General features: G+C 39.1%; 100 protein-coding genes and 1 riboswitch (2 of these 101 cut by a window edge). Of the genes, 74 read left to right on the top strand and 26 right to left on the bottom strand.

All coding sequences use genetic code 11. The features are described 5' to 3' along the window. The 21 genes from JOC34_RS06265 to JOC34_RS06165 all read left to right on the top strand — a co-directional run. A protein-coding gene (locus JOC34_RS06265; protein ID WP_205135842.1) for an LLM class flavin-dependent oxidoreductase crosses the window boundary here: on the top strand, positions 1–404 show its 3' portion. It extends 910 nt beyond the left edge of the window; the window shows 404 of its 1,314 coding nt (coding positions 911–1,314); the start codon falls outside the window, past its left edge; the stop codon is at positions 402–404. A 33-nt stretch (positions 405–437) separates the two neighbouring features. Then, entirely contained in the window at positions 438–698 is a 261-nt protein-coding gene (locus JOC34_RS06260) for a glutaredoxin family protein (RefSeq protein WP_205135841.1), read from the top strand. Positions 699–915: 217 nt separating this feature from the next. Further along, positions 916–1,647 carry a glucose 1-dehydrogenase gene (locus tag JOC34_RS06255; RefSeq protein WP_205135840.1) on the top strand — a complete coding sequence of 244 codons (732 nt, stop codon included), beginning with the start codon at positions 916–918 and terminating at the stop codon, positions 1,645–1,647. Between the two features lie 19 nt (positions 1,648–1,666). Beyond that, positions 1,667–2,509, top strand: coding sequence for an amidohydrolase family protein (locus tag JOC34_RS06250; RefSeq protein WP_205135839.1), 843 nt, complete (start codon positions 1,667–1,669; stop codon positions 2,507–2,509). Between the two features lie 222 nt (positions 2,510–2,731). Next, positions 2,732–3,286 (top strand): NADPH-dependent FMN reductase, encoded by a 555-nt coding sequence (gene ssuE, locus JOC34_RS06245; RefSeq protein ID WP_205135838.1) that lies wholly within the window; start codon positions 2,732–2,734, stop codon positions 3,284–3,286. 279 nt (positions 3,287–3,565) lie between these two features. After that, positions 3,566–4,147 carry a DUF4256 domain-containing protein gene (locus tag JOC34_RS06240; protein ID WP_205135837.1) on the top strand — a complete coding sequence of 194 codons (582 nt, stop codon included), beginning with the start codon at positions 3,566–3,568 and terminating at the stop codon, positions 4,145–4,147. Between the two features lie 167 nt (positions 4,148–4,314). After that, the gene (ppc, locus tag JOC34_RS06235) at positions 4,315–7,074 is read left to right on the top strand and encodes a phosphoenolpyruvate carboxylase (RefSeq protein ID WP_205135836.1); all 2,760 of its coding nucleotides are present in this window, start codon (positions 4,315–4,317) and stop codon (positions 7,072–7,074) included. A 241-nt stretch (positions 7,075–7,315) separates the two neighbouring features. Further along, on the top strand, positions 7,316–8,575 hold the full coding sequence (locus tag JOC34_RS06230) for a M20/M25/M40 family metallo-hydrolase (protein WP_205135835.1): 1,260 nt from the start codon (positions 7,316–7,318) through the stop codon (positions 8,573–8,575). Between the two features lie 19 nt (positions 8,576–8,594). Beyond that, positions 8,595–9,392 (top strand): DUF3100 domain-containing protein, encoded by a 798-nt coding sequence (locus JOC34_RS06225; protein ID WP_205135834.1) that lies wholly within the window; start codon positions 8,595–8,597, stop codon positions 9,390–9,392. Next, positions 9,392–9,877, top strand: coding sequence for a hypothetical protein (locus tag JOC34_RS06220; RefSeq protein ID WP_205135833.1), 486 nt, complete (start codon positions 9,392–9,394; stop codon positions 9,875–9,877). The genes JOC34_RS06225 and JOC34_RS06220 overlap by 1 nt, the downstream gene beginning before the upstream one ends. 672 nt (positions 9,878–10,549) lie before the next feature. Next, the gene (locus JOC34_RS06215; RefSeq protein ID WP_205135832.1) at positions 10,550–12,016 is read left to right on the top strand and encodes a PTS fructose transporter subunit IIC; all 1,467 of its coding nucleotides are present in this window, start codon (positions 10,550–10,552) and stop codon (positions 12,014–12,016) included. 2 nt (positions 12,017–12,018) lie between these two features. Next, the gene (locus tag JOC34_RS06210) at positions 12,019–12,483 is read left to right on the top strand and encodes a PTS sugar transporter subunit IIA (RefSeq protein ID WP_205135831.1); all 465 of its coding nucleotides are present in this window, start codon (positions 12,019–12,021) and stop codon (positions 12,481–12,483) included. Positions 12,484–12,503: 20 nt separating this feature from the next. Further along, complete coding sequence (locus tag JOC34_RS06205; protein ID WP_205135830.1) at positions 12,504–15,152, top strand: glycoside hydrolase family 38 N-terminal domain-containing protein; 2,649 nt, start codon at positions 12,504–12,506, stop codon at positions 15,150–15,152. Positions 15,153–15,205: 53 nt separating this feature from the next. Beyond that, complete coding sequence (locus JOC34_RS06200) at positions 15,206–16,033, top strand: MurR/RpiR family transcriptional regulator (protein WP_205135829.1); 828 nt, start codon at positions 15,206–15,208, stop codon at positions 16,031–16,033. Between the two features lie 30 nt (positions 16,034–16,063). Beyond that, positions 16,064–16,954 (top strand): ROK family protein, encoded by an 891-nt coding sequence (locus JOC34_RS06195; protein WP_205135828.1) that lies wholly within the window; start codon positions 16,064–16,066, stop codon positions 16,952–16,954. 26 nt (positions 16,955–16,980) lie between these two features. Continuing rightward, positions 16,981–18,381, top strand: coding sequence for a glycoside hydrolase family 1 protein (locus JOC34_RS06190; RefSeq protein WP_205135827.1), 1,401 nt, complete (start codon positions 16,981–16,983; stop codon positions 18,379–18,381). A 426-nt stretch (positions 18,382–18,807) separates the two neighbouring features. Then, positions 18,808–20,127 (top strand): solute carrier family 23 protein, encoded by a 1,320-nt coding sequence (locus tag JOC34_RS06185; RefSeq protein ID WP_205135826.1) that lies wholly within the window; start codon positions 18,808–18,810, stop codon positions 20,125–20,127. 32 nt (positions 20,128–20,159) lie between these two features. Then, entirely contained in the window at positions 20,160–21,926 is a 1,767-nt protein-coding gene (gene ade / locus JOC34_RS06180) for an adenine deaminase (RefSeq protein ID WP_205135825.1), read from the top strand. A gap of 234 nt (positions 21,927–22,160) precedes the next feature. After that, complete coding sequence (locus tag JOC34_RS06175) at positions 22,161–23,288, top strand: zinc-dependent alcohol dehydrogenase family protein (RefSeq protein ID WP_205135824.1); 1,128 nt, start codon at positions 22,161–22,163, stop codon at positions 23,286–23,288. Between the two features lie 385 nt (positions 23,289–23,673). Beyond that, entirely contained in the window at positions 23,674–24,951 is a 1,278-nt protein-coding gene (locus JOC34_RS06170; protein WP_205135823.1) for a condensation domain-containing protein, read from the top strand. Continuing rightward, a complete protein-coding gene (locus tag JOC34_RS06165; RefSeq protein WP_205135822.1) occupies positions 24,948–25,616 on the top strand; it encodes a DUF6320 domain-containing protein in 669 nt (222 codons plus the stop codon). Before JOC34_RS06170 ends, JOC34_RS06165 begins: the two co-directional genes overlap by 4 nt. Before the next feature lie 104 nt (positions 25,617–25,720). Here JOC34_RS06165 and JOC34_RS06160 read toward each other — a convergent pair whose 3' ends face one another. Continuing rightward, positions 25,721–26,707, bottom strand: a complete 987-nt coding sequence (locus JOC34_RS06160; RefSeq protein WP_205135943.1) for a ketoacyl-ACP synthase III — start codon at positions 26,705–26,707, stop codon at positions 25,721–25,723. Between the two features lie 131 nt (positions 26,708–26,838). Further along, positions 26,839–27,189, bottom strand: a complete 351-nt coding sequence (locus tag JOC34_RS06155) for a hypothetical protein (protein ID WP_205135821.1) — start codon at positions 27,187–27,189, stop codon at positions 26,839–26,841. 295 nt (positions 27,190–27,484) lie between these two features. Between JOC34_RS06155 and JOC34_RS06150 the strand changes: the two genes are divergently transcribed. Further along, the gene (locus JOC34_RS06150) at positions 27,485–28,462 is read left to right on the top strand and encodes an NAD(P)H-quinone oxidoreductase (protein WP_205135820.1); all 978 of its coding nucleotides are present in this window, start codon (positions 27,485–27,487) and stop codon (positions 28,460–28,462) included. 74 nt (positions 28,463–28,536) lie between these two features. Here JOC34_RS06150 and JOC34_RS06145 read toward each other — a convergent pair whose 3' ends face one another. Then, complete coding sequence (locus JOC34_RS06145) at positions 28,537–29,907, bottom strand: sigma-54 interaction domain-containing protein (RefSeq protein ID WP_205135819.1); 1,371 nt, start codon at positions 29,905–29,907, stop codon at positions 28,537–28,539. 277 nt (positions 29,908–30,184) lie between these two features. Here JOC34_RS06145 and pruA point away from each other — a divergent pair, with 277 nt between their 5' ends. From pruA to JOC34_RS06110, 7 genes are all read left to right on the top strand, one after another. Beyond that, positions 30,185–31,732: an L-glutamate gamma-semialdehyde dehydrogenase gene (gene pruA / locus JOC34_RS06140; RefSeq protein ID WP_205135818.1), complete on the top strand. Its 1,548-nt coding sequence runs from the start codon at positions 30,185–30,187 to the stop codon at positions 31,730–31,732. A 71-nt stretch (positions 31,733–31,803) separates the two neighbouring features. Beyond that, complete coding sequence (locus tag JOC34_RS06135) at positions 31,804–32,802, top strand: proline dehydrogenase family protein (protein WP_205135817.1); 999 nt, start codon at positions 31,804–31,806, stop codon at positions 32,800–32,802. A gap of 81 nt (positions 32,803–32,883) precedes the next feature. Beyond that, on the top strand, positions 32,884–34,359 hold the full coding sequence (gene putP, locus JOC34_RS06130) for a sodium/proline symporter PutP (RefSeq protein WP_205135816.1): 1,476 nt from the start codon (positions 32,884–32,886) through the stop codon (positions 34,357–34,359). 130 nt (positions 34,360–34,489) lie between these two features. Beyond that, positions 34,490–35,149 (top strand): hypothetical protein, encoded by a 660-nt coding sequence (locus JOC34_RS06125; protein ID WP_205135815.1) that lies wholly within the window; start codon positions 34,490–34,492, stop codon positions 35,147–35,149. 97 nt (positions 35,150–35,246) lie between these two features. Continuing rightward, positions 35,247–35,510: a YciI family protein gene (locus JOC34_RS06120; protein WP_205135814.1), complete on the top strand. Its 264-nt coding sequence runs from the start codon at positions 35,247–35,249 to the stop codon at positions 35,508–35,510. A gap of 385 nt (positions 35,511–35,895) precedes the next feature. Continuing rightward, a complete protein-coding gene (locus tag JOC34_RS06115) occupies positions 35,896–37,050 on the top strand; it encodes a hypothetical protein (RefSeq protein WP_205135813.1) in 1,155 nt (384 codons plus the stop codon). A 12-nt stretch (positions 37,051–37,062) separates the two neighbouring features. Continuing rightward, a complete protein-coding gene (locus JOC34_RS06110; RefSeq protein ID WP_205135812.1) occupies positions 37,063–38,307 on the top strand; it encodes a metal-dependent hydrolase family protein in 1,245 nt (414 codons plus the stop codon). A gap of 262 nt (positions 38,308–38,569) precedes the next feature. On the opposite strand, the gene JOC34_RS06105 is transcribed toward JOC34_RS06110, so the two are convergent. After that, positions 38,570–40,156 carry a peptide chain release factor 3 gene (locus JOC34_RS06105; RefSeq protein ID WP_205135811.1) on the bottom strand — a complete coding sequence of 529 codons (1,587 nt, stop codon included), beginning with the start codon at positions 40,154–40,156 and terminating at the stop codon, positions 38,570–38,572. Between the two features lie 378 nt (positions 40,157–40,534). Between JOC34_RS06105 and JOC34_RS06100 the strand changes: the two genes are divergently transcribed. Continuing rightward, positions 40,535–41,950, top strand: coding sequence for a DHA2 family efflux MFS transporter permease subunit (locus JOC34_RS06100; protein ID WP_205135810.1), 1,416 nt, complete (start codon positions 40,535–40,537; stop codon positions 41,948–41,950). Between the two features lie 52 nt (positions 41,951–42,002). On the opposite strand, the gene JOC34_RS06095 is transcribed toward JOC34_RS06100, so the two are convergent. Next, positions 42,003–42,560, bottom strand: coding sequence for a glucosaminidase domain-containing protein (locus JOC34_RS06095; RefSeq protein WP_205135809.1), 558 nt, complete (start codon positions 42,558–42,560; stop codon positions 42,003–42,005). A 224-nt stretch (positions 42,561–42,784) separates the two neighbouring features. Between JOC34_RS06095 and JOC34_RS06090 the strand changes: the two genes are divergently transcribed. Genes JOC34_RS06090 through JOC34_RS06080 form a run of 3 tightly spaced genes read left to right on the top strand, consistent with a single transcriptional unit; the run spans position 42,785 to position 44,656 of the window. Further along, positions 42,785–43,375, top strand: a complete 591-nt coding sequence (locus JOC34_RS06090) for a bifunctional transcriptional activator/DNA repair enzyme AdaA (RefSeq protein ID WP_275577679.1) — start codon at positions 42,785–42,787, stop codon at positions 43,373–43,375. Then, positions 43,362–43,901, top strand: coding sequence for a methylated-DNA--[protein]-cysteine S-methyltransferase (locus JOC34_RS06085; protein ID WP_205135807.1), 540 nt, complete (start codon positions 43,362–43,364; stop codon positions 43,899–43,901). Before JOC34_RS06090 ends, JOC34_RS06085 begins: the two co-directional genes overlap by 14 nt. 47 nt (positions 43,902–43,948) lie before the next feature. Continuing rightward, positions 43,949–44,656, top strand: coding sequence for a poly-gamma-glutamate hydrolase family protein (locus JOC34_RS06080; protein WP_239544074.1), 708 nt, complete (start codon positions 43,949–43,951; stop codon positions 44,654–44,656). A gap of 118 nt (positions 44,657–44,774) precedes the next feature. On the opposite strand, the gene JOC34_RS06075 is transcribed toward JOC34_RS06080, so the two are convergent. The 3 genes from JOC34_RS06075 to JOC34_RS06065 form a co-directional block, all read right to left on the bottom strand. Then, positions 44,775–45,305 (bottom strand): hypothetical protein, encoded by a 531-nt coding sequence (locus JOC34_RS06075; protein WP_205135806.1) that lies wholly within the window; start codon positions 45,303–45,305, stop codon positions 44,775–44,777. A 299-nt stretch (positions 45,306–45,604) separates the two neighbouring features. Next, the gene (locus JOC34_RS06070) at positions 45,605–46,549 is read right to left on the bottom strand and encodes a DNA-3-methyladenine glycosylase family protein (RefSeq protein ID WP_205135805.1); all 945 of its coding nucleotides are present in this window, start codon (positions 46,547–46,549) and stop codon (positions 45,605–45,607) included. Between the two features lie 84 nt (positions 46,550–46,633). Beyond that, complete coding sequence (locus JOC34_RS06065) at positions 46,634–47,503, bottom strand: LysR family transcriptional regulator (RefSeq protein WP_205135804.1); 870 nt, start codon at positions 47,501–47,503, stop codon at positions 46,634–46,636. Between the two features lie 333 nt (positions 47,504–47,836). On the opposite strand from JOC34_RS06065, the gene mmgD reads away from it, so the two are divergent. The 7 genes from mmgD to JOC34_RS06030 all read left to right on the top strand — a co-directional run bounded on the left by mmgD (position 47,837) and on the right by JOC34_RS06030 (position 57,673). Further along, positions 47,837–48,946: a citrate synthase gene (mmgD, locus tag JOC34_RS06060; protein ID WP_205135803.1), complete on the top strand. Its 1,110-nt coding sequence runs from the start codon at positions 47,837–47,839 to the stop codon at positions 48,944–48,946. Between the two features lie 105 nt (positions 48,947–49,051). Further along, on the top strand, positions 49,052–50,488 hold the full coding sequence (locus JOC34_RS06055; RefSeq protein ID WP_205135802.1) for a bifunctional 2-methylcitrate dehydratase/aconitate hydratase: 1,437 nt from the start codon (positions 49,052–49,054) through the stop codon (positions 50,486–50,488). A gap of 54 nt (positions 50,489–50,542) precedes the next feature. Next, a complete protein-coding gene (gene prpB, locus JOC34_RS06050) occupies positions 50,543–51,448 on the top strand; it encodes a methylisocitrate lyase (protein ID WP_205135801.1) in 906 nt (301 codons plus the stop codon). A 430-nt stretch (positions 51,449–51,878) separates the two neighbouring features. Beyond that, entirely contained in the window at positions 51,879–53,156 is a 1,278-nt protein-coding gene (locus tag JOC34_RS06045; protein WP_205135800.1) for a Wadjet anti-phage system protein JetD domain-containing protein, read from the top strand. Between the two features lie 74 nt (positions 53,157–53,230). Next, a complete protein-coding gene (locus JOC34_RS06040; RefSeq protein ID WP_338062636.1) occupies positions 53,231–55,990 on the top strand; it encodes a UPF0182 family membrane protein in 2,760 nt (919 codons plus the stop codon). Between the two features lie 105 nt (positions 55,991–56,095). After that, positions 56,096–56,701, top strand: a complete 606-nt coding sequence (locus JOC34_RS06035; RefSeq protein ID WP_205135799.1) for a methyltransferase — start codon at positions 56,096–56,098, stop codon at positions 56,699–56,701. Positions 56,702–56,839: 138 nt separating this feature from the next. Next, entirely contained in the window at positions 56,840–57,673 is an 834-nt protein-coding gene (locus JOC34_RS06030) for a MetQ/NlpA family ABC transporter substrate-binding protein (RefSeq protein WP_205135798.1), read from the top strand. A gap of 41 nt (positions 57,674–57,714) precedes the next feature. Here JOC34_RS06030 and JOC34_RS06025 read toward each other — a convergent pair whose 3' ends face one another. After that, entirely contained in the window at positions 57,715–58,374 is a 660-nt protein-coding gene (locus JOC34_RS06025; RefSeq protein ID WP_205135797.1) for a methionine ABC transporter permease, read from the bottom strand. After that, positions 58,374–59,390, bottom strand: coding sequence for a methionine ABC transporter ATP-binding protein (locus JOC34_RS06020; protein WP_205135796.1), 1,017 nt, complete (start codon positions 59,388–59,390; stop codon positions 58,374–58,376). Before JOC34_RS06020 ends, JOC34_RS06025 begins: the two co-directional genes overlap by 1 nt. A gap of 540 nt (positions 59,391–59,930) precedes the next feature. On the opposite strand from JOC34_RS06020, the gene ectA reads away from it, so the two are divergent. The 3 genes from ectA to JOC34_RS06005 are packed head-to-tail and all read left to right on the top strand — an operon-like array spanning position 59,931 to position 62,249. After that, positions 59,931–60,512: a diaminobutyrate acetyltransferase gene (gene ectA, locus JOC34_RS06015; RefSeq protein WP_205135795.1), complete on the top strand. Its 582-nt coding sequence runs from the start codon at positions 59,931–59,933 to the stop codon at positions 60,510–60,512. A 48-nt stretch (positions 60,513–60,560) separates the two neighbouring features. Further along, positions 60,561–61,808, top strand: a complete 1,248-nt coding sequence (gene ectB, locus JOC34_RS06010; protein ID WP_205135940.1) for a diaminobutyrate--2-oxoglutarate transaminase — start codon at positions 60,561–60,563, stop codon at positions 61,806–61,808. Between the two features lie 54 nt (positions 61,809–61,862). After that, positions 61,863–62,249, top strand: a complete 387-nt coding sequence (locus tag JOC34_RS06005) for an ectoine synthase (RefSeq protein WP_205135794.1) — start codon at positions 61,863–61,865, stop codon at positions 62,247–62,249. Between the two features lie 61 nt (positions 62,250–62,310). Here the strand turns inward: JOC34_RS06005 and JOC34_RS06000 are convergent, their stop codons facing one another. Further along, positions 62,311–63,504: a cytochrome P450 family protein gene (locus JOC34_RS06000; RefSeq protein WP_205135793.1), complete on the bottom strand. Its 1,194-nt coding sequence runs from the start codon at positions 63,502–63,504 to the stop codon at positions 62,311–62,313. Positions 63,505–63,727: 223 nt separating this feature from the next. Between JOC34_RS06000 and JOC34_RS05995 the strand changes: the two genes are divergently transcribed. The 3 genes from JOC34_RS05995 to JOC34_RS05985 all read left to right on the top strand — a co-directional run bounded on the left by JOC34_RS05995 (position 63,728) and on the right by JOC34_RS05985 (position 66,682). Beyond that, complete coding sequence (locus JOC34_RS05995) at positions 63,728–64,414, top strand: FadR/GntR family transcriptional regulator (RefSeq protein ID WP_205135792.1); 687 nt, start codon at positions 63,728–63,730, stop codon at positions 64,412–64,414. Positions 64,415–64,416: 2 nt separating this feature from the next. Beyond that, positions 64,417–65,667 (top strand): CynX/NimT family MFS transporter, encoded by a 1,251-nt coding sequence (locus JOC34_RS05990; RefSeq protein ID WP_239544072.1) that lies wholly within the window; start codon positions 64,417–64,419, stop codon positions 65,665–65,667. Between the two features lie 256 nt (positions 65,668–65,923). Continuing rightward, complete coding sequence (locus JOC34_RS05985) at positions 65,924–66,682, top strand: fumarylacetoacetate hydrolase family protein (protein WP_205135791.1); 759 nt, start codon at positions 65,924–65,926, stop codon at positions 66,680–66,682. Positions 66,683–66,754: 72 nt separating this feature from the next. On the opposite strand, the gene JOC34_RS05980 is transcribed toward JOC34_RS05985, so the two are convergent. Then, complete coding sequence (locus JOC34_RS05980; RefSeq protein WP_205135790.1) at positions 66,755–68,329, bottom strand: flotillin family protein; 1,575 nt, start codon at positions 68,327–68,329, stop codon at positions 66,755–66,757. A 69-nt stretch (positions 68,330–68,398) separates the two neighbouring features. Then, complete coding sequence (locus tag JOC34_RS05975; RefSeq protein ID WP_205135789.1) at positions 68,399–68,938, bottom strand: NfeD family membrane protein; 540 nt, start codon at positions 68,936–68,938, stop codon at positions 68,399–68,401. A 268-nt stretch (positions 68,939–69,206) separates the two neighbouring features. Here JOC34_RS05975 and JOC34_RS05970 point away from each other — a divergent pair, with 268 nt between their 5' ends. From JOC34_RS05970 to JOC34_RS05945, 6 genes are all read left to right on the top strand, one after another. Next, positions 69,207–69,788: a histidine phosphatase family protein gene (locus tag JOC34_RS05970; protein WP_205135788.1), complete on the top strand. Its 582-nt coding sequence runs from the start codon at positions 69,207–69,209 to the stop codon at positions 69,786–69,788. Between the two features lie 48 nt (positions 69,789–69,836). Then, positions 69,837–70,727: an ROK family protein gene (locus JOC34_RS05965; RefSeq protein ID WP_205135787.1), complete on the top strand. Its 891-nt coding sequence runs from the start codon at positions 69,837–69,839 to the stop codon at positions 70,725–70,727. A 31-nt stretch (positions 70,728–70,758) separates the two neighbouring features. Then, positions 70,759–71,139: a VOC family protein gene (locus JOC34_RS05960; RefSeq protein WP_205135786.1), complete on the top strand. Its 381-nt coding sequence runs from the start codon at positions 70,759–70,761 to the stop codon at positions 71,137–71,139. 275 nt (positions 71,140–71,414) lie between these two features. Further along, positions 71,415–71,846: a hypothetical protein gene (locus JOC34_RS05955; RefSeq protein WP_205135785.1), complete on the top strand. Its 432-nt coding sequence runs from the start codon at positions 71,415–71,417 to the stop codon at positions 71,844–71,846. 29 nt (positions 71,847–71,875) lie between these two features. After that, positions 71,876–72,976 carry a BRCT domain-containing protein gene (locus JOC34_RS05950; RefSeq protein ID WP_239544148.1) on the top strand — a complete coding sequence of 367 codons (1,101 nt, stop codon included), beginning with the start codon at positions 71,876–71,878 and terminating at the stop codon, positions 72,974–72,976. A 253-nt stretch (positions 72,977–73,229) separates the two neighbouring features. Further along, positions 73,230–74,459: a dicarboxylate/amino acid:cation symporter gene (locus JOC34_RS05945; protein ID WP_205135783.1), complete on the top strand. Its 1,230-nt coding sequence runs from the start codon at positions 73,230–73,232 to the stop codon at positions 74,457–74,459. 137 nt (positions 74,460–74,596) lie between these two features. On the opposite strand, the gene JOC34_RS05940 is transcribed toward JOC34_RS05945, so the two are convergent. Beyond that, positions 74,597–75,121 (bottom strand): GNAT family N-acetyltransferase, encoded by a 525-nt coding sequence (locus tag JOC34_RS05940; RefSeq protein ID WP_205135782.1) that lies wholly within the window; start codon positions 75,119–75,121, stop codon positions 74,597–74,599. 108 nt (positions 75,122–75,229) lie between these two features. Continuing rightward, positions 75,230–76,105: a dipicolinic acid synthetase subunit A gene (gene dpaA / locus JOC34_RS05935; protein WP_205135781.1), complete on the bottom strand. Its 876-nt coding sequence runs from the start codon at positions 76,103–76,105 to the stop codon at positions 75,230–75,232. 196 nt (positions 76,106–76,301) lie between these two features. On the opposite strand from dpaA, the gene JOC34_RS05930 reads away from it, so the two are divergent. The 4 genes from JOC34_RS05930 (at position 76,302) to JOC34_RS05915 (ending at position 81,358) form a co-directional block, all read left to right on the top strand. Continuing rightward, on the top strand, positions 76,302–76,772 hold the full coding sequence (locus JOC34_RS05930) for a MarR family winged helix-turn-helix transcriptional regulator (RefSeq protein ID WP_205135780.1): 471 nt from the start codon (positions 76,302–76,304) through the stop codon (positions 76,770–76,772). Positions 76,773–76,805: 33 nt separating this feature from the next. Then, positions 76,806–78,302 (top strand): DHA2 family efflux MFS transporter permease subunit, encoded by a 1,497-nt coding sequence (locus JOC34_RS05925; RefSeq protein ID WP_205135779.1) that lies wholly within the window; start codon positions 76,806–76,808, stop codon positions 78,300–78,302. A gap of 195 nt (positions 78,303–78,497) precedes the next feature. Then, a complete protein-coding gene (locus JOC34_RS05920; protein WP_205135778.1) occupies positions 78,498–80,090 on the top strand; it encodes a long-chain-fatty-acid--CoA ligase in 1,593 nt (530 codons plus the stop codon). Positions 80,091–80,176: 86 nt separating this feature from the next. Then, positions 80,177–81,358 carry a CaiB/BaiF CoA transferase family protein gene (locus tag JOC34_RS05915; protein WP_205135777.1) on the top strand — a complete coding sequence of 394 codons (1,182 nt, stop codon included), beginning with the start codon at positions 80,177–80,179 and terminating at the stop codon, positions 81,356–81,358. A 174-nt stretch (positions 81,359–81,532) separates the two neighbouring features. On the opposite strand, the gene JOC34_RS05910 is transcribed toward JOC34_RS05915, so the two are convergent. Beyond that, the gene (locus tag JOC34_RS05910) at positions 81,533–82,156 is read right to left on the bottom strand and encodes a cupin domain-containing protein (protein ID WP_205135776.1); all 624 of its coding nucleotides are present in this window, start codon (positions 82,154–82,156) and stop codon (positions 81,533–81,535) included. A gap of 163 nt (positions 82,157–82,319) precedes the next feature. After that, positions 82,320–82,517: riboswitch (cobalamin riboswitch) on the top strand. A 242-nt stretch (positions 82,518–82,759) separates the two neighbouring features. Here JOC34_RS05910 and JOC34_RS05905 point away from each other — a divergent pair. From JOC34_RS05905 to JOC34_RS05890, 4 genes are all read left to right on the top strand, one after another. Next, entirely contained in the window at positions 82,760–84,523 is a 1,764-nt protein-coding gene (locus JOC34_RS05905; protein ID WP_205135775.1) for a sigma 54-interacting transcriptional regulator, read from the top strand. A 144-nt stretch (positions 84,524–84,667) separates the two neighbouring features. Further along, positions 84,668–86,371 (top strand): acyl-CoA dehydrogenase family protein, encoded by a 1,704-nt coding sequence (locus tag JOC34_RS05900; RefSeq protein ID WP_205135774.1) that lies wholly within the window; start codon positions 84,668–84,670, stop codon positions 86,369–86,371. A 116-nt stretch (positions 86,372–86,487) separates the two neighbouring features. Then, on the top strand, positions 86,488–87,384 hold the full coding sequence (locus JOC34_RS05895; protein WP_205135773.1) for an NAD(P)-dependent oxidoreductase: 897 nt from the start codon (positions 86,488–86,490) through the stop codon (positions 87,382–87,384). A 100-nt stretch (positions 87,385–87,484) separates the two neighbouring features. Then, positions 87,485–88,999 carry a CoA-acylating methylmalonate-semialdehyde dehydrogenase gene (locus tag JOC34_RS05890; RefSeq protein ID WP_420856102.1) on the top strand — a complete coding sequence of 505 codons (1,515 nt, stop codon included), beginning with the start codon at positions 87,485–87,487 and terminating at the stop codon, positions 88,997–88,999. Positions 89,000–89,131: 132 nt separating this feature from the next. Here the strand turns inward: JOC34_RS05890 and JOC34_RS05885 are convergent, their stop codons facing one another. Continuing rightward, on the bottom strand, positions 89,132–90,175 hold the full coding sequence (locus tag JOC34_RS05885) for an enoyl-CoA hydratase/isomerase family protein (protein WP_205135771.1): 1,044 nt from the start codon (positions 90,173–90,175) through the stop codon (positions 89,132–89,134). Between the two features lie 17 nt (positions 90,176–90,192). After that, positions 90,193–90,978, bottom strand: coding sequence for an enoyl-CoA hydratase-related protein (locus tag JOC34_RS05880; protein WP_205135770.1), 786 nt, complete (start codon positions 90,976–90,978; stop codon positions 90,193–90,195). A 310-nt stretch (positions 90,979–91,288) separates the two neighbouring features. Between JOC34_RS05880 and JOC34_RS05875 the strand changes: the two genes are divergently transcribed. The 4 genes from JOC34_RS05875 (at position 91,289) to JOC34_RS05860 (ending at position 96,231) form a co-directional block, all read left to right on the top strand. Further along, the gene (locus JOC34_RS05875; protein WP_239544070.1) at positions 91,289–92,476 is read left to right on the top strand and encodes an SAM-dependent methyltransferase; all 1,188 of its coding nucleotides are present in this window, start codon (positions 91,289–91,291) and stop codon (positions 92,474–92,476) included. 64 nt (positions 92,477–92,540) lie between these two features. Continuing rightward, complete coding sequence (locus tag JOC34_RS05870) at positions 92,541–94,079, top strand: AbgT family transporter (RefSeq protein WP_205135768.1); 1,539 nt, start codon at positions 92,541–92,543, stop codon at positions 94,077–94,079. Between the two features lie 16 nt (positions 94,080–94,095). Then, positions 94,096–94,524 carry an OsmC family protein gene (locus JOC34_RS05865; RefSeq protein WP_205135767.1) on the top strand — a complete coding sequence of 143 codons (429 nt, stop codon included), beginning with the start codon at positions 94,096–94,098 and terminating at the stop codon, positions 94,522–94,524. A 288-nt stretch (positions 94,525–94,812) separates the two neighbouring features. After that, entirely contained in the window at positions 94,813–96,231 is a 1,419-nt protein-coding gene (locus JOC34_RS05860; protein ID WP_205135766.1) for a DHA2 family efflux MFS transporter permease subunit, read from the top strand. A 527-nt stretch (positions 96,232–96,758) separates the two neighbouring features. On the opposite strand, the gene JOC34_RS05855 is transcribed toward JOC34_RS05860, so the two are convergent. After that, complete coding sequence (locus JOC34_RS05855) at positions 96,759–98,009, bottom strand: DNA polymerase IV (protein WP_205135765.1); 1,251 nt, start codon at positions 98,007–98,009, stop codon at positions 96,759–96,761. 253 nt (positions 98,010–98,262) lie between these two features. Between JOC34_RS05855 and dacB the strand changes: the two genes are divergently transcribed. Next, on the top strand, positions 98,263–99,621 hold the full coding sequence (gene dacB, locus JOC34_RS05850) for a D-alanyl-D-alanine carboxypeptidase/D-alanyl-D-alanine endopeptidase (RefSeq protein ID WP_205135764.1): 1,359 nt from the start codon (positions 98,263–98,265) through the stop codon (positions 99,619–99,621). 43 nt (positions 99,622–99,664) lie between these two features. Here the strand turns inward: dacB and JOC34_RS05845 are convergent, their stop codons facing one another. Continuing rightward, entirely contained in the window at positions 99,665–100,360 is a 696-nt protein-coding gene (locus tag JOC34_RS05845; RefSeq protein WP_205135763.1) for a hypothetical protein, read from the bottom strand. 101 nt (positions 100,361–100,461) lie between these two features. Here JOC34_RS05845 and JOC34_RS05840 point away from each other — a divergent pair, with 101 nt between their 5' ends. Both JOC34_RS05840 and JOC34_RS05835 read left to right on the top strand, forming a co-directional pair. After that, the gene (locus JOC34_RS05840) at positions 100,462–101,223 is read left to right on the top strand and encodes a gluconate 2-dehydrogenase subunit 3 family protein (protein WP_338062646.1); all 762 of its coding nucleotides are present in this window, start codon (positions 100,462–100,464) and stop codon (positions 101,221–101,223) included. Positions 101,224–101,243: 20 nt separating this feature from the next. After that, positions 101,244–102,959 (top strand): GMC family oxidoreductase, encoded by a 1,716-nt coding sequence (locus tag JOC34_RS05835; RefSeq protein ID WP_205135761.1) that lies wholly within the window; start codon positions 101,244–101,246, stop codon positions 102,957–102,959. A gap of 80 nt (positions 102,960–103,039) precedes the next feature. Here JOC34_RS05835 and JOC34_RS05830 read toward each other — a convergent pair whose 3' ends face one another. Then, positions 103,040–104,275 carry an MFS transporter gene (locus tag JOC34_RS05830; protein WP_205135760.1) on the bottom strand — a complete coding sequence of 412 codons (1,236 nt, stop codon included), beginning with the start codon at positions 104,273–104,275 and terminating at the stop codon, positions 103,040–103,042. Beyond that, positions 104,275–104,703, bottom strand: coding sequence for a MarR family winged helix-turn-helix transcriptional regulator (locus JOC34_RS05825; RefSeq protein WP_205135759.1), 429 nt, complete (start codon positions 104,701–104,703; stop codon positions 104,275–104,277). The genes JOC34_RS05830 and JOC34_RS05825 overlap by 1 nt, the downstream gene beginning before the upstream one ends. Before the next feature lie 176 nt (positions 104,704–104,879). On the opposite strand from JOC34_RS05825, the gene JOC34_RS05820 reads away from it, so the two are divergent. After that, on the top strand, positions 104,880–106,457 hold the full coding sequence (locus JOC34_RS05820) for an FAD-dependent oxidoreductase (RefSeq protein WP_420856101.1): 1,578 nt from the start codon (positions 104,880–104,882) through the stop codon (positions 106,455–106,457). Positions 106,458–106,547: 90 nt separating this feature from the next. Here the strand turns inward: JOC34_RS05820 and JOC34_RS05815 are convergent, their stop codons facing one another. Both JOC34_RS05815 and JOC34_RS05810 read right to left on the bottom strand, forming a co-directional pair. Then, a complete protein-coding gene (locus tag JOC34_RS05815) occupies positions 106,548–106,967 on the bottom strand; it encodes a universal stress protein (RefSeq protein WP_205135757.1) in 420 nt (139 codons plus the stop codon). Positions 106,968–107,009: 42 nt separating this feature from the next. After that, positions 107,010–108,449: a SulP family inorganic anion transporter gene (locus tag JOC34_RS05810; protein WP_205135756.1), complete on the bottom strand. Its 1,440-nt coding sequence runs from the start codon at positions 108,447–108,449 to the stop codon at positions 107,010–107,012. Positions 108,450–108,609: 160 nt separating this feature from the next. Here JOC34_RS05810 and JOC34_RS05805 point away from each other — a divergent pair, with 160 nt between their 5' ends. Beyond that, a complete protein-coding gene (locus JOC34_RS05805) occupies positions 108,610–109,152 on the top strand; it encodes a recombinase family protein (RefSeq protein WP_205135755.1) in 543 nt (180 codons plus the stop codon). Between the two features lie 326 nt (positions 109,153–109,478). Continuing rightward, positions 109,479–109,850, top strand: coding sequence for a hypothetical protein (locus JOC34_RS05800; RefSeq protein WP_205135754.1), 372 nt, complete (start codon positions 109,479–109,481; stop codon positions 109,848–109,850). Positions 109,851–109,914: 64 nt separating this feature from the next. On the opposite strand, the gene JOC34_RS05795 is transcribed toward JOC34_RS05800, so the two are convergent. Then, entirely contained in the window at positions 109,915–110,892 is a 978-nt protein-coding gene (locus tag JOC34_RS05795; protein WP_205135753.1) for a ring-cleaving dioxygenase, read from the bottom strand. A gap of 355 nt (positions 110,893–111,247) precedes the next feature. Here JOC34_RS05795 and JOC34_RS05790 point away from each other — a divergent pair, with 355 nt between their 5' ends. The 3 genes from JOC34_RS05790 (at position 111,248) to JOC34_RS05780 (ending at position 113,379) form a co-directional block, all read left to right on the top strand. Next, a complete protein-coding gene (locus JOC34_RS05790) occupies positions 111,248–111,787 on the top strand; it encodes an NADPH-dependent FMN reductase (RefSeq protein WP_420856109.1) in 540 nt (179 codons plus the stop codon). Positions 111,788–111,940: 153 nt separating this feature from the next. Next, positions 111,941–112,414, top strand: coding sequence for a MarR family winged helix-turn-helix transcriptional regulator (locus tag JOC34_RS05785; protein WP_239544068.1), 474 nt, complete (start codon positions 111,941–111,943; stop codon positions 112,412–112,414). Continuing rightward, a complete protein-coding gene (locus JOC34_RS05780; RefSeq protein ID WP_205135751.1) occupies positions 112,411–113,379 on the top strand; it encodes a ring-cleaving dioxygenase in 969 nt (322 codons plus the stop codon). The genes JOC34_RS05785 and JOC34_RS05780 overlap by 4 nt, the downstream gene beginning before the upstream one ends. A 44-nt stretch (positions 113,380–113,423) precedes the next feature. On the opposite strand, the gene JOC34_RS05775 is transcribed toward JOC34_RS05780, so the two are convergent. Then, complete coding sequence (locus tag JOC34_RS05775) at positions 113,424–114,581, bottom strand: acyl-CoA dehydrogenase family protein (protein ID WP_205135750.1); 1,158 nt, start codon at positions 114,579–114,581, stop codon at positions 113,424–113,426. Positions 114,582–114,891: 310 nt separating this feature from the next. On the opposite strand from JOC34_RS05775, the gene JOC34_RS05770 reads away from it, so the two are divergent. Next, positions 114,892–115,343, top strand: partial view of a GntR family transcriptional regulator gene (locus JOC34_RS05770; protein ID WP_338062645.1) — the 5' portion only. Its footprint extends 262 nt past the window's final position; the window shows 452 of its 714 coding nt (coding positions 1–452); the start codon lies at positions 114,892–114,894; the stop codon falls past the right edge of the window.

Raw genomic sequence — 115,343 nt, 5'->3', positions numbered from 1 at the left:
ATTTTGATCATTTTGATTTTAGTGGGTACCCGCTGGATGAGCCGTTTCCTGACATTGGCGAAGCTGGAAAGAATGCATTCCAATCAACAACGGATGAGATCAAACGTCAGGCGAAAGAAGAAAACTTAACACTTAGAGAAGTAGCATTGCGCGAGACTACACCAAAAAGTCACTTCTTTGGGACTTACGAACAAGTAGCAGATAAGATGATATATTGGGTGAAAAACGGCGCTGCAGATGGATTTATGCTAAACATGCATATTTTCGGTGCGGATTATGACAAGTTTATCAACCATGTCATTCCGATTTTAGAGGAAAAGGGCTATTACAACCGTAATTATGAAAGTGATACATTACGCGGAAATTTAGGCTTATCCTTTAAAGAAAATCGCTATAAAAAATAAAAAAACAGCAAAAATAAAAGGAGAATGAGAAAAATGGCAAATGAAAATTTAAACGTAGTCGTTTGGTCAAAACAAGGATGTAGTTATTGTGCAGAAGTGAAAGATTATTTAAGTGAAAAAAGTATTCCTTATAAAAATATTGATGTTACCGGACATGACGATAGAAGAGAGATTTTAAATGCAAAATATGGCGTTAGTCACGTACCTGTTGTTGAAATTGGAAAAGGAAACCAATACGAAGCCGTAACAGAACTAGGCGTCGAACACATTGAAAAAGTACTAGAAAAATATTAAAAATGATGTGTGGGAACGGTTCTCCTGCGTCACTAGGGGTGCCTTTCCTCATTGCGTTTCATAAGGGGTCAGTTCCCCACTACTTTAAAGTGACAGAGTTGTGGTGGAACTGACCCCGTCTTCTTATTTAAGAAAATTACATTTAAGTGGAAAAATGACGAGTTGTTTCATTTATAAAAAAAGGGACTATTCTACAGATAAATTAGGGGGATTTTCAATGGGAAGAGTGGAAGGAAAAGTTGCAATTGTAACAGGTGGAGCCAGTGGAATGGGGGCTTCGCATGTAAAAAGATTAATAGCTGAGGGGGCTAAAGTTGTTTTCACGGATGTTTCGCTAGAAAAAGGAAAAGCGTTACAAGCAGAGCTCGGGGACAATGCATTGTTTATCGAACATGATGTGACAGAGGAAAACCGCTGGAAAGAAGTCATTGGAGAAGCGGAAAAAGCTTTTGGATATGTGAGTATTCTTGTTAATAATGCTGGGGTCAACTACAGTGAATCGATTGAAGTGTTTCCAGTTGAAGCGTATCGGCGTGTAGTAGATATAAACCAAATGGCTGTTTTCTTGGGGATGAAAGCGGTAGTGCCTTCCATGAAAAAGGCAAAGAGTGGTTCTATTATTAACATCTCGTCCATAGGTGGTCTAAGAGGTCGTAAAGAAAGTATTGCCTACTCCGCTTCGAAATTTGCAGTTACAGGTATGACTAAAGTAGCGGCATTAGAATTAGGTCAATATCAAATTCGTGCTAACTCTATTCATCCAAGTTTAGTGAACACGGAGATGTTCTCAGAACAAAGTGGGGGCGGTACAGTTGCTGCAGATCGTCCGTTAAACCGAGTGTTAACGAAAGAAGAAGTATCCAACTTAGTTCTTTATCTAGCTTCGGACGAGTCAAGTTATACAACAGGCGCCGAATGTGTTATTGATGGTGGACTTACTGCCAGATAATGAAAGGAGGAACGATAAAATGATTATAGATTTTAAAATGAAGGCTCCGATTCCTCATTGGGAAGATATGTTTGAAAATGGCAAGACTGCGTTAAACGGTATTTTTACAAGATTAGACCATGTTAAGCAAACACAAGCAAATTCATTAAAAGATGTGTTGACTGAAATGGATGATCAAGACATTACCTATTCCGTTATTTTAGGAAGAAATAATGAAGCCGGTAGTTCGAATGAAGAATTACTAGAATTTTTAACAAGCAAAAGTGGCGAACGTTTTTTCGGATTCATTGGTATTGAAGATATGACGGTCGACGAAGCGGTAGAGGCCATTCATAAATATGCGAATACGGGAGCCTTCCATGGCGTACAGGCAATCGCATCTAAGATTAAACCGCTAACACCAGTAGGCGATCCTAGTTTAGACCCGATATTTGAGGCTTGTATTGAACATGATTTACCGTTTTGTTATACATTAAGTATGCTTATCTCTATTATGAGCGAAAAACCAGATTATGATTATATTCATCCAAAACATTTAATGCGTGTAGCAAATAAATATCCAGAGTTAAAAATCATTATTTCACATGCAGCATGGCCATTTGTGCAAGAATCAATTGCTGTAGCAACTCATTTTCCAAATGTTTATTTGCTTCCGGACTTTTACATTGCTTTTCCGGGTGGAAATCAATATGCGGAAGCAGCGAGATCAGGATTAGCAGATCAGATTTTGTTCGGTAGTTGCTATCCTAACGTACCTTATGATTTCTCAATAGCGCATTATCGGAATCATAATTTAGAGCCAGAAATATTGGAAAAAGTATTATATAAAAATGCCGCTCGATTATTAAAGGTTGATAGATAATTTCTCATTTCATATAGAGTAAATACGGGGAGCATTTTAAAATATCATTAACTAGTAGCAAAGAGGTGATGTGTACCATGTGCCGATTGTTGAAATTGGCAAGAACAATCAATATGAAGCCGTGACAGGTTTGGGCTTTTCTATATGCAAATTCGGCGATTCGATAAGCCTAGAGTGAATGCCAGATTTTCTGAAAAAGTGAATAAGAAAGGATCATGTGCTATGAGTGATATCGTTATTATATCAGGCAGCCCTTCCGAACTTTCCAGATCGGAAAAGCTCCTCCAATATATAGGCTCCACCATGAGAAAAGAACATTATTCGGTAACTTTTATTTCTATCAAAGATATTCCTGCAGAGGATTTGGTGCAGGGAAATTATGAAAGTCCTGTATTACAGCAAATTACTCAACACATACAAGAAGCAAGCGGAGTGATTGTTGGATCCCCCGTTTATAAAGCCGCTTATTCAGGAGTGTTAAAAGCGTTGTTTGATCTTTTGCCACAAGACGTTTTATATGATACATATGTGCTTCCCATCATGACTGGAGGCAGCCCGTCCCATATGCTAGCAATGGATTATGCTTTAAAACCGCTTGTATCTACGATGAAAGGACTACCTTTAAAGGGTCTCTACTATATAGATAGTCAATTGGATAAGCATCAAGAAAACCCAATCATCGATGAAGAAATATTAGACCGCACAAAAAAACAACTATTTTACTTCTTAGAAAAAATAGGACTAAAAAAAAGTATAAGCAATGCTACGATTAGATAGTGTATCAACTGTGCCTACTTATGCACCGCGGAAATTACGGCGTGGCTGTTTAGGTATGGAGTAGATTTATCGCTCTATTATATAGTTCAGTTATTTAAAAAATGACTGGATAGGAAAATGAAGAGTACGACCGATAGCTTCACTAAAAGCCCCTGTACATCAACGTGTACAGGGGTTTTTATAATGACTCTAAAGTAACATGTTTGATGATACTTTTCAGGAACGGAATAATTGTATATACTTAATCCACTTGAATAGAAATAATAGGAGGAAACTAATATGACAAAGGGAAATGAAATCAGCAATAATAATGATTTGTCATTAGAACAACGTGAAGCATTAATTAGCGCATTGAAAGCCCGTTTCGAGGACAACATGAACCGCCACCAAGGTCTTGAATGGGCTCAAGTCCAAGCCAAGCTGGATGCTAATGCCGAAAAACTATGGTCGCTTCATGAAATGGAAAGAACTGGCGGTGAACCCGATGTTGTTGATCATGATAAAAAGAAAGATGAATACATTTTTTATGATTGTTCAGCGGAAAGTCCTAAAGGTCGCAGAAGTGTTTGTTATGACCGTGAAGCACTGGAGTCAAGGAAAAAACATAAACCAGAAAATAACGCGCTGGATATGGCAACTGCCATGGGCATTGACCTTTTAACGGAAGAACAATATCGAGCGTTACAGAAACTTGAAAACTTCGATATGAAAACATCGAGTTGGGTGCAAACGCCATCTGATATTAGAGAACTCGGGGGCGCCCTTTTTTGTGATTATCGCTACGGGAAGGTTTTCTTATATCACAATGGCGCTTCTTCTTACTATGGTGCTAGAGGATTCCGTGGTTCGCTAAAGGTCTAAACTTTGCACAGACAACTAATGGACGCTTTTCTTTAACAGGAAGGCGTCTTTTTTCGTCTTTCGACTAGAATTAGTTTGAAATTTGTAGATCATCTATCATAAAAATTATTAATTTTTACGATAGATGTTATTATAGTAATACGCCAATTGGACTAGGAGGAAACAGAATGGTAGAAACGATCGATAAAAATGCTTTATTGCGAAATGACGTTAACATGCTCGGAAACATATTGGGAGAAGTTTTAATGCTGCACGGAGGAACAGAGCTTTATGATCAAGTAGAAGCTATTCGGGAAATGGCAAAAAGTATCCGTGAAGAGTTCGATGAAGATACATATCATACACTAAAAAAGGAAATCAGCAATTTAAAACCACCTATGCGTCAGCAAGTGATCCGTGCTTTTTCCATTTACTTTCATTTAATTAATATTGCGGAACAAAATCATAGAATCAGACGTAGACGTCAATATTTACTTGAAGAAGGTGTGAGTCAGTCTTTCTCTATTGAAAGGGCAGTCTCTAAAGTGAAAGGCTACAGCCTCACAAATGACATGATTCAAGGCGTGATTAATGACTTATCTCTCGAATTGATCATGACAGCGCACCCGACAGAGGCAACGAAGCGGACCGTGTTGGAAATACAAAAACGGATATCGGCACATCTGCGGAAGCTGGATAACCCGCTGACCACACAAAGAGAGAAAGCAGACGTGCAAGAAAGCCTATTGAATGAGGTCACCGCTTTATGGCACACCGATGAACTACGGAACAGGAAACCGGAAGTGTTGGACGAAGTGAAAAATGGTCTCTATTATTTTGATCAGACGTTATTTGACACATTGCCCGATATTTTTCAGGAATTGGAAATACAGTTACAGGAACAAATTCCAGGGCAGGACTGGCAGGTGCCAAATTTCATCCGTTTCGGCTCATGGATCGGGGGAGACCGGGATGGAAATCCAAATGTGACACCAGAAATCACTTGGCAGACATTAGAGTTACAACGTGAACTGATTTTAAAGAAATATGATACCTCTATCGTAGAGCTGATGAGGCGGTTCAGTCAATCGAGTGAACGCATATCTATCAATCGACAATTTATCGATAAGATGGAAAAAGAGGAGCACACTTATTTAGAAGAGAATGAGAAGTGGCCTGTCAAATCGGAAGTATATCGACGCAAGTTTGCAGTTATTCTAAAACGTCTACGTGAAACGGGAGAATCATCTTACGGTTACGGCCATGCAGAGGAGTTGGCTAATGACCTCACAGAAATCAAGGAGAGTGCTGAGGCGCATTTGCCAAAGTCTAAAAAGTTAAAAACCATTCGAAAAGTGATTCGGCAAGTAGAGATGTTCGGTTTCCACTTAGCGACGCTGGATATACGAAACCATAGTGGGGAACATGAAACAGCAGTCCATGAAATTCTAAAAGCTGTTCATGTCACAGATGATTATGCTGCACTATCAGAGGAAGAAAAACAGAAGGTATTGTGTGAGGTTTTAAATGACCCAAGACCACTGCTGCTTTTCGATGGTGGATATTCTAAAGCGACACAAGAAATGCTGAAAGTCTTTAGAATGATTAAAAGCGCGCACGAGGAATTCGGCAAACGAGCGATCGAAGTCTATTTAATTAGCATGACGCAATCACCAAGCGATCTCTTAGAAGTCTTAGTGCTCGCCAAAGAAACCGGGATCTATCGTCTATATCCAGACGGAACAGTGGAAAGCGATCTTGATGTTGCGCCCTTATTGGAGACAATCGATGACCTGATTGCAGGACCGAAAATCATGCGGGCATTATTTGAAACAGAAGTATATCGTAAACAACTACAAGCACGTGGAAAACATCAGGAAATCATGCTTGGTTATTCGGATGGGAGCAAAGACGGCGGTACGATGAGCGCAAACTGGAAGCTCTTTAAAGCCCAGGCAGAAATCCATAACATGGCGAGGCAATACGACATTCGTTTGAAGTTTTTCCATGGGCGTGGTGGATCATTGGGCCGGGGAGGCGGTTCGTTGAATACGAGTATCCTCTCACAACCAGTGGAGACATTGGGAGACGGCGTGAAAATCACAGAACAGGGAGAAGTGCTTTCTTCCAGATACTTACTCGAAGATATCGCCTATCGGAATTTGGAGCAAGCAGCCTCAGCCTTATTTGAGACTTGTGCCAGGGTTTCGAGTGCACCCGATCAAGTAGAACTGCGCCAAAAAGAATGGGAAACGGCAATGGAAGCTATTTCAGAAAAATCCTTGAAGAAATATCAAACGCTGGTGTTTGGCGACCCGGATTTCCTGACGTATTTTCATCAGGCGACCCCATTGACCGAATTAGGTGCTTTAAATATCGGATCGCGGCCGATGAGTAGAAAAAACAGTCAGGATTTTGAAGACTTACGGGCTATTCCTTGGGTATTCGCGTGGACACAATCCAGACATATGATTCCTGCTTGGTATGCAGCGGGTACAGGCTTGCAATCCTTCATAGCGTTCATAGCGGACGACAATAGCCATTTGGAAATGTTACAAACCATGTATAAAGAATGGTCCTTCTTCCATTCGACCATCAATAATTTACAAATGGCCTTGATGAAAGCCGATATGAAAACCGCCAAGGAGTATTTGGAATTAGTCGATGATCCTGCGGTAGCAGAACGGATATATGAAGACATTATTGATGAATATGAGCGTACAAAAGAGGCGTTACTGCAAATTTCTGGCAATGAAGCATTACTCAGTCATTCGCCAAATATAAAAGAGTCTGTCCATTTGCGTAATCCATACGTTGATCCGCTCAATTTCCTGCAAGTAGAATTGATCCATAAATTAAGGGAAACACCAAATCCTCCTGAAGAGTTGGTGACCGAGGTGTTACTGACGATTAATGGAGTTGCTGCGGGATTAGTGAATACGGGTTGATTAAGGATAGAAATAAATACGATAAGGAAAAGCCAGTTGGCCATTTATGATTTACGGCCAACTGTTTTTTCCTATGGCATTTTTCCTGCAGGCCGTTAATTGCTAATTGGCGAAAGTCCAATCAAGGTAAGTTCTAGCTGTTTGCACAAGCACGGTTTGACTATGAATCTTATACAATGATAATATTATTACGTTATTATGCATCGAAGATTGACAACCATAAAAGGAGATGCTTTTACTTATGTTATTTAAAGAGCAATATAAATCAATTAAGCGTATAGCTGACAAAATTTATCAGAACCCTGAGCTAGGTTATAAAGAATTACAGACGAAGGAAACAATCATGGCGGCTTTAAAACAATTTAATCCGGTTATAGAGTTTGAAGAATTTAGTACGACAGGATTTAAAACAAGTCTTGGAGGAGAAGGTAAGGATTTACATATAGCATTCATTGGCGAACTAGATGCTGTGTATGCACCAACACATAAGTATGCTGATGAAAATACAGGCGCAGCACACAATTGCGGGCATTATACACAGGTGGCCATTGCGCTCGCATTGTATAATTATCTCTTCCAATCGGAAGTATATAAAAACTACGATTTTAAACTATCATTTGTTTTCGTTCCGGCAGAGGAATATTTGGATTTGGAATATCGTGAACATTTAATGAAAGAGAATACAATTACACACTATGGTGGGAAGCCTGAAGCAATGAAATTGGGCATCTTTGATGATATCGATGTGGGTATTTGTGTACACGCAATTGGTGGCGAGTTTGAAAAGAGAACAGTGGAAGTAAATTGTGATTTAGCTGGTTTCTTATATAAATATAATAAATTTAAAGGAAAAGCGACACACGCTGGTTTCGATCCATTTTCGTCTAAAAACGCATATAGTATGTCTACTTTATTTAATGTTGCTTTAGGGTTAAGTCGTCAGCAACTCAAAGATAGTGAGCAAGTAAGGATTAACCCAATTGTAATGGATTCAGACATGTCCACAAATGTCATTCCGAACCATATCACAGTAGGAACAGATTTGCGTTCTAAAACGGTTGAATATATGAGAGAGGTAGCAATCAAATTAGATGATGCAGCAAAAGGAAGTGCTCAATCTTTGCAAGGCGAGGTGGATATAACGACACAGATGGGGTATTTACCATTTAATCAGAATCGCTGCTTATCCGAATTTGTGATGGAAGCATTTAAAGAAAATGATGAGATTGATGAAATACTTAATAATAATGCAATTAGTGCGGCAGGGGATATTGGTGATTTATCCTTCATGATCCCTTGTATTCAAGTAGGCTACAGTGGATTTACAGGGACGATACATGGAGATGATTTTATCGATGTTGATCCTGCATTTATATATGAAATATTTCCAAGGTTTATTGCCCAATCTTTAGAAAAAATGAACGGAAGAATAGATCGATCGCAGTTATATAAAAAAACGTACGACGATTATGTTGAAGTAATCCAAGCGATTACTGATTAACAGAAACGAGGATACTTACATGAAGAAAAAAACGAATTATATGGTATACCTCATCGTATTCGTGCTTGTTATTATAGCAATTGCGGAATGGATTGGAATACAAAGTATCCCCATTGGTCCTTTTACAATTGGCTTGCTTCCATTGGTATTTGCAGTCATTATTACGATGATATTGGGATTTAATATTTTTCGAAAAGGTATTTTGAAAAAAGTATACAGTAAGCAAAATGTCGACTTCGCCAGTAAATACCTTATATTTATTATGTTACCGTTGATGGCAAGATATGGTGCCGATGTTGCTCCAAAGCTTTATGAAATTGTGCAGGTAGGTTGGGTGTTTATTATCCAGGAAATCGGCAATCTTGGAACCGTCTTATTTGGCTTGCCGATTGCCATTATGCTTGGTTTAAGGGGAGAAGCAATTGGTGCTACATTAGGCATCGGGCGTGAAGGTGAATTAGCTTATATCTCGGAAAAGTATACACTGGAATCCAAAGAAGGACGAGGCGTCCTGTCCCTTTATATTATTGGAACTTTATTTGGTGCCATCTTTTTCAGTATCTTTGCCCCAATATTGTTAGACGTTGGGTTTAGTGTAGAAGCGTTAGCAATGGCATCCGGTGTTGGATCTGGAAGCATGATGACTGCTGCATCCTCCACATTGGTTGCCCGGATGCCTGAAATGGAAAGTACGATCCTGGCTTATGCATCTGCCAGTCAATTGCTGACTAGCTTTATTGGAACGTTTACAATGGTGTTCTTGGCAGCGCCATTGCAGCAATTTATGTACAAACTGCTGACTAGAGGTGATAAGTAATGACTGACGGAATGAATAAATATGTTAAATACGGCCTTGTTCTGTTGCTAAGTGTCAGTCTTATTTTATTTACCCAGGAAATTAAATTGCTTAAGAATCCGGAGTCAACACCTGTGACAGGCATGACAATTTTGGGACTAGGGGTTCTTTGGTTATTTTCCATGATAGGTATTTTAATTTCAGAGCTTATGCAGCGCTCATCATTGAAAATTGTACGTGACTTTCCTATTTTGGGTTGGGTATCGATTACTTCCCTTGTTATGTGTTTGCTCTCGAATACATTTGTAGAAGCCATTCAGGCAGTTGATTTCTTATCGATTACTACGCCAATTCTTACCTTTGCTGGCATTTCCGTAGCAAATCGCCTTGTTGATTTAAGAAAAACATCCTGGAAAATTGCCATTGTCGCAGTATTTGTCTTTATGGGAACCTATTTGGGAAGTGCGCTAATCGCTGAGTTAGGGTTATTTTTGGCTAGTAAATAGATGGGATAAAAATCCTCCATCTTGTATGATTTTGAATACCAAATAAGCATAGATAATGCTCACAGGAAGTACTCCACCACACCTTATGAAAGGGAGTTGGAGGAGATACTTCCTTTTTTTGTGTATTAAAATTCTTGGTGCACAAGTGATTTATTTAACCGAGATAAAATTCTGTGCCTGTTTTCTTGGAAAAACCAATATTCAATCATCTCATTAGGATTTCTGAAACTCAGAATAAAGAATAAATACAGGCCGCATATTTAATGGAGAGATTTCCATACTACTATCTTGGAAGCCTAGAGCATGCGCAGGTTGTAAAAGATAGAGCAAAAATACGAATATTTAACTTCTAGAAAATCACGGCATAAATGTCTATTATGTGAATTTAAAAGAAGCAAGAATAACATTGCAAACCTTAGAACATATTGCGTATTGAAATTAATTTCATTAATGACACATGAAAACGATATTACATACAGAATTAATGAAAGTATTTACATAGCTATTCTTTAACAATATAATTAAAATGTATCGTTTGATTGAGACATCTACTATATTACAGCGATTTCATCTTTAATATAATTTATGGGTGGTGGACCAGTTACACAAATAATGCTGTTCGTTTTAAATGAAATAGTTTTTAAAAATGCAGGGAAAAGGGTGGAATAAGCAATGGAACAAAAAAAGATTGTTGGCGTAACAGCGTGTTCAGCCGGAATCGCACATACTTATATGGCAGCGGAATCATTGGAGAAAGCTGGTGAAGAAAAAGGCTATGACATTAAGATTGAAACACAAGGATCGATCGGTGTTGAAAATGAATTATCGCAAAAAGATATTGAAGAAGCGGATATTGTTATTTTAGCCGTTGAAATCAATATCGATATGTCACGTTTCTTTGGGAAAAGAGTGATGCGGGTAAGGGCATCAGAAGCAATTAGAAATCCTGATGCATTGATTGAAACCGCTTTTAAAGAAGCGAATCCATATGGAGAAAAAGGTACACAAGCTGGAATAGCAAAAATGGGAAAAACAGAAGAAGGTGGGTTTTTCCAACATATTATGGCTGGGATTTCCTACATGATACCGATGGTTATTGCTTCAGGGCTAATTTTAGCGATAGCTAACGTATACGCTTTTCAACGTGATGAAGCTGGAAGAATAATAGAATGGGGTTTTGATAAAACAACAATGATGGGAGAATTGATGTCCAATTTGTTTGACGTTGGTCAAGTTGGCTTCTTATTGATGATCCCTCTATTTGCAGGATTTGTTGCAAATTCCATTGCCGGGAAACCAGCAATTGCTGCGGCGATGATCGGAACCTATATAGCCAATGATGCAGAGATGCTTGGCGCTGATGCAGGGGGAGGGTTTTTAGCAGCAATTCTTGTCGCGTTTGCAACAGGTTATTTCGTAAAGCTGATGAAAAAAATCCCATATCCAAAAATTATCCAGCCAATTGTTCCAATCATGATCATTCCGTTGGTGAGTACACTCGTCATTTCCATATTTGTTCTGTATGTAATCGGTAATCCAATGGCATCCATGATGGATGGTTTATATGAAGGTTTAACGACTTTGAACGAAAATTATGCGGCAGCACCAGTGCTAATTGGTGTTATCATCGGTGCGATGATTGGATTTGACTTAGGAGGTCCTTTCAATAAAACAGCGCTTGTCTTTGGTACAGCAGTTTTCACGGATACAATAGCAAAGTATGGCATAGAAGGCGCTAATTTTGTTCCACAAACTGCTACACAGGCAGCGATTTCGGTTGCACCTCTTGGGATTTGGCTGGCATCCATCATCTTTAAAAAGAAATTTTCTCCGACCGAAAAGGTTTCTGCAAACAGTGCTTTTGGGATGGGAATTGTTGGTGTTACAGAAGGGGCGATTCCTTTCGCAGCCCAGGATCCTGTTCGAATGATACCGGCATTTGTTGCTGGTTCAGCAGTTGCGGGTGGTCTAGCTTCAGGTCTAGGTATTAAGTTTTATGGTGGAATTGGTTCACCGCTTGGAACGTTTGTAGGCTATATTGAGCAACCAATTCCCTTTGTTACATGGATATTCAGTGTTTTAATGGGTGTGTTAGTAACAGCATTAATTATTGGATTTACTAAAAAAAGGGTGGATTAAAAATGATAAAGGACATATTTAAAATTGAAAATATAGTGTTTGATTCTACAGCGAAAGCGAAGATTGATGCATTGAAATTTATCGCATCATTTGCAGAAAAAGAGGGGATTGTTAAATCCTCCAAAGCTTATTATAAAGGGTTGAAAAAACGCGAAAGTGAAGTTACAACAGGATTTAAAGACGGTATAGCTATTCCGCATTGTAAACACAAAACAGTATTGAAGCCGTCGTTGATGGTTGTGAAATTTTCAAATACGGTTGAATGGGATTCAATGGACGGTAAACCAGTTCAAATAACTTTTGCGTTAGCAATTCCGGAGGGGGAAAATCAAGCACATCTAAAATTGTTAAGTTCAATCTCTCGTGCCTTAATTGATGAGGAATTTACAGAAGCAATTTTAAATGCAGAAACAGAGAGTGAAATGTATGCTATTATTCAGGAAAAAATGGATAAAGTAAATGATTAAAATATTAGGTAGGGTGTAAAATGACAAACAAAATTCATGTGATTGCTCATACACACTGGGATTATGAGTGGTACTTTACGAGCAGCGAATCATTTATACAACTTTGCTATCATGTTGATGAAGTAATTAAAGCACTAGAAGAAGAGGTTTTGGATTATTACATGCTTGATGGACAAATGAGCATTATAGAGGATTATTTAGAGGTTCATCCAGAGAACCGTAGTCGCATAAAAGATCTCGTTGAAAAAGGGAAATTAAAAATTGGACCATGGTATACGCAATCTGATCAAATGATCATACGTGGTGAATCTTTAGTTAGAAATTTGCAAATAGGGATGGAACTTGGTGATTTACTTGGAGGAGCCGATCGACTCGGTTATATACCAGATGCTTTTGGACAATCCATCGATATGCCAAAAATATTTTCACAAATGGGGATTAATCGATCTGTTTTTTGGCGGGGGTTATCATCAGATAAAATGAAACAGCGTGAATTCTTCTGGGAATCAGAGGATGGAAGCCGTGTAATGGCCTATAATATAAAAGATGGCTATTTTGTAGGGGTTCAGCTGATTGAAACTAACGACAGTGAAGCGTTGATGAAACAAATAAAACAAGATACGACCTCCTCCCATATTGCATTGCCTGTAGGTGGGGACCAAAGATTCGTAGATTTTAATTTAAAAGGGCGAATAGATGATTATAATCAAAGGTTAACAGAAGAAGTATTGATAGAAAGTAATTATGATCAATTGTTCGAAGCGATAAACGAGGAAAAACATGAACTGCCAACAGTACAAGGAGAATTGTTGAATGCTGAGGTATCTAAAATTCATCGTTCGATCTATTCCTCAAGGTATGATCATAAATATTTAAATGACAAAGTGGAACGAAGATTAATTTATCAGGTGGAACCATTAATTGCTATTGCAGACCACTTAAATATCCCATTTAAAAGGAATCTATTAGATAAAATATGGAAAATTATTTTACGTAATCATGCCCATGATAGTGCTGGGGCTTGCAATAGCGATAAGACGAATCAGGACATCTTACAACGCTTAATCGAAGCGGATCAACTGTCCTATTCCATTGTCGATTATTTGACAAGAAAAATTAGTGAATCGAGAGAGGCCATTGCGCCTAATCAGGTTACAGTATTTAACACATTGCCAATAGAAAGAGAACAGATGATTAAATTAAACATATCATTGGTCCAACCTGTTTTTGCTATTTACCATAAGGGAGAAAAAGTACCTTATCAAATAATAAGCAGTGAGAAAAGATCAAATGACCCGATAAGAAAGGAAATACCTCCAGCTGAAGATTCTTTTTATATTGAAACAGAGATCTTGCTCCCACTTAAGCTCGACGCCCTTGGTTATGAAGTGTTGGATGTAATAGAAGGAGAAAATGGAGAGGCTTTTCAAAGCAATGAACAGTACATTGACAAGCGCAATGAAGGATGTATCGAAAATAAATTTTACCAAATAATCTATGATGGCGGACAAATCCACGTATTGGATAAGGTTTCTGACACCCTTTATAAAGATTTCTTATATGTTGAGGATGCAGGAGATGATGGGGATAATTATGATTATTCTCCGCCAATCCATGATTGGAAGCTAAAACTAGACTTCATTGATGCAGATGTAGTGCGCACTGTAGGAGAATTTGAAGAAAAAATGAGGATCTCTGGAACATTTAAGATTCCTTTGAATCAGTCTGAGCGGGTAAAAGGCAACGCTAACTGTGACATAGCTTATGTATGTACGATTCGTATACTACCAGACAGTCAGGCAATTGATGTGCATATAAACATTGAAAATGATGCATTTGACCATCGTATGCGCTTGATATTGAACGGTGATGTCAAGACAGAACAAAGTATTGCAGATACACCTTTTGGAACAATAGCCAGACCAAAAATAGATCCAAACCTGGGATTCTGGAAGAAAAATGGGTGGAAAGAAGAACCAAGTGGTATCTATCCAATGTTGAACTTTGTTAATTTGCATGATGAACAAAAAAGTATTTCTGCCTTTTCTAAAGGGGTAAAGGAATATGAAGTTATCGGTACGGATACGGCTAACATAGCACTTACGTTATTCCGCGCAGTGGGTTATCTTGGAAAACCAGATTTAGTGAGACGCCCCGGTGTAGCTTCAGGCAATCAGTTTCGCTATATAAAAAGCCCAGATAGCCAGCTACAGAAACAATTAACATTCAAATTTTCAATTGTTATTGGAAAGCGTTTTTCAGAAGTGGATGCTTTCCGTCACTATCAGAAGTATGCTATCACTGTTCCTTATTACCAACAGCAATCACTGAATCAATTTACAACGACATTAAAATATTTTGTTATGCAGCCATTGCCTGAAAAGCTTCCAAATCAGTTTTCTCTTCTTGATGCGAGTGAAGTAAAACATGTGGTATATAGTTCTTTTACGAAATCACGTGATGGAAAAGGGTTTGTCATTCGTTTTTTCAACCCTACAGATCAGGTTGTTGGTGAACCTGGAAAAGTGAACTGTCACGGGAGAATACAAACATGGAAGTTTGTCACTATGGCAGAGCAGTTAGATCGAATTGGAGATAACGATGATGGAATAATCGAACTAGGTGTTTTTAAACCAAAAGAAGTGAAAACAATATATATGGAGTTTTAAGTGTGATTGTATGCAGTGGGTAGGTTAATGCTGAGAATAGTAGGTGAGTTCTATTGTCAAATGAAAATATATTTTTTATTATTGAAGGTTCAAAATTAAAATTCACAGCGGTTGAGGAACAAATTGCAACTTATTTTCTAGATGAGAAACAGCCAGTTAAGCAGTCAGTACTAGCAAAAAAGATTAATGTTTCTACGTCTTCCATCACGAGATTTTGTAAAAAGATCGGTTTTGATAATTATAAAGAGTTTATCTTTTGTTATCGTAGATCGTTAATAGAATACGCTAGTGATAGGAATGAAGTAACAAGTAATCTGCAGTTGCGCTATAAAGAATTAATAGATGCAATAGACAAAAGCATGGATAAAGAAAAGGTAAAAAAAGCGTGTGAATATATTTATAATCATAAAATTATTCATGTTTATGGTTTAGGATTGAGTGCAATATCAGGAGAAGACTTCAAGTTTCGTTTTACAAGAATAGGTAAATATGTTGAAGTGGTTCATGATTATGACTCTATAGAAATGATATCCTCTCTTTTGAATCACGAAAATCTTGTTATTTATTTCTCATTACGTGGTGAAAACGAACATGTAATTCAATCATTAAAAGAGCTAAAGGAAAAAAAGTCCCATTTAATCATCATTACTTCCAATCAATCAGAAAAAATTAGGAACCTTGCTGATGTTACTTTATTAACTTCAAATATAAAAAATAAAAATGAACTCGGGCAAATATCTGCTCAAATACCTCTATTGATCATCATTGATATGATTTACTCGCAATATATAAATATGTATAGAGAAAATATCAGTAAGTGGTTAGGGACGGAATATGCTTACTTATATGGAAACAAAGCAGAAAAGAAAAAACACAAATGACGAGTATGGAAAAATAGGAAGGAAATATAGATGAAACAATATCTTTCATTTGATTTCGGCGGAACTTTTATTAAATATGCATTGATTAACGAAAATGCAGATGTTACATTCGAATATAAAATCCAGACACCTCGTAGTCTGGATGAATTATTATTGTTTGTTGAACAAACCACGGATTGGTATAGAAAGAATACCAACATTGAAGGTATTGGAATAAGCTGTCCCGGAACCATTACAAAGAACGGAGAAATCCAAGGAACAAGTGCTATCCCTTATTTATATAGCTTGCCTCTCAGACGATTGCTGGAGGATGCAACAGGTGAAACTGTTACGATAGAAAATGATGCCAATGCTGCAGCACTAGCTGAACTATGGAAGGGTGCTGCAAAAGGATATAAAGATGTGCTGACCATTGTTATTGGAACAGGGATTGGTGGAGCCATTATTTCTGATGGTAAGCTATATCGGGGAGCACATTTGTATGGTGGCGAATTTGGATATTCTATTCTATACGCGGATCCAACATCAAAAGAAATTGGCTATTGGAGCAAGATGGCATCTACCGGATCCCTTATAAGAAAGGTTGCCAAAGAAAGAAATATGGGATCGGATGAATTATCTGGTGAGGAAATTTTCAAACAAGCCTCTATGGGAGATGAAGTATGTAAAAAGGCAGTGGAGGAATTTTATTTCATGCTAGCTGCCGGGATACATAATTTACAGCACATTTATGACCCGGAAATTATTTTAATTGGCGGTGGGATTAGTGCGCGATCTGAATTTATTACTGAATTATCTACGAGTATCAGAAAGGTACAAGCCAGCATGGACTTGAACAGTCTCACACCGCGGATAGACACCTGCTATTTCATGAATCAGGCTAATTTAATTGGTGCAATATATCCATTTATACGATCATAATATCATTGAATAAGGAGAGGATAATTATGTCCGAATACATATTTCCCAAGGGATTCTGGTGGGGGAGTGCTACTTCTGCTACACAAACGGAAGGAGCTGCAGATATAGACGGAAAGGGGGAGAACATTTGGGATCATTGGTATCGAAATGAGCCTAATCGTTTTTTTAATCAAATAGGTCCAAACGATACTTCGCAATTTTATAAAGGATATAAAGATGATATTTGTTTGATGAAAAAGTTAGGTCATAATTCATTTCGTCTTTCGATTTCTTGGTCGCGCTTAATTCCGGCTGGAACTGGACGAGTTAATGAGAAAGCTGTTGATTTTTACAATCATATTTTAGATGAACTTATCGCGGTTGGAATAGAACCATTTGTAAATTTGTACCATTTTGATATGCCACTTGCGATGCAAAATATTGGTGGATGGGAAAATCGTGAAGTAGTTGAAGCGTTTGAAAAATATGCTACAACATGTTTTGATTTATTCGGAGAAAAAATAAGCAAATGGTTTACTCAAAATGAGCCGATTGTTCCGGTTGAAGCAGGATATCTATACGATATGCATTACCCTAATGTCGTGGATTTTAAAAGAGCTATACAAGTTGGATATCATTCCATACTTGCAAGCGCAAAGGTGATTAAGGCATTTAAAGAAGGAGGGTATACTGGGAAAATTGGTATTATATTGAACGTAACACCATCCTACCCACGAAGTGAGCATCCCGCGGATAAACAAGCAGGTAGAATTGCCGATCTGTTTTTTAACCGATCTTTTCTTGACCCATCAGTTAAAGGGAGTTTCCCGCAAGAAATGATACAGATTCTGCGTGACATGGATAGTCTTCCGTATACAGAACGCTTGGATAAAGAAATTATAAGTAAATATACGGTAGATATACTTGGTATTAATTATTATCAGCCTAGGAGAGTAAAAGCAAAAGAATATATGCCGCATCCAGACGCTCCATTTATGCCAGAGCATTTCTTCGATTATTATGATATGCCAGGTAGAAAAATGAATCCTTATAGAGGGTGGGAGATTTATGAAAAAGGAATATATGATATCTTAATAAACATAAAAAGCAATTATGGAAACATCGAATGCTTTATTTCTGAGAATGGTATGGGTGTGGAAAATGAGGAACGCTTCAAAAATGAGGAAGGCATCATACAAGACGATTACCGCATTGATTTTTTCAAAGGGCATTTAAAGTGGGTCCATGAAGCAATAAATGAAGGTGTTAATGTAAAGGGATATCAAGTATGGACATTTATGGACAATTGGTCCTGGATGAATGCATATAAAAATCGATATGGATTGGTTTCTGTCGATTTGGAGAAAGACGCAGAACGTAAAGTTAAAAAAAGCGGATGGTGGTTTAAAGCGCTTGGTGAGAACAATGGCTTCTCTGAGAATGAGTAGCACATAACCAGAGCGCAAATTAGGCGATATTTTAGCATAAACTGTGTAAGTGTGAATATGTATGCTTCTCACTTGCGCAGTTTTTTCATTACTTTCTCCACTTTTTTGTGCTATTTTTAAATTACTAAACCCGTAAGCATAAAATATTAGCAAGAAATCCGGTAATAAGTAAACGCAACGAATTAACTATAAAAGCTCCATCATAAAAATAGAACATTCGACTGCTCGGCTTTTCCCTGATTCATACCACGCTCCTTTGTTCATTAATAACATTGACAATTGAGAGATACCTTGATACATTAAAAACTTCTTGTTAAAACTGAATAAATAGTGGAGGTTTTTTATATGAAATAGACAAGGGATTTCTATGATCAATTGTTCAAAAAATTATAACTAATACTTTCAAAATGTGGAGGAATACATAACGTGAAGAAAACGAAACTAACCGAGAGATTATTTCAATTAACCTCACACAATACAAATGTGAAGACGGAAATGATGGCTGGATTAACTACTTTCATGACCATGCTTTATGTATTAATCGTCGTACCAGGTATGCTAGAAGAAGCTGGCATGCCTAGAGGGTCTGTGACTGTTGCAGTTATCCTGATGACAGGAATTATTACAATTATTATGGGATTATACAGTAATCGTCCTTTTGCATTGGCACCGGGACTTGGTTCGGTAGCTTTTCTATCTGTAACATTGGTTGTATCGGAAGGAATTCCATGGCAGGTAGGTATGGGAATGGTATTCATTTCTGGTGTATTATTTGTTCTATTTACTATTTTTGGACTGAGGAAGTTGATTGTGCGTTTGGTCCCGCCTGCGATTAAGTTATCAATTGGCGCAGGGGTTGGTTTATTTATTGCATTAATAGGCTTTCGGAATGCGGGTATCGTGGTTGCCAGTGAAAAATCAAACTCACTGCAACTTGGAGATATCGGTTCTCCCAACGCTATTTTGGCACTGGTTGGTTTCTTTATTATGAGTATATTATTGGCAAGGAATGTACGTGGTCATCTATTAATTGGCATCGTTATTGTAACCTTGATCGGAATTCCAATGGGCGTAACGCAATTGCCAAGTTCGATTTTATCGTTACCAGAAAGCATTGCACCGGTTGCGTTTAAATTAGATATTATGGAAGCCTTGAAAATCTCCTATTTTCCATTCTTGTTGGCGTTTTTTGTACCGGACTTTTTCTCTGGTCTTGGAACCATACTGGGGGTTGCTGCGAAAGGTGACATGTTGGATAAAAACGGTGACCTACCGCGGATTGATAAACCATTCTTGGTCGATGCGGGTGGTACAGTAGTTGGTTCGTTTTTTGCGGCTCCTGTTATGTCAACTTATGTTGAATCTGCAGCAGGTGTTGAAGCCGGAGGGCGTACAGGGTTAACAGCTGTTTCAACGGGTATTCTTTTTCTGTTAACGATGTTTATCACACCATTGATTATGATTATCCCAACAGCCGCAACGGCACCAGCTTTAATTCTTGTAGGACTTTCAATGCTTTCTGCCGTAAAAAATATTAATTTCAATGATGTAACAGAGTCGTTACCTGCATTTATGACAATAGTTATTACTATCTTTACATTTAACTTTGGAAATGGGATTGCCGCTGGTATTATCATTTATGTACTTATAAAAAGTTTATCAGGAAGATATAAAGAAGTTCATCCAGGTATGTATGTGTTGGTGATTCCGCTGATTATTTATTTCATCACGCTTGCTAATAATTAACATGATTATTGTCGAAAAGGAGATTGATTAGAATGTATTCTCGTCAACATATTGTTGCTGCTGCACGTGGTGATATCCCCATGGATACCGTAATTCGTGGAGCTAATTTGGTCAATGTTTTTACAGCAGAAATTTACCAGGCAGATATTGGCATGAAAGAAAACCGATTTGCAGCTATTGCGCCCTACGAAGATAATAAACCAACCTTCAAAATGGAAGGTAAAACTGAAATTGATGCAAATGGTAAGTATGCAGTACCCGGGTTTATCGACTGTCATGTACATATTGAAAGTACGATGATCCCGCCGGATATGTTTGCCAGGGCAGTGCTGAGGCATGGAACGACTGTAGCTGTGATTGATCCGCATGAAATTGGTAATGTGCTTGGTGCTGAAGGGGTAAAATATATGGTGGAGGCGAGTCGGGACCTTCCTGTTCGAATTCTTACAACGATTCCTTCGTGCGTACCTGCTGTACCTGGTGTAGAAACAGCTGGGGCAGAATTTACTCCAGATGATATAGAGGAATTACTCAAGTTGCCTGATGTCGTCGGTATTGCTGAATTAATGGATTATGTCGGTGTCATTAACCAAAATCCACGTATGGCAGGGATTGTCCAAAAGGGGCTGGATGCCAACGTATTAAATGAAGGCCATCTGCCGAGGGTTTCAGGCCGACCATTACATGCATATCTTGCTGCTGGCGTGAATTCCGATCACGAAAGCCGGAAGGTAGAAGAAATCCTTGAAAAGTTGCGCGCAGGCATGTTGATCTATATTCGCGAATCAAGTGTTAGTCAATTTGCGGACATTGCTGCCAAAGCTTGGGAATCGGTGCCACACGCATCGAATATCGCGATGTGTACGGACGACGTAGAACCAAATGATATGTTGAAAAACGGACAAATGAGCCGAGTGGTTCGTCGTGCCATTGAAGAAGGGATCCCTGCGCCGCTTGCCATCCGTTATGCGACCCTAAATGGCGCGATTCGTTATGGTCTCAGGGATCGTGGAGCAATCGCTGCTGGATATTTGGCGGATTTTTCCCTAGTTGATTCATTAGAAACGATGCAGGTTGATGATGTATTTGTACAAGGGGAGCAAATGGTATCAAATGGCCAAGTCATAGCGGATATTAAAAGCAATATTCCACCACTATTAAAAAATACAGTTCGCTTGCCAGTATTAGATGAAGCAGATTTTATAATTCATACGCCAATTCAAAATGGCACAGTTACGTTGAATACAATCGAAATGACAGCAATTGGGACAACGCAAAGGGGCGCCTTGGAGCTAGAAGTTAGTAATGGTAAAGTTGAGACATTGCCTACTGATTATTTGTTTGCAGCGGTTGTTGGTCGTCATGGACAAAATCGTAAACCTTTTGTTGGGGTGTTAAAAAATGCTGGCCTTAAAAGCGGCGCCTATGCGACCACTGTAGCTCATGACAGCCATAATCTGGTGGTAGTGGGGACGAATGCGCATGATATACTGCTAGCGACGAAACAGTTGCAACAAGCTGGGGGTGGGCTTTGCCTGGTCGACAACGGAAAAGTCGTTGCACAGGTTGATTTGCCACTGGCAGGCCTAATGGCGCCTGAGCCAATTGAAGAACTCTCACCAAAAGTAGAAAGATTTAATGAAAAAGCGAAAGAGATGGGGGTTAAGGTTGGTAGACGTTCACCATCCATGGCCTTGTCTTCATTGACATTAACTGTGATTCCGGAAATCAGGCTGAGTGATTTGGGTCTAGTAGATGTGGCTTCACAGCAACTTATTCCGCTTTTTGAAGAGGACTAGGGATGATTTGAAACGCTGTAACAATTGTAGAATGGATTATATAATTGGGCAGACAACCATAGGGGAATTTATGGTTGTCTGTTTTTTTGCGTATTTTTACTTAAGAGCATTCTCTTTAAAGGTTTTTATGAGTAAAATAATGGGTATTGGTCTTATAGATGAGTGATTTACGGGGTTTTTTATAAGAGATAAAAGATGTGATAAAGTAAACTCATTTTTAGGAGATGACATGCTATGAAAATCAAATCGGCAGTGCTTCATGAATCAGGCGCATCTAGGCCTTACGCAAAAACAAAGCCAATCCATATAGAGGAGCTGGAACTTACGCCTCCAGGGCATGGTGAAGTGCTCGTAGAAATTAAAGCGGCCAGCCTTTGTCATTCTGATTTATCAGTTGTGAATGGATCACGTCCAAGACCTGTTCCAATGGCACTTGGTCATGAAGCTTCTGGTGTGGTTTTGGAAGTTGGCGAAGGTGTGGATGATTTAAAGGCAGATGATCATGTTGTTTGTGTGTTTGTACCAAGTTGCGGACATTGCCTCCCGTGTTCAGAGGGGAGACCTGCATTGTGTGAAGTTGGGGCGAAAACAAATAATGATGGTACATTGCTAAATGGTGATATTCACTTGCACCGAGAGAATGGCGAAGATGTTAATCACCATCTCGGAGTTTCTGCTTTTTCTGAACGTATTGTGGCATCGAGAAACTCACTTGTAAAGGTGGATAAAGATATTCCATTTGAAAAAATAGCCTTATTTGGCTGTGCAGTCATTACAGGTGTTGGGGCAGTAGTGAATACTGCCAATATGAAATTTGGTAGTACCGTTGCAGTCATAGGGTTAGGTGGTGTGGGATTGAGCGCACTACTTGGAGCTGTCGCGTCGGGTGCCAATAGAATTATAGCGTTGGATATCAATGAAGGTAAGCTTAAGCAAGCGAAGGAGTTTGGAGCTACAGATGTATTTAATTCGAGCGATGAAAATGTAATAGAAGCAATCAAAGAAGCAACAGGCGGCGGGGTTGATTATGCATTCGAAACGGCAGGAGCAGTCCCTGCGATTGAAGTTGCTTATGGTATTACCAAACGCGGAGGCACGACAATCACGACCGGACTACCTGATCCGGAGCATAGGTTTTCATTACCTTATGTAACACTTACGGCTGAAGAGCGAACTTTAAAAGGATCGTATGTAGGGAGTTGTGTTCCAAAAAGAGATATACCGCGATTCATTGATCTATACAAACAAGGTAAGTTGCCTGTAGATAAATTGCATAGTGATACGATTAAACTAGAAGATATCAATGAAGGCTTTGATAAACTGGAAAATGGCGAGGCATTGAGGATCGTGGTGAAATTTTAACACCAAAATAGGAATAATTAAACCTAATTCATATTGGGAGAGAATAGTCAACCTGAAATACTTAAATAGAGATTAAGACAAAGGTTTGTACGTCATTGTATCAAATGATGTACGAACCTTTATTTTTTATTGACATAAAAGTTGAAAGACAATACGATGAGGTTGGCTAAATTAATGGGATGGGACAGTATTCAACTGTTTATCTTGATTATAATAAGTGATAAAGTGCTTAAACAATTTGGTGAGCACTGTTAAACATAAAGAAAGAGGTGCGTTATTGTGAAAATAATAACGCAAGAATGAAAATAGGCGTCTTATTATCCGACAATTATGGGATAGGCCATTGATTTATATAAAAAATTGTACATTGGAAAGGGGGGAACTTATGGAACGCTGGTATAAAATAGATAATACAGGGAAAATATTTCACGCAGTAACAAATGCTTCTAACTCTTCAGTGTATCGGGTTTCTATGATTATGAAAGAATCCGTAAATGCCGAATTGTTGCAAGATGCATTGGACAAGGTGATCAAACGATTCCCGATGTTAGCTGTGAAGGTCCGTAAAGGATTGTTTTGGGATTTCATGGAAGAAAATGATGAAAAGTTACATATTCAGGAGGAAACAACCTATCCATGTTATATTATTAATCCGAGGGAAAATCACGGCTATCTGATGCGAGTTTTATATTTTCAGCGAAGGGTTTCAGTTGAAATTTTTCATTCCCTTACAGATGGTAGTGGTGCTGTTGAATTTCTGAAATCATTAATTTTCCAATACTTACTGTTTCAGGAAAAAGATGTAACAACTGACGGTGAAGTACTCTTCCCAGATGACGTTCCTAGTAAATACGAAACAGAGGATAGTTTTGAAAAGTATTTTCATCCATCTGGTCAATCACAGCAACGGGAGAAAGAATCACCTGCCTTTCAGATTAAAGGTTCTCCTTTTGATCCGCCCGGGGTGAATGTTATTCATGGTGTAATCCAGGCTTCTGAGGTTAATAAGTTTGCAAAAAAAATGGGGGCATCCGTTACCGAATTTATTACCGCTGTACTAATCCATTCCATTTATGCAGAAACAATGAAATACGGATTGTATCAAGAGTCGATTATGATTGCACTGCCTGCGAACCTACGGCGGCAGTTTCCCTCTGTGACGTTAAGGAACTTTTTTTCAGTTTCCAATGTTGGGGTGCCAGTGACTGATGAAACAACATTAGAGGATATTATGAAAACAGTATCTGAGCAGCTAAGCAGTAAGATGAAAAAAGAAACGTTACAGGCTGGGATCAATCACCATGTTCAGTTACAAAAAAAGTTATCAGCAAGAATCGTTCCTGTATTCGTTAAATATCGTGCGATGCGGTATGGATTTTATCACTTTGGTGAAATGTCGAAAACAATGACCCTTTCTAACTTAGGTAATATCAAAATACCTGATTCTATGAAACCTTATATCGAAAGAATGGAGCTGGTACTTTATCCAACCAAAAATAGTCCGATCAACTGTGGTATTGCTTCGCTGAATGACAGGATGACCATTACATTTGCGCGTTCGATTGTGGAAACGGAAATTATTAAATCTTTTTTCAGTCAGCTTACCCACTTAACAGGGCTTGATATAGAGGTTTACTCAAACAATTGGGGTGAGCAGACGTGAATCAATGTAAAAATTGCGGCGTCTGGGTTGAAGGCCTGACATGTCCACTTTGTCATCGTGGAATTGCTGATCCAACAACAACCACAGAGGTACAATGGTATCCGGATTATCAGGAGGTAAGCCACGACCAAAGAAGTGTATTTGCGTTCAAACTAACTATTTTTATAGCTGTTTCCATTGTAAGTGGGTGCTTGCTTATCAATCTGCTCACGATGCCACACAAACTTTGGTCGCTCTATGTAGCTACAGTTGTTGTTTATCTTTTAATAACCTGCAACCATACGATCCTTTCCAAGTCACATTTAGGTGGTAAGATTTTGGTTCAGCTGATTAGTTTATCCGGCTTGCTATCATTGACGGATGCTCTGATGGGTTTCCAGCGGTGGTCGGTCAACTATATCGTCCCATTTTTGGTTGTCGCGGCAACATTTCTAGTAACGGTTATTATTCTGAAGAAACGCATGCGATGGCGGGCATATGTAGGTTTTGTTGTAACGATGATTGTTTTAGGTTTTCTTCCGATTGTATTATATGTAGCAGGGGTTGCTACAGCTATCTGGCCAAGTGCAGTAACAGCTTTGTATGCTCTACTTACACTATTTGGGATGCTGTTGTTTTCAGATAAAACATTTAAGACAGACCTCGTGCGCCGTTTTCATTTATAGCAGTTCAGTTAAGATGGCATTAAACATGACAGTAAGAACTATACGATGCTTCATTACTATTATTATAATCAAAAGGACGAGAGAATTTCACTCTCGTCCTAACATCAATACTTAAATAATGTCGCGACCAGTTGATATCCTGCTCCAATCGTCCAAAACAGTACATGATCACCGCGTTTAATTCGGCCACTTTTAATTCCTTCGTAAAGCGCAATAAATGGACTGCTTGTCCCTGTGTATGCATAGGTATCGCCAACATAGATTATTTTTTCGTCCTCAATGTCAAATTGCTTTTGAACTTTATGTATGTTTGATAAAGCAAATTGCGTGAAACAACAAGCATCAATGTCTTTCCAAGTAAGTTTATTTCTGTCTAGCATTGTTTCAAACATTTCATACGTTGGCGGCATTGCCATGTCACCATCAAATGGAAGCCAATCAATAAATCGAATATCTGCATCGCCTTTTAATGACTTTGTTAACCCTTTAGCGGGGTAAGATATTTTTTCTCTATTGACAGAGTCCGTGAAATAGATGGAATCGATAAAGCCGGTGTCTTCTTCTGTTTTTTCTAAGATAACCGCACAAGCTGCGTCACCATAGTTCGCATAGGTGATTTCTTGTTCCGGGTTAGCGATCAGAGAGTTATAATCTGAACCTACGACTAGCGCAGTGTGTACATGTGGATTTGCCATCATATAACGAGATGCTTGTTCAACAGATACCGTCATACCGGCACAATTTGCATTTGTATCCATTACCATCGTATGATGATCTGCTCCAATCGCATCATGAAGATACATGGCGTTCATTGGGAAGGTTGTCTCAGGTACTTGTGTAGAAAAGATAATATAATCAATATCTTTCCCTTTCATCTGCGCTTTTTCTAAAACTCGTTTCGCAGCTTCGATTCCCATGGTTAAACCATTTTCATCTTCGTTATCAATGATATAGCGCTGCTTTCTACCCATTACTTCTAAGAAATGGCTAATATCTTTTCCTCGTTCTTTAAAATGTTCGATGTAGAAATCATTTTCTACGACCTTACTTGGGTGGTAAATAGCTATTGCTTTCATTTTGATGCCTGTCATGTTGCTCATCAAACTCCTTCTCCTTTTTTATAACAACCAATAATTTTAAAAAATGCCTTATATTAACTTTCTTATCTGTGTAAAAAAAGGAATAAGATCCTTGTAAGAATCCAATTCCTTTGAATGAATATTTAAATATTGACTACTTCGGCATTTGTCAGTCCCGCATTTCGAGCAATACGGTTTAGTTGCATTTTGACAATTGGGTTTTCTTTAATAGAAAAAACAATTTTATTAAATGCAGATTCCTTATAAAGTCCAAAAGAATGTTCTAATTTTGGAACCATATCTTGCGTAATAATGTTCATTGATGTGCAATCGACGTTCAAAGTATACTTACCAGGTTCGATCGATCCTACTTTTGTAGTATAATCACGATGAAAAGCCTCAGCTTGTTCTGGAGTGAATGAGCCTTTAACCTCCATATCAATTGTTTGTTGAGCTTGATTTACCTTAATGCTATAACTTCCTGCCATTTCCATATCCAACCCTTCATTATGTGTTCTGTTTTTTTGGTTAAAAAGCACTAGTTAAAAGTACCTATTTCATTTATCGACAATCATTTAAATTGATTAAGCTATTGGGTAATATCAGTAATATTAAGTTTTATTGCAATCTTATTAAGTGTCTTGCTAGTAACACGTAAATTATGTATAGATGGTCGTGTTGAAGAAATGAAGGCCAAAAATAATTCAACAGCCCTCAAATCAAAAATTCGAGTTACCTCTCTAAAAAATGTTATCATTGAGTTACAAATTGATTAGAGGAGGCCCAGTCATGAAAGCAATCATTGTAAAACAACCAGGCGGTGCCGAACAATTACAAGTGAAAGAACAGCCGAAACCTGTTCGGAAAGACGATCAATTACTTATAAAAGTAAAAGCGACAGCAATCAATCGAACAGATATCATCAATCGGAAAAGCAGTTCCGGATATTTGGACAATCCGATTCTAGGTATTGAGGTTGCTGGAATTGTTGAAGAAGCAGGAGCTGGGTCCGCAGTCGCAGTTGGCACACGTGTGATGGGACTCGTTAATGGCGGTGGATATGCCGAATACGCCGTGATGCCTGCAGAAAGGGCAATGGTGATCCCGGAAAACCTTACATTTGAAGAAGCGGCAGCTATTCCGGAAGTATTTTTAACGGCTTTTCAAACTCTCTTTTGGATCGGTCAATTAGATATGGATGAAACCGTGTTGATCCATGCTGGTGGAAGTGGTGTCGGTACTGCGGCAATCCAGCTGGCGAAACAACTGGGGCATGCAAAAGTTATTACAACTGCTGGATCGAAAGAGAAGCTTGATTTCTGTCAGTCATTGGGTGCTGACCACGGTATAAATTATAAAGAGCAGGACTTCGATAAAGAGGTATTGCAAGCTACAAACGATCAAGGTGTTGATCTGATTCTTGATTTCATTGGTGCCTCTTATTGGCGAAAAAATTTTACAAGCATAAAAGTAGATGGTCGCTGGATATTAATCGGACTTTTGGGCGGCGCAGAGATAGAACAGTTTAATTTAATGGACGTAATGTCCAAGCGAATTCAACTGACAGGAACATTGCTCACTCCACGAAGTGATCCGTATAAAGCAGCGCTCACCGCTGATTTTGCAGGAAAAACGATGGAGCTTTTTGCAAAGGATAAGCTGAAGCCGATTGTTGATCAGGTATTTCCTTTCGATCAAGTGCAACAAGCGCATGAACATATGGAAAGTAACAAAAATATCGGGAAAATTATATTGAAGGTAGATTAATTGAGCGAAACACACCGGAGTCTTTTTCCGGTGTGTTTTTAGATGGTACGTTTAAACGTTAATACGCGTGACTTTTACCCTCTAATCCCATATTTTTTAATTTTATTGTAAAGTGTGACCCTGGAAATACCTAATCTTCTTGCAGCGTCAGACTTATTACCATTTGTTTGATTTAGCGTTTCTTCAATCAGTTGCTTCTCTATATTTTCCTTCTCACCCGCTAGTGATGGAGTGGGTTCAGCCTCCGATTGGTGCGGGTGTAAGGTGCTTGGTAAATAACTGATTAGATCTTGTTTATTCATGATTGGTTTTTCGGATAAGATAATGATTCTTTCCATTATATTGCGCAATTCCCGTACATTGCCAGGCCAATTGTACTGCAGCAACAGTTGAAATGCATCTGCTTTAATCTCTGGCGATGCTACCTGATATTTAGCAGAAAATTGTTTCAGAAATAAATCGGTAAGTTCGGGGATATCGTCGACGCGTTCCCGAAGTGGCGGCATGGTTAGTTGAATGACATTTAGCCGATAGAATAAATCGGATCTGAATTTTTTTTCGTCCATGAGCTGCTCTAGATTTTGATTGGTCGCTGCAATAAAGCGAACGTCTACTTCCTTTCCTGTAGAATCTCCAATTCGATAAATACTGTTTTCCTGGAGAACGCGTAGCAATTTCACCTGCATGTCCAGTGGGAGTTCGCCAACCTCGTCCAAAAACAAGGTACCGCCATCTGCCATTTCAATTTTTCCTGCCTTGCCTTTTTTATCTGCTCCGGTAAATGAACCTGCTTCATAACCAAATAATTCACTTTCAAATAAAGCATTTGGGATAGCTCCACAATTAACTGGGATAAAAGGACTGTCTTTTCGAGGACTCGCCTCGTGAATCGCTCGGGCACAAATTTCTTTGCCTGTGCCGCTTTCGCCGAGAACCAATGTTGTTGCTTCTGTTTTTGCTGCCTTATGTGCAATCCGAATGGTTTGTTGCAGTGGAATACTTTTTCCCTTTAATTTGTAAAAAGGATTTACTTCCGTATTTGTGTTTACTTTCTGTCTTAATTCATCCAGTTCGGCAGATGTTGTTTCTAGATTATCGTTTAGTTTTACGATCTGTGTAATATCTCTTTCCACAGATACTGCTCCAATCAATTGTTTTGCTTCATCAAAAATAGGGGTAGCATTGATCACGACATGTTTGTCCTTGCGTGGTCGATGATAAATATTATGAACAGGTTCCTTGGTTTCTAACACTTTTAGAACCATTAAGTCATCATTATAAAAGAAATCAGTTATTGGCTTATTTTTAATTTCCTCAAAAGGGATATTGTACGTTTGTATAGCAGCATCGTTCCAAAAAAGGACTTCCTTTTTGTTGTTTACAATAGTAATTGCGTCATCCTCTGACGATAGGACAGCATCTAAATAGAAAAGATCATTTATCATAGATTTCACCTCCCAATATTGTAAAGATTAGTTTACATAATTGTAAGCCTATTTTACAATTGTGTAAAGGAGATTTACAAGTGTACGGATAAATATCTTGTCTAAATTTGCGGATGAAAAGCTGTTTAATGTAAGCGTTTGCCGATATTGTTGATGGTTCGTGAAGAAGTTGGCATGGTTCTTGCAATGTAAGTTGTAGGGATGGATTTTAAGTAGTTTATCCTTTTTTGTTACAAACAATTGTTTACTTACAAAATAAATTTAGGGGGTTTTTATATTGGTATTACCATTTAAGCACGAACCATTTACAGACTTTAAAGCAGAAGAAAATCGTAAAGCATTTGAGGATGCGTTAAAACAGGTGCAAGGAGAATTAGGACGGGAATATCCATTGGTTATTAATGGGGAGAAGATTTACACGGATGATCAATTGGTATCAACTAACCCAGCAAATAAGTCACAGGTGATTGGCAGTGTTGCAAAAGCGACAAAGGAACATGTTGATCAAGCAATGAATAGTGCGCTGGAGGCATTCCAAGCGTGGAGAGAATGGACACCGGCAGAACGAGCAGATATCTTATTTAAGGCTGCGGCGATTGTCAGACGACGGAAGCATGAGTTTTCAGCATGGTTGGTCTATGACGCGGGTAAACCATGGGATCAGGCCGATGGAGATACGGCAGAAGGTATTGATTTTCTGGAATATTATGCACGTCAGATGATCGAGCTTGGTAAAGGGAAAGCGTTAAATGATCGTCCGAATGAACATAACACGTATATTTATCAGCCAATGGGGCCTGGTGTAACAATTCCACCATGGAACTTCGCCTTTGCAATTGTCTGCGGAACAGTAGCTGCACCAATCGTGGCAGGAAATCCGGTTCTGTTGAAACCATCTGAGAACACACCAGTTATTGCCTATAAATTAGTGGAGGTGTTGGAAGAAGCTGGTTTGCCAAAAGGCGTACTGAACTTTGTCCCTGGTGATCCCGAAGAAATTGGTGATTATCTTGTGGATCATAAAGATACCCACTTTATCAATTTTACCGGTTCTCGTGCAACTGGAACACGGATCATGGAACGTGCTGCGAAAGTGCAGGAGGGACAACAATTCTTGAAACGTGTCGTGGCTGAAATGGGTGGTAAGGATACGATTATCGTTGATCAGGATTCCGACCTTGATTTAGCGGCAGACGCGATTGTCAATTCTGCATTTGGTTTTTCCGGTCAGAAATGTTCTGCATGTTCAAGAGCGATTATTCATGAAAATGTCTATGACGAAGTACTGGAAAAAGCAATTGCATTGACAAAAAAATTAACGGTTGGTAATCCATCGGAGGAAAATGTATATATGGGTGCCGTTGTGAACCAGAAACAGTTTGATAAAATCAAAGATTACATTGAAATCGGTAAAAATGAAGGTGTGCTTGCATACGGTGGGGAGACAGATCATACCAACGGCTATCTTGTTTACCCAACGATTTTTAAAGATTTGGATCCGAAAGCTAGAATCATGCAAGAGGAAATCTTTGGACCGGTTGTTGCCTTCGCTAAAGCGAAAGATTTCGATGAACTGTTGGAAATTGCCAATAATACGGAATATGGTTTGACAGGTGCAGTGATCTCCAACAACCGTGCCCATCTGAATCGTGCCCGTTATGATTTCCATGTTGGTAATCTTTATTTTAACCGTGGATGTACAGCGGCTATTGTTGGGTACCATCCATTTGGTGGATTTAAAATGTCTGGTACGGATTCAAAAGCAGGCGGACCAGATTATCTGCAACATTTTTTGGAAGCCAAAACAGTGTCTGAAATGTTTTAACTACCTTGCTGTATGCGGTAAGCATCATTACTTGCCGCATGCAGATTACATGATATAAGGGGCTGGGGAACATGTCTAATCTAACAAGAGATTTCTTTATCGGCTTATCGAACAATAAATTTTTAAATACGAATGCTAAAAAATGGGGTTTTCAGTTAGGTGCTGAGAAATTTGTTGCGGGAACGACGATTGAAAGTGTGATGAATACAGTAAGAGAGCTCAATCAACAGGGAATATACTGCACACTCGATAATTTGGGAGAATTTGTATCAGATAAAACGGAAGCAAGCATGGCCAAGGATGATATTATCCGGATCTTGGATGAAATTCATACGGAAAAATTAGATTGTCATATATCGGTGAAGTTGACACAGTTGGGTTTGGATATCGATCCAGAATTTTGTCTGGACAACATAAGGCAAATCTTGGACATTGCGGCTAAGTACGATATTTTTATTAACATAGATATGGAGAATTATGCATATTATAATCGCACACTTGAAGCTGTAGAAATTTTAAATAAAGAATACAGTAATGTGGGAACCGTTATCCAGTCCTATCTATATCGTGTGGAAGCAGATCTGGATTTGCTTAAAGATGTAAGAATCCGACTAGTAAAAGGTGCTTATAAAGAAAGTGGAGATGTAGCCTATCAGTCTAAAGAACAAATTGACAGCAATTATATTAAACTTGCGAAAAAGCGATTGCTAGGGAACACATTTACTTCCATTGCTACGCATGACCACAATATTATCAATGAATTGAAGGATTTCATCGAAGAGAACCAGATCAGCGGGGATAATTTTGAGTTCCAAATGTTGTATGGCTTTCGAACAGAAATGCAATATAAACTCGCCGAAGAGGGTTATCGATTCTGTACCTATATTCCTTTTGGTAATGATTGGTTCGGTTATTTCATGCGTAGGCTAGCAGAGCGTCCGCAAAATTTGAACCTGGTCGCGAAAGATGCTTTTTACACAAAAGATAATAAATTGAAAAAAGGACCGATTATTGCAGGCGCAGCCATAGCCTTAACTTTCTTCATATGGAGGAAAAAAAGAAGGAAATAACAATTTATTCGCTAGATCGAATCACTTGCATCATGACCAAATAATAATTTAGGAAGCCAATCTAATAAAAGGGGCGATTTTGTGGAAATCGGAGTATTTATATCGTTGGCTATTTATATGGTCGGCATGTTACTAATAGGCTATTGGTCTTATCGGAAAACATCAAACTTATCAGATTACATGCTTGGTGGAAGGGGCTTAGGACCAGCAGTCACCGCTTTATCGGCAGGTGCGGCCGATATGAGTGGTTGGATGGTAATGGGCTTACCAGGTGCGATGTATGTAACTGGTATGGCAAGTGCATGGCTTGCTATTGGTCTTTCCATCGGGGCATATTTGAATTATTTAATTGTCGCACCGAGATTAAGAACCTATACGGAAATTGCTAATGATTCGATAACCATCCCAGACTTTTTAGAAAATAGATTTCATGACTCATCTAATATACTAAGATTAGTTTCTGGTATTGTCATCCTCGTTTTCTTCGCATTATACGCTTCCGCGGGAATGGTATCAGGTGGAAAATTATTTGAAAGTGCATTTGGCCTGGATTACAAACTGGGCCTATTTGTAACGGTAGGCGTAATTGTTGCTTACACACTGTTTGGTGGCTTTTTGGCAGTGAGTTGGACCGACTTTGTCCAAGGAATCATTATGATTGTTGCGTTGGTTTTAGTTCCGATTGTGGCTTTTGCAGATGTCGGAGGGCCGCATATCGTCTGGCAGGATATTCAAGCGATTGATCCGAAGTTAATGGATCTTTTTAGAGGGACTTCGGTGCTGGGGATTATATCCTATCTGGCATGGGGGCTTGGATATGTTGGCCAGCCGCATATTATTGTTCGATTTATGGCAATTACATCCGTGAAGGAGTTAAAGTCCGCCCGTCGTATTGGTATTGGATGGATGGTTATTTCGCTTATCGGAGCAATGCTGACCGGCTTGATTGGGGTATCTTATTTCGCTGATAAACCAGGTCTGCTTGAAGACCCCGAGACAGTGCTGATCGTCTTTGCAGAAATATTATTTCATCCATTAATAACAGGATTTATCCTGGCGGCAATTCTAGCCGCAATTATGAGTACGGTTTCCTCGCAGTTGTTAGTTACATCAAGTGCCATTACAGAAGATTTTTATCGAACTTTCTTCAAGAAAGAAGCTTCCGATAAAGAACTGGTTCTCGTTGGACGTTTAGCTGTATTAGCAGTTGCAGTAGTTAGTTTAATACTAGCTTATTCGCCGAACAATACGATCTTGGATCTCGTAAGTCATGCGTGGGCAGGATTTGGCTCAGCCTTTGGACCAGTCGTATTATTAAGCCTTTATTGGAAACGGATGACAAAATGGGGAGCACTTGCAGGTATGCTTGTTGGTGGGATAACCGTTATTATTTGGCTCTCCATTCCGGGGTTATCCGATTTCCTATATGAAATCATACCAGGATTCTTGCTGAGTTTACTTGCAGTTATTGTTGTTAGTAAGTTAACAACAGACCCAAAGAAACCCGTACAAGATCAATTTGAAAAAATGGAAGAAAAATTAATAGAAAGCAAATAAAATAAAGGGACAGTCCCCCACCACGCTAAAGCGATAGTGTGATGGGGGACTGTCCCCTAATATGTATGAAAATGATACAATGATAGAAAGGACTGTGAATCAACGCATTCCCAAAATTTGAGGTGAGATCATGTTCAAATCGGTATTATTTCATACGGATAAATTGAAATTATTGAAACGTTTTTATGCAAATGTGCTAGAACGGGAAATCGTAGCATCCACAAATGAACAATTTACGGTGAATATCGGCGAGACGGATATAACGTTTCAACAATCAGATGTGCCGTCATTTTATCATTTTGCTATTAATATTCCAGGGAACCAGTTTGTTATTATGAAAGCCTGGATACAGGATCGACTGACGTTGAACAAGGATGGTGGAATTAACGAGATTTATTATTCGAGTCTCGATTCAGATTCTATGTACTTTGAGGATCCGGCGGGAAATCTGATTGAACTAATCGGTCGCAGGCATCGGGATCTTTTTGGTGATCTGACGAAGGAGGCTTTTTTTGATATAAGTGAAGTTGGAATAACGACGCCATATGTTACGCAAGTTGGCGATGATTTACAAGATTTTGGCATACCACTCCGTCATGGGACAATGATAGATCCTAATACATTGAACTATCTGGGGAAAGGCGATACCTTCATCGTGCTAACACCACCGGATTGGAAATGGAAGTTTTCCAAAAACAAAGCAGAGACACATCCGCTCGAAATGACATTAGACGATGGACGTCATCTCGCATTGGATGAAGACGGCGTCATGACATTCTCCGGAGAATAAATAGCCTGACGATGACCCGGAGATTTGTTCGTTAGATGACAGTACTTACCAGCATATGCCATAATATAAGGGAACAAGATATGAAAGGGTGGAGAAGATGAACTATTACGCAGTTTTATCACCGATGAAGGACGAGGAAAAGAGTAAGCAATATCGTCAGGACCATCTGGACTTTTTAAAACAATTAGCAGAGAAAGGGCATGTATTTGCCAAAGGGCGTTTCACCGATGGGACGGGAGGACTTGTCATTTATCAGGCTGAAAGCTACGAAGAAGTCGAACAGATGGTGAAACAGGATCCATACGTGTTACATGGTGCAAGAGACTATGAAATTCATGAATGGGCAATGACGATAGAATAAATGATTATGGGTAGACCCATAAAAGTGAAATTTCATTCAGAGGGGGGCGGGAAGCTCAGGACATCCTGTCATTCCCTCTGGATGTTAGTTGAACAAATCGGTCTTTAACTGCGCATTAATCTACGATAAATTATCACCGTGTGTAATTTTATCGGAATTGGATACCAAGTGAAGTTTTTAAATTGATATATTACATATTGAACAACACTTAATATCTATTTTAGAAAGCGCTATTAAGCTGGATTGGGCACTACCATACTGATCTCGTAATCTCTTTGTGATTAAAATAGATAATAAGTAATTGTAGAAACATGTCGAAAAAACATATAGACAAAACCTTCCTCAAGTGATATATTGTATAAAATATTCATAGGGGAGGGATTACATGTTAGAGAATCCATTGGTTGCTACAGTCTTAATTTTCGCATTAATCGCACTAGGAGAATGGATTTCGATTATTTCCAGAGCCAGAGTCCCTATGTTGCTCACTGCCATGCTGGGGTTTTTGGTATTGTCATGGACAGGGTTGTTTCCAGATGATATTTTGGAAAAATCAACATTTCCTGCACTAGGAGCAATCCTAATTGGCCCCGCTATTTTGCATATGGGCACATTAATTCCTTTCTCTATATTAAAGAGTCAGATCAAAGCAGTATTGATTGCTTTAGGAGGACTCGTCGTATCAGGTATTTTGATATTGACGATCGTTCCACTTGTTTTTGACTATCCAACAGCTGTTGCTGGAGTGGGACCGATCAGTGGTGGAATCATTGCTTTAATTATTACTTCGGAGAAATTGACCGAAATTGGTTTGACAAGCCTTGTTGTAATACCGGCTTTAGTTGTTGCTTTTCAAGGTGTAATGGGCATGCCTTTAGCGATGAACTTTATGAGAAGATACGCCATTAAACTACAGGGCGAGATGGATAATGGTACATTCGTTCCGGTGAGTTCTGATGATGAGCAAGCAGATAATAAGACGAATTCAATTAAAACGAGTATGACATTGAAACTGTTCTTTGTATTTGTTGGTGCGGCTATTGGGGTTATACTTGGTGAATTAACTGGAATCCATTATAGTTTGTGGTGTTTGGCTATTGGTATTATTGGTGTGAAATTTGGTCTTTTTGAAACGAAAACACTGGAAAAATCTAATTCTTTCACGATCACGATGCTTGCAATCATATTCGTTGTAATTGGAACGATGGCAGACGTATCGCCGCAAGATGTATGGCATAATTTCCCTGCTATTCTTTTAATCTTAGTGCTAGGTACATTTGGAATTATGCTTGGTGGTTATATTACATCCAAGTTGGTCAAGTGGCATCCGTTCAAGGGCATGCCAGTAGCACTGACAGCTCTGTTTGGTTTCCCGGCAGACTATCTACTGTGTGAAGAGGTTAGTAGGAGTGTTGCCAGAAATGAAAAGGAACAGAAATTATTATTTGATGAATTACTAACGCCAATGCTAATAGGTGGTTTCACCACGGTTACAGTTGCATCTGTGGTTATAGCTGGTGTGTTAGTACAAACGTTATAAGGAGGAATTCAAATGACTAAAAAAATAATTAAAAATGGTTTGTTGATTGATGGAAATGGTGGAGAAGCACAAAAAAACGCTATTGTTGTAACAGATGAAACGCGTATTATTTACGTCGGCCCAGAAGCAAATTATACTGCTACGGGAGAAGAAACGGTTGTGGATGCACAAGGTGGCACGATCCTTCCAGGAATGATTGATACACATGTGCATATGATGATGGAATTTTCACCAATCGCACAAAGACTGGAAACACCATTCTCTTATAAATTCTATCAAGCTGCAAAATATTTGGAAACGACACTACATGCAGGAGTTACATCGGTAAGAGATGCACTTGGGACAGATTTAGGTGTTAAAAAAGCAATTGAAGAAGGGCTCATCGCTGGTCCAAGGTTACAATTAAGCATTAATGCTTTAACCATTACTGGCGGGCATGGAGATGGTTATACTGTTTCAGGTAATGTTGTTGACTTGCTTCAATCCGATTATCCGGGTATGCCGAACGGAAAATGTGACGGGGTAGAGGAAGTACGAAAAAGAACACGGGAAATGCTGCGAGCAGGTGCAGAGGTGATCAAGGTTCATGCAACCGGTGGCGTATTAAGTGCAACAGATCATCCTGAATTCACGCAATTTTCATTAGAGGAATTGAAAGTAGTTGTTGAAGAAGCCAGCTTTAGAAAAGGCGTCAAAGTAATGGCCCATGCGCAAGGTGCAGAAGGAATTAAAAACGCTGTAAAAGCAGGCGTTCACTCGATTGAACATGGCATTTTCCTAGATGACGAGTCCATCGAATTAATGAAATCAAACGGCACATATTTGGTCCCAACATTGCTTGCTCCAGTTGCTGTACTGGAAACAGCTGATGAAGTAGGCATGCCTGATTCTGCAGTCGAAAAATCGAAAGAAGTCATTGAGTATCATAAGGCAAGCTTTACAAAGGCATATGAATCCGGTGTGAAAATTGCAATGGGAACGGACGCAGGCGTGTTCAAACATGGTACAAATTTAAGGGAGCTTGGTTTAATGGCAGATGGTGGCATGTCACCAATGGAAACAATTGTCGCTTCCACAAAATCAGCTGCAACATGTTTAGGCTGGGAAGATAAAGTAGGTACGATCGAACTAGATAAACTTGCAGATATTATTATTGTTAAAGGTAATCCGCTAGAAGATATTTATTCATTAGCAGATAATGATACCGTTCAAGTTGTTATTAAAAATGGTAAGGTAGAAAAGAATACACTCGCATAGTAAAAAAGCAGGCAATCATCAGTGGATGATTGCCTGCTTTTTTGACGTTAGGGGATACGGGATAGGGGAGCTGTACCCGCAAAACGGGAGAGCACAACGTTAAATCGGGCCACGGTGCACCCAATTCGGGACAGTGCAACGTTAAATCGGGCCACGGCGCACCCAATTCGGGACAGCGCACCACCAAGTCGGGCCGCAGCGTTGCGACAATAAAAAGGACTGCTTTTCCACAAAGCAGTCCTTTCAGGCTCTTCACATCACATTAATATGTCTGATCATACTGATTGACTTCAAATAAATCGATCAACTCAATTTTAGGATGTTTATCCTGGAACCAGCGCAGCGCAAAATCATTGTGGAATAAAACAAGATAATTTCCTTGCCGGTCACGTACAAGCAGGTTCCGTTCATCATACAGCGATTTATCTAATTGATCTTCATTTAACCAGCGTGGTACCCGTTCGCCAATCGATTCCAGCATCACGTCAACATTGTATTCATTTTTCATGCGGTATGTGAACACTTCATATTGCAGTTCACCGACAGCACCTAAAATATAGCCTTCCGTCCGATCCTGGTAAAATAATTGGATGGCACCTTCCTGGACAAGTTGTTCAATGCCTTTTCTAAATTGCTTGGATTTCATGACATTTTTTGCGGTGACCTTTTTAAACATCTCCGGTGGGAATTGTGGTAACTCTTCGTATTCAAAGTGGTCTTTGCCAGTGACTAAGGTATCGCCAATTTGATAGATGTTCGGATCGTAAATACCAATAATATCCCCTGCATACGCTTCTTCGACCGTGTCAGCGGAAGAGGCAACGAATTGCTGGGATTGTGCGAGCTTAATTTGCTTGTTATTTCGAGCTAGCTTGACGGTCATTCCGCGTTCGAATTTTCCGGAGCAGACCCGCAAAAACGCTACCCGGTCACGATGGGCAGGATTCATATTGGCTTGAATTTTAAAAATGAAGCCGGAAAAGTCCTCATTATCCGGAGCGACTGGTCCTTCGGTTGACTTTCTTGGGACAGGCGCTGGTGCCATCGATATGAATGTATCAAAAAATGTTTGCACACCAAAAGGTGCTAAGGCACTACCGAAAAATACAGGTGTTTGTTTCCCCGCTAAGACGGCATCTAATGAAAAGTCATCCCCAGCCTCATCCAATAATGAAAGCTCATCAGACGCATCCTGATAAGTTGCTTGCGAGACTAACTCCTGATGTTCCGTTTTATCCAAGTCTTTATACGGAATATAGTTTTCTTCTTCATTGCCATTGAATTGAACAAACTGTTCGCCGTCCCGGTCGAAAACACCGAGGAACCGTTTGCCCATTCCTACCGGCCAGTTCATCGGATAAGTTTCAATATCCAAAACCTGCTCAATTTCTTCCAATAAGTCAAATGGTTCTCTGCCTTCCCGATCCAATTTATTCAAAAAGGTAAAAATAGGAATTCCGCGCATCCGGCATACCTTAAATAACTTAATCGTTTGTGGCTCGATCCCTTTTGTCGCATCAATGATCATCACAACACTGTCCACTGCAGTCAGTGTACGGTACGTATCTTCACTGAAGTCCTCATGTCCTGGTGTATCTAAGATATTAACTTCCAAGTCATGATAGGGAAAGTTCATCACACTGGAAGTGACCGAGATACCACGTTGTTTCTCGATTTCCATCCAGTCAGACGTCGCAAACTTGCCTGATTTTTTCCCCTTTACAGTGCCGGCAGATCGAATTTGATTCCCCAGCATCAGTAGCCTTTCCGTTAAAGTTGTCTTACCCGCATCCGGGTGCGATATAATCGCAAATGTTCTTCGCTTTTTAACTTCATCATGTAGACCCATATAAAAAATACCTTCCATCTTATAATTAGTTTTATCGACTATCCAAAATAATTACATGTAGCGATTTTGAATGAAATCGGAGAAATGCTTCTTTAAATTGTCCGTTTTTATAAATTGTACTACTAAAAGATAGCATGTGTGCATGATGGAGGTCAATGTACATGATGACAGATGTGTTTTATTGATCCTTACAAGCTGTTTTTCTAAAGGTGACTATTTCATATGATATACTTATATGAAAAGCAAAGTAGTAAAATAATGAAATAGGGTTGATCCCTTTTGCGCATGCTTAGGCAATAGTTCTCGAGATAATCAAAAGATGATTCAGCGATTCCAACCCTCTGGTAGGACGCTAGAGAGGGAGGTTGTAAAACGTGTATGGTAAATAAACAAACAGCTAAGATCCCACATAAGGGAGTTATCGCAATCGTATTGTCTTCTACATTTCTGTTCACTTTCAGCCAGTTTTTATTAATAACAGCCTACCCAACAATTATGGAAGAGTTTAATGTCAATGCCACGCAAATACAATGGTTAACAACTGCGTTTCTATTAACCACCGTTGTGTTTATTCCGATGACGGGCTATTTATCCAACACCTTTTCATCGCGGGCTTTGGTGATTTTTTCAATGATAATGCTGGTTATCGGTACAATGGTAGGTTTTATTGCACCTAATTTTATCACCTTAATTTTATCTAGGATTATCCAGGCGGTTGGGGCCGGAATCATGCTTCCATTGGTGCAGGTAATTCTACTATCCATATTTCCTTACGAAAAAAGAGGATTTGCGATGGGATTGTTAGGGGCAGTTGTGAATGTTGCACCCGCTTCGGCGCCTTCCATTTCAGGCATTGTGATAGATCTATTAAACTGGCGGGCTCTGCATTTGATTATGTTGTTATTGGTGCTTGTTGTATTTCTCTTTGCACTCTTTTATATGAAAAATGTAACCGAGCAGCAGATATCTAAATTAGATATGATATCCATCGTTTTGTCTGGGATTGGTTTTGTAAGTATTATTTTTGGAATGAGTAATGTTAGTATATTAGGTTTCGGACATTGGCGTGTCATTGTGCCAATTGTATTAGGGGGATTAGCGCTAACTGTATTCATTAAAAGGCAATTGCGCCTAGAACTTCCTGTATTAAATTTACGACTTTTCCAAAAGAAAACATTTCTTTTATCAGTGATTCTTATATTCATCAATATGATGCTCTTGTTGTCCACGGAAACAATATTGCCTATGTTTTCACAAGATGTATTGGGAACGAGTGCGTTCCTTTCAGGTTTTGTACTCGTTCCGGGTACGATTCTACTATCTATCATGACCATTATTTCAGGCAATTTATATGATAATTATGGGGGAAGACGAATTGCGATTATCGGATTCACATTGATTATGCTGTCTACGTTCTTGTTAAGTACGGTAAGTATGCATCAATCACCGTATCTAATCATGGTGTACTTTTGCCTATTTATGTTGGGATTCGGTCTGACGTTAATGCCACTGGTGACTGTGAGTGTAAATGCCCTGAACAATTCGGAAATTCCACATGGTTCTGCTATTGTAAACACCGCGCGTCAATTTGGAATGGCTTTTGGTGTGATTGTTTTAACAACTGTGATTAGTATTACCACGAATCAGATGGATGTACCTTATAAGGTTGCAACTTATTGGGGATCGACCTATGCGTTTATTATTATGGGGGTGCTTGCCTTCATAGGAGCTTGTTTATCACTATTACTTAACGAAGACAGGGATAGAGAAGTAATAGAGACAGAGGACGATTAATATGGAAGGAGTTTATTACTCCTTCCCCAAAACATTAAGAAAACCCTATATTTCATATCTCCTGCACAATTTCTTCCAGCTTTTCGATGGTTGTATGGATCATACGTTCATATAAGCTTAAGATGAGTTGTCCATAATTGTCACCAGGAACGGCCCATTTTCCATTCAAAGCAGTCCAGGTCGTAGCAGATCCTCTATCAACCAGATCGAAACGGGGGTCTAACACTGGGTATTTATCCGGCAAAGAATCTGTAGATGCATACGCATATAAATGTTGGAGATGCGCGATTACGCCTTCCTCTGGCGTATCAAAACTAGCCCCCGGATCATCCGGACCTGTTGCACCTAACCCGCAAAAGTTGTTCTGTTCGGCTTTAACGACACCGGTAAATCGTAAATAGTCCGTCTCATGCATTGCCTGTGCAAAGGCAACATCGCCTCTTATTCCGTAATATTCTCCCACAGTTAAATAATAGTTTCCCAATTGAACCGCATCTTCGTTTGTCTGTTGTACAAATTGATGCATTTGCTGCGGGGAAAGAAAGGTCTGCCCTAAGATGGAATACTCGGAGTCATTTGCTTGCTTCATGTCATTTGGATTATCACTCATTTAAAACCCTCCATTCTAAAGTTATTGCTATCTTTATATTATAGTAATCTTTGGGAAGATTGAATCGGACAAAGTATTCATTTATCGCAAATTGATGGGAATGCATCATATAAGGGAAATAAAGCTTTCGATATCTTGCTTTTTAATTCGTTTAAAGATATTTTTCCCCCTTGAAGCGTTATAATAATATGTAGATAGGAAAGGAGATTTAGATCATGACCGTGTTGGAAACAAAGTCTGGAAATAAGGTTACAGCTGAACAGTGGCGTGCGATTAGTGAAAGTGATAAATCGTATGATGATCAGTTTTACTATGCTGTTAAGACAACTAGAATATTTTGTAGGCCTTCATGTAAATCTCGGGTTCCAAATATAGCCAATGTAACGGTTTTTTACCATGCCGAGGATGCAATCAAAGCAGGTTACCGGCCATGTAAAAGGTGTAAATCGGGAGGGTATCGCTTACCAGATGAAGAGTGGATACTGCAAGCAGAAGCGTATATAAAAGAAAATTTCGCGACCTATTTAACGTTGGATGTCATTGCAGATGGATGTCATGGAAGTCCGTATCATCTGCATCGGGTCTTTAAACGTATCAATGGTATTACGCCATTAGAATACTTACATCAAATTCGAATGGATAAAGCGAAAAAGTATTTAAGACAAACAGATAAAACAATTAGTGAGATTGCTGCTTTAGTTGGAAACGCTAACGCGGCACACTTTGCAACCAGTTTCAAGAAACGGACAAATCAATCACCAAAGGAATACCGAAATAATCACAAAAGTGAGGTGTTACAGAATGAAACTCAATGAAACACAAACCATATATTACAGGCGAGTGGATACGAAACATTGGTCCATTTATGTAGCTGCCACAAATAAAGGCCTTTGCTATATCGGTTCGGCAAATGGGGGAATGGAGGAGATGTGCAACTGGATTGAAAAAAATAGACCAAATGCAAAGCTAATCGAGGACTGGAATCAAGTATCAGCTTATGCAGATCAATTAATCGCATACCTAAATGAGAAACGTAAGCACTTTGATTTACCTCTAGACTTAGCTGGTACTGTTTTTCAGGAAGCGGTCTGGACAGCGCTTAGAAATATTCCATTTGGTGAAACACAAACCTATACAAATATTGCTGAAAACATTGATAAGCCAAAGTCGATACGTGCTGTTGGAACCGCAATCGGGGCAAATCCTGTATTGATGGTTGTACCGTGTCACCGCGTGATTAGTAAGCGTGGCGGAATGGCAGGCTATCGTGGTGGTATTCCAATGAAAGAGAAATTGCTGAAATTGGAAAATAGTGAAGCTGCGGAAGATTTTACATCTTAGCAACATCGTGAGAAGGTAGGTGTAAATATTCAAAAAGAGGTAATGGCATGAAAAAGTATAAATCTATTACATTAGTGGCATTGATAGTGATCATCTTCATACTGATGTTGCTAGTCAATAAATTTGATGCAACGGAGAGCAAGGGGAATGATAAATATGAAAGCTTTGAACAGCTGAGTCAGCATGAGAAACAGGAAGTGGATTATAAAATTAGTTTTAAAAAAGCAACGTCTGATATTCTACTAATGGCTATTCATGGTGGAAGTATAGAATCTGGTACAACTGAATTGGTCGATAAAATTGCTTTAGAAGACAATGATTCTTATTATAGTTTTCAGGGTATTAAAAAGAAAAATAATGCTGATTTGCACATTACTTCAAGTCATTTCAATGAACCGAAGGCACTAGATCTTGTATCGGATAGCCTATATACTTTGTCTTTCCATGGCTATGGGGATGAGAAAGATAAACACACCTATATAGGTGGTCTAGATGAACAATTAGCTGAAACGGTTAGAATGGAACTCAAAGAAGCCGGTTTTTCAGTCAGTGATGCTCCCGAAGATATGGAGGGGAAAGAAAAGCATAATATCGTTAATAGAAATAAACGAAAAAAAGGCGTCCAACTAGAAATAAGTACAGCACAGAGGAAAGCTTTTTTTACAAATGATGATTTTTCATCTGCAAATCGAAAAAATAAAACGAAAGAATTTTACGCTTATACAGAAGCCATTCAGAAAGCTTTACGTAAATGATAAACATTGTGTCGATTGTTTATTCTAAATGGAAGCGCGACACTAAAAAATAGTCCACAATTGTGAACTATTTTTTGCATTTCAGCAAATCTACATCTTAACCATATTATATTAAATGTTAAGGCTTATTCGCCACTTTTTCAAATAAATCCCTATTACGCGGAGGTCGTAGGTTAGTATGATTTTGGGCAAAGTCCTTTAGAGATGATCTAGGCTCAAAAAGAAAAAAATCCTCGATATTGTATTCGGAATAATTTTGTTTTCCCAATGATTTATATCCGATGTGGAATTCTTCTTCGAATTCAGGTACTTCGCTCACTGAAGTTGACTGCTGCATTCCGGATATCCATGTCCCGAGTTCATTCGTTCCTCTTTCGATGATTCTACACAGATCTTCAAGAGAGTCAGTCAACGCCATTAAACAATCCAGTCCGTCTCTTAAAAAAATCCCTCTTTTTTTGGCTTTTTCTACAGAGTGTTCTAACCTGTAGGATTTTTCCTGGTAGTTAAATTCAATATAGCAACTGCTGCGGTCCCAATTAAAGTTAGAAACTTCAATTTTTAAACGCTTCATAATCCCTTTGAGCCTTCTTTCACACACATCTTGCTCCTTACGTGGCATCCATTTTAATAGGATATTCTTGAACATACCATTCACCTTCCCTTTTTTGTCTAATCCCATAATACATTAGCTTATACTATAATAAATTCTACAAAGCTAACATATTTCCTGTTTTAATCGTTTTACAATTATCGACATTTTTTACAAAAAGCTTAACGCTGCATCTTTTCGTTTTAGAAGGTAACGACTATTATATGTTTTTAATTACATGTTTCGCTGTTGATATATTTGAGACGCTATTTAGAATAACGAGCATCTCGCGGCCCGCTAAGCAGTAAAGAGGGGATCAACGGCGGTGACGATAGTAACAATTTACGAATTAAATCTTAATATAAAGCACGCCACAAATAAAACGTTGCATAAGCTTCCCAGTTTTTCCATGGTATGGCAGCTTCTAAAATTTCCTCTTTTGACGGTTTCCGTTCCATTTTTTTCAAATGTTTGATGGCGTTTATAAGACCGACGTCATCAATTGGAAATGCTGTTGGATAACGAAGACAGCGCATTAGAACGTAGTTAGCAGTCCATGGTCCGACTCCACGAATTTTAATTAGTTCCTTTTCTATTTTCTTGAAACTATTCAGCTGTAGTAATTTTTCTTTCGATAGATCTCCATTTGCCATCGATTGTGCGATACCGATAATATACTCACTTTTTCTGACTGTCATTTTAATGTCAGACATGTCCGCTAGCTGTAGTTTAGCGACTTTTTCATAAGAAGGAAAAAACCAATACGGTTTACCGTTGTATGTGATGGATCTCCCGAATTTTTCAACGAACTGGCGTTTTAATCTATAGGCAAAAGCTAAATTAATTTGTTGACCTAAAACACCCCAGCATAAAGCCTCGAATAAGTCTGGTATACCAACAATTCGTAGGCCGTAATTACCCTTTATTACTTGTTGCAGCAATGGATCGTGTTGAGCCATTTTGTAAAAAGAGGTAAGATCTTTATCAAGATCAAACCAGTCGCGGATATAGTGGACGATGGCAGCCTTTCCTTCCAATGTCTTGGGTCTTGTCCCTGCTAAAAAACGGACACGTAAATTTCGATTGTCAGTTGAACTAACTTGAACGAGTGTATGTTCATCCCCAGTTGTGATGGTGCAAGTAATGAGCTCGTTTTCAATTTCATACATACATTCATTTTTGTCTCTTTGCATATACGCAAGGTTGGTTGTGAAATTAAATTCAACGGGAGCATTAATAAGAAGTTCTCCATCCCCTTCTTTCCAGTTTGGTATTTGTTCTATGCTATTTTTTCCTGCCATAACGTAAAACATCTCCTTAATTTCTATCTATATATGTTGTAACATATCAAAACAGAAAAATGTTTCGTAATCTTGCTATTCCATTCACAACACCTTCACATCCAACCCACGGATAAAATCAACAAACGCATGGACGAGATTCATTTGCAGTGAGTCTTCATGATAATACATCCATGTTTTTCGCGTAATTTCCTCACCTGAGGTTTGGGTCAATGGTTTGACAATAAGTTCTGGATGGGGACGTACGACTAAATTCGCCAACACGGCATAACCGAGTCCATTCACAATCATTTCCTTACATGTTTCCACCTGATTGACTTGAATATTTATATTTGGCCTTTGATTATATTTACTATACCACCAGTTATCCACAAGGTTTTTCATGTTCTCGTCTGTATAGTAATCAATCCGAGGCATGGCAGGCAAATCCTCCCAGGAAAATTCCCATGGGGATGCGACAACGATTGCTTCTTCATAGAGTAATTCTTTTTTCTCTTTCCATGCATAGTCCCCCTTGATGAAACTAATATGGACATCATGATTTAAGATCAGCCGGTGCATGTCACTACTCCAACCAGTCACGACCTGGAACTCCACGTCCGGATATTTTTGTTTAAATAAGCGTAGTAACTTGGGCATTTTATTTAAAGCAAAAAAATTGGAAGCGCCGACACGCAATGTGCCGGAAACATGGCTTTTCATGTTGTTTATATTTTCCTCAATTTTCCTTTGTTCATTTAACATGTCTTTAGCGTGTTGTGCTAATTTTTCACCCTCTGGGGTAAACGTGATGCCTCGGCGTTTACGCATAATAAGCTGTACATCATAATAATCTTCTAACTTTTGTATTCGTGATGTTAATGTAGGTTGTGAAAGAAATAAGGCTTGAGCCGCTTTTGTAATATTTTCTGTTGCATATAAGGTCGCCAACATTTCCCAATCTTGATAATCCATATAAATGTCTCCACCTTTCATTTAAAAGAAAAGCTGCTTTCAATAATCATGAAGTCAGCCTAAGAAAATAAATTCAGCTATTGAAAAAATCTATGGCTAGTAATTACTATTATATATTTTCCTAATCACAATTGCTACCGTATAATAGAGTTATAGAAAAATGGAGAATTTACAGAAGTAATTATTGCGTTTTGTTAACGGTTGCTTTCTAACAGATTGTTTGTTTTGGTCTTTATCGTGCAGTGGACAGATGAGCAACAAACAATTAGAAAATAGCCTTGTTGAAATGGAAGGGGTTTCAAAAAGTTCTATTCATTAAAGAGGAGGATTTTTATGAAGACGGAAGAGAAGTTTGTTCCAGGCCTGGAAGGGGTTATTGCAGCGGAGACTAAGATTTCACTGCTTGATACAGAACAGGAAAAAATTATAATTAGAGGTTATGATTTAATTGAACTATCCAAAAATCAAACCTATGTAGATTTAGTTTATCTTTTATTGGAAGGAACACTTCCATCATCAACTGAAAGGGCAGCAGTTGAAGAAAAACTAAAAGCAAACTATGAAGTTCCATCTGAAGTAATGGATATTCTGAACTTGCTTCCCGAACAAACCCACCCGATGGATGGACAACGGACGGCAATTTCAGCGTTAGCCGGATACGATAAAGCAATCAACGATCGCTCTGTGGAGAAGAACAATACGCGGGCCTATGAACTTTTAGGGAAATTACCGGCTATTACGGTAAATAGTTACCGAATTCTAAATAAGCAAGAACCGGTCAAACCGAATCAAGACTTAGATTACAGCAGTAATTTCCTATATATGATTACTGGTAAAAAACCGACTGTATTAGAAGCAGAAATCTTTGATCGTTCTTTATTACTTTATATTGAACACGAGATGCCAAATTCCACCTTTACATCAAGGGTGATTGCTTCGACAAATTCGGATATGTATGGTGCACTATCTGGTGCCGTTGCATCCCTCAAAGGGAATTTGCATGGTGGGGCAAATGAAGCGGTTATGTATATGTTGAATGAAGCCAATTCAGTCAGTGAGTTTGAACAATTGCTTTATAGTAAACTGCAAAACAAAGAAAAGATTATGGGCTTTGGGCATCGTGTTTATATGAAGAAAATGGATCCCAGGGCATTGATTATGAAAGAATCCTTAAAACAGCTCTGTGATATTAAAGGTGATCATTTGCTGCTAGAAATGTGTGAAGCAGGGGAGAAAATCATGGTGCAGGAGAAGGGCTTATATCCGAATCTTGATTATTATGCCGCACCAGTCTATTGGATGCTTGGTATTCCGATTCCATTATACACACCGATCTTTTTTAGCTCCAGAACGGCTGGACTATGTGCCCATATCAGTGAACAGCATGAAAATAATCGTCTGTTCAGACCACGTGTCAAATATAGTGGGGAGCGGGATTTGTAGAGAGAGCGAGCAACTTATCACAGTTTGGCGGGCAGTAAAACCCCCACTGAATGAAGTTTCACTTTATTATACGACGATGAACTACACAAGGAGAGGAAATGAACAATGGAAAAATTAGATGAAAAAAAGACAACGGATACAATCATAGCGGAAATTACCGATTATGTTTTAAATAAAGAAATAACGAGTGAAGAGGCCTTTACAACTGCGCATTATGTGTTGCTTGATACGTTAGGTTGTGGCATTCTTGCATTGGATTACCCCGAATGTACAAAATTGTTAGGTCCGGTTGTACCCGGTACGGTTGTGCCTCATGGAACTCGGGTACCAGGAACTTCCCATGTGCTTGATCCAGTACAGGGCGCGTTCAATATTGGCGCGATGATTCGCTGGCTTGATTATAACGATACATGGCTCGCTGCTGAATGGGGCCATCCCTCCGATAATCTGGGAGGAATTCTTGCCGTAGCAGACTATTTGAGTCAGGAACGGATCGCCAAAGGACAAGATCCAGTCACTGTCCATGAAGTGTTGGAAATGATGATTAAAGCACATGAAATTCAAGGGATTCTTGCTTTAGAGAATAGTTTGAATCGTGTAGGACTTGACCATGTTTTATATGTTAAAATAGCGACAACAGCTGTTGTAACAAAAATGTTAGGCGGCGGAAAAGAAGAAATTAATAATGCACTTTCAAATGCTTGGATTGATAATTCTAGCTTGCGCACATACCGTCATGCACCAAATACCGGTTCACGAAAATCATGGGCTGCGGGGGACGCTACGAGTAGGGCTGTACGTTTAGCAATGATGGCTGTCAAGGGAGAAATGGGTTACGAGACTGCATTAACTGCACCGGGTTGGGGTTTCCAGGATGTTTTATTTAATAAACAAGCCTTAACATTAAGCCAGCCATTTGCTAGCTATGTGATGGAAAATGTATTATTTAAAGTGTCTTATCCAGCTGAATTCCATGCGCAGACTGCCGCAGAAGCTGCTGTTCAACTGCATGATGAAGTAAAGCACCGTTTGGATGACATCGATCAGATCACAATTACAACACATGAATCAGCAATCAGAATCATTGATAAAAAAGGTCCATTGCATAACCCTGCAGATCGAGATCATTGTATTCAATATATTACCGCTATTGGCCTTGTAAAAGGTACGATCACAGCAGAACATTATGAAGATGAAACAGCTTTAGAGCCGATTATCGATGTACTGCGTGATAAGATGGTCGTTCAAGAGGATAAAACATACACAACCGATTACCTTGATCCGAATAAACGCTCCATTGCCAACGCGGTACAGGTTCGTTTTAAAGACGGATCCGTGACAGAAAATGTCGAATGTGAATACCCATTAGGACATCGTTTCAGAAGAGAAGAAGCGATCCCACAAATAATAGACAAATATGCAGCAAATCTCGCAACACATTATCCAGAAAAGAAGCGAAAGCAAATTGAAGCAATAACCAACGATTATCAAACAGTTACGAAAATGAATGTAAATGAATTCATGGAGCTATATTTGAACTAATAAGCATGTATTGGTTTTCTAGAATGTCCGTTTTTTAAAAGGAGGAACAACAAGATGGCATGGATTGTCGATCAACAGTCAACGCAAGAAGCATTAGCGAATCAATTTAAAACATTAATACAGGAAGAAAATATACTACAGATACCGGGAGCCCACGATGCGATGGCTGCACTTGTTGCCAAAAAGGCAGGATTTTCAGCGTTATATTTATCCGGTGGCGCATATACCGCAAGTCTGGGATTACCTGATCTTGGTATTATTACGTCAAAAGAAGTTGCGGATCGGGCAAAAGAATTGATCCGTGCAACCAATCTTCCTGTCCTTGTGGATATTGATACAGGATTTGGTGGTGTATTAAATGTTGCACGTACGGCAGTGGAAATGCTGGAATCGAAAGTAGCTGCGGTACAAATTGAGGACCAAAAATTGCCAAAGAAATGTGGACATTTAAATGGCAAACAACTGGTTACAAAAGAAGAAATGGCACAGAAGATACAAACGATTAAAGAAGTAGCCCCTTCGCTCATTGTTGTGGCACGAACAGATGCCAGAGCCGTGGAAGGGATTGATGCTGCCATCGAACGGGCGAACCTTTATATTGAAGCGGGAGCGGACGCTATCTTCCCGGAAGCACTGCAAAGTGAAGAGGAGTTTCGCTTATTTGCAAACAAGATAGAGGTTCCATTGCTTGCGAATATGACAGAATTTGGTAAAACACCTTATACATCAGCAGAAGAATTTCAGGATATGGGATTCAGCATGGTCATTTATCCTGTGACTTCTTTAAGAGTAGCAGCAAAGGCTTATGAGCGGATATTCGATTTGATCAAAACGCAGGGGACACAAAAAGAAGGTGTTTCAGATATGCAAACAAGGAAAGAGCTATATGAAACCATCTCATACCATGATTTTGAAGCGTTGGATACAGAAATTGCAAAAACAGTCCTCCAAGATGACTAACGCGTATTTTTAAAAAATAGCACAATATACAAACAGTCCAAAGAAGGAAGAAAACCTTATTTGGACTGTTTTTTTGCATGGAAAGGAAAGTCATGTGAAGATGCATCTCCAACAACAAAAGATAGTTGAACCAAGGCTCGCACGAATAAATCAGGTTTTCTAACGATTTTGTGAAGCATAAATATAAAAAAGGCAGGATATTTATGCTTAATGTCGAATTAGGGATGTACTTAAGCTATAATAATGCTAGAAGGGCGCTATGGAAACATTTACCGTATACAGACAGTGCCTGTTATTTGGTACAATAATGATAGGCTGAAATGAGCCGAATCGTTAATGGATGCTCTGTTTGAAATGGAACAATGGTTATAGAAGCAAGTAGAAGAAAAAACATCGTTTTATAAAATTGATGATATTGCGAGGTATAAACATGTTAAATGAAAAACAGTTCAAAAAACAATTTTCCAAAGATGTGTTGGTGTATTTAATAGAGAAATATGAAAGCAGTAAAGCATTTCTAACAGGGACTCCTACAAAGCAGCGTCCGCAAATTTCTTTTAAGCGTAATAACCCTTTTATGAAAGATTATTTAGATAGAAGTGATTTTTATAAACGGATTTGGATGCACGAAGGATTGATCGCACTCGAGCAGAAGAAAATAATATCCATTTTGTGGGAAGAAGATAAGGTTGGGCAAAATCTGTCACGCGTTTACTTGAATACGGATCGGTTACATGAGGCATATGAACTAACGAACCTAGTTCCAAGGTTGGAAAAAATCAACCGTTTGTTAACTATTTTTAAACCATTGTTAGACCATCCATGGAGCTGGTTACAGGAGTTTGCAGAAGAGATTATTGGCGACCTGGAAAATCGAAAACAGTCGGGCTTTAACTTGGATAGGCCAAAAGTGCATCAGGATGTTGTTCAGGTGCTGGAATATTTACCTGAAATAGAAGGAAGTATAACAAAAAGAGCGCTTAGCAGGCAGCTATTCGGGGATGTGAAACACTTTGAAACATCTGTTGAACAACCAGTGATCACTTTTGTAAACAGAGCACACCCGGTATCTTTTACATCGAATGAAGAATTATTGGCCTTTTTTGGGATTGTACCGGAAGTAAAGTTAGTTCAATTGAAAGGCACCATGGAATGGACAATGGATGGAATCACAACGAATTCAACAGCTTCATATACCGGTGGATTGGGGTTTAGCAATTCGACGGTAAAACAAATGGAGATAGCCGGGATAAACGAAGAAAAAATTATTTTAATTGAAAGCGCAACAAGTTATGAGCAATGGATTAATCAGCGTCCAGATGAGCGGGAACTTGTTATTTACGTAGGCGGATATCCACATCTTTTGTTGCAAACTTTTCTTGAAAAATTATCTAGGTTCCTGAAAAATGCAGGGAATAAGGCGGTTCCGGTATTATATTGGGGGGACGTTGATATTGACGGTATTGCTATATATGAATATATGAAAGTACGATTCTTTGCAGCACTTGAACCGATTTTGATGGATAAACAATCCCTACTTCAATTTAAAGAAAGCGCCGTCGCTAACACGGAAGAATATAATGAGAAAGTAGAGAAAATGATCGAGGATCCAGCTTATGCAGCATGGCTTCCGGTTTTGAAAACGATGCTTAAATCTAACATTCGTTTAGAGCAGGAAGAGATTGTTGATGTTTCAAAGATAAAATAGCAAATTAAAAGAAACTAATCTCTTTATCTGGTATCATAGTAGTAGATGTAAAAGAATTTTTTGGGGGGCTTTTTTTGAATAATAATCAACTTTTTACGGAGGCACAATTGCAGAAGATGAAGCAATTTGGAAAGCGTTTTGGAGTGATTGCGGGTATTATCTTTGTGCTTCTGCTCATTGTGTTTTCCGGTTTTCACTGGGTTACCAATTATATTTGGATGGATACATTGGACTTTGGTGGCGTGTACCTGAAGATTTTCTCCAGTAAAATGGTCCTTGGTGCAAGCGGATTTATTCTTTTTGCGGTAGTTACATATTTCTCGCTATGGTGGATCCGGCGTTCCTACGTTAGCCACTTTGGCCCACAGCATTTACCACCAGGCTTTCCCAAGCGTAAACTAAGTAATTGGATTATGCTGATTGGAGCGATCCTGATTGGTGCACTTGGCAGTAGTATTGTACAGGGAGTCGGCTGGGAGCCCGCACTGAAAATGCTGAAGCATGTATCATTTGGGAAAACGGATCCCTATTTCGGTATGGACGTGTCTTTTTATATGTTTGTCCTGCCATTTATCAAGTTTGCGATCTATGTTTTGCTTGGCCTTGGTATCTTTTTCTTGTTACTCGAGATCGGGGTGTATTCGGCATTCAATATCTACCGAATGAATCGTTCCGCACAAATACATATGGGTGTGACCTTGGCATTTATTGGTCTGCTTCTAGCTGGAATTCATTTACTTGCACCATATGAAACACTGTTGACAGATTATGTCAATATTTTTCAGAAGAGTGTTGTATCAGGATTAAGCTATACGGATAAAGTAATTAACATTCCAAAATCTTACATTCTTGCAGCGGTTGCGATTATCACGACGATTTGGATGATTGTTGCACTTGTTAAAGGCAAATTGAATTCGATCATGGTACCTGTGATTGTATATATTGCTTTTGTCATTGTTGGTCAAGGTGCATCGATCGTTACACAGAGCTTCATTGTATCACCAAACGAATTCGCTAAAGAAAAGCCCTATCTGGAACATAATTTGAAGTTTACGAGAACAGCTTATGATTTAGATACGATTGAAGAAAAGGAAAATCCGGGTAACGATACCCTGACCACGGATCTGATCAAACGCAATCAGTTAACGATTGATAATGTAAGACTCAACGATTCACGGCCATTGCTTGATATTTATAATCAGCTGCAAACGTTCCGTACGTACTATAAGTTTAATGGGATGGACATTGATCGATATCAAATTGATGGGAAGTATGAACAGGTTTTCGTCGGTGCTAGAGAGTTGAGTACAGCGGACTTACCATCACAGGCACAAACTTGGGTAAACCGGACATTAAGATATACCCATGGCTATGGCGTTGCCATGAGTCATGTCAACAAAGTAACCAAAGAAGGGCAACCAGAATATATGATGAAAAACATCCCATCTGAAGGGGTATTAGATGTAACACGTCCCCAAATCTACTTTGGTGAGGAAGATTATCCAAACGTGATTGTCAATTCGAAGGTGGATGAATTTGATTATCCAACCGGGGATGAAAATAAGTCATCTCGTTTTGAAGAAAAGTCAGGTATTCCTTTGAAAGGTCTGAACAAGTTTTTGTTTGCGCTAGATGAGGGATCATTCCGGATGTTCGTTTCTGATCAGCTGACAAAGGAGAGCCAGCTATTAGCTACAAGGAATATTATGGACCGCGTAAAACGGATTGCACCATTTTTCCAATATGATGATGATCCATATATCTTTGTGCGTGAAGATGGTACGCTTGCCTGGATGATGGATGCTTATTTGTCAGGTGAACGTTATCCTTACTCGGAACCACACGCAGGTAATGAAAATTATATCAAGAATTCAGTGAAGGTAGTCATTGATGCTTATAGTGGGGAAGTTAATTTCTATATAGCGGAACCGGATGAACCTTTGCTGCAAACTTATCAAAAGATATTCCCGGATCTATTTACAGAGGATGTGCCTGAAGATATACAAGCACACTTCCGCTATCCGGAAATGTTGTTTAACATTGAAGCAAATATGTATGGAACCTATCATATGTCCAATTTGGAAATATTTTATAATCGGGAAGATTATTGGCAGTCTCCGACCGAAAAATATTTTGACGAAGATATTGAAATGGAACCTTATTATATTACGATGACATTGCCGGATCACGATGAGGAAGAGTTTGTTTTGATGAAGCCTTATACACCAAAAAATCGGCAGAATATGATTTCCTGGATCGGGGTACGTAATGATGGGGAACATTATGGCGAAAAGGTTGTTTATCGCTTTCCGAAACAAAAGAATATTTATGGACCACAGCAAATCGAAAATCGAATTAATCAAGATAGCCATATTTCCCAACAAATGAATCTTTGGTCACAAGGTGGTTCGAAGGTAATTAGAGGAAATCTACTTGCGATCCCGATTGAAGATACTGTATTGTATGTGGAACCTATCTATATCGAGTCTTCCAATAAAACTTCTCTTCCCGAGGTGAAACAAGTCGTTATGGCTTATGGAGAGCAAATTGTAATGGAAGAAACATTTGATCAGGCACTTGAAAAAATATTAAGTGCTGTTGACCCGGATGCTACCGATAAAGGAAAAGATAAAGAAGAGGATAAAAATAAAGAAGAAACGGACCAGGAGGAAGGTCAGGAAGAAGAAACTGAGCCTATCCTTGAGGCGCAAGAAATGCTACAGGAAATTTCAACGCTATTTGATGATTATCGTGATGCGATGGCTGAAGGAAAATGGGAAAAAGCCGGTGAAATCATGGAAAAAATTGAAGCTAAGTTGAACGATGAACAATGATGAATCAATAGAGGAAAGCACTCCGAAACATGGGGTGCTTTTTGCTATAAGAGGTTGTTCAAAATCGCACTATATTCATATAAATAAAGGATGGAGCGCGGGCCAATGAAAGAACATTATTATGAAAAGCTGCTACATATAAAAACCGGTGGATACCAAAAGGAATATGATGCGTTATCACACAATCACCCATACGAGCCAACGGAATATGAGGTATTGGAATTGCTATTGGAGCAATATGAATTCAAACAAGATGATTGTATGGTTGACTTTGGTGCAGGAAAAGGAAGGTTATGCTTCTTTATCCATTATTTTAAAAAAATAAGAGTGAAAGGGGTCGAAATGGATGATACGTTTTATCAGCAGGCTGTTAAAAATAAGAAAAAGTATATGAAGAAAACGAAAAAAGGCCAAGAGACCATTCAATTTCATCATGAACTGGCTGAAGTATATGAAATTGCTGATTCAGACAATCGATTTTATTTTTTTAATCCCTTTTCTGTCCAAATTTTCATGAAAATCATTCAAAATATTTTACGTTCCACAGAGGAATCCCCACGGGAAGTTGAACTGATATTATATTATGCATCAGAGGATTACATCTATTTTTTGGAGAACAATACACCATTTCAATTGAAACAGGAATTGTTTGTTTCACGATTATATGATAATAATCCATATGAGCGGTTTTCAATTTACCATTTATCATGAATCTAAAAGGGTGAAATTGTTCGATTGATTGAAAATTAATTGACAATAGTAAGAAAGTTGTATAATATAATCATTAATCATATTATACCTAGTAGTAAAGTATGAATAAAATAAAAATGTAATGTGAGGAGATGGGGAATGAAAAAGTTTAAAATTGGGGTTTTAACATCGGTTTTTTTGTTATTTATTTTCGTGTTAGCTGCATGTGGCGGAGAGGATGATACCGCTGAAGGGGAGAAGACAACATTTACAGTCGGCACGTCACCCGGTCCTTATAGTGAATTATTTTTAGATGGCATTAAACCAATCCTGGAGGATCAAGGGTACACTGTTGAGGACGTTGATTTTACAGAGTTATTGCAAGCAGATATAGCGTTAGATGAAGGATCTGTGGATCTTAACGTGGATCAACACACCGCCTATATGGAGAATTTTAATGAGGAAAAGGGTGCTGACCTTGTTGCCTTAACACCAATTCCTACCGTGCCAACCGGTATTTATCCAGGGGAAAAATCTTCTTTAGATGATATTGACGCAGGTGATGTTGTAGGCATTCCAAATGATCCATCCAATGCCGCCAGAGCGTATGCACTACTGCAAAAAGCAGACTTAATAAAAATTAAAGATGATGTGGAACTAGTCAAAGCAACACAACAAGATATCGAAGAAAATTACAAGGATATAAAAATTACTGAAATGGACTCAGCGCAAATACCACGATCAATGGATGATTTGGATTATGGGGTTATTCCTGGAAGTATTGTATATTCATCCGGTTTAGATGCTTCTACTAGCTTACTTTCCGAAGATATTTTAAAGGAATTGGAATTAGTCGTTGTTGTTAATGGAGATGACGAAGACAGTGAATGGGCACAAGCTGTAAAAGATGCCTACGAATCTGATGAATTTAAGGAATATATGGAAGAACATAATGATAGTGATTACTGGTTTATTCCAGAAGAACTTCAATAGTAACGAAAAAACGCGTCACACCTATTGGTGACGCGTTTTTTCTATTCTCTTCTTACTTTAGCGGCAAGCCAATTACCAAACGACTGCATAACTTGGACAAATACAATTAAAACAACTACTGTAACCAGCATAATAAAGGAATCAAATCGCTGGTAGCCATAGCTGATTGCTAAATCACCAATCCCGCCGCCACCAACTGCGCCTGCCATCGCAGTGGCACCAAGCAATCCAATTGTCGCTGTTGTTAAACTTAGAATTAATGAACCCAGGGCCTCTGGGATAAGGAAATACCAGATGGTTTGGAATGGCGTTGCTCCCATGGATTCTGCCGCTTCTATAATTCCATCATCCACTTCCAGGATCGAGTTCTCTACTACCCGAGCGATAAATGGTGCAATATAAATGATAAGCGGAACGATTGCTGCCGGTGTTCCAATCGAGGTATGGACAATTAACCGTGTGAACGGGATAATTGCAACGAGTAAAATAATGAATGGCAGCGATCTGAATATATTTACAATCGGGTTCATTATTTTATAAAAAAGTTTACTTTCAATGATGCCACCGGGGCGGGTTACAACAAGCAAGATGCCAAGTGGAATACCAATGATAGAACCGATCACAAGTGAAAATCCAACCATATAAAATGTATCGATCATGGATTGGATAAACTGATCCATGGTAACTGTTGTTTCAAACATTATTTAGCCAACTCCTTCGCGCCAATTTCAGGATGGCTTAAATAGCCTGCAGCCTTCTCTAATAGATCTTTCTCACCGATAAGTTGCAAAACCAGATAACCAATCGTATCATCCTTAATTTCATTGATACTCGCAAAAACAATGTTTACCGTAATGTTAAAGGTTCGAATCAGATCATTCACAATCGGATTTGTGTCATTTTGATCAAAAGGTACTTTAAATAATCGACTGTTGGGAACGTCCTTTATTTTATTTTTAACACTGGCAGGAATTTCATCATGGATGACGGTTTGAACAAACTTTTTCGTTGAAGTTTGTTGAGGTGATCCGAAAACATCTAAAACATTTCCTTCCTCAATGATTTCTCCATTCTCCATCACAGCTACACGATTACAAACTTTTTGAATGATACTCATCTCATGTGTAATGATCAAAATAGTTATGTTGTATTCCTCATTTATCTTTTTAAGTAAATTTAAAATCGAATCGGTTGTTTGTGGATCCAGCGCCGATGTTGCTTCATCACATAATAATACGGAAGGGTTGGATGCCAAAGCCCGGGCGATGCCAATTCGCTGTTTTTGGCCGCCCGATAATTCATTTGGATAGCTTTCAGCCTTATCTGCTAACCCAACAAAATCAAGCAACTCCAACACGCGATCCTTGATTTGAGTTTTATTTACTTTAGATAAAACGAGGGGAATAGCAACATTTTGAAAAATTGTTTTTGAATTCAGTAAATTAAAATGCTGGAAAATCATGCCGATATTTTTTCTGGCATCCCTTAATTGACTCGTGCTATATGAACCAAGATCTATACCATTAATAAAAACTTGACCACTGGTCGGTTTTTCTAAAAAGTTAATCATACGGATCAGTGTACTTTTCCCTGCGCCGCTATAGCCGATAACTCCATAAATATCCCCTTCATTTACTTTCAAGTTCACCTGATGAAGTGCTTCTGTTTCTACTCCTTTTCGTGTATATGTTTTTGAGATATGCTTCATTTCTATCATGATTATTCCCCCTGGCTGCTAAAGCATTTATTAAAGAATCATATAATTCCTATGATTATACTATAGATTGAATATCATGTCACTCGAATAAAGGAGACGTTGTGTCCTTTTTGCATAACGATGCAGGTAGAATTAACATCTTTTGAAAGAAATCTAGTCGCATGTATATATTATTTCTGTGGAATTGGAATACAGGTGCCTAAGTAAAGATGCTTGATTATTGCATGAATGACATTGGAATAAAGACTTGAAAACTGTATGGATGCGGCTTAATACCTTTTGATCTCTTTTTACTATATTGTTGGTACCTCCTAAAAATTCCGCATATTCCATGCAATTTACAGCTATTAAAAGGCATTCCCCCCTGAGACCCCACTAAACGTACTTGATAATGATTAATCACGCTATATGATGTTTAATTCGTTTTGACGGAAGTAAGCATTAACTTTAAGCTAATAGATGTGTTGTTTTAACAGAGCGGAAAAATTAAAACTTTCCTCATGTATAAGGGCAACGAAGGCACTCGCGATTAAAGGCATAATGAATGCGAAGTTTTCTAAAAAACTTGGAGGTGAGAGCATCTATTCAGTTGAAACGAGTAAAGTAAATGTAAAAGAACCAGAAACGAAATTTCATTTTCGTAAGCCAAATAAAGAAGATGGCGCTCCGGTTTGGGAACTTGTGAAACAGACAGGCGTCCTGGATCTTAATTCTTCCTACAGCTATATTATGTGGTGTGAAATTTTTTCCGAAACATCCATTGTAGCCGAAAGAGAAGGGAAGATTGTTGGCTTTATTTCCGGGTTTATACATCCGGATACAAGGGATACGCTGTTCATCTGGCAGGTGGCTGTGAATGAATCCGAACAAGGACAAGGATTAGCAACCAAGATGTTGTTTGAATTGCTGAATCGCGATTTCGATCAACAACTTGATTATTTAGAAGCGACTGTGTCCCCGTCAAATACCCCATCAAATCATTTATTCTGGGGGCTTGCAAACAAGCTTGAGAGTAATTGTGTAATATCTGATTATATTTTGGCTGAAGATTTCCCAAATGAAGAAGAAGATCATGAAGAGGAAATTCTATTCAGAATAGGACCAATTAAATTACAAAAATAAAGGATAAGGGTGATTTGTGTGTCAGTCGGAGCAGTAGCAGAATCGAAGATGAAAACATTTGAGGAAATTGAATCAGCAGTGAGAAGTTACAGCCGTAGTTGGCCAACGATTTTTGAAAAGGCCAAAGGATACAAGCTGTGGGACATAGATGGAAGAGAATACATTGATTTCTTTGCAGGTGCGGGTACATTGAATTATGGTCATAACGATGACAAAATGCAGGCAAAGATGATTGAATACATTCAGAATGATGGTATTATTCACAGCTTGGATATGGGAACAAATCCGAGGAAAGAATTTCTGGAACAGTTTAAGAAAACCATTCTAGAGCCACGTAATCTGGATTATAAGATAATGTTTCCCGGACCAACAGGTACAAACACTGTTGAAAGCGCATTGAAAATAGCTCGAAAAGTAACCGGACGGGATACAGTGATCAGTTTTACGAACGCATTTCATGGCATGACAATTGGTTCACTTTCTGTTACAGGTAACTCATTTAAACGACATGGTGCAGGAATTCCACTTCACCATACCGTATCAATGCCATTCGATGATTATGTGGAAGATCAGGATTCAATTGCTTACTTGGACCGATTTTTAGAAGATAGTGGAAGTGGCGTGGCATTGCCGGCAGCAATCATCTTGGAAACGGTACAAGGTGAAGGTGGGATTAATGCTGCACGGTTAGAATGGTTGAAAAAGGTGGAAAGCATCTGTAAACGCTGGGATATTTTATTAATCATTGATGACGTTCAAGCGGGATGTGGTAGAACAGGTACATTCTTTAGCTTTGAGCCTGCTGGAATCAATCCGGATGTTGTTTGCCTATCCAAATCAATTGGCGGCGTTGGACTGCCAATGGCAATCACACTAATCAAACCGGAATATGACCAATGGGGCCCAGGTGAACATAACGGAACATTTCGCGGAAATAACTTGGCATTTATTGCTGCAACAGAAGCGCTAAAGAATTGGGAAGATGATGCATTTAGTATTGCGATTAAAGAAAAGGCAGAATTCCTTAGTAATTTCATTGAAACGCTGATAAAAAAATACCCAGAATTAAAAGGGGAAGCGCGTGGTAGAGGGTTAATGCAAGGGATCGCCCTTGGCGTTGATTCACTAGCAGTTGACATATGTGCAGAAGCATTTAAACGTGGGTTAATTGTAGAAACGTCAGGTCCTAATGATGAGGTTGTTAAATTCCTTCCACCGCTAATCATAGATTTCGAAGGACTGGAAGAAGGCTTGCGTATTCTTGACGAAAGTATTGCACAAGTACTTGCATCCTAATTTACAAATAAATATTACAAAATATAACGCTTAGACGACAAAGGAGAGATAGAAATGATTGTAAGATCACTAGAAGATATTGTAGGAACAGAAGACGAAACAACAGGTGAAACATGGGCAAGCCGCAGATTTTTATCGAAAAAAGATGGTGTTGGTTTTAGTGTAAACGACACGATTATTAAAGCAGGTACTGAAAGCTATTTCTGGTATAAAAACCATATTGAAGCGGTTTATTGTATCGAAGGCGAAGGAGAAATTGAAAAGATTGAAACCGGAGATGTTTACCCGTTAAAAGCCGGTACAATTTATGTTTTAGACGAACACGATAAACATTATCTTCGGGCAAAAACGCAAATGCGTATGGTGTGTGTATTCAACCCACCACTAGTTGGGACAGAAACACATGATGAAGAGGGCGTTTATCCATTATTGACAGAATAAAATAATAGCAAAGAGGAGGAATCTGGCTGATGCTAGGTTCCTCCTCTTTTTCTTAGATCGTTTATGTAGATATAGGCAGTTCCTTAACGCCTCTAACGATCATGCCTGCACGCCATTCAAGATTTTCCTTATCTTCATTCAATGTCATACTAGGGAAGCGCCTTAGCAGACTATTAATGGCTATTTCACCTTCCAACCGGGCAAGTGGAGCGCCAAGACAAGCGTGAATGCCCTTGCCAAAGGCTAAATGTCTGCTTTTTTGCCGTGTAATATCAAATATTTCCGGGTCTTTAAATTGATTTGGATCATGATTTGCTGAATTAAGAACGACAATCACTAAATCCCCTTTACGAATGGATTCCCCTTTGAAATCTAAATCCGCTCCTGCCCAACGTGATGTACTAAATTCAACGGGATCATTATAGCGTAACACTTCTTCTATCGCAGTATGAATCAATACTGGTTGTTCTTTTAATAAAGCCATCTGCTTTGGGTTCTCTAATAAAGCCATCACACTATTGCCAATTAAATTTACGGTCGTTTCGTGACCGGCAATAATTAATAGTGACACGACGCCGTATAGCTCCTGCTCTGTTAATTGGTCCCCTTGTTCTTCTGAAACAAGCAGTTTACTAATCAAATCCTCACCTGGACTTTCTCGCATAATCGCAAACCTTTTTCCGAGGTAAGCAACAAAATCCTTCATGTGTTGTTCCATATTTTGAGCGAATTCACCATTTGAGCCTTCTATCATTGAATTGGACCAAATGCGAAACTTATCACGATCCTCGGTCGGAATCCCTAGCATCTCACAGATGACGATAATCGGTAGGGGGAATGCAAACACATCAATAAGATCTATCTTATCTTTATCTGCAATGTGATCAAGCAGTTCATCGGTAATTTCCTGGATACGATCGCGCATACCAGCAATCATTTGCGGTGTGAATGCTTTGGAAACGAGTCCGCGTAATCGTTTATGATCAGGCATATCCGCAAAAAGCATATTTTGGCTAAAGACACTGCTATGTTCCATGTTGTTACCAGTAAGTTTTGTGAAATCTTTTATGAACCTTTGATCTTTTAATGCTGCAAGCGCATCGTCATATTTCGTGATCATCCACGCGTATTGGCCATCTGGAAGTAGTACATAGGAAACGGGTGCTTCCTCTCTTAGCCTCGTATATGCGGGATAAGGGTCTCGTGTAAATGCATCGGTGAATAAGGTGTGTTTCGATGATTCTGTTGGTTTCATTTGTATCTTCTCCCTTCAAATATCCGTGTTCTTATGCTTGCCATCGTTCGTTAGTATGATTCTTATTTAATGATAACATAGCCGTCCCTTTTACTACCTGAATAATTTGATTAATAAGGCAGCGAAGCAATATATGTGAATTATCTTTTAAATTTACACAGAAATAAAGTCGTGATAATATATCCTATATACCAATCATCCTACAACTTTAGGAGCGTGTAAAATGTTAAAGAAAACGAGCCGTGTATCTTTGGTTGAGCAAGTAGCATCACAAATGGAAGAATTAATTGGAAATGGACATTGGGCAGTGGGCAACAAATTACCACCGGAAATGCAATTGATGGAAGAATTTGGTGTTAGCAGAAATACATTAAGGGAAGCCATCCGTGCGTTAGTACATGCTGGTCTTTTGGAAACAAAACAAGGAAGCGGAACAGTAGTCCGTTCGAAGAGTTCCCTCGGTGTTGCATTGCATCGTCACTTTGAAAAATCGAGTCTAATAGAGACATTAGAAGTTCGTTTAGCGTTAGAAAGAGAAGCTGCTCAGTTGGCTGCTAAACGAAGGAGTGAAGCTGATGTAAAGAAACTGCAGGAATATATTAAACAGTGTCAAGCTGCCGCAGAAATAAAAGATCTGGAAGCATTTATCTCCGCAGATATCTCATTTCACCAAATGATCGTAAAAGCTGCAAAAAATCAAGTGTTACTAGATTTATATGAACATATGACAGATGCTATTTATACTTCGATTCATGACATCATGTTGGATTCGCAGTTTAGTTATGATAACGAAATTCATCATGAACTACTGGAAGCTATTTGCGAACAAGATATACACGGTGCATCCACTTATGTGAATGAATATATTCATACATTTAAAAAGAGGTTTACAAATATAACGGAGGGTTAGTATTGGAAAAAAATATAGCAACTTTAGATAGCAATAAACAAAACAAAACAGCTAGTTGGGCACTATTGATAGGAATCATATTAATTGGCTCCAATCTCAGAGCGCCTCTAACTTCAGTCGGGTCCTTGATGTCATTTATTCGTGAGGACCTAGGACTCAGCAATACACTGGCCGGGACAATCACTACACTACCATTACTGGCTTTTGCATTACTTTCTCCATTCGCACCGAAGATTGCGAATCGAATTGGGATGGAATGGACCATATTCTTTTCTTTAATCTTATTAACAGCCGGACTCGTCATTCGCTCCTTTTTCGGTGTCACTTTATTGTTTGTTGGCACCGTATTAATTGGCTTAGCAATCGCAATCGGAAACGTTTTATTACCCGGGTTTATTAAAATGAATTTTCCGCTTAAAATTGGTTTGATGACAGGTATATACGCCGTATTTATGAATTTATTTGGTGCGTTAGCCTCTGGGTTAAGTGTGCCAATCTCATCTATTTCTGGAATAGGGTGGAAAGGATCATTAGCATTTTGGGGTATTCTTTCTATTGCGGCACTTCTCGTTTGGATTCCACAGTTACGAAAACAAACGGATTCACCTAAAGCAGTAGACACAAAGCCGCAGGAGAAACACAGTATATGGAAATCTCCTCTAGCCTGGTATATTACGATATTTATGGGCATGCAATCATTAGTTTTTTATACGTTAATAACATGGTTACCCGGAATTCTTCAAACGCATGGATATGGTGCTAGTGCAGCGGGATGGATGCTTTCACTTATGCAGTTTTCACTTATTCCAATTACGTTTATCGTACCAATTATTGCGGAGAAAATGTCTAACCAGAAATTACTTAGTGGTATAACAGGAGGATTATTTATCTTTGGTGTACTAGGATTGATTTTAGGTAATTCGGTACTTATTCCTGTCGCAGTAATATCATTGGGAATCGGGGCAGGTGCCGCATTTAGTTTATCCATGATGTTTTTTAGTTTACGAACTACGAGCGGTCAGCAAGCATCTGAAATGTCCGGTATGGCACAATCATTCGGTTATTTAATGGCTGCATCCGGACCTGTTTTATTCGGCGCGCTTCATGATTACAATAATAGTTGGATACTTCCGCTTGTTGTGCTGGGCGTTGTAGGAGGCATTATTTTTATTTGTGGTATACAAGCTGGGAAAAATAGAACGATATCAGATATTAGCGAACAAAAGAATAGACAACCAGTAGATATTGGCTAATAGCAAAAAGAAGGATGTCTCCAAAGGTATATTTCAAGCCTTTGGAGACATCCATTTTTCATCTTCGTGGGTTACTTATACGCGCAACTACAGACAGGTGAAGCGAGCCAAACTTCGAAATAAGACCTGCTAAATGTGCGTCACTTTTCCCCATTGCTTACAATATGCTTCAGATTCCGAGTGGATCATGATAAGATAGATGAAATAATCAGTTTTCAAAGATGATTTAAATAATTCAATGTGGAGGGAATAAGAAATGAAATATATCCGATTTGAAGCGGAAAATGAAACCATGTACGGAATGGTAGACGGGGAAAAGGTCACGAAACTTAGTGGCAATTTCATTGATGGAAACTCAGAAAAACTTGATCAAACCTATCAATTATCAGAGGTAAAGCTACTTCCGCCTGTTGCACCGAAGCAAATGGTTGTGATTGGATTAAATTATGAGAAACACGCCATTGAACAAGGAAAAGCTATTCCGGAAGAACCAATGATGTTCATGGTTTCTCCAGGCGCAATTATTGCAGATGGAGAGAAGATTGAGCTACCAACACTTGATCATAAAATTGATTATGAAGCGGAACTGGCAATTGTTATCGGAAAAGAGGCTTATCAGGTAAGCGAGGAAAAGGCACTTGGCCATGTATTTGGCTACACATGTTGTAACGATGTTTCTGATCGGATTTTGCAAAAGAAAGATGGACAATTTACTCGGGCAAAGTCATTTAAAACGTTTAAACCATTGGGGCCATGTGTCGAGACAGAATTAGATCCAAATAACGCCAACATAAAACTAACATTGAATGGTGAGGTTAGACAGGATTCAAATACGAATGATTTAATTCATCCTATCGAAAAGGTGATTGCAGCGATAACGAAAGTCATGACATTAAATCCTGGTGATGTGATATTAACGGGAACGCCTTCAGGAGTTGGAGCGTTGAGCCCGGGAGATAACGTGGAGATTGAAATTGAAGGCATTGGTAAGTTGACGAATGAAGTTGCTGATTAGAGAAGTAGAATACGGGGACAGTCCCCCATCACTTTAACACTTTAGTGAGATGGGGGACTGTCCCCGTAATGTTTACTTTTCTTCTTTATCTACTTTATCATCCTGTTTTTCTTCAGTTGCTGCTGGTTGTTCTGTGCTTTCTTTTGATTCATATCTTAATCGATCAAGATCGATGTCATCGAGCATGTTGCTTTTTCCTGCTATGTTTTCCAGTAAGTCTTTCACGTCAATGCCGGAAGAAGCTTTGAGTGATTCTTGCAGGGTAGACATCAAATCCGTTGCATAGCCGGTAACTTTATTAGCGCCACCTTTACTATCACTACCACCAGTGTCAACAACGGTAATCTTATCAATGTTACCGAGTGGGCCTGCCACTTCTTTGGCATATTCCGGTAGCATTTTCATGACCATATCAAGCACTGCAGCTTGCCCGTACTGATCGAAGGCTTCGGCGATTTTGCGTTTTGCTTCAGCTTCAGCCAAACCTTTCAGACGGATAATCTCTGCCTCTGATTCCCCTTGCGCCCGTAGCGCATCAGCTGATGCGAGACCATCGACACGCACTTGTTCAGCTTCAGCTTTGGCTTGTGTCTCGATACGATATTTGCTAGCGTCTGCTTGCGCATATTGTTTTGCCTTATCCGCAGTTGCAGCTTGCTCGACAGCGTAACGATCGGCATCTGCTTTCTTTTTGACCTCAGAGTCATATTGTCTTTCTCGTCTGAGAATTTCTTTTTCTTCCAATTCGATTTGCTTTTGACGTTCGATGATCTTGATTTGCATTTCCTGTTCGGTAACTTCCTGTTTGGATCGTGCAGTTTCCAGATCATAGGATTGGTCGGCACGCGCCCTGGCCAGGTCTGACTCACGACGGTAATCAGCTGTTTTTAATTGATTCTCTTTTTCCGCTTCTGCAATTTCTGTTGCACGCTCAAGCTCCGCCTTCTGGGCCTCTTTGTTTGCCATTGCTTCTTTAATACGTGTTTCCTTCACGGCTTCAGCTGTTGCAATATCTGCATCCCGTTTTACCTGGGCAATCCGTGGTTTACCTAAGGAATCCAAGTAGCCATTTTTATCTTTCACGTCTTTAATCGTAAAGGATACAATGATCAATCCCATTTTAGCCAAGTCCTGGGAGGCAACACGTTGAACCTCCTGGGAAAACTTGTCACGGTTCTTATAAATTTCTTCTACGGTCATCGAACCGAGTATGGAACGAAGATGGCCTTCTAATACTTCTTTTGCTTCATTTTCGCGTTCTGATTTCTTTTTACCTAAAAATTGTTCGGCGGCAGTGGCGATTTCACTAATGGATCCGCCTATTTTAAATATTGCTGTCCCATCAGCCATAACTGGAACACCTTGCTCTGTATAGACCTCAGGTGTTGTAACTTCCAGCTTGCTGGATAGTAAACTTAGTGGCTCCGCCTGTTGGAAAACGGGCAATACAAATGTACCGCCACCGCGAATAATTTTTATCTTATTGCCACCTTCATCAATATGTACATTCTTCCCGCCAAGATAGCTCCCCGTTACAATCAACGCTTCATCAGGTCCGGCGGTTCGGTATTTCGAAACGAAAACACCAATGAGTGCAATTAGTAAAAATGCGACAATTGCAATCACAATCCAAATTCCTTCAAACATTTCATTTCCCCCTTATTTTTTTATAATATCTATTAAAATATGAATCCACCATTTGGAACATATATTTAATTAAAGTGCATCCAAACCATTATAATCATATGGTTCTACATATAGAACCCCTTTTTCTACTTTAAGAACAAGCACTTGCATGCCTTCTGCGATGGCTTCGTTTTCTATGCCAGTGGCCGGCTTTGAAATCATGCCGAACTTACTTTCAATTACAATTTCACCGAATCCATCTTTGGGAATGGGGATAATAATTTTTCCGACTTTTCCTCTTAAAGATTCTTCGGTATAACTTAATGATTCTTCCGCAGAAGACAACGGAATTAGAATAAAGACATTCATGAGCGTATCCAGAATAAATGCGAGTACAATTGCGATGGCTGCGATAATCATACTATGTAGTGGTGTAACAAATTCTAATATATATCCTGTTGCTGCGAAAAAGGTAATAAAAGATAAAATGAGTACAGGGTTCAGAAAACCAACAGCCTCACCAATACCTTCTAATACGTCACCAAAGAAGAGGTAAAGCACGGTTAAGCCTCCTGCAATGATAAGTAATGTTAAATAAATATTTTCAATTGGCGCACCGAAAAGGGTCATGTAGATCACATCCTTTTATGTATGGTAAAGTATTCCTTATGAATCATACGGATGAAAGTGTTGTTTGGTTCCGTAAAAATCAAAAATTAAGTAATATCTATGTTAAATTTAGCAAAAATCGATTATATTATAAATATACGCTAAATCACTTCGAATAGCATTAGTTAATTGGAAGTTTTTTAATTAAATTTTCTTATATTAAATAAAGGTATGCTTACATAATTGATAATGTCAGTATTAGCGATACTTCATGGAGGAATGAATACATATGACAAGAATTGGTTTTATTCGACACGGTACGACAAATTGGAATAGGGAAAAGCGGGCACAGGGACATTCTGACATTCCATTGGATGAAATTGGACTACAAGAAGCGGAAAAACTCGCCGAACGTATAGGGGAAGAAAATTGGGACCTGATTTATTCCAGTGATCTGCTCCGGGCGCAACAAACAGCAGAAGCGATTGGAAAGCGTAATGATATACCAATTTATTTGGAAACAAGACTTCGCGAAAGAAGCGGTGGTCAGATTGAAGGAACAACAGAAGAAGAGCGTCTTGTGAAGTGGGGCGCTGATTGGCGAGAGTTTGAACTCGGGATGGAAACTGCAGATAGCGTCATAAAGAGAGGCTCATCCTTCCTAGATGAAGTGGTTCGCAATCATCCAGATGAAAATATTCTAATCGTCACGCATGGTGCTTTTATTAAATATTTGTTGACAGCATTGATTCCACAGTCCGAAAAAGCAGGTGAATCCATTCTTAATACATCACTCAGCTGTCTCATCAAAACCAATGACAGTTGGGAGCCAGAACTGTTGAACTGTACAAAGCATCTAATCGAGAGCTGACACGGTTTCATGTGTAAATGGTTTGTAAAAAAGAGAGGAGCGTTAAAAATGCTTGGAGCAATTGAAGCTGGCGGTACAAAATTTGTTTGTGCAGTCGGGGATCAGAATTATGATGTCGTTGATTTAGTTGAACTACCTACGACCACACCGGAAGAAACGATGAAACATGTAAAGGACTTCTTTAAACAATATGACGTATCGGCAATGGGAATCGGATCATTTGGACCTGCAGAAATCCAAACTCAATCCCCGAACTATGGCTGTATTACAACGACACCAAAAATCAAGTGGCGTAATTTTAATATACTAGATTCCATGAAAGAAACGATGGAAGTTCCGATGGTATTTCAAACCGATGTGACAATGGCAGCATTGGGAGAGGCGAAGTTTGGGGCTGCTGAGGGCTTATCAAATTGTATATACATAACGATTGGCACAGGAATTGGTGCAGGTGCGATTATTAATGGACAATTTTTAGAAGGGATGAGCCATCCAGAAATGGGGCATATTTTGGTGCAAACACATCCGGATGATCTGTTTGCAGGTGTTTGCCCTTATCACCAAGATTGTCTAGAAGGATTGGCTTCCGGACCAGCAATTGAAAAAAGATGGGGACAAAAGGCACATTTGCTTGCAGAAAATGAGGCAGTCTGGGAATTAGAAGGTTACTATATTGCACAGGCTTTGATGAATTATATTCTTACTTTATCGCCAGAAAAAATTATCCTAGGTGGGGGCGTTATGAAACAACGCCAGCTACTGCCGATTATTTATAAGCACGTAAAAGCATTAAATAAGGGATATGTTGCTTTTGATCAGTTAGAAGACGGCATTACTGATTATATTGTAACGCCAGGAATGGAAGGGCTTTCCGCAATTAAAGGCGGATTTTATGCGGCAAAAAACATGCAGAAAATACATCATTTGGGTCGAGGGTAGTATTCACTAAACATTCAGGGGGGATTTAAAAATGGGAAAAAATTTACCTGTAAAAAATCAGATGAACAGCGTCTTTATTCATGTGACAGATTTGAAGGCAGCGGTAAAGTGGTATGCTGATTTGTTAGGATTAGAGGTAGATATAGATAAAGTGGCTTCACCTGTTTACAATATACCGATAGTAGGGTCAACATCACTAACATTGGACGACCACACCTTTGACCCGGGATTCAAACATACAATAAGCCCAAGTCCGATTTTTAACTTTTACGCACCGAACATTGATGAAGCTTATCAATATGTTAAAGACAGGGGTATTGATATTGTAAGAGAAATAGAATGGGCAGCGGATACTGCCTGGTTCAACATAGGAGATCCTGATGGAAATATTGTAATGATTTGTAATTGTTAACGGTTGTAAGTCTAGGTTAATTTTACTGGATATCTAATAAAATCATAATGATCTTGCCGATTCTATAATTTAAATTTTGCCATCAGAATCCAAGTTTGTTTTGAAATATAACGCGAAGACAGAGATTGAGTGTGTTGTAGCTTTGAAACAAAGTCGATAATTTATAAAACAGTTTGATATAATAACATCGATAAGCTGGATTGTAACAATTCAATAAAGTGCTGATTGTAGAATGAAAATATATTTGGCTAACCAAAAAGGAGAGATGATTAGTTGTGTTGCAAGACAGGGTTAATGAATTAAAAAGTGCTATTTTGGATATAAAAGGAACAAAGGTTTATATAACGGGGTTTATGAGTGAAGAAATGTTGCAGCTTCATTTGACAGAAGGATCAAAAAACTGGAGTTCAATGGGATTATACGATGATGAAGATTTAGAGTTTCATAATATCAAAAACAATGCATTGTTCCTTGTTAAGAAAAACGGTTCCAAAGCTGTCAGGTATCAGTATAAATCTGTATTTAGAGATACGATTCAGTTTAAAGGTGAGGATGGAAAAAGTCTTTCCCTTATAATTAATATCAGGAAAAGCCAATATAGTGCCCATTATCATCTCTTAACTACAAAAGAATCCTTGCTGTTTAGCGGTAAAGATGATTTGGATAGCCATCTGCTTGAAAAATACGGTGTTAAATATTCCTATTAAAATACTGAGAGGTGACCAAATTGCAAAATATGATTCTGTTAGACATAGAAACGATGGATTTTGGTGTAGAATCGGGCATTTATGAAGTTGCTTTAATGGTCATAGAGAATGGAGAAGTTGTTTTAAGCGAGCATATTGCAGAGGTCAAAAACGGGACATTAATCCATTTGGGCATGGGGGAAGGATACGCAGATATTTCCGAAGATGATCTAAAGAAAGATCAGTTTCGCAACATTATTAATAGATATAATTACCCTGTTGTCGCTCATAATGTCTCTTTTGACCGGAAGTTTCTTGTTTATTATGGCTGGTTGGATGAAGATTATGAATGCTATGACTCTATACGCGCTATAAAGTATGAAAATCCAGATTTGTTTTCTTATTCGCTTGGATATCTATCATCCTTCTATAATATCAATCGACCACTAAAACATGTTGCTCTGGACGATGTAAAAGCACTTTATGAAGTCATTTTAAAAGCAAAACCTACTTTATGGGTGCCTTTGTACAAGGTTGCTCCAAGTAAGCTCAAAAATTTTGTGGAAGCTACTGCGAATGTGGAAGGGAAAAGTACGATTTTTCAAGGAAAACGCATTGTTTTTACTGGTGCAAGTCCTTTCCCAAGGGTGCTTATGAAAGAAATTGCATCGAAATGCGGGGCAGTCGTTACTGGGAGTGTATCATCTAAAACGGCTCTGCTTGTTTGCGGTGAAAGACCAGGAAGTAAATTGGATAAGGCCAAGGAATTGGGAGTCGAAATTCAGACAGATGAGTGGTTTATTGATGCTGTTTCAAAAGATTTAAATTTAGAAACGGTTTCGGTCACGCGTCAAAGTATAGCTGCTACTAATGAAAAACAAGAAAAGAATATTGTTGAAATTCCCGAATGGGAAGGGAGGTCTGTAAATATAGCTCTGCTTCCTGTTAGAATACAAAGAAGAGTTGAAGACATTCTGGTTCGTCAAATAAAAGTGAAAAAGATAAATAAAGGAACAAATGGTTATAAAGTTGATGTTATTATTCATTCTGACGATGGTGAGTATGCCCTAGTGAAAAAAGCAGAAGAATTGCAGATTGAAACCGTTCCATTATCCCAATTTAATCAAATGATTTTAGGTTACAAAGAATGATAATTCCATTTTGGGAGTTCTTTTAGTTTGAGGCGGTAAAACAATCTATTCCATAATCAATTACGAAAGATCACAGTGATATAATGATCAAACTTTATTTTAAACCCACATGTGCAAAAGGTTCATATTGGAAAGTGGCGTGGAATAACTTGTAATAACCCTCCTTTTATCTGAATATTATTAATTAACTAACATCATTTATCTTGGATTCATATAAATGATGATTAAATCTATTTTCCACAGGAGGGGCAGTATGTATGCTGTATGGAAATGGTATAGAGACAAGTCATTTGTATTAAAAATTACTACTGGGTTTATTCTGGGTGCAATTTTAGGATTGATTATCGGTCCGCAAGCTCAAGTGTTGTCTCCGTTCGGTGATATTTTCCTTCGTCTTTTGCAAATGATTATTGTTCCATTAATTCTTTTTACGCTTATTGCTGCGGTGAATATGACAAACCCGAAACAGTTGGGACGTGTTACTGTCAAAATATTTATCTATTATATTTTAACGACAGCAATTGCGATGTTAATCGGTATTATGCTTGGGACATTGTTTAACCCAGGGGTGGGATTAGAATTGACACAAACCCATGTCGAAGTGCCTGAAACACCGTCATTTATTGATACACTGCTAGCAATTATACCAACAAACTTTTTCGACTCTGTAGCAAATGGCGATATATTAAGCATTGTCTTTGTAGCCATGATTATTGGCTTTGTCATTTCCGGGATGCAGCATGGGAATGAACAAAAAGTGAGTGATTGGGGAAGCATGCTGTCGAAGTTGTTGGATGCTGGAACAGAAGTGACATTTCGAATTCTGAAAGGGATTTTACAGTATGCGCCAATTGGTGTTTTTGCGATTGCGGCTTCCAGAATTGGGCAACAAGGATTTGATGTTTTATATTCACTTAGCAGGTATGTTGGAGCTTCCTATGTAGGTGTAGCGATTCAATTTGCACTTGTTTACATGCTCATCCTGTTCTTATTTAAAATACCTGTCATGCAGTTCTTTAAAAATATTCGAGAAGCAATTATTACTGCTTTTATAACATCCAGTAGTCTTGGGACGCTTCCAGTAACAATTAAGTCTGCCGATAAAGCTGGCATCAATGCTACTATTTCCAGGTTTACTTTACCTATCGGAGCGACTGTTAACATGGATGGTTCTGCGATACATTTTGGTGTTGGAGCAGTTTTTGCTGCAAATATAGTTGGCTTTGAATTAACTTTCGGAGCAATTTTGGCAATTGTATTGGCAGGAACTTTGGCTTCTATCGGAACTGCAGGTGTTCCTGGTGCCGGATTGATCGGACTGTCCATTGTACTTACACAGGTGGGACTTCCCATTGAAATTGTTGCGCTGACAGCTGGTGTGAACGTTTTAACAGATATGATTTTTACAACTTGTAATGTTACTGGTGATTTGGCAGGAGCAGCAATTGTCAGCAAAAGTGAGAAAAACAAAGAATTAGTGTAGATTAAGAAGGGTCAAGGGTATGTAATGAACATGCAGTTAATAGGTAGAAAAGACAGAACCTTTAAAAGTGGTGTATTCTGGTCTCCGAATAAAAAGTAGCTCAGTCCACCATTTCGAACTGAGCTACTTTTTGAGTTCTACTTTTCTTCAACACATAATACGGAGACATTTTTCCAGCCATAAGCAACATCATCTACTACCGTTCCTCCAAACTCACTCTTTCTATGGAGATATTTCTTGCCCCCCATACGTTCATAGAAACCCAGCCCAGATTTATTTTGCTCCATTACCCACACCATCATAGAAGCAATACCTTTTTCTTCAAAATGCATAGCAATAGCCGAAACCAATTTTTTTCCTACACCTAAACCTCTAGATTCCTTTAATAGATAAAGTGAGTATAATTCTCCGTCAAAATGTTCGTTATCTATGCTTTTACCTGATGCAAAACCTATAACTTTTCCTACATCATTTATTGCAATATAAATAAAGGGGTCATTTTCGTTATTTAAAAAAGTAAGCCACCTTTGTTCCGCTTCTTCATATGATAATTTGTCCAAATAATCGTATGGTACTAAACCCTGATAAGTAGTTCTCCAACTATCAACATAAACCCTTGCCACTGCTTTTATATCTTCTTTACTTGCTTTTCTAACCTTCAAATTAATCCCTCCTAAATAGTACACAATGAAGATAACTACAATTTAGGTCATTGTTCATTGCATTTTTAATGTTTGCGATAGAAATGGACCCGTTAGAATCACATCGATTTACTTTTTTTGCTTTCTTAACAGTTCGAGGAGCACATTACCAATAATTCTGCCTGCAGATTTAGGCGCAGTTTTCCCAGGTAGTCCCAATGCATGCATTGCTTTTATTCCGTGTGTTTTGGCGAATGCAAAGTCTGTGCCTCCAGGTGCTGAGGCAATATCTACAATTAAAGTGGATGTTTCCATTGCTGCGATTATATCTGCATCTATAACGGGGTGGGGGATTGTATTAATAACCGTATCCATGCCTACTATTTCTTGTTCGAGTTTCTCCAACTTTACAGGAGTTAACCCCATTTCCGTAACCCGCGCGATATCAGCGGATTTCCTTACAGCTACACGGACATTTGCACCCACAGACGAAAACAGGTTCACAACGGTTTTTCCTACTCGACCAAACCCAAGTATCATTACATTTGAACCGTGGACTGTCACATCTGTCTGTTCCATGATCAGCTTGAGTGCACCCTCAGCTGTAGGGATGGAATTATAAACCGCAAGATCGTCACGGTAAAATAAAGCAACAAGCTGTTTGTCGTGTGTGATATTTTTCAGGTAAGCATTAGCGTTACCAGTATAAATCGTACAGTGGTTCGGTGTTTGACGAACCACGTCTTCTGTCAGGGAAATCACTTCATCTGAATACATTGTCTCGATCTTTCCATCTTCATTGGTGCCGGCTACAGGTAAAATGATCGCATCAATAATACCGAAATCAACTGTTTCCATTGTTGTTTGTTTAACATGCTTCTCATCAAATGTTAATTGATCATAACCGATTAAATAAAGCTTTGCTACTTCGTTAGAAAGTTTTCTAATCACCTCTAAATACCTTGCATCTCCACCCATAATCAGGATATTAAGATTATCTGACAAGCTGAATTCCACCTTTCATGTATCTTCTATTTATATGTATCATAACAGAATTTAAGCGGCTAAATCTCATAATAAATATTAAGTGAATATTAATGATTGACAGGTGAGAAAAATCGGCATATAATACTATCTTGTTACTAATTAGTTTAGCGCTAAGATACTTTTATTACCAAAACGAAGGTTGGGGTATCACATTATGGAAGAACATGATTTCTTGTCATTGGAAGATATATTTAGAAAAATCATGAAGAAGATGCCGGGTGAGTGGAAGAAACAATCAAAAATGGGCTATTCAAGGTCTGAAGTATTGTTGCTTTATATATTAAAAAAACGAGGGCAACAACGCTCGTCAGAATTGGCATCGCAGTTATCTGTTACGACAGGTGGTTTAACTGGTATTACGGATAAAATGGTTGAAGGGGGTTATATTGAGCGGTCAAGGGACAATAAAGATCGAAGGGTTGTCTATTTAACGATCACTGAAAAGGGGAGCGGTGTGCTGGTCAAATTGTATGCACGTAGAAAAACATTTATTAAAAACCTTTTTAATGGCGTATCAAAAGAAGAAATAGATCAGTTCAGGAACACAGCCGAAAAGATATTAGCTAATTTTGACGATGAAGTAGATAAAACAAATGAAACAGCTTGTGGGGATAATCGCAACTAAGGTTTTCTAGGAAATGGGAGATGAAATAAAAGTATGTCAGAGATAAATGTTAATGGAATGAATATTAAAAAGGGACCTGTCCTGGCAGTTATATTATTCGGGGCGTTCGTTTCACTGTTGAATCAAACGTTAATGAATGTGGCGTTACCATCCATTATGGTGGATTTAAATATCACAGAAAGTACAGCGCAATGGATCACAACCGGATTTATGCTTGTAAATGGTGTGCTGATTCCAATTACTGCTTTCTTAATGGAAAAGTTTTCAACCAGGCAATTATTTATAACAGCAATGAGCTTTTTCACGATTGGTACATTGATTTGTGCGATCGCACCTGATTTTGCTACCTTGATGACAGGAAGGGTTATTCAGGCAATTGGTGCGGGTATTATTATGCCGCTTTTAACAACGGTAGTATTGGCACTGTTCCCAGTTGAAAAACGTGGGGGTGCAATGGGATTAATTGGTGTGGCAATGATTTTCGCTCCAGCGATTGGACCTACTTTATCAGGATTTATTGTACAAACTTATTCATGGAGAGTTTTGTTCTATATCATTTTACCATTTGCAGCAATTAACATTGTGCTTGCAGCAATTTTCCTTAAAAATGTAACCAAACAGACTTTTCCAAAGATCGATGTACTGTCCATTATTTTGTCTACGATCGGTTTTGGCGGAATACTATATGGTTCCAGTACAGCGGGAAATCACGGATGGACCAGTACTTCTGTTGTGGTCACCATCATTATTGGCTTTATTAGCTTAGGGTTATTTATATGGCGGGAGTTGTCAAAAGAAAGACCGATGTTGGATTTCCGTGTTTTTAAAAACGGTATATTCTCCTTAACAACGGTCATTAATATTATGATTACAGTGGCTATGTTTGCGCCGATGCTGCTAATTCCAATTTACCTGCAAAATATCCTTGGCGTTACGCCGATGAATTCAGGATTGATGTTATTACCTGGCGCAGTAGTTATGGGGATTATGTCACCAATAACAGGTAAAATTTTCGACAGAATTGGTGCACGTCCACTTGCTATTGTTGGTTTACTTATTACAGTTGTTACAACGTTTTTCTTCACCAGATTAACCGATCATTCCGGCTATGGTTTCTTGATTGCGATATATACGGTTCGGATGTTTGGTATTTCGATGATTATGATGCCGATTATGACTGCTGGTTTAAATCAATTGCCACAACGTCTACATCCACATGGTACAGCGATGGTGAATACAGTTCGTGCGGTTGCTGGTGCGATTGGTACAGCAGTTCTTGTAACAATCATGACCAACAAAGCAAAGAACAGTATAGAAGATGTTATTGTTTCCAATAACTTGGATCCTACTGACAAACAAGATATGCTGCATGCCGGCAATCTTGCACAAGTAGCTGGAATCAATAGTGCATTTATGGTTGCAACGATATTTGCAGCGATTGCGCTTGTCCTTTCCTTCTTCCTAAAACGGGGAAGAACGACACAGGAAGAAGAACCGGAAGATTTAACTGCGACTGCAGAACAAGATTAACGATAGAGAAGAATAGTTCAGATGGAGTCTTTAACAATCTGCATATTAAAGCCAGGTTCAGCCGTTTATTCACACGGGGTAAACCTGGCTTTTTTGTTTTCTATTTCTTTTTTTCCTTGTAAGGGGAGAGGAATTAGATTAGAATGTAAGCGAATACACTGATAGTCAGAAAAAATAAAAAGGAGTTGTATTTGTATGTTCACCCCATTAACCCCGATTGACTGGAAACGAAGAGCAGTGAAGTATTATCCGGAAAAAGTTGCTGTCATTGATGATGAAAAGCAGTTCACGTATCAGGAATTTGGAGAGCGTACAGATAAACTTTCAGTCGCACTAATGGAAGCGGGTATCAGGCAAGGAGATCATGTAGCGGTTATGCTGCCCAATACCCATTATATGCTGGAATGCTTCTACGGGATCTGTCAGCTAGGTGCAACGATGGTACCTTTAAATTACCGGTTAACTGCGGATGATTTAGAATATATCATTAACCATAGTGATGCGAAAATGTTAATTGTTGATGAGGAATTCAGTGGTCCAATTGAGGAAAATGAAAGTAAACTTAATTTGGAACAAATTGTGATTGTTTCTGTTCCAGGAAATAGCACATCTCTAAAAGGTGTCGATTATGAAGCATTTCTCGAGCATGCCAGCGATTATGACAACTTGCCGTCAGTTGAAATAGATGAAAATCAATTAATGACATTAAATTACACGAGTGGAACAACATCGAAACCAAAAGGGGTGATGTTAACCCATCGGAGTAATTATATGAATGCAGCGAATTTCATGCACCACCTTAATATCGTGAGCGATGATGTGTATCTTCATACGTTACCAATGTTTCATGCGAATGGTTGGGGCGGTGTATGGGCAATAACTGCTACAGGTGGGACGCATGTATGTTTACGCAAGGTTGAGCCGGCAAAAATACTCCATCTATTTGAAAGCAGAAATATTACAGTGTTATGTGGGGCGCCGACTGTAATTAATATGCTGGTAAATGAGCCAGTGGCCAAAGATACGAAAATAAAAACGAGGCCACGTATGGCTACAGCGGGAGCACCACCAGCTGCTGCACTTATTCATAAAGCACAAGATATACTAGGTTTGAACATGATACATGTCTATGGTTTAACAGAGACCTCACCATTCATACTTTATTGTGAATGGCGGAAGGAATTTGATGAAAAGTCATCGGATGAACAGGCAATGATAAAGGCAAGACAGGGAATTGAACTGGCTTTTAACGGGGAAACGAAGGTTGTTCGGCCGGAAGGAGACGAGGTTGAGTGGGACGGAGAAGAGCTAGGTGAAATCATAACACGTGGTAATGTTGTGATGGAAGGCTATTATAAGGAACCAGAAATGACGGAAGCTGCAATAAAAGATGGGTGGTTCTATACGGGGGACTTAGCGGTTACTTACCCGAATGGATATATTGAAATCCGGGATCGGGCAAAAGATTTAATTATTTCCGGTGGAGAAAATATTTCATCTACAGAGGTGGAAGGGGTGTTATATAAACATCCAGATGTGCTGGAAACTGCTGTCATCTCGATTCCTGATGAAAATTGGGGCGAGGTACCAAAGGCTATTATTGTACTACATCCAGGTGCAGAAGCTACTGAGACCGAAATTATTACGTATTGTCGATCTGAGATGGCTCATTTCAAAGCACCTAAAGTAGTTGAGTTTGTGGAAGACTTGCCGAAAACGGCTACAGGTAAATTGCAAAAGTACGTGCTGAGGGAGAAGAATTGGACAGGGCCAAAGAAAGTGAATTAAGTGAATCGATGGTAAAAACCATTTGTTTCGATCCGAAGTGTAGGAAACAAATGGTTTTGTAATACAATTGAAGAGGTGAAAGCAGATTGCTACAGTCCCTAAGAGTTCTCGATTTTTCAAAGTTACTGCCAGGACCCTATGGAACGATGATACTATCTGATTTAGGGGCAGAGGTTTTACATGTCGAATCACCAGATTTACCAGACTTTATCAGGGAGATACCTCCTATAGAGGGAGGGGATTCAGCGGTACATCAGCATTTAAACCGTTCAAAGCAATCCATTAGTCTTAATTTGAAAAAACAAGAAGCAATTGAAATTGTTAAGGCGCTTGTGCAGGACTTTGATATTATTCTGGAACAACTCAGACCTGGAGTGATGGAACGGCTTGGATTGGATTATGATACCTTAAAAGCGGTCAACCCGAAGCTCATTTATTGCTCATTAACTGGGTATGGTCAGACAGGTCCATATCGTGAGCGCCCTGGTCATGATAATAACTATCTATCTATTGCTGGCATAGCTGGTTACAGCGCACGTAAAAATCAGTCACCTGTTCCAATGGGTGTTCAGATTGCAGACATTGCAGGCGGATCTTTGCATAGTGTGATCGCTATTTTATCCGCAGTGATTCATCGGGAACAGACGGGGGAGGGGCAATACGTTGATCTCAGTATGACGGATGCTTCTTTCGCATTAAATGCGATGTTTGGACCAGGTTATTTATCTTCTGGTGTGGAACCGCAACCCGAGGAAACGGAACTAAATGGTGGTACTTTTTATGATTATTATGAAACGAAGGATGGACGTTATTTATCGGTGGGGAGTATTGAATTGCCATTTCAACAAAAACTGTGCGAGGTATTGGAAATCCCCTACAAACTAGCTGAACAAAAAGAAATTCACTTATTTAAATTAATGATCAAGGAAAAAATTCTAGAAAAAACATATGCAGAATGGTTGGAATGTTTTCAAGATGGAACAGCTTGTGTAGAACCTGTTCTGACATTCTCTGAAGCTGCTCAACATCCGCAAATACAAGCTAGAAATATGGTGGTGAATGTTCCGAAAGGTGATGGTACAACTCAAAAACAAATTGCTTCACCTATTAAGTCAACTGCCTATGAACAAGCTTATAACTATGTTGGTGGAGAACGGGGCGCGGATACGATCGAAGTATTAAAGGATATTGGTCTCAATACAGAAGAAATAAATAGATTAATAGATAAAAATGTCTTCGGTGGAGTGGTTAATAAAAAGGTTGATTAACTTGAAGATATTGAGCCTAACCAAAAACAGGAGAGACTCCTTACTTTGTTAGATAGCGCAGATAGGCTATCATCACCTAACAGGAATCCCGTACAATTATCGGTATGCGGCAGATAGAAATGGAACGAAACTGATAAATGTCCCCACTGCCGCACATTTCTACGGACTAACTCATCATGGATGCACGTAATAATTTTGCCCTTTCGCATAATATGGCATTTCAGGTTCAGTAGTTCGCTCCTGATTAGTGGAAGCATCCCTTTTCTCGCAATCATTTGGTGGTCCAATAATTACCGTTTCCTTGATTGGTTTTAATGTCTGTTTTACTTTTTTCTCATCTAGACAATAAGTATGTGCCAAAACTTGGGCAGGTGTAAGGCGCAGAACATCCGATCCATATATAGTTTGCAGTGATGGTGTATCATGAATGGCCAGAAGATGCGTGTCGTCGGCTGTTGCTTCTACATAATGCCACCAGCCTTGGGGAATATTAGCGACCTGTCTTGGCTTAATTGGGAAATTCTTCAATTCATTCGTAAAAGGGTTAATAAAGGAAACGATTGCAGCACCGGTAATACAGTAAATCAGTTCTGTTGCATTTTGATGGTAATGGGGCTCGACGACATTGCCTTTACTCATGAAAGCATCGAGCAAGAAGACATTTCCGATCGTGTTCAATTGATCTATACCAAGAGAGTCAATATAATTTCGGTTATTCTTTTTAAACAAAAGGTTGTTACGCAAATCGTACGTAAACTTCAGGTTCGGATCTGTAAAATCCAGATAAGAAACAGCCATTTGATCGCCCTCTTTCTAATAAATATTTACATTTTCTATACTATGACAATGGCCCATAATTGGTGACTTTTTTCAAGTCTGTGGAAAACCCTTTCGGGGAGACGTTATAGGCAGCTATTTCATGAATTATTGCAATATTATAACCGGAGTGATATAGTTTATACAATTGAATAGAAGAATAGGTGCAATAATCATGTTTGTTTATTGCTTAAAAGGGAAGTTCGGTGAAAATCCGACGCTGTCCCGCAACTGTATATGGGAACGATTCGAATAAATCCACTGTTTTCAAGCATTTGAAGATGGGAAGGTTCGAAAAGTGATGACCATGAGCCAGGAGACCTGCCTATTTTAAGCAACAATCATACCTACGCGGATAGGCGATGTTACGTGCAAATATACAGATAAATATGTTTGACTATGTCCATGTTTATTTATGTCTTTTTATCATGCATTTAACAACTTCCAAAAGCGGAGTTGTTTTTTTATTGTAAAGCATGGTTATTTTGCTAATAGATGTAAGTGCTTTCTTTGATTGATATTGAACGAGCGCTCAATTGGTGGAGCTATCATCTTTTTCTTCTACTTTCAAAAGGGGATGGGATTATGGAGATACATAAATATGCTGTTGAAAATTGGATGGGTGACGTTTCGCCTATATTGAACCAAACAACAAGCCTACATGAAGCACTGCAAATGCTTGGAAAGGCCGGTAGTACCTCGCTTCCTATAGTTGAAAGGGGGCGTCTCATTGGTTTATTACGATTAAAGGACTGTGTGGAGCAACTTTCGCATGGGCTGTCTTGGACAATATCAATTAAGCAAATGGTAACCCCTACATCTAGGACCGTGCAAAAGAATTTCCCGATGGCAGAATTAGTGGAGACCCCCACGTATGTAGTAAATGAAGATAACGCGCTTCTAGGTGTGATTGGCGAAGCGGAATTACTTAAGTATAACCATGCAATAGCTAAGGATTTGCAGGAGGAAAAAGAACTAGTGAAATGGTTTGAACTTGGTTTTGAAACGGCGTATGAGGGACTGGCGGTTGTTGATGCGGATGGCGTCATTCGGTTATTTAATGAAAGCTATAGTCGTTTTGTAGGTGTGTCCAAAGAAGAGGCAATCGGACAAAAAGCGGATCAGGTGATTGACAATACCCGGCTTCCAGTTGTTTTAAAAACGGGAATCCCTGAACGAAGCCAAGCACATCGCTTGCAGGGGCAGAACCTGGTGGTACATCGGTTGCCTATTTGGAAGGATAACATGGTCATCGGTGCAGTTGGGATACTGGTATACGAAGGTGTATCCGAAATATATCAGGTGATTGAGCGCATGGAATTATTAGATGGAGATAAAAATAGACAGAAAAATTTAATCCAAAAACCACTACCTGTCCAGGAAAAGAAAGTACGCTTTGAAGATATATTGGGAGAGAGTTTAGTCATCTCTGAAACGAAAAACATTGCAAGAAAAGCTGCGGATTCTATGGCGACGGTTCTTATTACTGGTGAAAGTGGCGTAGGGAAAGAACAATTTGCTAGGGGTATCCATGACACAGGGATAACGAGTCAAGGAGAATTTATTAGTGTTAATTGTGCTGCTATTCCTGATAACCTATTGGAGTCAGAGTTATTTGGTTATGAAAAAGGCGCATTTACTGGTGCGAGTACAGGGGGGAAAGTTGGGAAATTTGAACTTGCACACAACGGGACATTGTTTTTAGATGAGATTGGTGATATGCCGATGGCGATGCAAGTGAAAATATTACGAGTTATTCAGGAGAAAAGGATAGAGCGGGTGGGCGGAACGACTTCCATTCCAGTAAACTTCAGACTCATCACTGCGACCAATAAGGATCTTAAACAAATGGTAGATAAAGCGGAATTTCGTGAAGATCTATACTACCGGCTATTTGTGATACCCATTCATATCCCACCATTAAGAGATAGAAAGCAGGATATCCCGATTATTATTGCAAATAAAATTCATCATTTGGCAGAAGCATATGGCGTACCAGAAAAAACAATCGACCAGCCAATTATACAATTGATGCATACGTATGATTGGCCGGGCAATATCCGCGAATTAATGAATGTGCTGGAAAGATTATTTGTTTTAACAGAAGGTGATCACATTTCGATACAAAACATCCCACCTTCCTTGTTTCCGGAGCGTCAGCGGTCATTAACGGAAACGCAGCATAAGCGAAGTGATGCATTAAAAGTTGTGATGGCGAAAGAGGAGAAGGACGATATTGAACGAACATTAAAGCAGGTAAAAGGAAATAAATCACAAGCCGCTAAATTACTCGGTATCTCTCGAGCAACACTTTATAACAAACTCTCTCGATTTTCTATTGAAGGATAGACAGTATGTCAGGAAAGTGTAAAGATGTCCAGTCAGTTAGGCAATCTTTAATCTGATCATTTACGAAACGGTAATCTTTATGGGATGGCATGAATATTGCATTAGTAACAGTTGAAGCAGTTAATAGGGAGGGGGAGTAAAAAAATGGAGAAAACACAATCACTTTCTAACAGTCATTCGATTTTTCCGAATGCGGCGTCATTAACAACATCAACTCGTCCTACTGAATGGAGTGAAGAAGAATTACTCATTGCAAAAACAATTGAAAAGTTTGTTGAAAAGCAGGTGATGCCAAAAGCGAGTGCGTTGGAAGCTCATGATTATTCAGCCACACGCCAATTGTTTGGTAACGCGGGTGACTTGGGACTTTTTGGCGCAGATGTTCCGGAAGCTTATGGGGGACTGGCGATGGGCAAAAAGACGGCTGGTCTGATTGCAGAAAAAATGGGCACAAGTGGATCTTTTAGTGTAGCATTTAATATACATACGGGTGTCGGTACGTTACCATATGTATATTTCGGCACAGAAAAACAGAAAAAAACGTATTTATCTAAACTTGCTTCCGGTGAGTGGATAGGTGCTTATGCGTTAACAGAGCCAGGTTCAGGTTCAGATGCATTAGCCGCAAGCACAACAGCCATATTGGATTCTGATGACGGATGGGTTTTAAATGGGGAGAAACAATGGATTACGAATGCCCATGTTGCGGATGTCTATGTTGTTTTTGCAAAAACAGATAAAGGCATGACAGCATTTATTGTGGAAAGAACGATGAACGGTGTGTCTATTGGGGCCGAAGAGAGGAAGCTAGGAATTAAAGGTTCTTCGACTGCGACACTGATTTTAGAAGATGTACGGGTCCCAGAAGAAAATGTATTAGGTGAGGTGGGGAAAGGTCATCATATCGCCCTAAATATTTTGAACATGGCCAGATTGAAGTTGGCATTTGCTAATATTGGCACGGCGAAACAATCATTGGCACTAGCAGTTAATTATGGAAAAGCACGCAAACAATTTCAACAAGCAATTGTTGACTTTACGATGATCCAGGAGAAGCTCGCCAATATGTCAATTGCTATTTATGGCGCAGAAAGTGCTGCGTACTATACAGCCAGTTTACTAGATCAAATTGACTCCCATTTGGAAGATGGGCAAGATGTCGTGAAGAAAATATCCAGCCATAAGATGGATTGTGCAGTTAATAAAGTATACGCTTCAGAAACGCTGGATCGTATCGTCGATGAAGCATTACAAATTCACGGTGGCTATGGCTATATGCAAGAATATGAGGTAGAGGGTTTATATCGTGATGCGCGAATCAATCGAATTTTTGAAGGAACAAATGAAATCAACCGTTTAACCATTGCAAAATCTTTTCTAAAACAATACGAAAAAGATCCTTCAATCCTGAATCAAAAAAAGGAACGTAAGCAGCAGGAAAGCAATCAATCATTTAACCAATTTTCGGGGGAGTTATTATTAATCATAATGAAAGCGCTACCGAGTGCGAGTAGTCAAGCACTTGGAAAAGAACAGGAATGTTTACGACTACTTGCAGACATTATCATGGAATTGTATGTGATGAAAGCTGCACTTTTACGTCATGATGGAGCCGCAGACAATTCAGCCGTTGAGCAACTCATTACAGAAGTTTTATGTGAAGAAGGTTACCGGAAAGTAGAGGCTGCTGCAGTGTCGATTATTGCTTCTATGTCGCCAGATGACTTAGATAAACAGCGTTTACTGGATGAAATAAAAGCTTTACCGGTGCCACTTTATGCAAACTTGTTTGCCAAAAAAAGAAAAATCGCTATGGAAGTTATCGATCATAAAGGCTATTTTATTTAAGGGATTGCCTGAAGTTGAAATATATATGGAAAATATAACATATATCTTAAATAACCGTAACGGACAAGTTTGCAAATATAAAAGTGTTGTCATAAATAAAGTAAGGAGTGATTTCAATGGAAACGGAAAAGATAGGTTTTCTCGGCTTGGGGAATATGGGATTACCGATGGCAAGAAATTTTATGGAAGCCGGATATACTGTATATGGTGTCGATGTAAACAAGAAAAGTGAAGAACGCTTTTCCAAACTTGGTGGTAAAGTAGGCTACGCTGCGGCAACACTGCCAAGTGACGCAAGTATTATATTTACAAGTCTACCAACACCTCAAATAGTAGAGCATGTTTATCTGGATCCAGACGGTTTGATCGAAAATGCCGTTGCTCCTCTAACATTAATAGATTTAAGTACAATATCACCGGATTTAAATCAAAAAGTTGCAAAGGCTGCACACGAGAAAGGTATCCAATATTTAGGTGCTCCCGTAAGCGGGAGTGTTAGTGGAGCTGAAGCTGCAACGTTAAGTATTATGGTAGGTGGAGAAAAAGAAGTATATAATTTTGCACTTCCTTATTTTAAAGCAATAGGAAAAAGGTTTTTCCATGTTGGTGAAGACCATGGTTCAGGGACGATTGTCAAGTTGATTAATAATCTTATGCTTGGTATTCATACACAGGCCGTTGCCGAAGCCTTATCTATTGCTGATCAAGCTGGGATAGAACATGATGTTGTATATGAAATTGTGGATCTATGTACAGGGCAAAGCAGTGCATTTACCCGAAACTATAAAAACTTTATTGCCCAAGATGAATATTATAAAGGGGCTTTCACGACAGCGCTTTTACTAAAGGATCTAAAGCTTGCCAAACATACAACGGACACTTTCGGTGGTGAATTGCCTATTGGTGAAACACTTATAAAATATTTAGAGGAAAATATAGGTCGTTATGCCGACCAAGACATGTCTTCAACGTATCTTATGTTAGCCAATCAGGATAAAAAGATATCACAGTAATTACTTAAAAGTGAAATAAGGTACTTCATAAAAATGAAACTGTAAAGGTAATTATTTAAAAAATGCATTATAAAATAATCTAATTATCATAGGAGGAATAATGATGGGTACAGTGACACTGGATGTAGTAAACCATTATATAAATGGACAGCATTTTAAAGGGGAAAATGATAGATTTGGATATGTTTACAACCCTTCGACAGGTCAAAAAATTGCAACAGTTCCTTATGCTACCGCAGAAGAAGTAGATGAAACTGTAAATTTAGCAAAACAGGCAGCGAAAAAATGGGGTAAGACTTCTGTGGGGAAAAGAATTCAAGTCCTTTTTAAATTTCGTCAGTTATTGGTCGAACATACAGAAGAATTAGCAAGATTAATAGGAAAAGAAAACGGAAAAACCATCTCTGACGCAAAAGGGGAGATTAGTAGGGGAATAGAGTCTGTGGATTTAGCAATTGGCGCACCACATATAATAAAAGGTGAACACTCTGTTAATGTTGGTGGGGAAATAAATGCATACTCCATGAATCAACCCCTTGGTGTTGTGACATGTATCGCACCATTTAACTTTCCAGTAATGATACCGCTTGCAATGAGTACGATGGCGGTAGCAGTTGGGAACGCTATGATTTTAAAACCTTCAGAAAAGGTACCTTATTCTGCACTATTCTTGTCTAAACTTTGGGAAGAAGCAGGGTTGCCTAATGGTGTTTGGAACGTTGTAAATGGGGATAAGGATACTGTAGATGCAATCATTACACATAAAGATGTAAAAGCGATCAGTTTCGTTGGTTCATCCAAAGTAGCAAAAATCATTTATGAAACTGGTACAAAACATCATAAAAGAGTGGCGGCTTATGGTGGCGGTAAAAACCATATGGTAATTATGCCGGACGCCGATATTGATAAAGTAGTGGATTCATTTGTTGGAGCCGCTTATGGATCTGCCGGACAACGATGCATGTCAATTTCTGTAGCGATGCCAGTAGGACAGAAAACTGCAGCATTATTTACGGAAAAGCTTAAATCAAAGGTAGAAGCTTTAAAAGCGGGCGCGTATGACGATGAAAGTGCTGATTTCGGTGCTTTAATAAGCGAAGATGCAAAACAGGCAACATTACGTGCCATTGATGAAGCAGTAAAGGAAGGGGCTCATATTGTTGTAGATGGCAGAAATCCCAAGGTAGAAAATAAAGCAGGTTTTTACCTTGATGCAACATTACTCGACCATGTTACACCTGATATGAAAATGTATAAAGAAGAAGTATTTGGTCCGGCACGTATTATTGTTCCAGTGGAGAGCCTCGATGAATCCATTTCACTAATTAATGATCATCAATTAGGTAACGGTGTAACGATATTTACGAATAATGGGGGAGACGCTCGTAAATTCACACAGGAAATTGAAGTGGGTATGACAGGTGTGAATGTACCAGTGCCAATTCCAGTAGGGTATCATAATTTTGGTGGGTGGAAAGATTCCAGGTTTGGAGAAGGTCAAATGTTTGGCCCAGATACCGCCCGTTTCTTTACAAAGACGAAAACAGTATCAGAAAGATGGTTTGATCGAGAAGATACGACGAATGAAACGAACTTTGATTTTCCGAGCAGCTAATTAATAGTATTTCTGTCGCGGAAGTTATGTTATGTTTCAGTTTCTATCAAATGCAAAATAAATTCGGAAAAAGCGTAAATGAAATTAAAAAACCCATTCCCTTTTATAAATTAACAGGGAATGGGTTTTATTTTACAATTCTTTGAAAAATGTATCGACAAACGCATCGGATACATCTGCTAATTGTTTGTATTTGTATTGCGGGTTTTGATCTTTATCAATAAGTACAGAACGAACACCTTCAAAAAAGTCATCATGTCGCATAAAATGCTTTGCAAGTATATAATCTGTTTGCAAACATGCAGCAAGTGTCCCTTTACCCCTGATTAATTGTTCTAAGGTCACCTTTAAAGAAACAGGAGATTTAGTTAAAAGCATTTCTTTTGTTTTTACTGCAAATTCACTTGTATCTGTTGTTAATGAATCAACGATTGCTTCTACAGTATCATAGGAAAAATGCTGATCAATTTGTGTTTGTAAGTCTGCTAATTTCCCTTCCGTTCCGGGATGATCTGTATAGGAATCCAGGTGTTGTTGCAGTATGTCTTCAGTATTTCCTGTATGCCAGTTTGTCGTTTCCAGCTGGTTAAGCAAGTCTGGTAATCTTTCACTGGGGATAAAAGCGTCAGCGCCGTTTATATAAAGCACATCAGCTGCACGTAGGGTCATTGCCGTTAATGCAAGATAACGACCGATGTAGCCTGGTGCCTTGTTTAAAAAGTAAGCAGCCCCAACATCCGGGAAAAAGCCAATATTCATTTCCGGCATGGCCCATTTGGTGCGTTCGGTTACGATACGATGGCTTGCGCCGTAAGAAAGCCCTACGCCGCCGCCCATTATGACCCCATCTAGAAAGGCAATGATCGGCTTGGAAAACGCTGCAATAAGCTGATCTGTTTTATACTCCACAGCGAAGAATTGCTCTGCCGCCTGTAGTGCATCTTGATGCTGTTCTCTCGCTTGATACAGTGTTTTAATATCCCCACCGGCACAGAAACCTTTGGAACCTGCGCCTTTAAGAATAACGATACGAATTGCATTATTCTCATCCCATTCCAGCAGTTTTTCTCTGATGGGTAAGAGCATGTCATAGGTTAAAGCGTTTATTGCTTTTGGTTGATTTAATGTAATGGTTGCAACGCCATTCTCACTCGTAGAAAATAATACCTCAGCCATGTTGTTGTACACTCCCTTTACGATTGTTTGAACTCCGGCTTTCGCTTTTCAACGAAAGCTTGAATGCCTTCTTTCGCATCCGCTGTTAAGAAAAGTTCGGCAAACTGTTTGCTTTCCCTTGCTAAACCGTCTACAAGGTTTTCATTGTAGCCTTTTATCACACATTCGATTGCCCGTTTCACACTTGTCATACTTTTCCCATCTACAAACGATTTTGCAATCGTTAATGCTGTAGATAAAAGTTCTTCTTTGGGAACGCTTACTTGAATGATATCAAGTACCTGGGCTTCTTTGCCACTTATTTGTTTACCAGTAAGGATTAAATCTAATGCTGTTGCTGTATTTGTTATTCTACTCAGTCTTTGTGTCCCGCCAAATGATGGAATTAATCCCAGCTTTAATTCTGGAAGTCCAAGTACAGCATTTTCCGAGGCAATCCGAAAATGACATGCCATAGCTAATTCCATACCACCGCCTAATGCTGGGCCATTAATGGCTGCGATGACGGGTTTCTTTATTGCTTCTATTTCATTACAAAGTGCTTGGCCTGCTTTTGACATAGCTAAGCCCTGCTGATCATCGCCAAGCGCTGGGACAAACTCCTTAATATCTGCCCCTGCAACAAAGAAGCGTCCTGCACCTGTAATAATAATCCCATGTACATCTGTTTCCTCATCTAATTTTTTGATGATTGTGCGTAATTCTGCAATAGCCTTTATTGATAAAGTATTGGCAGGCGGGGTATTTATTTCCACGATCGCAATTTGGTCTTCATATGCTAATGTTGAAAATTGATAATCCATAAATTTTTCCTCCCTTTTAGAAACCTCATGAATCTTAATGCAAGAATCGCGCCAAGTGCTAATAAGTGTCATAGCAAGCAAACAGATGAGAGGAAGTGTCTATATGTCTATGCAACTTGACAATCCGAACGCGAAAAGACTCCTATTAGCTTGTATATAGTCATTTAACTGAACGTGATGGAAGTTTGGGAAAGTGGTCCCTATAAGCTTATTTTTGTCATTTATTTCATGTGTATATTATCATATTAGAAGATGCTTTTTTTGTAGAACGTATTAAAAAGGAATGTATAGGAAGGAAAGGTGGATCAGTTTGGGTATATCTATTAAAAAATCAATTTATAAAAAGGTTTTAGGGAATCTGTCAACAGATCCATTCGGTGTGACATTTTGGGATGGTTCAACGATAAATTATAATGAAGGAGATCCCAAATTTCATCTTACATTTAATCAGGCGTTAGATACGGAAAAGCTGGCCAAGGAGCCGATGATTGCTTTAGCTGAGGGGTATATGAATAAGGATATAGAGGTTAATGGTGATCTTGAATACGTGATGGAGACTATTTTTAAACAAAAGGATAGTTTTCTCAATCAGTCCAAGACATTAAAACAGTTCACGAAGAAGAAATCGAATGATGCGAAAGAATCCAAAGAAAATGCTGCTTATCACTATGATCTAGGTAATGACTTTTACGGTCTTTGGCTTGATGAAACGATGAATTATTCCTGTGCTTATTTTAAGACGCCAGAAGATACGTTATATCAAGCCCAAATGAATAAAATCCACCATATCTTGAAAAAGTTGAACTTACAACCTGGACAAAAGTTGCTGGATATTGGTTGTGGTTGGGGCCATCTGATTACAGAAGCTGCAAAACACTATGACGTACAGGCATTGGGGATTACGTTGAGTGAGGAGCAATATAAAAAAACGCAAGATCGTATTGTAGCTGAAAACCTTCAAGATGATGTGGAAGTCAAACTCGTTGATTATCGCGAACTTATCAAAGATAATACAGTATTTGACCGGATCGTTAGCGTAGGTATGTTGGAACATGTCGGTCACGAAAATATTCCGATCTTTATGGAACACACAAATAAATTGTTAACAAATGGTGGTGTCGCATTATTGCATTGTATTACAGGATTGATCGAAGTAGAAGGAAATGCCTTTTTAACAAAATATATCTTTCCGGGCGGTGCGATACCATCGATTCGTGAACTGATTGATGGTATGTCCCAAAATGATCTTCGCATTGTAGATGTTGAAAGTTTAAGACGGCATTATAATTTAACATTGCGTCACTGGATCCGTAACTTTGAGGAGAATCTTGACGCAGTACGTGAGAAATTTGATGAGCGTTTTATTCGTATGTGGCGTTTATATTTAAATGCGTGTGCGGCGAACTTTACTTGCGGTATTTCAGATTTACATCAATTTTTGATTACGAAAGGACCGAATAATGAACTACCGATGACAAGAGATTATTTATATCACTAAAAAGGAATTTTATTTACATGGACATGTATACTAATGAATGAAATTATTTCTTTGGGAGGGCAAGATGAATCAATCAAAACCATCTAAATCAATTCGGATGTTGAACTTTATTGAAGAAAAAGGAAATAAATTACCTCATCCAGTGACAATCTTTATTATCTTTACCCTCATTGTAATCGTCTTGTCCCATATACTTTACTTAATGGGAACGAGTGTGAGCTTTGAAGGCGTAAATGACGAAACAGGGAAATTGGAGATGCTAACCGTAAAGGCGGTCAGTTTACTTCTTCCTGAAGGTATTGCCTACATGTTTTCACATGTAGTCGAAAACTTTACCTCTTTTGTAGCGCTAGGACCGGTATTGGTAGCGATGCTCGGTGTTGGTGTCGCAGAAAAAAGTGGTTATATTAGTGCAGTAATGACGAATACTGTTACAAAAGCACCAAGGAAACTTGTCACACCTATCGTCGTGCTGATGGGTGTATTGTCAAATGTTGCTGCATCTGTTGGCTATGTTGTACTTGTGCCGCTCGGTGCGATTATTTTCTTAGGATTTAAAAGACATCCGTTGGCCGGTTTATCAGCTGCCTTTGCTGGTGTAGCGGGGGGATATTCCGCCAATCTCTTTTTAGGTACAAATGATCCATTATTAAGCGGGATTACAACAGAAGCTGCCAATATATTAAATGCTACATATGTTGTTAACCCCACCGATAACTGGTTTTTCATGTTTGCCTCTACCTTTTTAATTGTTATTATAGGAACGATTATTACGGATAAGGTCGTTGAGCCAAAATTGGGTAAATACGAGCCACATGAACCAGTAGCGGAACAGCGTGAAATTACGAAACTGGAGAAGAAAGGTCTACGCTGGGCAAATATTTCCGTTGTACTCACAGTTATCATCATTGCTTTACTTGTCATACCTGAAAATGGCGTATTACGAGGTGAGGGCGGCAGTATTATTACATCCCCATTTATGAGTAGTATCGTCTTCATTATGATGCTTATTTTTCTAGTTCCTGGTATTGTTTATGGATTCGTTACAAAAACGGTGAAAAATGATAAGGACGTAGCCAACCTGATGGCTTCTTCTTTGGAAACAATGGCTGGTTTTATTGTATTAATCTTTTTTGCTGCACAGTTTGTCGCGTTATTTAATTATACAAATTTAGGTACGATTATTGCTGTAAAAGGTGCTGATTTATTACAAGTTATTCATTTAGAAGGTGGCCCATTACTTATATCTTTAATTGTTATTACAGCTTTGATTAATTTATTTATTGCTGCTGATTCAGCAAAGTGGGCGATTATGGCACCCGTTTTTGTGCCTATGTTCATGCAAATGGGAATTGCTCCAGAAGTGACGCAAGTAGCTTATCGGGTTGGGGATTCCGCAACGAATATCATTTCTCCATTAATGCCATTTTTTCCGTTAATCGTTGCTTTTGCACAGCGTTATGGTAAGAAAAATGGTGTTGGTACCGTGATTTCTCTTATGTTGCCGTATTCGATTATTATTCTTATTTGCTGGTCTATCTTCTTTGCTATTTGGTATTTGCTAGGCATTCCATTTGGACCTGGTACAAGTTTGACTTATTAAAGGAAGGGTGATTGAAATGAAAGTAACAACAACATGGACAGGTGGTAGAGCTTTTACCGCAGTAGGTGATTCTGGTTACGATATTAATATGGATGCGACGGAAGCATACGGTGGACTAGGAAAAGGTGCGACACCAACTGAAATGCTTTTAGGTTCCTTGGCTGGCTGTATTGGCATTGATATAACGATGATCCTCAGACCGCATTTAGAAAAAATTGATCAAATAAAAATAGAAACAGATGGGATCAGAAAAGAAGAAGCGCCAAAGGGTTTTACGGATATTAATGTGACATTTATCATTGATGGTGACATTGACAGCAAGAAAATCTGGCGTGCGATTCGTCTGGGAAAAGACAAATATTGTTCTGTGTCTGATTCATTAAAAGCAACGATTAATTTTAGATTGATGTTGAATGGGAAAGAAGAAGAAAATGTATCGTTGTAATTTAGAAAGATTTAAAGTATCTTTTAGCGAAAAATAAAACATACCGTAATCAGCAGTTTTTCCTTCCTCATGTCAAAAATATTTTATTTACTATTGGGTTGCCAAGTTGAAATAGTTTCAAATTGGGAATGGTTATGGTATCCTGCTCTATTGTATCTGTTTTTTAGTTACTAACTAAATATATGATTTTTATCGCAGTTTGGCGGGTAGTAAAACTCTCACTGAATGAAGTTTCACTTTATATAATGACATGATAAATATTAACATGTAAAAGAAAGAAGGAAAAATATGGTTGAACATCAAAAACCGGCACAATCACAAAAGGAAGTTAACAAAATTCCAGTTATGATTATGCTGATTTCAGGCGCTTTTGTGGCGATCCTGAATCAGACATTGCTAGCAACGGCATTGCCGCATATCATGAGAGATTTAAATCTCGATGCAAGTGTTGCTCAATGGCTACAGTCTATTTTTATGCTTGTGAATGGTATTATGATTCCAATCACTGCCTTTTTAATTCAACGTTTTACAACAAGAGGATTATTTTTCACAGCGATGGGCCTGTTTGCTTTAGGGACAGCAGTTTGTTCCGTCGCCCCCAGTTTCGCGTTTTTAATGGCAGGTAGAATTCTACAGGCATCAGGCGCTGGTATTATTATGCCACTGATGCAAACAATTCTGTTTATGATCTTCCCGATTGAAAAGCGTGGTACAGCGATGGGATGGTTCGGAATGGTTATTGCCTTTGCTCCTGCAATCGGACCATCGTTATCTGGCTGGCTTGTCGAACAGTTCCCATGGAGAAGCTTGTTTATTGTCATCTTGCCAATCGCGATCATTGACCTTATCGTAGCTTACTTTGTACTTAAAAATGTGACAAAACAAACATATCCAAAATTGGATATACTATCTATCATATTATCCACATTAGGCTTCGGCGGATTATTGTATGGGTTTAGTTCCGCAGGTGGCGAAGGATGGGCAAGTATGCACGTAGTGGTTCCAATGATCATTGGAGCGTTAGCACTTGTGTGGTTTATTCTGAGGCAGCTTAAATTGGAAGAGCCAATCCTGGAATTCAGGGTATTTAAAAATAAAATCTTTACGATTACAACTGCACTAGGCATGGTTACATTTATTGCCATGATTGGGGCTGCCGTTGTTTTACCGTTACTAATGCAAACCATGCTTGGGTTCAATGCATTCCAATCAGGTTTAATGCTTTTACCTGGTGCTATTATCATGGGAATTGCTAACCCTATTACAGGGAAATTGTTTGATAAATTTGGTGCGAGATACCTTACAATTACCGGTTTATCGATTCTCACGATTACAACATTTATGTTTACGAATCTGGATGACCAGACAACATTTCTGTATTTAGCAGTAGTCAACGCGGTTAGAATGATTGGAATTGCAATGGTCATGATGCCCGTGACAACAGCCGGGTTAAATCAGTTACCAGCAGATTTAATTCCACATGGTACGGCAATGAACAATACGATGCGTCAAGTTGCGGGTGCTGTTGGAACGGCTTTGCTCGTGACTGTTATGTCAAATAGTGCAATACCTAATGAGGGTGTCAATGGACTTATCCACGGCGTCAATGTTTCCTTCATTGTTGCAGGTATTTTTGCGATTATTGGGCTTGTGCTGTCTTTCTTTATTAAAAAGCCACAGCCACATGTATATACGGAAAACAAATAAAAAAAGGGTAAAGTCTCACGATTAGGTGAGGCTTTATTTTTTGACTGTTTTCACATAGTTTGTTGCGATTGCTACCACAGTTGATAGAAACTACGACATAACATACCCTCTGGAAATACACTACGCGCATCCTAACGCGCATCCTAGGGCTCGCGCTGAGCCTCCTCGCAAAGAACGCTGAGACCACTGAAAAAGTAAAATATAGCACTATAATATGCGGATCTACCATCGCATCTTCGAATATACTGAGCTTTCCGCGGGCGAGTGTCGAGTCTCCTCGGACTACCGTCCTGCGGGGTCTCGTCGATCTCTTATTTCCCGCAGGAGTCTCCGTATATTCGAGATGCTAGATTAAGGTGAAAAACAATATTTTTTAAAATCTTCCCCTTTTTCAGTGACTTCGAGAACGCTACGGGGTCTCAGCGTCTTCGCTTTCCCGCTGGAGTCTTCGTGTATTTCCTTCGCTGGTATGTGCTTTGCAACTTCATCATATTCATTTATTGCTTCATTAAACAATTGCTATTTTTTTACGCTTTATGGCCGCCGATTTTTGTACTGCGATCCAATATAATGCCTGCATCGGTGTAACTGGAAGCGCGCAGGATAGCAGTTGATCCGAATCTATCGCGAATCGCGTCCATCACATAACCAATATCATTTTTCTTTGAACGATCCTCAAACAAATCCAGTTGTGTTTCCCTTTTTTCAAATAGCTGATCAAGGGTAACATATACATGTCTTATATTGCTGTTTCCGTCGTAGAATTGGTTGAAAAGCTGCATACAGATCCGATAAATATCCATGGTTACGTTGGATGGATGGGTAATCGATCTTGAACGGGAAAACCCACCAGCTGTTTCTTTGGTGTAAGATATACCGAGGTGAATTGTTTTCCCAACTTTGCCCGCGGTACGTGCTCTGCGACAAACTTCTTCACAAAGATCGAGTATACAAGTGGCGACCTCGTCTTTGGTATAGTCGCGCAATAAGGAGATTCCATGCCCGAAGCCTTTTTGCTCTGTCTTGGTGAAGTTACCATACACTGGGCTTAAGTCAATGCCCCAGGCATGCCAGTATAGCTGTTCACCCATCACGCCGAATCGTTTTTTAATACGTTCTAATTTAAAATTAGCGAGTTGGCCCAGGGTGATGATTCCCATTCGATTCAAGTTACGCTTCATTCTGCTGCCGATCCCCCAAATTGCCTCTACAGGAAAAGGCCAAAGCTTTTCCTTCACATCTTCATACCTACACTCGACTATACCATGCTTTTTAGCATGCAGATCCATCACAACTTTTGCGAGAAACTTGTTATCCCCGATACCAATCGAACAAGTAAGTCCAAAGGTTTCGAGCATGTCGGACTTGATTTGTTCAGCTATTTCCCACGGACCACCGAACAATTTCTTGAGTCCATTCACGGTTATCCAAACTTCATCAACAGAATACGGATGAATTGCTGTTTTCGGCGCATATTGATTCATCAGTTTGGTTATTTCAACGGAAACATGTAAATAATCCGCCATGTGGGCTGGAATGATATGAACGTCGGGATCATTGGGTAACTCAAAAAAACGGCTCACATTACTGATTCCGTATCTTCGTTTTAATTCTGGGGACGCGGCAAGGACAATGCTGCCAGATCTGTTTGGATCCCCAACGACTGCGAGCATTGTTTTCATCGGATCCAATCCCAATTTTACCGCTTCTACACTTGCATAAAAAGATCGTATATCAATACATAAGACATCATTACGCGGATATGTCGAATAATCCATGTACTCATCACCTTTGAGGAACGTTTGTTCTTATTGTATGTAGAATCTATTTAATTATCAATGGGAATTTATGGGGAAAGGCGGAAATATAGCGACAGCAATGGCCTCGAAAAAATATAATATTTAAAAAGGTATATTATGCAACTTGAGCCCCACATTGCCAAACTTGCGCAACAAAAAAGGAATCCAGCACCTTCATCTAGAAGTATTATATAAGGATAACCAGAACTAACCTCATAAAGGGGCATCATAAATGAAAAATAAACTAAACGAATACATAAAAAAGGAACCGAAATTAGCTGGTGCTTTCATTGGCATGAGCGTCAGAAATGCTGAAACTGGCGAAATGTTGTATGACTACATGGGAGATACGCGGCTAAGACCGGCTTCTAATATGAAATTACTGACAGCCACTGCAGCACTTTTAGTATTGGGGAAGGATTATACTTTTGCGACTGAAATTTTAACGGAAGGTCTACTTAAGGGGGAGCGGCTCCAAGGCAACCTTTATATCAAAGGGAAGGGAGATCCTACATTGCTGCCATGTGATTTCCAAGAGATCGCTAAGCAACTGTATACGCTTGGTATAAGGGAGATTTCCGGAGATATCATTGCTGATGATACCTGGTATGACGCTGTTCGTTTATCGCCAGATATGATCTGGAGTGATGAACAATTTTATTATGGCTCACAGGTATCAGCATTAACGGCCTCACCAGACGAGGACTATGATGCCGGCTCCATCATCATCGGAGTGAGCCCTGGTGCCCGCATTGGCGACACACCAGCAATCAATATTTATCCAAACACAGATTATATAAAAATCGTTTCCACTGCGATAACGGGGGCACATGATCTGGAGGCGGATATAACGATTGAGCGAAGTCACGGTGGGAATACGATCCTGATAAAAGGAATGATCCCTATGAAGGCTGATCCGATCAAAGAATATATCGCAGTATGGGAGCCAACTGGCTATGCGTTGAATTTATTCAAACAGGCATTAAGGGATAATGGTATTTTATGGGAAGGAGAAGCGGATTCAGGAAAAACGCCAGAAAGTGCTGAAATATTGCTGACACATCACTCCATTCCCTTATCTGAATTACTCATTCCCTTTATGAAATTAAGCAATAACGGACACGGGGAAATTTTATTGAAAGAGATGGGTAAAGTTGTTTACGGGGAAGGGAGTTGGGAGAAGGGCTTGGAAGTATTAGAAGCAGTACTTTCCGAGTATGGAATGAATACGGATACGATCTTTATCAGGGACGGGTCCGGCATATCACATGCCAATTTAATTCCGCCGAATGAAATTTCGAGGTTGTTATATACGATCCAACAAATGGTTTGGTTTCCTATGTTTTTACATGCTCTGCCAGTTGCGGGTTATTGCGAGCGGATGATTGGTGGTACACTAAGCGAACGACTGGAAGGCACCACCGTACAGGCCAAAACAGGAACGATTTATAGTGTGAGTACATTATCGGGTTATGTAACAACGAGGCAAAATAAAGTGCTCATCTTTTCAATTATGATTAATAATCTACTTGATGAAGAGGAGGGAAAGGGGATTGAAGACAATATTGTACGTTTATTAATCGATGACTAAAGCAAAAAATCCCCTCCGAATTGGCAGGGGACTTTTAATGTTCTTATTTACTCATTTCCAATAGCTGATGCAAATCCTCTGATGCGGTCTGGTAGGAATTGTTCATGATATCTTCTTTAATCCGGTCAATGAGCGCTGTTGCATCCGGATTTGTGACAGTCAGAATTTTAACATTCCCATCAAACATATCGTTTATTTTGTCTCGTGCTTGTTTTAAATTATCATGCGTATCATCATTTTTATTTTGCGAACCCTCTACGCCTTTAGGTTCCCCTTTACCTTCCATACCCTCTGTTCCGCTCAGTAAATCGCGTTGCATATCGTCATACTCGTGTGAGGTTGTTTCCGGATTGTTTCGTGCCAAAATCATAGAATCATCGACAACGAACACTTTTACACCCGTAATGCCTTCTCCTTTCAGGATAGATTCAAAATAAGAAGAAACACCGCCTTCATGAATACCGGAAGTGCCAATCGTGCTGTAAATATTATTCCCCATCCCTTTATACTGTGTACCATACTCATTGGTTGTTTCAGTCTTATCCCCAGATTCACTTGGAATAATTAAAGGATTGTCTAAATTTCTGCCGTCCGCCGGTGGATTATCAACAACATTTTGTGTTTTTGCGCCATTTGGCTCATTTTCAGCAGCTCGTGGCTCATCATTTGTACAAGCGGAAAGAGCTGTAATTACACCAATGATAAGCATTATTATTGTTATTTTACGTATTTTTATCATTAAGTAACCTCCATATTTAATTTACTTGTATCATGCCCAAAAAACTTTTATGTATGAATGGTTAATTCTGGTGACATAATAAAATGAATTGTTCACAGGAGGTGAGTTTTTTGACGGAAGATAATCATCTGGATAAGGAAGAGAAAGAGAGACTGTCACGACGCAAATTTATCAAAAACTCCGGAATAGCAGTCGGTGGACTTGCAGTTGGTGGCGCGTTAGGAAGTGTAATCCCCTGGAAGAAAGAGACGGGTAATCAAGGGATTGAAAAAGGTGCCAAAGGTGAAAAAAATTACAACCAGGCGTTAATGAATTTTACCCAAGCAGAATTTAAGGTCATTGATGCAGCTACGGAGCGTATTTTTCCAAAGGACGATAAGGCTCCGGGAGCATCTGATTTAGGTGTGGCTTTTTATATTGATCACCAATTGGCAGGTTCCTATGGATTTAATGCAAGAGACTACATGGAAGCACCGTTTTTCCATGGGGAAGAGGTTCAGGGGTATCAAGGCAGAATGAAACGTAGGGAAATCTTTAAAATAGGCATACGTGAATTGCAAAATTACAGCCATGAAAAGTTTGATAAAGGATTTACGGAATTGGAAGCAGATCAACAGGATGAGATTTTAAAAGATTTTGCGGAGGATAATGTGAATTTAAGTACTGTTTCCGCAAGTGGATTTTTCAATTTACTGCGTAGTGTGACGTTAGAAGGACTGTATAGTGACCCATTATATGGTGGAAACGTGGATATGGATGGTTGGAAAATGAGAAATTATCCAGGGAACCAAATGAGTTATAAAGATATCATTGAAAAAGACTTTCAAGAAATAGAACCAACAAGTTTACAAGATCATATGTAATGATGAAATGAGGTGAAAGCATGGCTAAAAAGTTGCCGAAAGTAGATGTTGTAATTGCTGGTGTAGGTTGGGCTGGTGGTATTATTGCTGCGGAGCTAACCAAAAAGGGACTTAATGTCGTCGGATTAGAGCGTGGTGAGGAGAGAAATACAGAAGATTATTTTATGGTACATGATGAATTGCGATATGCGATTCGTGGTGAGCTGTTTCAGGATTTATCGAAGGAAACAATTACTTTTAGAAGTAATGAAAAAATGCGGGCATTGCCAATGCGGCAATATGGTTCGTTTTTGCTAGGAAGTGGTTTAGGTGGAGCGGGTGTTCATTGGAACGGCCAAACGTTTCGCTTTCTCCCATATGACTTTGAAATTCGTAGTCAAACGATTGATCGTTACGGAAAAGATAAGATCCCTGCTGACATGACGATTCAGGATTGGGGAATTACGTATGATGAATTGGAACCCTATTTTGATACATTTGAGAAAATGGCAGGTATTTCAGGCGAGGAAAATCCGCTCGGACCAAAACGTTCTGATAAATATCCAACAGGACCAATGCTACAGTCTCCACAAATGAAATTGTTTAAGAAAGCGGCTGAAAAACTGGGCTATCATCCATATACCATTCCTTCAGCTAATTTATCTGAGGCGTACGAGAATCCGGATGGTATTTCGAGAGCAGCTTGTGAGTATTGTTCGTTCTGTGAGCGGTTTGGTTGTGAGTATGGAGCGAAAGCAGATCCTGTTGTCACCGTTATCCCCGTAGCTAAAAAGACGGGAAAATTCGATCTTAGAACGCATTCTTGGGTCAGACGGGTCCTACATAAGGATGGAAAAGCAACGGGCGTTCTTTATACGGATGTCACTACTGGAGAGGAAATTGAGCAACCGGCAGATATGGTCGTTCTGACAAGTTATGTTTTTAATAATGTGAAACTCTTATTGAACTCTGACATTGGTCGTCCTTATGATTCTGCTACAGGGAAAGGCTCAATCGGTAAAAATTACGCATACCAGGTGGAAAAAGGGGATGCGACAGGTTATTTCAAGAATAAGAAGTTTAATAACTTTGCAGGTGCTGGAGCACTAGGCATGACCCTTGATGACTTTAATGGAGATAATTTTGACCATAGCGACTTGAATTTTATTCACGGAGGCTATCTTGCCATGGGCCAGACTGGTGCAAGGCCGATTCAAAACAACCCAATTCCTGCTGGTTCGCCAACCTGGGGTAAAGAATTTAAGGAAAACTCGCTGAATTATATCAATCAAACATTATCGGTTTATGGGATGGGGGCAAGTATGCCATATCAACATCATTACCTTGATCTTGATCCGATATATAAGGATACATTTGGCGATCCGTTGATTCGAATGACATATGACTTTAAAGAACAGGATCGGGAGCTGGCAAAATTCACAGCCAAAAAATCTCGAGAAATACTTGAAGAAATGGGTGCGGATCACATAGATTCCATGGACGAGCTTGGTCCTTATAACATTACGACGTATCAATCCACACATAATACGGGTGGTGTGATTATGGGAGCAGATCCGGATACGTCCGCAGTGAATAATTATTTACAAATGTGGGATATGGAGAATCTGTTTGTAGTTGGTGCTTCAGCTTTTGCCCATAATAGTGGATATAATCCGACAGGTACGGTTGGTGCTTTAGCCTATCGAGCGGCAGAAGGAATGCTGAAATATAGTAAAGACGGTGGATTGCTCGCTTAATAGATAGGAGCGCGTGCCGTAAATGAATAGGAAAACCAAAATGCCTGATACGCACTTCGTATCAGGCATTTCTATGAAAGTTATTTAGAGCTCGTTGCTTCTTCATTGTAAATTGCTGGTCGTTTCACATACTTCGGTTTCTCTTTTCGTGTAAGATACATGTTGAATATCAACATCGTAACAATGACCAACAACGCGCCAATTAAATACATATTTTTAAATCCAAAGTTGGCAACAATGAGACCCCAGATAAAGGCGCCAGCGGCAATACCTGTATCATAAAAAATGAAAAAGGTTGAGATCGCGTGACCACTTCTGGTACTGTCTGTTGTTTGAATGGCCATTGTTTGGAAACCGGGAAGTAATGTACCGTATCCCAATCCAATCAATCCTGCGGCAATCAATAACATCAAGGCCGTATTGGTAAAGCTTAGAAAGGCCAGACCGATAGCAAAAATAAACAGACTTGGTATCAGAACAAATTTTGCCCCGCGATTATCAAATGCTCTTCCAAGTGATGGTCTGAATACAAGCATCACAACCGCAAAAACGAGGAAGAAATAGCTTGCAGTGGAGGAGAGTCCGATGGAATCCGCATAAACAGAAATGAACGATAAAATACTGGCATATGCAAAACCAACCAAACCACTGATCGCTGCCACTGGCAATGCTTTGGTTTCAATTAGATCACTCCATTTTAATTTGAAAGAAACAACGTCATTCTGCTTGGCAGCTTCTAAATGGGCTGGAACCCGAACAATCATGGAACAAAGCACACCAACGATCATAAAGGTAAATAAGACGATGAAGAGGGCTTGAAATGATACAAATTGCAGCAAGGATAACCCGATAAACGGACCGGCGACAACAGCCAGATTCATTGCCATTGCAAAATATCCCATCCCGGCACCTCGCCTTGATTCAGGAATGACATCTGCTGCAATCGCTCCTGTCGCAGTGGAAATGAGCCCAAATGATAGGCCATGTATGAAGCGTACTACCAATAATGATGAAAATTGATCAATCCAAATATAAATAACGGACGTTGCCGCAAACAGAGCGACACTAATAACAAGACCTTTTTTCTTTCCAAGGATATCTAATATCTTGGCAGAAAAAGGTCGAATAATTATTGCAGCGATTAGCATTACTGTAACAACCAGACCTGCTTCTGACTGTGAACCTCCCAAATGCTTCATCACATAAATGGGTAGTGTTGTTAATAAGGTGTAAAAGACAGTGAAGACCAAAAATTGGGTAAGCGAAATACTAATAAAACTTTTGGTCCATATTTTCTCTAGTTTCTTTTCTTTCATTATGCATTCTCTCCTGTTGTTCCAATTTTACTTAATAAATATTGTAATTGTTCCTTTTCTTCTAACGATAGACCAGCTAACATTTCCAGTTCAAATTGATCCATCGTCTGCCTGATGGGCGTGAATTTTTGCCTGGCTTCCTCCGTCAGTTCGATGACGCGCTCCCGTTTGTCATTTCCTTGTTTACGTACGATCCAGCCGCTTTTTTCCATGCGTGATAATGTACGGGTAACAGTTGGTGCTTCCACATTTAAGTATTTCCAAATAGCAGTTTGTGTCATTGGTCCAAACCGATCAATACAAAAAATAATAGACCACTGGGAGGCGTATAGCCCATGGTCACTTAGCCGTTGATTTACTTCCTTTGCCAAAAGCCGACTTTGTTGGTTCAACATATGAATTAAATTTTGATTGGTTAGGTTATCCATTGTTATCTTCCACCTTTTTATTTACCTGGGTAAACAATTTCACTTCCCCTATATTACAGGATAAAGGTTTTTTTGTAAACCCACCGTAATGCAAACGTCCATTTGGTTGGCTAAAGTATAGTCCACTGGGAAATGGAAAACCTAACAATGATGAAGGAATTGAATGGAGGATGACGATGTCTGATAAGCAGGATAGAGCAAGTGGATTACCAGAATCTCCCGTATCTTATTGGCAGGAATCAATTGATTTTGAGGAATTTCCGCAATTAGATCAAGATAAACAGGTTGATGTAGTGATTGTCGGTGGTGGAATTACCGGTATCACATCTGCTTACCTGTTAGTAAATGAAGGGTTCAAGGTTGCGATTGTAGAAGCTGGAAGACTGCTGAATGGAACGACAGGACATACCACTGCAAAAATTACGGCCCAGCATGATTTAATCTACGATGAATTCATACAAAATATTGGAGTAAACGAAGCGAAATTGTACTATGAAGCGAATATGGAAGCTGTTAATTTCATTAAAAGAACGGTGGAACAACAGCAAATTGATTGTGATTTTAGTGAACAGGATGCCTACTTATATGCTATTACAGACGAATATGCAAGCAAGCTTGAAACCGAAGCAAAAGCATATGAAAAACTAGGTATTGCGGGCGAATTGATCGATCACATGCCGCTAGATATAGACATAAAACAAGCACTTGTTATGAAAAATCAAGCGCAATTCCATCCCATTAAATATTTGTCCCACCTTATTCAAATTATCCAGGAAAAGGGAGGACTTATCTTTGAAAATACAACAGCTGTTAATGTGGAAACAGGGAAACAACCGATCGTTTTAACAAAAGAAGGTGGGCGCATCACAGGAAATTATGTCTTATCTTGTACCCATTTTCCGTTTTATGAGGGGCTCGGATTTTATTCTACAAGACTATATGCCGACCGTTCCTATATTGTAGCTGCGGAAACAAACAAGGCTTTTCCAGGGGGGATGTATATTAGTGCGGACCAGCCGACACGTTCTGTCCGTTCTGTAATGATAGATGGAAAAGAAATGATACTTATAGCAGGGGAAAGTCATAAAACGGGTCAAGGGAAAAATACGATGACGCATTATGAAGCATTAGCATCCTTTGGCAGGCAGACACTTGGGCTTGAAAATATTGCCTACCGCTGGTCAGCACAGGATTTGGTCACATTGGATAAAGTCCCTTATATCGGTGCGGTTACCCCAGAGCAATCCAATCTTTTGATTGCTACTGGATTCCGAAAATGGGGAATGTCAAATGGAACTGCCGCAGCATTGTTATTTAGGGATTTGGTGAAAGATGGGAAAAATAAATTTCAGCAATTATATACGCCATCAAGGCTTAACGTGCATCCAAGCTTGAAGAACTTCCTTGTTCAGAATGCAAATGTTGCCGCCCATTTAATTAAAGGTAAGTTTGAAATACCAGAGCAAAAAATTAAAGACTTAGCAAATGATGAAGCAGCTGTCGTCAGTGTGAAAGGTGAAAGAAAAGGCGTTTATAAAGATAAAGAAGGAACAATAAATATTGTGGATACAACTTGTACCCATGTTGGTTGTGAGGTGGAATGGAATGAAGGGGAACGAACTTGGGATTGTCCTTGTCATGGTTCAAGGTTTTCTTATACTGGAGAGGTGATAGAAGGTCCAGCAGAAAAGCCGCTACAGCAATATGATTATAAGATGCTGGATAACCTGACATCTGAGGACTCCGGTTATTAAGAAAGGTTACGAAAAGAGCCTTGAAAAATGATTTCTGTTTGTGTAAAGGAAAAAGCATCACTGGGATTATCAGCGATGCTTTTTATTTTCTTATTTCACGATTAGTACTGGGCATTGTACTCTTTTTACTACTTTATGACTGACACTGCCGAGTACCATTTCTTGAAAGGAATTCAAACCGCGACTGCCAATGACAACGAGCTCAAATTGGTTTTTATTTGCGTAATCAACGATTGCCGGACCGGGCTCTCCATGTAAAATATTTACTTCATAGGACACGTTATTCGATTTCAATTGTTCGATCGCGGGCAATATCTTTTTGCGACGTGAAACGACCAATGCTTCTTTTCCCTGAGAATGAAGAATTTCGTTTTTTGCTTGCGAAAATTCAGCCACCAACACTAGTTCAACCCTGCTATCATCTACCAGTGAAGCGATTTGAATTGCTTCTTTTGTAGCTCTTAGGGAGTGCTTTGATCCATCGACTGCCAAGAGTATCTTTTTATACATGTTTTACACCCTTTCTACTGATTATGCTATTCTTAATATTCATTATATATGAGTCATGGTCAGTTTATCAACAAGACCTTGACTGGAAGGGTCTAATCCCTGTAATACAACCTTATTTCCATGTTCGCGGTATTTTAGAACGACTTTATCAATGGCTCCTACAGCGGAGTCATCCCAAATGCGTGCCTCTGAAAAATCAATCACAATTGACTGACCTTCTGTGACAGTGTCAAATGACCCAATAAAATCTTCAACAGATGCAAAAAACAATTGACCGTTAACGATAAATGTAGTCGCGGCATTTGATTGTTGTTTCGTTACTTTTATTTTTGAGATTTTAGCAATAAACAATATTGCGCTCAGGATAACACCGGCAATAACCCCTTTAGATAAATCATTTGTGGACACAACAATGGCGACAGTTACGAGCATGACTGCTGCATCCCCCTTAGGAGCTTTCACGACATAGCGGAAAGACGACCAGTCAAATGTACCAATCGCCACCATAATCATAATGCCAACAAGTACCGGCATTGGGATTTGTACAACTAATCCGCCTAAAACGATAATGAGAAACATTAAGAATGCACCTGCAACAAATGTGGAAAGCCTGCCACGACCGCCTGATTTGACGTTGATCACAGATTGTCCAATCATTGCACAGCCTGCCATTCCTCCAAAAAAGCCATTGATTGTATTGGCAATGCCTTGTCCTCTTGCTTCTTTGTTTTTATTACTTTCCGTGCCGGTCATTTCGTCTACAATCGACGATGTTAGTAATGATTCCAGTAAACCAACGACTGCTAGCGCAATAGAATAGGGAAAGATAATAGCGAGTGTTTCTAACGTAAATGGAACATCCGGGATGAAGAATGCCGGAAGTGAGCTTGTAATTGTTCCTAGATCACCAACCGTCCGTAAATCAATATCTGCATAAATAGCAATACTTGTTAATAGAATAATTGCGATTAATGGGGCTGGGATGGCCTTAATAAACCGTGGTAATGTATAGACAATCACCAAGGTAATCCCGACAAATAAATACGTTACATTAGAAATTCCTAGGAAATGTGGTACTTGCGCCATAAAGATAAGGATTGCCAATGAATTTACAAATCCGATCATAACGGCGTTTGGAATAAACTTCATCAATTTGGCTATTTTAAATACACCAAACAATAATTGGATGACTCCTGTTAGAATAGTGGCAGCAAGTAAATAATTCAGGCCGTAATCTCTGACCAAAGGGCCCATCAGTAGCGCCATTGCCCCGGTAGCGGCAGATATCATAGCAGGGCGCCCACCAACAAAGGAGATGATCACAGCAATAGAAAACGATGCATATAAGCCGACCATCGGGTCAACCCCAGCAATGATAGAGAAGGCGATCGCCTCTGGAATTAATGCTAGCGCAACAACAATTCCGGAAAGAATATCTCCTCTGACATTGGAAAACCATTCTTGTTTTATTTTTTCAATCAAATCTTTCTACTCCTTTATTTATCAAGATATTTGTGCATGAGGTATACTGTAGGAAAATGCAATAGAAATAGTTTATCATTATTCGTCCCAAAATGGAACCTTTTCAGGACGAAATTATGCTATAATGATGAAGAAAACCTGAAGAATAAGGAGAATATATATGTTAATCGGCTATATGCGGCCACTACATGAGGATGACGAATGTAAAGAGCAGTTAAGGAAATTGCAGGAAAACGATTGTTTACATATCTTTGCTGAAGCACATGCATCAGCAAAGAAAAGAATAGAGCTGGATAGCATGATAAGCAAGCTTAAGCAAGGTGATAAAATCATCGTAACCAAGCTTTATGTGTTGGCCGATTCTACACGTCATCTGGCAGAATTATTAAATTCGTTTGAGACGCGGGGTGCTTTTCTAAAGTCTATTCAAGAGGGGATTGATACAAGTCATCCTCGCGGTTATTCTTTTCAATATATGGTAGATCATCTGTTGGAATTTCAAAGTGATGTGATCAGTGAAAGCACCAAACGAGGATTATCAGAAGCAAAACAAAAAGGGGTAACAGCAGGTCGACCAAGAAAGCCTGATGCAAATGTACAACGGGCGATTACTATGTACGAAAGTAAAAAGTACAGTTTGGCAGAAATAAAAAGTGAAACAGGCATTAGCAAATCAACTTTATATAGATATTTGGAAAAGTAATGGTTCCTAGTGAGTTAAGATGAGACCACTGAAAAAATTAAACATAGCACAATATATGTGGATCTACCATCGCATCTTCGAATATACTTCGCTTTCCGCGGGCGAGTGTCGAGCCTCCTCGGACTACCGTCCTGCGGGGTCTTCGACGTGCAGGATGTACTAGTACAGACGTTGCGACAGGACGTCGCGAATTTAGTCTGTGTACCACTTAATTACTTCCCGCAGGAGTCTCCGTATATTCGAGATGCTAGGTTAAGGTGAAAAGACAAGATTTTTAAAATCTACCACTTTTTCAGTGGTCTCAGTTAAGAAGGGGAGCGTTCTGTATGGGGAATTTATTGGAAATATTATTCGGACTAGCATTATTGTTTGTTCTGTATAAATTAAAGATAGTTAAACTGCCATTAAGAATATTTTTCAGGGCCCGGTACACTGGGAAGAAATTAACATTAAAATATATGAAATATAATGGTGTTTACGATCATAACTTTCTGTTAAAAACTGGACAAAGTTATACGGCAAATTATGATGTAACTGTTGACAATGGATCTGTCACCATTCATTTACCGGGCATTTTCAAGAAAACATTTCACAACAATGAAACGGGTTCCTTTTCGTTTAGAGCAAATAATCGCATTCATGGTGTCGCAGTAAGAGGAGATTATACAAAAGGTGGATGCAAAATTGAAATGAAATAATAGTTTGTCAGTGCATATAAATGTAAAAAGTCACTGCCATAGCTTGAACAGTGACTTTTACTGTTTATTCTTTTGTAAATTCCTTTGTACTTCTAACCGTATCAATCGGGCGGACCATCTTTTCGATCTCTTCCCGTTTTGGCTCTAAGAATGGAGGTAGAGATAACTTTTCTCCAAGTGTTTCATAAGATTCATCTCCCATAAATCCAGGGCCGTCTGTTGCAAATTCAAATAAAATTTGTGGGGCTACATTGACATATAATGAGCCAAAGAAATGACGTTCTACATAACCGGATGTCTGGAAACGGAAGCTTTCCATATGTTGTTGCCACGCTTCAAGCATCGAACGATCTTCCACACGAAATGCTGAATGGTGGACGGTTCCATAACCTTGGCGTGCTTGTGGCAGAACCGTATTATATTCGACAACGACTTGTGCGCCATTACCACCTTCGCCAACTTCAAATAAATGGAAGTCGCCATCTTGGTCAATTTCTGTAAATAACAATACTTTTTCCATCAATTCTTTAAAATAATCAAAGTGACTGGTACGGACGAAGATTGGTCCCAATCCGGTAATGGCATATTCGAGAGGTACGGGCCCTTTTTGCCATGGTTTACCGGCAGCAACACCGTGATTGTTTTCATCAGAAATCAGTTGATATTGCTGGTCATCAAAATCAACAAAAGAAAGTGTCTGTTTACCGAATTGCTCTTTAATTCCGGTATGTTTCACTTCTAATCGGTCAAATCGTTTAACCCAATAAGTTAACGCGTCGTCGCTAGGTACGCGTAAAGAAGTCTTTGCAATTTCATTTGTGCCGTGTACACCTTTTGGAATGTTAGGGAAGTCAAAGAAAGTCATATCTGTGCCGGCATTTCCTTCATCATCCGCAAAAAATAGGTGGTAGGTTTGAATATCATCCTGGTTCACTGTTTTCTTAACTAAACGCATTCCCAAAACATATGTGAAAAATTCATAATTTTTTTCTGCACTACTTGTAATGGCAGTTACGTGATGTATACCTTTTAAAGGTTTCATAATAATTCCTCCAATTGTTTTTATATCATAGCAGGGTGACTTTGTACGATATAATACCACCACTGCTGTTTGATTCTGTTATCAGTATAGTATTAAACTGATTAAAAGTCAAACCTGTACGGCTTCTTTTTTGTGGTAGTAATGACATATAAGCAATAAAGTATTCTTTTTTTTAGTTTAAGCTTAAAATGTAAGTTAGCAGATTATTATATTTTAAAGTAGCATTTGTAAAATGGGTCCTTTGGTATCTTCTCATATGCAAATCACTATAATATATAAGAAGAGAAAAAATACAATAGGCTTATCATGCGATCAGGAGGAGAAAGAAGTGAAAATCATTGGCATTTCCGGTTCTATCGTAGGCACCAAAACGAGAATTGCGGTAGAAGCGGTTCTAGATAAACTAAAAGCGCAACATACAAATATAGAAGTTGAGTTGATTAACTTAGGAGATTATCAACTCGTCTTTAGCGATGGAAGGGATTACCGGGATTATACAGGTGATACCAAAACAGTGATTGATAAAATCATGTCAGCCGATGCTTATATTATTGGAACACCCATTTTTCAGGCATCGATTCCTGGAACATTGAAAAACTTATTGGATTTACTCCCTAACACCGTGTTTAAAAATAAAATTGTTGGCATGTTAGCGACGGGTGGAACAGCGAGACATTATTTAGTGTTGGAACAGCAACTGAAACCGATCCTTAGCTACATGGGTGCGATGCTCGTTCCTAAATATGTTTTTGTAGAAGAAAAATGCTTTCAAAATAAAGCAATCATTGATGATGAAGTTTTACTTAGACTGGCAAAGCTTGGGAATGATACGCTGCATATGGCTGCTGCACTTAAAGAGATCATGAAAACACAGGAATCAGCGCACTTATATTAAAATAAAAGATACAAAAAAGTTGCTGCATCGGTGGTGGCAACTTTTTTGTTGCACTTTTACTGTATAAGCTTTTGCAAGTAAAAGAAAGCGGTGTTGACGTTTAATCAGTTTAGTAGTATACTGATTGTAGGAAAGATGAGATGAGGCGATATTATGCAGGAATCAAACCAAGAAAAAAGATTCATATCAACTAAAGATAAACGGCTTGCATTGCTTGTTTGGCTTCGACTAGCTCGTTTTTATAATCATAGTAACCGAGGATCGAATGAGCACCTGCAACAATGGGGAATAACGATGGCGCAATTTGATGCGCTAAATCAAATTGGTCTACACCAACCGATTACACAACAACAGCTGGGAGAAAGATTAGAAGTTACAAAAGGGAATATTACACAATTATTAAAAAGAATGGAAGCGGCGGGCTGGATTATGAGGGAACAGGAATGGAAAACAAAATATATATCATTAACAGCAGCAGGTTATCGTTTATACGAAGAAGTAGTTCCACGTCAAGAGCAATTTCAGATTGAACAATTTTGTGGCCTGGATAGTGAAGAGCAAACACAGCTTCTGCATTTACTAAAAAAGCTACAAAAAACAACCGAATCAAAGGAGGACTTGACATGATTATTAAAGGAATTCATCACGTATCAGCACATACTGCCCATGCGAGTGAAAATTATGATTTTTACACTAGAATACTGGGAATGCGTTTGGTCAAGAAATCAGTAAATCAGGACAGTCCATCCATGTATCATCTGTTCTATGCTGATGAAATTGGCAACCCTGGAACAGATCTGACCTTTTTTGAAATTCCAATGCTTGCCAAAACACATCGGGGAACCAACAGTATTTCTAACACTTCTTTGCGCGTTGCAAACGATGCATCATTAAAATACTGGGAGAAACGATTCCGGGAATATGGCGTAAAGCAGGAAGAGATTACAGAAAGGGCCGGGCATCAGGTACTTGCGTTCGAAGATTCTGAGGGACAACGATTAACACTCGTATCAGATGAAAAGAACAGTGGTGTTCAACCGGGTACACCTTGGGATAAGAGCCCGGTTCCAAAAGAACATGGTATTACTGGATTAGGCCCAGTTCGTCTGACTGTTCGTACGGCCGCGGCAACAGCAGGTATTTTAAAGGAAATTTTAGGATTTAAACAAACAAGAAGTTATGCTTCAGACGAAGCCGATCAGCCGGATATTCTCGTATTTGAAACGGGGAAAGGGGGCAATGGATCAGAGATTCATCTTGAAGAACGCAGGGATCTGCCTGTGGAGCGACCTGGTAGAGGCAGTGTCCATCATGTGGCATTCCGTGTTGACAATGAAGAAGAAATGCATCGCTGGGTGAAAGAAATAAATGCGGCAAGATTGCCTAATTCCGGATTCGTTGATCGTTATTATTTCCGTTCGCTCTATTTCAGAGAACCGAATGGTATCCTGTTTGAATTGGCGACAGATGGTCCGGGGTTTGCAACGGATGAAGATGTTGATCATTTAGGTGAATCGCTGGCATTGCCACCATTTTTGGAATCGCAAAGGGACGAGATCGAACAGGGCTTAAAACCAATTGATACGAAATAAACTTAAAAGAACGGTTAGCGTTTTACTCGCTAACCGTTCTTTCCCTATTTATTAAAGTTATCAATAGATGTTGACGCCAGCTGTATCACTGTCATGTCGTCCATTGGTGGATTATGCAAACCTGCACGGACATCACGATAATAGCGTTGTAATGGATTCTTCTGTGATAAACTACGTGCGCCGACAATTCGCATGGAAAGGTCAACAATTTCAACGGCTTTATTCACCACAGATAGTTTAACAGCACCCAGTTCTGGTTTCATTGTTTGACGGATTGCTTCATCACTGGCATCCCATTTTTCAGCCACAGAATAAAGAAAATGAGTGCTTTCGAGTACCTTTAGCTCCATTTCACCTAATTTTTGTTTCACGTTCGGCAATTCAGCGATCGTGCCTTTGATACTGTTCGGTGAATAGTGTGTGGCAAAGTCAATTGCATATTCCTGTGCAGCACGGGCGATGCCGAGATAGCAGGCAGGAATATGAAGCAGCCATCCTGTCGCAGGCTTATTTCCTGGTGTCAGGTACTGGACAAGGTCATCTTCATCCACACGAACATTTTCCAGCACAAGATCATGACTTCCGGTTGCCTTCATGGCAATGGAATCCCATGTTTCATCCACTTTGACACCATCCCTTTCCCGTTTAATTAAAAAGTTTCCGACTTGATCCGTGCCATCGATGGAAGCACTGACAACGAAGTAACTTAAGATTGGAGCAAGCGTGGTAAAATTCTTGCGACCATTGATGACCCATCCGTTTCCATCCTTTTTCGCGACCGTTTCTGGTTTTCCTCCTCGTGTCGGACTGCCTGTTGCTGGTTCAGAGGCTGCGTTATTTAACAAGGCGCCAGTATCAACAACCTCACGGGCAAATGCTTTGTATTTTTCAGCCTCCCAAATATCGTTTTCTCCAAGTTGTTTTGTAATTCCCATATGCCAGCCAATCGATAATCCAGTAGATCCGTCCGCTTTTGCGATCGTTTCCTGGTGGTGCAGCAATTCTGTTAGGGAAATCCCTAAGCCGCCGTGCGCTTGTGGAACAGTCAAGGCAGGGTAGCCAATTTCTTTTAGATCTTTAAAGTTTTCAAATGGAAACGTGCCTGCTTCGTCATGTTTTTTTGCCCGCTCAGTAAATGGTTTTACCTTCTCAGCCAACGCTTTATTTCTTTCTTCTGGTGTATGATAGTCTGTTAGTTTCAAATTAATTCCTCCTCTTTAATCATATGAAATTAGTCGGATTATATTTCCATTATTTCATTCTTGTTATAAAGATGCAACCGGAAACACCGACTCGTTCCACAGTTAACATATTCATATTTTTTGTATCCTCTATATCAATCAATACGAGAAAGATTTAAAATAAAACTAAAAAAGTACAAATGTTTTTCGAACTGACATGTAAAAAATTAGAATGTTATATTATTTTTTACCACCATATAAAACAAGATATTACAAGGATTTTAATTTCTTAAATGTAAATCAAAAGTATTTAGTTATTTGACTATTTCATATTATTGTAATATATTTAAAACGGTATACTGTATACAAAGAAAGGTGGGCGAGTATTATTGTAGGAATTGTAAAAAGAACACTTAAAAGTCAAGTTTATGATTATTTAAAAGAACAGATAACAATTGGAAATATCAGACCTGGTGAAAGATTAATTGAAGAAAAGATTGGACAAACATTGGATGTAAGTCGGAGTCCAATACGAGAAGCGATTCGTATGCTAGAAAAAGATGGTTTTTTACATTTAACCAAAACAGGGGGGGTAGAAGTAGTAAAACCATCGCTTGTTGACTATCAATATTTATATGAATGCAGAATTGAAATGGAATCAGCTGCCGTCTATTATGCAGCCGCTAGACGAACAAAAGAGCAGTTGAAACAGATTGAAAAAGCCATAGATACATATAGTACTGGGTTAAAAGTAAATGATCAATCCAAGGTAAAGGTGGGTTT

The organism is Virgibacillus halotolerans, assembly GCF_016908515.1.
Lineage (GTDB): Bacteria > Bacillota > Bacilli > Bacillales > Amphibacillaceae > Virgibacillus_M > Virgibacillus_M halotolerans.
Note: the sequence above shows the minus strand (reverse complement) of the source record. Positions and strands in the feature narration are given on the sequence as shown.

Coding starts and splice junctions, on each gene's coding strand:
- JOC34_RS05805 (WP_205135755.1), top strand. CDS start 108,610: ATGTTAATCGGCTATATGCGGCCACTACATGAGGATGACGAATGTAAA.
- ppc (WP_205135836.1), top strand. CDS start 4,315: ATGGTAGAAACGATCGATAAAAATGCTTTATTGCGAAATGACGTTAAC.
- JOC34_RS06100 (WP_205135810.1), top strand. CDS start 40,535: ATGGTAAATAAACAAACAGCTAAGATCCCACATAAGGGAGTTATCGCA.
- JOC34_RS06220 (WP_205135833.1), top strand. CDS start 9,392: ATGACTGACGGAATGAATAAATATGTTAAATACGGCCTTGTTCTGTTG.
- JOC34_RS05980 (WP_205135790.1), bottom strand. CDS start 68,329: ATGTTTGAAGGAATTTGGATTGTGATTGCAATTGTCGCATTTTTACTA.
- JOC34_RS05815 (WP_205135757.1), bottom strand. CDS start 106,967: ATGTATAAAAAGATACTCTTGGCAGTCGATGGATCAAAGCACTCCCTA.
- JOC34_RS05900 (WP_205135774.1), top strand. CDS start 84,668: ATGGAGAAAACACAATCACTTTCTAACAGTCATTCGATTTTTCCGAAT.
- JOC34_RS06115 (WP_205135813.1), top strand. CDS start 35,896: ATGTTAGAGAATCCATTGGTTGCTACAGTCTTAATTTTCGCATTAATC.
- prpB (WP_205135801.1), top strand. CDS start 50,543: ATGGCATGGATTGTCGATCAACAGTCAACGCAAGAAGCATTAGCGAAT.
- JOC34_RS05930 (WP_205135780.1), top strand. CDS start 76,302: ATGGAAGAACATGATTTCTTGTCATTGGAAGATATATTTAGAAAAATC.
- JOC34_RS06205 (WP_205135830.1), top strand. CDS start 12,504: ATGACAAACAAAATTCATGTGATTGCTCATACACACTGGGATTATGAG.
- JOC34_RS06055 (WP_205135802.1), top strand. CDS start 49,052: ATGGAAAAATTAGATGAAAAAAAGACAACGGATACAATCATAGCGGAA.
- JOC34_RS05995 (WP_205135792.1), top strand. CDS start 63,728: ATGTTAAAGAAAACGAGCCGTGTATCTTTGGTTGAGCAAGTAGCATCA.
- JOC34_RS05895 (WP_205135773.1), top strand. CDS start 86,488: ATGGAAACGGAAAAGATAGGTTTTCTCGGCTTGGGGAATATGGGATTA.
- JOC34_RS05830 (WP_205135760.1), bottom strand. CDS start 104,275: ATGAAAGAAAAGAAACTAGAGAAAATATGGACCAAAAGTTTTATTAGT.
- JOC34_RS06080 (WP_239544074.1), top strand. CDS start 43,949: ATGAAAAAGTATAAATCTATTACATTAGTGGCATTGATAGTGATCATC.
- JOC34_RS06085 (WP_205135807.1), top strand. CDS start 43,362: ATGAAACTCAATGAAACACAAACCATATATTACAGGCGAGTGGATACG.
- JOC34_RS05965 (WP_205135787.1), top strand. CDS start 69,837: ATGCTTGGAGCAATTGAAGCTGGCGGTACAAAATTTGTTTGTGCAGTC.
- JOC34_RS06145 (WP_205135819.1), bottom strand. CDS start 29,907: ATGATAAATGATCTTTTCTATTTAGATGCTGTCCTATCGTCAGAGGAT.
- JOC34_RS05800 (WP_205135754.1), top strand. CDS start 109,479: ATGGGGAATTTATTGGAAATATTATTCGGACTAGCATTATTGTTTGTT.
- JOC34_RS06250 (WP_205135839.1), top strand. CDS start 1,667: ATGATTATAGATTTTAAAATGAAGGCTCCGATTCCTCATTGGGAAGAT.
- JOC34_RS05795 (WP_205135753.1), bottom strand. CDS start 110,892: ATGAAACCTTTAAAAGGTATACATCACGTAACTGCCATTACAAGTAGT.
- JOC34_RS05975 (WP_205135789.1), bottom strand. CDS start 68,938: ATGACCCTTTTCGGTGCGCCAATTGAAAATATTTATTTAACATTACTT.
- JOC34_RS06255 (WP_205135840.1), top strand. CDS start 916: ATGGGAAGAGTGGAAGGAAAAGTTGCAATTGTAACAGGTGGAGCCAGT.
- JOC34_RS06045 (WP_205135800.1), top strand. CDS start 51,879: ATGTTAAATGAAAAACAGTTCAAAAAACAATTTTCCAAAGATGTGTTG.
- JOC34_RS05780 (WP_205135751.1), top strand. CDS start 112,411: ATGATTATTAAAGGAATTCATCACGTATCAGCACATACTGCCCATGCG.
- JOC34_RS05860 (WP_205135766.1), top strand. CDS start 94,813: ATGGTTGAACATCAAAAACCGGCACAATCACAAAAGGAAGTTAACAAA.
- JOC34_RS05855 (WP_205135765.1), bottom strand. CDS start 98,009: ATGGATTATTCGACATATCCGCGTAATGATGTCTTATGTATTGATATA.
- JOC34_RS06065 (WP_205135804.1), bottom strand. CDS start 47,503: ATGGATTATCAAGATTGGGAAATGTTGGCGACCTTATATGCAACAGAA.
- JOC34_RS06160 (WP_205135943.1), bottom strand. CDS start 26,707: ATGACAGGCATCAAAATGAAAGCAATAGCTATTTACCACCCAAGTAAG.
- JOC34_RS06020 (WP_205135796.1), bottom strand. CDS start 59,390: ATGATAGAAATGAAGCATATCTCAAAAACATATACACGAAAAGGAGTA.
- JOC34_RS05870 (WP_205135768.1), top strand. CDS start 92,541: ATGAATCAATCAAAACCATCTAAATCAATTCGGATGTTGAACTTTATT.
- JOC34_RS06150 (WP_205135820.1), top strand. CDS start 27,485: ATGAAAGCAATCATTGTAAAACAACCAGGCGGTGCCGAACAATTACAA.
- JOC34_RS06240 (WP_205135837.1), top strand. CDS start 3,566: ATGACAAAGGGAAATGAAATCAGCAATAATAATGATTTGTCATTAGAA.
- mmgD (WP_205135803.1), top strand. CDS start 47,837: ATGAAGACGGAAGAGAAGTTTGTTCCAGGCCTGGAAGGGGTTATTGCA.
- JOC34_RS05950 (WP_239544148.1), top strand. CDS start 71,876: ATGATTCTGTTAGACATAGAAACGATGGATTTTGGTGTAGAATCGGGC.
- JOC34_RS05970 (WP_205135788.1), top strand. CDS start 69,207: ATGACAAGAATTGGTTTTATTCGACACGGTACGACAAATTGGAATAGG.
- JOC34_RS06095 (WP_205135809.1), bottom strand. CDS start 42,560: ATGAGTGATAATCCAAATGACATGAAGCAAGCAAATGACTCCGAGTAT.
- JOC34_RS06110 (WP_205135812.1), top strand. CDS start 37,063: ATGACTAAAAAAATAATTAAAAATGGTTTGTTGATTGATGGAAATGGT.
- JOC34_RS05925 (WP_205135779.1), top strand. CDS start 76,806: ATGTCAGAGATAAATGTTAATGGAATGAATATTAAAAAGGGACCTGTC.
- JOC34_RS06215 (WP_205135832.1), top strand. CDS start 10,550: ATGGAACAAAAAAAGATTGTTGGCGTAACAGCGTGTTCAGCCGGAATC.
- JOC34_RS06225 (WP_205135834.1), top strand. CDS start 8,595: ATGAAGAAAAAAACGAATTATATGGTATACCTCATCGTATTCGTGCTT.
- JOC34_RS05845 (WP_205135763.1), bottom strand. CDS start 100,360: ATGATAAAAATACGTAAAATAACAATAATAATGCTTATCATTGGTGTA.
- JOC34_RS06190 (WP_205135827.1), top strand. CDS start 16,981: ATGTCCGAATACATATTTCCCAAGGGATTCTGGTGGGGGAGTGCTACT.
- JOC34_RS05920 (WP_205135778.1), top strand. CDS start 78,498: ATGTTCACCCCATTAACCCCGATTGACTGGAAACGAAGAGCAGTGAAG.
- JOC34_RS06135 (WP_205135817.1), top strand. CDS start 31,804: ATGTCTAATCTAACAAGAGATTTCTTTATCGGCTTATCGAACAATAAA.
- JOC34_RS06070 (WP_205135805.1), bottom strand. CDS start 46,549: ATGGCAGGAAAAAATAGCATAGAACAAATACCAAACTGGAAAGAAGGG.
- JOC34_RS06125 (WP_205135815.1), top strand. CDS start 34,490: ATGTTCAAATCGGTATTATTTCATACGGATAAATTGAAATTATTGAAA.
- JOC34_RS05880 (WP_205135770.1), bottom strand. CDS start 90,978: ATGGATTATCAATTTTCAACATTAGCATATGAAGACCAAATTGCGATC.
- JOC34_RS06170 (WP_205135823.1), top strand. CDS start 23,674: ATGGAACGCTGGTATAAAATAGATAATACAGGGAAAATATTTCACGCA.
- JOC34_RS06155 (WP_205135821.1), bottom strand. CDS start 27,189: ATGGAAATGGCAGGAAGTTATAGCATTAAGGTAAATCAAGCTCAACAA.
- JOC34_RS06035 (WP_205135799.1), top strand. CDS start 56,096: ATGAAAGAACATTATTATGAAAAGCTGCTACATATAAAAACCGGTGGA.
- JOC34_RS06005 (WP_205135794.1), top strand. CDS start 61,863: ATGATTGTAAGATCACTAGAAGATATTGTAGGAACAGAAGACGAAACA.
- JOC34_RS06120 (WP_205135814.1), top strand. CDS start 35,247: ATGAACTATTACGCAGTTTTATCACCGATGAAGGACGAGGAAAAGAGT.
- JOC34_RS06030 (WP_205135798.1), top strand. CDS start 56,840: ATGAAAAAGTTTAAAATTGGGGTTTTAACATCGGTTTTTTTGTTATTT.
- JOC34_RS05910 (WP_205135776.1), bottom strand. CDS start 82,156: ATGGCTGTTTCTTATCTGGATTTTACAGATCCGAACCTGAAGTTTACG.
- JOC34_RS05960 (WP_205135786.1), top strand. CDS start 70,759: ATGGGAAAAAATTTACCTGTAAAAAATCAGATGAACAGCGTCTTTATT.
- JOC34_RS06075 (WP_205135806.1), bottom strand. CDS start 45,305: ATGTTCAAGAATATCCTATTAAAATGGATGCCACGTAAGGAGCAAGAT.
- ectB (WP_205135940.1), top strand. CDS start 60,561: ATGAAAACATTTGAGGAAATTGAATCAGCAGTGAGAAGTTACAGCCGT.
- JOC34_RS05885 (WP_205135771.1), bottom strand. CDS start 90,175: ATGGCTGAGGTATTATTTTCTACGAGTGAGAATGGCGTTGCAACCATT.
- JOC34_RS05890 (WP_420856102.1), top strand. CDS start 87,485: ATGATGGGTACAGTGACACTGGATGTAGTAAACCATTATATAAATGGA.
- JOC34_RS05865 (WP_205135767.1), top strand. CDS start 94,096: ATGAAAGTAACAACAACATGGACAGGTGGTAGAGCTTTTACCGCAGTA.
- JOC34_RS05835 (WP_205135761.1), top strand. CDS start 101,244: ATGGCTAAAAAGTTGCCGAAAGTAGATGTTGTAATTGCTGGTGTAGGT.
- JOC34_RS05820 (WP_420856101.1), top strand. CDS start 104,880: ATGTCTGATAAGCAGGATAGAGCAAGTGGATTACCAGAATCTCCCGTA.
- JOC34_RS05785 (WP_239544068.1), top strand. CDS start 111,941: ATGCAGGAATCAAACCAAGAAAAAAGATTCATATCAACTAAAGATAAA.
- JOC34_RS06025 (WP_205135797.1), bottom strand. CDS start 58,374: ATGTTTGAAACAACAGTTACCATGGATCAGTTTATCCAATCCATGATC.
- JOC34_RS06105 (WP_205135811.1), bottom strand. CDS start 40,156: ATGGGTCTACATGATGAAGTTAAAAAGCGAAGAACATTTGCGATTATA.
- JOC34_RS06230 (WP_205135835.1), top strand. CDS start 7,316: ATGTTATTTAAAGAGCAATATAAATCAATTAAGCGTATAGCTGACAAA.
- ssuE (WP_205135838.1), top strand. CDS start 2,732: ATGAGTGATATCGTTATTATATCAGGCAGCCCTTCCGAACTTTCCAGA.
- JOC34_RS06260 (WP_205135841.1), top strand. CDS start 438: ATGGCAAATGAAAATTTAAACGTAGTCGTTTGGTCAAAACAAGGATGT.
- ectA (WP_205135795.1), top strand. CDS start 59,931: ATGAATGCGAAGTTTTCTAAAAAACTTGGAGGTGAGAGCATCTATTCA.
- JOC34_RS06000 (WP_205135793.1), bottom strand. CDS start 63,504: ATGAAACCAACAGAATCATCGAAACACACCTTATTCACCGATGCATTT.
- JOC34_RS06210 (WP_205135831.1), top strand. CDS start 12,019: ATGATAAAGGACATATTTAAAATTGAAAATATAGTGTTTGATTCTACA.
- JOC34_RS05825 (WP_205135759.1), bottom strand. CDS start 104,703: ATGGATAACCTAACCAATCAAAATTTAATTCATATGTTGAACCAACAA.
- dacB (WP_205135764.1), top strand. CDS start 98,263: ATGAAAAATAAACTAAACGAATACATAAAAAAGGAACCGAAATTAGCT.
- JOC34_RS06195 (WP_205135828.1), top strand. CDS start 16,064: ATGAAACAATATCTTTCATTTGATTTCGGCGGAACTTTTATTAAATAT.
- ade (WP_205135825.1), top strand. CDS start 20,160: ATGTATTCTCGTCAACATATTGTTGCTGCTGCACGTGGTGATATCCCC.
- JOC34_RS05945 (WP_205135783.1), top strand. CDS start 73,230: ATGTATGCTGTATGGAAATGGTATAGAGACAAGTCATTTGTATTAAAA.
- JOC34_RS05905 (WP_205135775.1), top strand. CDS start 82,760: ATGGAGATACATAAATATGCTGTTGAAAATTGGATGGGTGACGTTTCG.
- JOC34_RS05985 (WP_205135791.1), top strand. CDS start 65,924: ATGAAATATATCCGATTTGAAGCGGAAAATGAAACCATGTACGGAATG.
- JOC34_RS06175 (WP_205135824.1), top strand. CDS start 22,161: ATGAAAATCAAATCGGCAGTGCTTCATGAATCAGGCGCATCTAGGCCT.